The 115,343-nt window shown below is 41.2% G+C and carries 91 protein-coding genes, 2 tRNA genes and 11 pseudogenes (2 of these 104 cut by a window edge); 33 read left to right on the top strand and 71 right to left on the bottom strand.

Going from position 1 to position 115,343, the window contains the following annotated elements:
* From AC6IZ0_RS12125 to glmM, 8 genes and pseudogenes are all read right to left on the bottom strand, one after another.
* Positions 1-568 carry the 5' portion of a DNA methyltransferase gene (locus tag AC6IZ0_RS12125; RefSeq protein WP_271732995.1) on the bottom strand. 521 nt of this gene lie to the left of the window's left edge, so 568 of the gene's 1,089 nt are visible here — the first part of the coding sequence; it begins with the start codon at positions 566-568; its stop codon lies off the left edge, out of view.
* Between the two features lie 462 nt (positions 569-1,030).
* On the bottom strand, positions 1,031-2,410 hold the full coding sequence (locus tag AC6IZ0_RS12120; protein WP_497723110.1) for an IS4 family transposase: 1,380 nt from the start codon (positions 2,408-2,410) through the stop codon (positions 1,031-1,033).
* Positions 2,411-2,816: 406 nt separating this feature from the next.
* Positions 2,817-3,581, bottom strand: a complete 765-nt coding sequence (locus AC6IZ0_RS12115; RefSeq protein ID WP_497723107.1) for a COP23 domain-containing protein — start codon at positions 3,579-3,581, stop codon at positions 2,817-2,819.
* Between the two features lie 114 nt (positions 3,582-3,695).
* On the bottom strand, positions 3,696-4,601 hold the full coding sequence (locus tag AC6IZ0_RS12110) for a DUF5331 domain-containing protein (RefSeq protein ID WP_271732992.1): 906 nt from the start codon (positions 4,599-4,601) through the stop codon (positions 3,696-3,698).
* 57 nt (positions 4,602-4,658) lie between these two features.
* Positions 4,659-4,985 carry a (2Fe-2S) ferredoxin domain-containing protein gene (locus tag AC6IZ0_RS12105; RefSeq protein WP_271732990.1) on the bottom strand — a complete coding sequence of 109 codons (327 nt, stop codon included), beginning with the start codon at positions 4,983-4,985 and terminating at the stop codon, positions 4,659-4,661.
* 121 nt (positions 4,986-5,106) lie between these two features.
* Positions 5,107-6,083: pseudogene (locus AC6IZ0_RS12100) on the bottom strand (cysteine synthase A).
* A gap of 264 nt (positions 6,084-6,347) precedes the next feature.
* Positions 6,348-6,986: a peroxiredoxin gene (locus AC6IZ0_RS12095; protein ID WP_280793241.1), complete on the bottom strand. Its 639-nt coding sequence runs from the start codon at positions 6,984-6,986 to the stop codon at positions 6,348-6,350.
* Positions 6,987-7,136: 150 nt separating this feature from the next.
* On the bottom strand, positions 7,137-8,585 hold the full coding sequence (glmM, locus tag AC6IZ0_RS12090) for a phosphoglucosamine mutase (protein ID WP_497723104.1): 1,449 nt from the start codon (positions 8,583-8,585) through the stop codon (positions 7,137-7,139).
* A gap of 481 nt (positions 8,586-9,066) precedes the next feature.
* On the opposite strand from glmM, the gene AC6IZ0_RS12085 reads away from it, so the two are divergent.
* The gene (locus tag AC6IZ0_RS12085; RefSeq protein ID WP_497723102.1) at positions 9,067-9,783 is read left to right on the top strand and encodes a biliverdin-producing heme oxygenase; all 717 of its coding nucleotides are present in this window, start codon (positions 9,067-9,069) and stop codon (positions 9,781-9,783) included.
* Between the two features lie 107 nt (positions 9,784-9,890).
* Here AC6IZ0_RS12085 and AC6IZ0_RS12080 read toward each other — a convergent pair whose 3' ends face one another.
* On the bottom strand, positions 9,891-10,691 hold the full coding sequence (locus AC6IZ0_RS12080; RefSeq protein WP_497723099.1) for a hypothetical protein: 801 nt from the start codon (positions 10,689-10,691) through the stop codon (positions 9,891-9,893).
* Positions 10,684-13,422: a type II toxin-antitoxin system RelE family toxin gene (locus AC6IZ0_RS12075; protein WP_497723097.1), complete on the bottom strand. Its 2,739-nt coding sequence runs from the start codon at positions 13,420-13,422 to the stop codon at positions 10,684-10,686. The genes AC6IZ0_RS12080 and AC6IZ0_RS12075 overlap by 8 nt, the downstream gene beginning before the upstream one ends.
* Positions 13,423-13,523: 101 nt before the next feature.
* On the opposite strand from AC6IZ0_RS12075, the gene cobW reads away from it, so the two are divergent.
* Both cobW and AC6IZ0_RS12065 read left to right on the top strand, forming a co-directional pair.
* Entirely contained in the window at positions 13,524-14,564 is a 1,041-nt protein-coding gene (gene cobW / locus AC6IZ0_RS12070; protein WP_271733018.1) for a cobalamin biosynthesis protein CobW, read from the top strand.
* Between the two features lie 14 nt (positions 14,565-14,578).
* The gene (locus AC6IZ0_RS12065; RefSeq protein ID WP_497723095.1) at positions 14,579-15,049 is read left to right on the top strand and encodes an ABA4-like family protein; all 471 of its coding nucleotides are present in this window, start codon (positions 14,579-14,581) and stop codon (positions 15,047-15,049) included.
* A 2-nt stretch (positions 15,050-15,051) separates the two neighbouring features.
* Here AC6IZ0_RS12065 and AC6IZ0_RS12060 read toward each other — a convergent pair whose 3' ends face one another.
* The 3 genes from AC6IZ0_RS12060 to AC6IZ0_RS12050 form a co-directional block, all read right to left on the bottom strand.
* On the bottom strand, positions 15,052-15,282 hold the full coding sequence (locus tag AC6IZ0_RS12060) for an acetyltransferase (protein WP_497723094.1): 231 nt from the start codon (positions 15,280-15,282) through the stop codon (positions 15,052-15,054).
* Between the two features lie 94 nt (positions 15,283-15,376).
* A complete protein-coding gene (locus AC6IZ0_RS12055; RefSeq protein WP_497723093.1) occupies positions 15,377-15,685 on the bottom strand; it encodes a DUF3181 family protein in 309 nt (102 codons plus the stop codon).
* Positions 15,686-15,804: 119 nt separating this feature from the next.
* Positions 15,805-16,062: a 2TM domain-containing protein gene (locus AC6IZ0_RS12050; protein ID WP_497723092.1), complete on the bottom strand. Its 258-nt coding sequence runs from the start codon at positions 16,060-16,062 to the stop codon at positions 15,805-15,807.
* 162 nt (positions 16,063-16,224) lie between these two features.
* Here AC6IZ0_RS12050 and AC6IZ0_RS12045 point away from each other — a divergent pair.
* Positions 16,225-16,299, top strand: a tRNA-Arg gene (locus tag AC6IZ0_RS12045).
* A 63-nt stretch (positions 16,300-16,362) separates the two neighbouring features.
* Here AC6IZ0_RS12045 and AC6IZ0_RS12040 read toward each other — a convergent pair.
* Genes AC6IZ0_RS12040 through AC6IZ0_RS12030 form a run of 3 tightly spaced genes read right to left on the bottom strand, consistent with a single transcriptional unit; the run spans position 16,363 to position 19,365 of the window.
* Positions 16,363-17,592 (bottom strand): MFS transporter, encoded by a 1,230-nt coding sequence (locus tag AC6IZ0_RS12040; protein WP_497723091.1) that lies wholly within the window; start codon positions 17,590-17,592, stop codon positions 16,363-16,365.
* Positions 17,593-17,636: 44 nt separating this feature from the next.
* Positions 17,637-18,650 carry a glycosyltransferase family 2 protein gene (locus tag AC6IZ0_RS12035; RefSeq protein ID WP_497723090.1) on the bottom strand — a complete coding sequence of 338 codons (1,014 nt, stop codon included), beginning with the start codon at positions 18,648-18,650 and terminating at the stop codon, positions 17,637-17,639.
* 10 nt (positions 18,651-18,660) lie between these two features.
* Positions 18,661-19,365, bottom strand: coding sequence for a C40 family peptidase (locus AC6IZ0_RS12030; protein ID WP_271733031.1), 705 nt, complete (start codon positions 19,363-19,365; stop codon positions 18,661-18,663).
* Between the two features lie 6 nt (positions 19,366-19,371).
* Between AC6IZ0_RS12030 and AC6IZ0_RS12025 the strand changes: the two genes are divergently transcribed.
* Together AC6IZ0_RS12025 and AC6IZ0_RS12020 are read left to right on the top strand one after the other, a co-directional pair.
* A complete protein-coding gene (locus tag AC6IZ0_RS12025) occupies positions 19,372-20,310 on the top strand; it encodes a serine hydrolase (protein ID WP_497723088.1) in 939 nt (312 codons plus the stop codon).
* Between the two features lie 290 nt (positions 20,311-20,600).
* Positions 20,601-21,905, top strand: a complete 1,305-nt coding sequence (locus AC6IZ0_RS12020; protein WP_497723087.1) for an efflux RND transporter periplasmic adaptor subunit — start codon at positions 20,601-20,603, stop codon at positions 21,903-21,905.
* Between the two features lie 26 nt (positions 21,906-21,931).
* Here AC6IZ0_RS12020 and devC read toward each other — a convergent pair whose 3' ends face one another.
* From devC to AC6IZ0_RS11980, 8 genes are all read right to left on the bottom strand, one after another.
* Positions 21,932-23,089, bottom strand: coding sequence for an ABC transporter permease DevC (gene devC, locus AC6IZ0_RS12015; protein ID WP_497723085.1), 1,158 nt, complete (start codon positions 23,087-23,089; stop codon positions 21,932-21,934).
* Between the two features lie 68 nt (positions 23,090-23,157).
* Positions 23,158-24,381: an ABC exporter membrane fusion protein gene (locus tag AC6IZ0_RS12010; RefSeq protein ID WP_497723084.1), complete on the bottom strand. Its 1,224-nt coding sequence runs from the start codon at positions 24,379-24,381 to the stop codon at positions 23,158-23,160.
* Between the two features lie 11 nt (positions 24,382-24,392).
* A complete protein-coding gene (locus AC6IZ0_RS12005) occupies positions 24,393-25,343 on the bottom strand; it encodes a hypothetical protein (RefSeq protein ID WP_497723082.1) in 951 nt (316 codons plus the stop codon).
* Positions 25,344-25,345: 2 nt separating this feature from the next.
* Complete coding sequence (locus tag AC6IZ0_RS12000; RefSeq protein WP_497723081.1) at positions 25,346-25,780, bottom strand: FAD-binding oxidoreductase; 435 nt, start codon at positions 25,778-25,780, stop codon at positions 25,346-25,348.
* Between the two features lie 102 nt (positions 25,781-25,882).
* The gene (locus tag AC6IZ0_RS11995; RefSeq protein ID WP_497723079.1) at positions 25,883-26,503 is read right to left on the bottom strand and encodes a helix-turn-helix domain-containing protein; all 621 of its coding nucleotides are present in this window, start codon (positions 26,501-26,503) and stop codon (positions 25,883-25,885) included.
* Between the two features lie 256 nt (positions 26,504-26,759).
* Positions 26,760-27,761 carry an oxygen-dependent coproporphyrinogen oxidase gene (gene hemF, locus AC6IZ0_RS11990; RefSeq protein ID WP_497723077.1) on the bottom strand — a complete coding sequence of 334 codons (1,002 nt, stop codon included), beginning with the start codon at positions 27,759-27,761 and terminating at the stop codon, positions 26,760-26,762.
* A 140-nt stretch (positions 27,762-27,901) separates the two neighbouring features.
* Complete coding sequence (locus AC6IZ0_RS11985) at positions 27,902-28,915, bottom strand: aromatic ring-hydroxylating dioxygenase subunit alpha (RefSeq protein ID WP_497723076.1); 1,014 nt, start codon at positions 28,913-28,915, stop codon at positions 27,902-27,904.
* Between the two features lie 93 nt (positions 28,916-29,008).
* Complete coding sequence (locus AC6IZ0_RS11980) at positions 29,009-30,043, bottom strand: aromatic ring-hydroxylating dioxygenase subunit alpha (protein ID WP_497723074.1); 1,035 nt, start codon at positions 30,041-30,043, stop codon at positions 29,009-29,011.
* Positions 30,044-30,466: 423 nt separating this feature from the next.
* On the opposite strand from AC6IZ0_RS11980, the pseudogene AC6IZ0_RS11975 reads away from it, so the two are divergent.
* A pseudogene (locus AC6IZ0_RS11975) lies at positions 30,467-30,550 on the top strand (hypothetical protein); the annotation flags it as partial.
* A 471-nt stretch (positions 30,551-31,021) separates the two neighbouring features.
* On the opposite strand, the gene AC6IZ0_RS11970 reads toward AC6IZ0_RS11975, so the two are convergent.
* Positions 31,022-32,623 (bottom strand): peptide ligase PGM1-related protein, encoded by a 1,602-nt coding sequence (locus AC6IZ0_RS11970; RefSeq protein WP_497723073.1) that lies wholly within the window; start codon positions 32,621-32,623, stop codon positions 31,022-31,024.
* Between the two features lie 360 nt (positions 32,624-32,983).
* Here AC6IZ0_RS11970 and AC6IZ0_RS11965 point away from each other — a divergent pair, with 360 nt between their 5' ends.
* Positions 32,984-33,922: a phosphoribulokinase gene (locus AC6IZ0_RS11965; protein ID WP_271733054.1), complete on the top strand. Its 939-nt coding sequence runs from the start codon at positions 32,984-32,986 to the stop codon at positions 33,920-33,922.
* A 67-nt stretch (positions 33,923-33,989) separates the two neighbouring features.
* On the opposite strand, the gene AC6IZ0_RS11960 is transcribed toward AC6IZ0_RS11965, so the two are convergent.
* On the bottom strand, positions 33,990-34,937 hold the full coding sequence (locus AC6IZ0_RS11960) for an ROK family protein (protein ID WP_497723071.1): 948 nt from the start codon (positions 34,935-34,937) through the stop codon (positions 33,990-33,992).
* A gap of 41 nt (positions 34,938-34,978) precedes the next feature.
* Here AC6IZ0_RS11960 and AC6IZ0_RS11955 point away from each other — a divergent pair, with 41 nt between their 5' ends.
* Both AC6IZ0_RS11955 and AC6IZ0_RS11950 read left to right on the top strand, forming a co-directional pair.
* Positions 34,979-36,736, top strand: coding sequence for an ABC transporter ATP-binding protein (locus tag AC6IZ0_RS11955; RefSeq protein WP_497723070.1), 1,758 nt, complete (start codon positions 34,979-34,981; stop codon positions 36,734-36,736).
* Entirely contained in the window at positions 36,730-37,233 is a 504-nt protein-coding gene (locus AC6IZ0_RS11950; RefSeq protein WP_271733061.1) for a thermonuclease family protein, read from the top strand. The genes AC6IZ0_RS11955 and AC6IZ0_RS11950 overlap by 7 nt, the downstream gene beginning before the upstream one ends.
* Before the next feature lie 180 nt (positions 37,234-37,413).
* Here the strand turns inward: AC6IZ0_RS11950 and psbA (AC6IZ0_RS11945) are convergent.
* Positions 37,414-38,495: pseudogene (gene psbA / locus AC6IZ0_RS11945) on the bottom strand (photosystem II q(b) protein).
* Positions 38,496-38,598: 103 nt separating this feature from the next.
* Entirely contained in the window at positions 38,599-38,865 is a 267-nt protein-coding gene (locus AC6IZ0_RS11940; RefSeq protein WP_497723068.1) for a hypothetical protein, read from the bottom strand.
* A 1,060-nt stretch (positions 38,866-39,925) separates the two neighbouring features.
* Between AC6IZ0_RS11940 and AC6IZ0_RS11935 the strand changes: the two genes are divergently transcribed.
* The 3 genes and pseudogenes from AC6IZ0_RS11935 to AC6IZ0_RS11925 form a co-directional block, all read left to right on the top strand.
* Positions 39,926-41,035 carry a sodium-dependent bicarbonate transport family permease gene (locus AC6IZ0_RS11935; protein WP_271734156.1) on the top strand — a complete coding sequence of 370 codons (1,110 nt, stop codon included), beginning with the start codon at positions 39,926-39,928 and terminating at the stop codon, positions 41,033-41,035.
* A 97-nt stretch (positions 41,036-41,132) separates the two neighbouring features.
* Positions 41,133-41,465: a P-II family nitrogen regulator gene (locus tag AC6IZ0_RS11930; protein WP_271734155.1), complete on the top strand. Its 333-nt coding sequence runs from the start codon at positions 41,133-41,135 to the stop codon at positions 41,463-41,465.
* A 226-nt stretch (positions 41,466-41,691) separates the two neighbouring features.
* A pseudogene (locus AC6IZ0_RS11925) lies at positions 41,692-42,045 on the top strand (SulP family inorganic anion transporter); the annotation flags it as partial.
* An 844-nt stretch (positions 42,046-42,889) separates the two neighbouring features.
* Here the strand turns inward: AC6IZ0_RS11925 and psbA (AC6IZ0_RS11920) are convergent.
* Positions 42,890-43,972, bottom strand: a complete 1,083-nt coding sequence (psbA, locus tag AC6IZ0_RS11920) for a photosystem II q(b) protein (protein ID WP_497723067.1) — start codon at positions 43,970-43,972, stop codon at positions 42,890-42,892.
* A gap of 273 nt (positions 43,973-44,245) precedes the next feature.
* On the opposite strand from psbA (AC6IZ0_RS11920), the pseudogene cofG reads away from it, so the two are divergent.
* Positions 44,246-45,201: pseudogene (gene cofG, locus AC6IZ0_RS11915) on the top strand (7,8-didemethyl-8-hydroxy-5-deazariboflavin synthase subunit CofG).
* On the opposite strand, the gene AC6IZ0_RS11910 reads toward cofG, so the two are convergent.
* The 6 genes and pseudogenes from AC6IZ0_RS11910 to AC6IZ0_RS11885 all read right to left on the bottom strand — a co-directional run bounded on the left by AC6IZ0_RS11910 (position 45,198) and on the right by AC6IZ0_RS11885 (position 57,886).
* Complete coding sequence (locus AC6IZ0_RS11910) at positions 45,198-48,338, bottom strand: class I SAM-dependent DNA methyltransferase (RefSeq protein ID WP_497723066.1); 3,141 nt, start codon at positions 48,336-48,338, stop codon at positions 45,198-45,200. The pseudogene cofG and the gene AC6IZ0_RS11910 sit on opposite strands and share 4 nt — an antisense overlap.
* Before the next feature lie 264 nt (positions 48,339-48,602).
* Positions 48,603-52,412, bottom strand: coding sequence for a class I SAM-dependent DNA methyltransferase (locus AC6IZ0_RS11905; protein WP_497723065.1), 3,810 nt, complete (start codon positions 52,410-52,412; stop codon positions 48,603-48,605).
* 189 nt (positions 52,413-52,601) lie between these two features.
* Complete coding sequence (locus tag AC6IZ0_RS11900; protein WP_497723064.1) at positions 52,602-54,110, bottom strand: family 10 glycosylhydrolase; 1,509 nt, start codon at positions 54,108-54,110, stop codon at positions 52,602-52,604.
* Between the two features lie 491 nt (positions 54,111-54,601).
* On the bottom strand, positions 54,602-55,000 hold the full coding sequence (psb27, locus tag AC6IZ0_RS11895) for a photosystem II protein Psb27 (protein WP_271732028.1): 399 nt from the start codon (positions 54,998-55,000) through the stop codon (positions 54,602-54,604).
* Positions 55,001-55,068: 68 nt separating this feature from the next.
* Positions 55,069-56,222 (bottom strand): annotated as a pseudogene (gene cofH / locus AC6IZ0_RS11890) (7,8-didemethyl-8-hydroxy-5-deazariboflavin synthase subunit CofH).
* 44 nt (positions 56,223-56,266) lie between these two features.
* Positions 56,267-57,886, bottom strand: a complete 1,620-nt coding sequence (locus AC6IZ0_RS11885) for a glycosyltransferase family 39 protein (protein WP_271732030.1) — start codon at positions 57,884-57,886, stop codon at positions 56,267-56,269.
* Between the two features lie 186 nt (positions 57,887-58,072).
* Between AC6IZ0_RS11885 and AC6IZ0_RS11880 the strand changes: the two genes are divergently transcribed.
* Positions 58,073-59,293: a glycosyltransferase gene (locus AC6IZ0_RS11880; RefSeq protein ID WP_271732031.1), complete on the top strand. Its 1,221-nt coding sequence runs from the start codon at positions 58,073-58,075 to the stop codon at positions 59,291-59,293.
* A 235-nt stretch (positions 59,294-59,528) separates the two neighbouring features.
* Positions 59,529-59,599, top strand: a tRNA-Gly gene (locus AC6IZ0_RS11875).
* A 196-nt stretch (positions 59,600-59,795) separates the two neighbouring features.
* Here AC6IZ0_RS11875 and AC6IZ0_RS11870 read toward each other — a convergent pair.
* From AC6IZ0_RS11870 to ndhC, 3 genes and pseudogenes are all read right to left on the bottom strand, one after another.
* Positions 59,796-60,322 (bottom strand): annotated as a pseudogene (locus tag AC6IZ0_RS11870) (NAD(P)H-quinone oxidoreductase subunit J).
* On the bottom strand, positions 60,315-61,052 hold the full coding sequence (gene ndhK / locus AC6IZ0_RS11865; protein WP_271760066.1) for a photosynthetic/respiratory NAD(P)H-quinone oxidoreductase subunit K: 738 nt from the start codon (positions 61,050-61,052) through the stop codon (positions 60,315-60,317). Before ndhK ends, AC6IZ0_RS11870 begins: the two are co-directional and overlap by 8 nt.
* Positions 61,043-61,406 (bottom strand): annotated as a pseudogene (gene ndhC / locus AC6IZ0_RS11860) (photosynthetic/respiratory NAD(P)H-quinone oxidoreductase subunit C). Before ndhC ends, ndhK begins: the two are co-directional and overlap by 10 nt.
* Positions 61,407-61,599: 193 nt before the next feature.
* Here ndhC and AC6IZ0_RS11855 point away from each other — a divergent pair.
* From AC6IZ0_RS11855 to AC6IZ0_RS11830, 6 genes are all read left to right on the top strand, one after another.
* Positions 61,600-61,947 (top strand): rubredoxin, encoded by a 348-nt coding sequence (locus AC6IZ0_RS11855; RefSeq protein ID WP_271732045.1) that lies wholly within the window; start codon positions 61,600-61,602, stop codon positions 61,945-61,947.
* 67 nt (positions 61,948-62,014) lie between these two features.
* Entirely contained in the window at positions 62,015-63,034 is a 1,020-nt protein-coding gene (locus AC6IZ0_RS11850) for a photosynthesis system II assembly factor Ycf48 (protein ID WP_497723061.1), read from the top strand.
* Positions 63,035-63,150: 116 nt separating this feature from the next.
* Positions 63,151-63,399 (top strand): cytochrome b559 subunit alpha, encoded by a 249-nt coding sequence (gene psbE / locus AC6IZ0_RS11845; RefSeq protein ID WP_200989899.1) that lies wholly within the window; start codon positions 63,151-63,153, stop codon positions 63,397-63,399.
* 9 nt (positions 63,400-63,408) lie between these two features.
* Positions 63,409-63,546: a cytochrome b559 subunit beta gene (psbF, locus tag AC6IZ0_RS11840; protein ID WP_200989900.1), complete on the top strand. Its 138-nt coding sequence runs from the start codon at positions 63,409-63,411 to the stop codon at positions 63,544-63,546.
* 9 nt (positions 63,547-63,555) lie between these two features.
* Positions 63,556-63,675: a photosystem II reaction center protein PsbL gene (psbL, locus tag AC6IZ0_RS11835; RefSeq protein WP_010997988.1), complete on the top strand. Its 120-nt coding sequence runs from the start codon at positions 63,556-63,558 to the stop codon at positions 63,673-63,675.
* A gap of 70 nt (positions 63,676-63,745) precedes the next feature.
* On the top strand, positions 63,746-63,868 hold the full coding sequence (locus AC6IZ0_RS11830) for a photosystem II reaction center protein J (RefSeq protein ID WP_200989901.1): 123 nt from the start codon (positions 63,746-63,748) through the stop codon (positions 63,866-63,868).
* Between the two features lie 161 nt (positions 63,869-64,029).
* On the opposite strand, the gene psaI is transcribed toward AC6IZ0_RS11830, so the two are convergent.
* A complete protein-coding gene (psaI, locus tag AC6IZ0_RS11825) occupies positions 64,030-64,140 on the bottom strand; it encodes a photosystem I reaction center subunit VIII (protein ID WP_200989902.1) in 111 nt (36 codons plus the stop codon).
* 251 nt (positions 64,141-64,391) lie between these two features.
* A complete protein-coding gene (locus tag AC6IZ0_RS11820; RefSeq protein ID WP_497723059.1) occupies positions 64,392-65,798 on the bottom strand; it encodes a hypothetical protein in 1,407 nt (468 codons plus the stop codon).
* Positions 65,799-65,970: 172 nt separating this feature from the next.
* Here AC6IZ0_RS11820 and AC6IZ0_RS11815 point away from each other — a divergent pair, with 172 nt between their 5' ends.
* A complete protein-coding gene (locus AC6IZ0_RS11815) occupies positions 65,971-66,228 on the top strand; it encodes a hypothetical protein (RefSeq protein ID WP_497722892.1) in 258 nt (85 codons plus the stop codon).
* 102 nt (positions 66,229-66,330) lie between these two features.
* Here AC6IZ0_RS11815 and AC6IZ0_RS11810 read toward each other — a convergent pair whose 3' ends face one another.
* From AC6IZ0_RS11810 to AC6IZ0_RS11780, 7 genes and pseudogenes are all read right to left on the bottom strand, one after another.
* A complete protein-coding gene (locus AC6IZ0_RS11810; RefSeq protein WP_271733851.1) occupies positions 66,331-66,990 on the bottom strand; it encodes a flagellar motor protein in 660 nt (219 codons plus the stop codon).
* Positions 66,991-67,013: 23 nt separating this feature from the next.
* Positions 67,014-68,738 (bottom strand): hypothetical protein, encoded by a 1,725-nt coding sequence (locus AC6IZ0_RS11805; RefSeq protein WP_271733852.1) that lies wholly within the window; start codon positions 68,736-68,738, stop codon positions 67,014-67,016.
* Between the two features lie 49 nt (positions 68,739-68,787).
* Positions 68,788-69,192, bottom strand: a complete 405-nt coding sequence (locus tag AC6IZ0_RS11800; RefSeq protein ID WP_497723057.1) for an SHOCT domain-containing protein — start codon at positions 69,190-69,192, stop codon at positions 68,788-68,790.
* Positions 69,176-72,022 carry a tubulin-like doman-containing protein gene (locus AC6IZ0_RS11795; protein ID WP_497723056.1) on the bottom strand — a complete coding sequence of 949 codons (2,847 nt, stop codon included), beginning with the start codon at positions 72,020-72,022 and terminating at the stop codon, positions 69,176-69,178. Before AC6IZ0_RS11795 ends, AC6IZ0_RS11800 begins: the two co-directional genes overlap by 17 nt.
* A 19-nt stretch (positions 72,023-72,041) precedes the next feature.
* A complete protein-coding gene (locus AC6IZ0_RS11790; protein ID WP_497723054.1) occupies positions 72,042-73,184 on the bottom strand; it encodes a vWA domain-containing protein in 1,143 nt (380 codons plus the stop codon).
* Between the two features lie 313 nt (positions 73,185-73,497).
* Positions 73,498-73,744 (bottom strand): annotated as a pseudogene (locus tag AC6IZ0_RS11785) (hypothetical protein).
* Positions 73,745-73,979: 235 nt separating this feature from the next.
* Positions 73,980-74,816: a photosystem II manganese-stabilizing polypeptide gene (locus AC6IZ0_RS11780; RefSeq protein WP_271733856.1), complete on the bottom strand. Its 837-nt coding sequence runs from the start codon at positions 74,814-74,816 to the stop codon at positions 73,980-73,982.
* Between the two features lie 433 nt (positions 74,817-75,249).
* Between AC6IZ0_RS11780 and AC6IZ0_RS11775 the strand changes: the two genes are divergently transcribed.
* The 3 genes from AC6IZ0_RS11775 to ftsZ all read left to right on the top strand — a co-directional run bounded on the left by AC6IZ0_RS11775 (position 75,250) and on the right by ftsZ (position 78,841).
* Complete coding sequence (locus AC6IZ0_RS11775) at positions 75,250-75,615, top strand: hypothetical protein (protein WP_271733857.1); 366 nt, start codon at positions 75,250-75,252, stop codon at positions 75,613-75,615.
* A gap of 695 nt (positions 75,616-76,310) precedes the next feature.
* Positions 76,311-77,162, top strand: a complete 852-nt coding sequence (locus AC6IZ0_RS11770) for a cell division protein FtsQ/DivIB (protein WP_497723052.1) — start codon at positions 76,311-76,313, stop codon at positions 77,160-77,162.
* A 398-nt stretch (positions 77,163-77,560) separates the two neighbouring features.
* Positions 77,561-78,841, top strand: a complete 1,281-nt coding sequence (gene ftsZ, locus AC6IZ0_RS11765) for a cell division protein FtsZ (protein ID WP_497723050.1) — start codon at positions 77,561-77,563, stop codon at positions 78,839-78,841.
* A gap of 346 nt (positions 78,842-79,187) precedes the next feature.
* Here ftsZ and gshB read toward each other — a convergent pair whose 3' ends face one another.
* From gshB to tnpA, 5 genes and pseudogenes are all read right to left on the bottom strand, one after another.
* Positions 79,188-80,171 carry a glutathione synthase gene (gshB, locus tag AC6IZ0_RS11760; protein ID WP_271733860.1) on the bottom strand — a complete coding sequence of 328 codons (984 nt, stop codon included), beginning with the start codon at positions 80,169-80,171 and terminating at the stop codon, positions 79,188-79,190.
* Positions 80,172-80,439: 268 nt separating this feature from the next.
* Positions 80,440-81,513, bottom strand: coding sequence for an RNA-guided endonuclease InsQ/TnpB family protein (locus AC6IZ0_RS11755; RefSeq protein WP_497723049.1), 1,074 nt, complete (start codon positions 81,511-81,513; stop codon positions 80,440-80,442).
* 9 nt (positions 81,514-81,522) lie between these two features.
* Positions 81,523-81,759: pseudogene (locus AC6IZ0_RS11750) on the bottom strand (IS607 family transposase); the annotation flags it as partial.
* Between the two features lie 451 nt (positions 81,760-82,210).
* Positions 82,211-82,486, bottom strand: a complete 276-nt coding sequence (locus tag AC6IZ0_RS11745) for a LapA family protein (protein ID WP_497723048.1) — start codon at positions 82,484-82,486, stop codon at positions 82,211-82,213.
* Positions 82,487-82,569: 83 nt separating this feature from the next.
* Positions 82,570-82,740 (bottom strand): annotated as a pseudogene (tnpA, locus tag AC6IZ0_RS11740) (IS200/IS605 family transposase); the annotation flags it as partial.
* Between the two features lie 77 nt (positions 82,741-82,817).
* Here tnpA and AC6IZ0_RS11735 point away from each other — a divergent pair.
* On the top strand, positions 82,818-82,976 hold the full coding sequence (locus AC6IZ0_RS11735; RefSeq protein WP_497723046.1) for a hypothetical protein: 159 nt from the start codon (positions 82,818-82,820) through the stop codon (positions 82,974-82,976).
* 112 nt (positions 82,977-83,088) lie between these two features.
* On the opposite strand, the gene AC6IZ0_RS11730 is transcribed toward AC6IZ0_RS11735, so the two are convergent.
* Positions 83,089-84,528: a phosphoglucomutase/phosphomannomutase family protein gene (locus tag AC6IZ0_RS11730; protein WP_271733864.1), complete on the bottom strand. Its 1,440-nt coding sequence runs from the start codon at positions 84,526-84,528 to the stop codon at positions 83,089-83,091.
* Between the two features lie 336 nt (positions 84,529-84,864).
* Between AC6IZ0_RS11730 and AC6IZ0_RS11725 the strand changes: the two genes are divergently transcribed.
* The gene (locus AC6IZ0_RS11725; RefSeq protein WP_497723044.1) at positions 84,865-85,044 is read left to right on the top strand and encodes a hypothetical protein; all 180 of its coding nucleotides are present in this window, start codon (positions 84,865-84,867) and stop codon (positions 85,042-85,044) included.
* Between the two features lie 166 nt (positions 85,045-85,210).
* Here the strand turns inward: AC6IZ0_RS11725 and AC6IZ0_RS11720 are convergent, their stop codons facing one another.
* Complete coding sequence (locus AC6IZ0_RS11720) at positions 85,211-86,911, bottom strand: transglutaminase domain-containing protein (protein WP_497723043.1); 1,701 nt, start codon at positions 86,909-86,911, stop codon at positions 85,211-85,213.
* Between the two features lie 546 nt (positions 86,912-87,457).
* Between AC6IZ0_RS11720 and AC6IZ0_RS11715 the strand changes: the two genes are divergently transcribed.
* The 4 genes from AC6IZ0_RS11715 (at position 87,458) to AC6IZ0_RS11700 (ending at position 98,283) form a co-directional block, all read left to right on the top strand.
* On the top strand, positions 87,458-90,334 hold the full coding sequence (locus AC6IZ0_RS11715; protein ID WP_497723042.1) for a cation-translocating P-type ATPase: 2,877 nt from the start codon (positions 87,458-87,460) through the stop codon (positions 90,332-90,334).
* Positions 90,335-90,421: 87 nt separating this feature from the next.
* On the top strand, positions 90,422-91,594 hold the full coding sequence (gene recF, locus AC6IZ0_RS11710) for a DNA replication/repair protein RecF (protein WP_497723041.1): 1,173 nt from the start codon (positions 90,422-90,424) through the stop codon (positions 91,592-91,594).
* Positions 91,595-91,619: 25 nt separating this feature from the next.
* Positions 91,620-94,259: a putative PEP-binding protein gene (locus AC6IZ0_RS11705; RefSeq protein WP_497723039.1), complete on the top strand. Its 2,640-nt coding sequence runs from the start codon at positions 91,620-91,622 to the stop codon at positions 94,257-94,259.
* Positions 94,260-94,332: 73 nt separating this feature from the next.
* Positions 94,333-98,283, top strand: a complete 3,951-nt coding sequence (locus tag AC6IZ0_RS11700) for an Eco57I restriction-modification methylase domain-containing protein (RefSeq protein ID WP_497723038.1) — start codon at positions 94,333-94,335, stop codon at positions 98,281-98,283.
* Positions 98,284-98,421: 138 nt separating this feature from the next.
* Here the strand turns inward: AC6IZ0_RS11700 and AC6IZ0_RS11695 are convergent, their stop codons facing one another.
* From AC6IZ0_RS11695 to AC6IZ0_RS11675, 5 genes are all read right to left on the bottom strand, one after another.
* Positions 98,422-99,585 (bottom strand): baeRF3 domain-containing protein, encoded by a 1,164-nt coding sequence (locus AC6IZ0_RS11695; protein ID WP_497723037.1) that lies wholly within the window; start codon positions 99,583-99,585, stop codon positions 98,422-98,424.
* 214 nt (positions 99,586-99,799) lie between these two features.
* A complete protein-coding gene (locus AC6IZ0_RS11690; RefSeq protein WP_497723036.1) occupies positions 99,800-100,297 on the bottom strand; it encodes a hypothetical protein in 498 nt (165 codons plus the stop codon).
* A 111-nt stretch (positions 100,298-100,408) separates the two neighbouring features.
* Entirely contained in the window at positions 100,409-101,173 is a 765-nt protein-coding gene (locus tag AC6IZ0_RS11685) for an energy-coupling factor ABC transporter ATP-binding protein (protein WP_497723035.1), read from the bottom strand.
* Positions 101,170-101,835 carry an energy-coupling factor transporter transmembrane component T family protein gene (locus AC6IZ0_RS11680; protein WP_271733874.1) on the bottom strand — a complete coding sequence of 222 codons (666 nt, stop codon included), beginning with the start codon at positions 101,833-101,835 and terminating at the stop codon, positions 101,170-101,172. The genes AC6IZ0_RS11685 and AC6IZ0_RS11680 overlap by 4 nt, the downstream gene beginning before the upstream one ends.
* Positions 101,828-102,751 (bottom strand): energy-coupling factor ABC transporter permease, encoded by a 924-nt coding sequence (locus AC6IZ0_RS11675; protein ID WP_497723034.1) that lies wholly within the window; start codon positions 102,749-102,751, stop codon positions 101,828-101,830. The genes AC6IZ0_RS11680 and AC6IZ0_RS11675 overlap by 8 nt, the downstream gene beginning before the upstream one ends.
* Positions 102,752-103,497: 746 nt before the next feature.
* Between AC6IZ0_RS11675 and AC6IZ0_RS11670 the strand changes: the two genes are divergently transcribed.
* Entirely contained in the window at positions 103,498-104,571 is a 1,074-nt protein-coding gene (locus tag AC6IZ0_RS11670; protein ID WP_497723033.1) for an IS701 family transposase, read from the top strand.
* 457 nt (positions 104,572-105,028) lie between these two features.
* On the opposite strand, the gene AC6IZ0_RS11665 is transcribed toward AC6IZ0_RS11670, so the two are convergent.
* The 12 genes from AC6IZ0_RS11665 to AC6IZ0_RS11610 form a co-directional block, all read right to left on the bottom strand.
* Positions 105,029-106,030 (bottom strand): pyridoxal-phosphate-dependent aminotransferase family protein, encoded by a 1,002-nt coding sequence (locus AC6IZ0_RS11665; RefSeq protein ID WP_497723032.1) that lies wholly within the window; start codon positions 106,028-106,030, stop codon positions 105,029-105,031.
* A 53-nt stretch (positions 106,031-106,083) separates the two neighbouring features.
* Positions 106,084-106,272, bottom strand: coding sequence for a hypothetical protein (locus AC6IZ0_RS11660; protein ID WP_497723031.1), 189 nt, complete (start codon positions 106,270-106,272; stop codon positions 106,084-106,086).
* 12 nt (positions 106,273-106,284) lie between these two features.
* The gene (locus AC6IZ0_RS11655) at positions 106,285-106,938 is read right to left on the bottom strand and encodes an FMN-binding negative transcriptional regulator (protein WP_497723030.1); all 654 of its coding nucleotides are present in this window, start codon (positions 106,936-106,938) and stop codon (positions 106,285-106,287) included.
* Between the two features lie 289 nt (positions 106,939-107,227).
* Positions 107,228-108,154, bottom strand: a complete 927-nt coding sequence (locus tag AC6IZ0_RS11650; protein WP_497723029.1) for a diiron oxygenase — start codon at positions 108,152-108,154, stop codon at positions 107,228-107,230.
* Positions 108,155-108,396: 242 nt separating this feature from the next.
* On the bottom strand, positions 108,397-109,410 hold the full coding sequence (locus AC6IZ0_RS11645) for an IS701 family transposase (protein ID WP_272012089.1): 1,014 nt from the start codon (positions 109,408-109,410) through the stop codon (positions 108,397-108,399).
* A 238-nt stretch (positions 109,411-109,648) separates the two neighbouring features.
* The gene (gene mtnC / locus AC6IZ0_RS11640; protein WP_497723027.1) at positions 109,649-110,377 is read right to left on the bottom strand and encodes an acireductone synthase; all 729 of its coding nucleotides are present in this window, start codon (positions 110,375-110,377) and stop codon (positions 109,649-109,651) included.
* Positions 110,374-110,964 (bottom strand): 1,2-dihydroxy-3-keto-5-methylthiopentene dioxygenase, encoded by a 591-nt coding sequence (locus tag AC6IZ0_RS11635; RefSeq protein ID WP_497723026.1) that lies wholly within the window; start codon positions 110,962-110,964, stop codon positions 110,374-110,376. The genes mtnC and AC6IZ0_RS11635 overlap by 4 nt, the downstream gene beginning before the upstream one ends.
* A 67-nt stretch (positions 110,965-111,031) precedes the next feature.
* Positions 111,032-111,532, bottom strand: a complete 501-nt coding sequence (gene mtnB / locus AC6IZ0_RS11630) for a methylthioribulose 1-phosphate dehydratase (RefSeq protein ID WP_497726047.1) — start codon at positions 111,530-111,532, stop codon at positions 111,032-111,034.
* Positions 111,533-111,648: 116 nt separating this feature from the next.
* The gene (locus AC6IZ0_RS11625) at positions 111,649-112,611 is read right to left on the bottom strand and encodes an O-methyltransferase (RefSeq protein WP_497723024.1); all 963 of its coding nucleotides are present in this window, start codon (positions 112,609-112,611) and stop codon (positions 111,649-111,651) included.
* Between the two features lie 231 nt (positions 112,612-112,842).
* Positions 112,843-113,799 (bottom strand): D-2-hydroxyacid dehydrogenase, encoded by a 957-nt coding sequence (locus AC6IZ0_RS11620; RefSeq protein ID WP_497723023.1) that lies wholly within the window; start codon positions 113,797-113,799, stop codon positions 112,843-112,845.
* A gap of 132 nt (positions 113,800-113,931) precedes the next feature.
* Complete coding sequence (locus AC6IZ0_RS11615; RefSeq protein WP_497723021.1) at positions 113,932-114,702, bottom strand: class II aldolase/adducin family protein; 771 nt, start codon at positions 114,700-114,702, stop codon at positions 113,932-113,934.
* Between the two features lie 47 nt (positions 114,703-114,749).
* Positions 114,750-115,343, bottom strand: partial view of a DMT family transporter gene (locus AC6IZ0_RS11610; protein WP_497723019.1) — the 3' portion only. It continues 369 nt past the right edge of the window; the window shows 594 of its 963 coding nt (coding positions 370-963); its start codon lies off the right edge, out of view; its stop codon occupies positions 114,750-114,752.

Below are 115,343 nucleotides of genomic sequence, written 5' to 3'. Positions count from 1 at the left end.
AAGGCAATCTAGACCGTTTCCATTCTTTCAGTAACCAGGCTTTTAAGGTAAGTTCGTTAATTCTAACTTCTCTTACATATTGAACACAAACTTCTGTAACCACCGGAAATCTGCGAATTTTTTCTGTGTTAACATTCCCTGCAATGTGACCTTTGCCTTTATTCCAAATATTGCAGTTAATATAGCGCCAACCATACTTTTCTAAAATTGGATGTACCACAGCCCAGCCAATTTCTGAGTTCCAAAACCAAAGTGTTGTGTATGGCATCGCTGCTTTTGACCACTCCTCAATATGAGGCTCATACCAATTGGGCAAATCAATATGATCGGATGTGTCTCCTTCAAAACCAAGAATACCATAAGCCCCATCTGAAACGATTACACTAGGCTGCTCCCAATCTTGATAATGTTCAAAGCTATTACCTAGAAATAAAGCAACGTACTCATCTCTCCATTCCGAAAAGTTAAGTTTGGTGTTTGGGCTAACGACCTTTCCGCGGCCAACTGTACTGGTGGCTTTACTTTTCAAGGTAACTGTAGAACTAGCTTCTGGATTAGATCGGCTCATTGATTCTTTCGGCTCTTCAAATCATGATATATGTAAATATATCCTATTTTAGGATAATAATCTAGTGAGAGACACTAAAATAAACGCCAACCGCACTTTATTCTCAATCGAGCAATTTCATATATATTTCTACTCAATACTTACGTTTAGCTGAATAGGTTGATTAGATTTCTTGAACACAAATACTTTTGATGCCTGGGATTTTTCTTAGAGGATGTTTGATAAGTCATGATTAGTGTATCAAACATTGTTTGACCCCACCCTAACCCTCCCCTTGTCAGGCTATCCATTACCCACATCTTTCTTAACATTGCTGGAAGGCAAACACAATAAAGGTTGTAGAGATGTGCATAGTGGGGAGGATTGACAAAAAAGAATAAGTATGGACATTGAGAAAACCCAACAGGTGATTGAGTTTTTGAATACAGGGGCGAGGGGCTACCCCTCCGCCATAGGCGATCGCTAAATATCAAGATGAGATGGGGAATCGGAGTGAAGTAATTGCCAAGTAGCAGCAATATCGTGTAAGCGTCGTAGCCCACGCCAAATGGTTTTCACACCCGGTTCACCATCACCTTTGCGACCCAAAAAACCACCAAGAGTGGCAATCATTCGCACAGCATCATGCAAAGAAGGTGGCTGGTCTGGAGGAATAGGATTTTTGTTGATAGTGGCACATAAGGACTGCCATTCACTGTTTTCCAAAACAACATCACAAGGTAAATCAGGATGAACTCGTGCTTGATAAGTAAGCCATAACAATCGCCAAGCGACAATAGTATAAGTGGCTAGTGCCATGTGAATTCGGTCAGCAGTTTCCAGTTGTAATTTCTCGATGCCACAGCCACTTTTTAATGTGTAATGATAACGTTCTATCAACCAACGGTAAGTGTACCATTGAACACAACATGCAGCATCTTCTAGACTGTTAATTTCTAAGCTAGTAATTAATAACCAACTAATGGGATTTGTTCCTGGAGGTGGATTTTCCTCTTCTGCCAAAATTACTTGTAACCTGACAGGTTTTAGCTGTAAACGTCCAATATGGTGTAATGGTACTTGAATATCAAAACTCGTGAACCTAATTGTCAGTCTCGCCTGTCTGGAACTATGTTCTGGAGACCGTTTGACTTCTACAGTCACTGTTCCAGATGCTTCGATTTGACGAATGGCAAGATGTAGATATTTGCCACAATGGTCTACTTTACGATTATGAGTCCCACGAATTAGTAAGTGTGATTTTTCTCGACGTTGCTGGCTAAAAAGGTCAAATATATCCGCTTCTGAGTCACATATTGTTATTACTTCAATTTCTGAGGGAATCAAATTTTGTGTAGTCTGCAACCCATCCAACCAACGTTGACTTTCTTTTTCTTTTGTCTCTCGTTGACGACGTTTTTTAGCAATACCTAAATTCTCTTGTTCTCTTGCCCATACTTGCTGCTCAATAATTCCTAACGGTACTCCATTACTTGTGGCTGCAAGTGTTGAATGTACTTTTAATCCTGATGATTTTCTGTGGTCAAGATAACCTACTCCTTTTGTGGCTGGGTGCGATGTCAAATCTATGTTTGTTGTATCTTGTATTGCCAATACTATCTCATGTTTTTTGATTCTTTCTATGGTGCTGGATGTGTGGACAGCACGAATATCACTTGCTTGAAAATGTGGTGATTTCCAAAAATTATATGCCGCCTTTGTTGCTGCTATATTTCCACAAGCAAGTGGTACACTACTATCTGGTTGTGCTGCTAAATCTTCTACTATCCTGATTAACCGCTTGTTTCGACGTGCATCCCCTAAGTTTACCTGTGCCAATTCTTTCGCTGCCCACTTTTCCATGATGCCATTACCCACTCTCCTCTTTCAAAACTATAGCCATCAAGGCTTTCACTGTGATGTTAAGTCTTTTGTTTAATTGTTAAGAAAAATGTGGGTAATGCATAGCCTTGTCAGGGGAGGGGACTGGATTTTATTGTTTTTTGTGTGTTCCCCAATCCTTCCCATTCCCCAATCCTTCGGTGTTCGGTGTTCCCTGTTCCCTAATATAAAAATTACCTGTTTAATACTTTCCAAACAACCTCTTAGGGTAATAAGACTTACGCAAGATTGGACTAAAAACCTAGTTCTGATGTACGGGTGATTCATGAATTACCCCTAGTTTCGTTCTGTTTTGCGTAAGTTCTGGGTAAGTCTAGATAAATCTTACCCTAGAGATCGCCTTGGGGACTAATCAAAATTGCCAGTGTTAAGGGAAACTATTAGGATTCAAGCGACGGCGGTTTGCAGGTGCTGACTCAGGGTTCTGGGTAGTGCTACTGGTCAAAGTTCCACCATCTTCACGGGTGAGGAAAGGTTTTAAATTAATACCGCTTCTAGATGCAGTCATGGGATTGTTACCACGACCTAGAACTGTGCGCGCTAAGTTGTCTAATCCATTTACTCTTCTACCATTGGTAATATAAGTATTCACGGGTACTGTCTGTCTTCCACTATCAGCGGTAATCAAGTTTTGGAAAACGTCATTGAGTACTACAAATGGGTCTTTATCACGGGGTACAGTCAACACAATCCGACACAAAGGATTAGCCCGTGTAGTCACACAAACTATGTTTTCATTATTTTGTACAGATGTTTGCAGTTCTTCCAGACCATCTGGGCGATATAATTCTAAGCGACTGGCAATAGCTTCACAGCGTCTTTGGGGACTCCAACCACCACCTAAAGTCCTAGGTGCAGCCCAGGGGAAGAATTCTCCTGGTATACTTTGTGGTTGGTACATGACAGTGTACTGTCCATTATAAAATTGACAAGTAAACCGAGTGCCACTAGTTACCGTTGGTGTGTTTATGGGTGGAGTGGTTGGCGTTGATGTATCACCTGAGGGTATGGTGGGTACAACCACCTCACCGGAACTAGAATCATTAAATTGAGCTAGTGCTGCAGAATTACTCATTAACAATGATAAGCCAAGACTGCCCAAACATCCAAACTTGAAAAGTTGTGCAAACATAAATGATTTCCCACTCTCAACGTAGTTAGGTGTTGATAACTTCAGTGACGAATAATTGGGGATTTTTGATTCATCAAAGATGCTGCTTTGTTTGTAGAAGTAGCGACCTCAAGATTACATGGAAATAGCTTGTTCTGGGTTATAGTTTCTACCCTGACAAAACTCATCTATCCAATTCGCCAGACTACGACTATGGGTACTAGGTGATGGGGTGAGTTGAGGGCGAACATTTTTCGGTTTTGGCGATATTTCCCCCTGATTCCGGGAAACTGGGCGTTTGAGGTAGTCAAGTAGGAATAAAACCCCAGTTAAATAGTTTTTTTGTAGTAAAAGAGTCCAAAACTTCATAGGTAGATGATCAAACCGAGGATCTCGGACTTTTGCACAAGGTCGAGTTTTGGCTTTGTGAATTACCTCCATTGTCATTGCTAGGGGCGATCGCCTTTCCCCTACTGTCAGAGGTAATCGCACTGGTTGATATTGACGTAGTAAATTGGCAGGTAGTTTAGTAGAATATGCTATTTTAGCACCCGGTGCAGAAGTAACCTTAGTCGCCATTGCAACCGTGGGAATAATTTCATGATTTTTTGTATACGGTGCAACAGATTCAGGCAAGCGCGGCAGATTAACATTCGCAGTGGCAGGACTAGCAATCTTAATAGTAGGTGCAACTAAAGCCACATCTTTGGTTTGAGTATAATTTTCTGGCAAAGATTCCCTTTCCCACTCACTTGTAGAATCCTCAGAGTTAATTACATCTAATTCTTGGTCAGGATTAAAGTTAAGACCTAAAGCTGTAACTATCTGATCGGGATTACTATTTAAATCCACCATAAAAGAAAGATAATCCTGAAATTGCGGCTCTAAAACCGACAAAGTGGCCAAAATAAACCCAGATGAAGGACGACGCAGACCATTGTAAGTACCCCAAACCCTGATTTTTGCCAGCCAAGAGCGATTTTGCTGGTAGTAACTCAGCCACTTAATTTTCACGGACTGGCGCAGCTGCTGAATATTCATGGATTTTCCCCTTGGTCAGAAATTGAGTAGTATTTTATATTTTGGATTTACTTAATATTAGCGATGAAAGCGACGATATAACATTTTTTTGACACTTTCACCACCTAACAAATGTTGTTTTACCAGTAGAGGTACTTCATCGGGTTTAACGCCGCTATACCAAACCATATCGGGTAAAACTAGCACCATTGGCCCATTACCACACTGTCCTAAGCAGCCACTGGCTATTATCGTTACATTGGCAACTGGTAAACTTGTAAAAGCGGCTAATACCTTTGCTGCACCTTGCTTTTTACAAGTACGATTTTGGCACACCCGCACACATCTAGCCGCAGACTTTGGGTCTGTCTTTGGGAAGTTGGATGGTTGACTTATATTTGACATTGCTCTATCAAGTGGTAGATACACAGCAAAAATATTGACTGATAAGCTCCCTCTCCTTATCTAGGAGAGGGTGGGGCTAAGGTTTAATCAGGTGAGATATTCCTAGCGCCATAACCAACTACTAATCACTAATGACTAATCCTTTTGAGGCTAGCCATTGGTGATTGAATATGCGTGACTGATACCGGGAACCACTATCACATAATATGGTAGCAATAGTATGTCCTGGTCCCATCTGCTTTGCTAAAGCTACAGCCGCGCCAACATTAATCCCCGTGGAACCGCCCATTAATAGCCCATCTTTTCGCAGCAGTTGATATACCACCCGTAAAGCCTCTGTGTCATCTATCTGGATGGCGTCGTCAATGGGTGCGCCTTCCATATTGGCAGTGATGCGGCTATTACCGATGCCTTCTGTAATAGAACTACCTTCAATCTTGATTTCACCGGTTTTGATGTAGCTATACAGTCCACTACCTAGGGGGTCGGCAACTACACATTTAACAGATGGATTTTGTGATTTTAGGTACATTGATACACCAGCAAAAGTACCACCAGTACCAGTTGCAGCAGTCCAAGCGTCAATTTTCCCCTTTGTCTGTGCCCAAATTTCTGGGGCCGTGGTTTCGTAGTGGGCAGGCGGTTGGCTAAGTTATCAAACTGATTAGCCCAAATAGCATTATCTAATTCGGCGGCGATTCTGCCAGATAGTTTAACGTAGTTATTGGGGTCTTTGTAGGGAACTGCGGGAACGGTGCGCACTTGTGCCCCCAGGGTCGTGAGTGCATCTATTTTCTCTTGGGATTGGGTATTGGGAATAATAATTAGGCATTTATAGCCTTTAGCGTTGCAAATATGCGCTAGTCCAATACCAGTATTACCGGCGGTTCCTTCAACCACAGTACCACCGGGCTTGAGTAGGCCTTTTTTTTCCGCATCTTCAATAATATAAAGTGCAGCGCGGTCTTTGACGGAACCCCCAGGATTCAGAAATTCTGCCTTACCAAGGATTTCGCAACCCGTTTCTTCACTAAAGCTGTTTAGGCGAATTAGTGGTGTGTTACCAACGGTGCCAACAAATCCATTTTTGATATCCATTTTGATTTTACCTGAGTTCTTGTCTATAAAAATTTTGCCTGATGGCAGTGTTCAGATGTACAGATTCTGCCATGAATATCTCTTGCTTTGGGTCGGTCTCAAGACCAGCTATTGAGCGATCGCTTTTGTTGTGTTATTAAAGGATTTGCACCCTTGGCCACTGTGACAAGAAGACGGTTTAATCTAGATTGATAGGCAAAAACGCCAAGGTATCGTCTGGTCTTGGCGCTGGGTTTAATATTGTAAGTGGACTAAGGAGCAGTTTTACTTGTTAGGCTGAGGGGTCATTCTCAGATAAGGCTTAATTTCTTGGTAGCCTTTGGGGAATTTCTCTTTGAGAACTTCTGGATCTTTGAGTGAGGGGACTATGACACAATCATCCCCATCTTTCCAGTCAGCAGGTGTAGCTACGCTGTAATTATCGGTCAGTTGTAGAGAGTCAATTACCCGTAAAAGTTCATCAAAGTTGCGGCCAGTGCTGGGGGGATAGGTAAAGCTCAGGCGCAGTTTCTTATTAGGGTCGATGATGAAGACAGAACGCACGGTGATGTTAGCAGCTGCGTTGGGGTGAATCATATCATAAAGGTCAGAAACCTTTTTGTCTGCATCGGCGAGAATTGGGTAATTGAGGCCGGTTCCTTGAGTTTCTTCGATATCTCCTACCCAGCCATTATGGGAGTCAACATCATCAACGCTCAGGGCGATGGGTTTGACGTTACGTTTGTCAAATTCCGGTTTGAGTTTGGCCACTGTGCCTAGTTCAGTGGTACAAACGGGGGTGAAATCAGCCGGATGAGAAAACAGCACTACCCAGCTGTCACCTGCCCATTCATAAAAGTTGATATCGCCGTGTGTGGATGCTTGTGTAAAGTTAGGTACTGTATCACCAAGACGGAGAGTCATGCAAGATTCCCTGTAATTTAGAAATGCATATGTATTCTACTTTGCCATCATGACACAATACACGGTTTTCCTAGAGGCTTTTAGCACTTTTTAACAAAATTTCATTTTCCCGTCAAGACTGGAAAATCAACTTATGAAAATTTAACAGTTTTAAACTGCTAGGTGCTGCCGGACTTGAGATACTAATTCATCTGTCCAGTGGTTAGCCAATTCATCATTAACAGCTTCTACCATGACTCTGATTACCGGTTCTGTACCGGAAGCCCGGACTAATATTCTCCCCGCATCACCCATTGCAGCTTCGGCTTGGGCGATCGCTTGTTGCAAGGGTTGGCAATCTTGCCAATTTAATCGCCGCTCACGATCTGTAACTCGCACATTCCGCAATAATTGGGGGTAAGTTTGAAAACTTTCATCTACCATTTGACTGAGGGGAACACCCGCGGCTCTCACCAACCCGGCTAGATGTAATGCTGTTAACAACCCATCACCGGTAATGGCATAATGGCGGCAGAGAATATGACCAGATTGTTCACCACCTAACATCCCCCCTGTGCGCATCATTTCTGCTTGCACATATTGATCACCTACGGCGGTGCGAATTAACTTCCCACCCTGTTTTTGCCAAGCTCTTTCAAAGCCTAAGTTAGCCATGACTGTGGAAACAATCAGGTTATCTGGTAGTTGTTGCTGTTGTTGTAGGTGTCTACCCCATAGGTAAAGGATGTAATCGCCATCTACTGGTCTGCCAGTATGATCTACAGCTAAAATGCGATCGGCATCGCCATCAAAGGCAAAGCCCAAGTCTGCGTTATGTTCTTTGACTGCGGCTTGCAGAATTCCTAGGTGAGTCGATCCACAGTTAACATTAATGCGATCGCCATCAGGTTCATTATGTAGGCTGATCACCTCCGCCCCCATTGAGGTAAATACTTTTGGTGCTAACCCCACCGCTGCACCCCAGGCTAGGTCTAAAACAATTTTCAGTCCTTGCAGATTGACCTTTTCCGGCAAGGATTGCTTTAAGATGTCCCCATACTGGTCTACTAGTTCCCGGCGAGAATAATGCCGTCCACAATTAGTAACTTTACCTGCAACTCCATCACCCCTTACTCCCGCCTCGATTTCCGCCTGCAAGGCTGGAGATAATTTAGTACCATTACCATTAAAAATCTTAATCCCGTTGTCTTCTGGTGGGTTATGACTAGCAGAAATCATCACTCCACCTATGGCCTCACTCATACTGGTGAGGTAAGCCACGGTAGGAGTGGGACATAACCCCAAATACCAAACCTCCACCCCAGACGCTGTTAACCCCGCACTCAACGCCATTGCCAGCATATCACTAGAGTTTCTGGAATCTTGCCCCAGGATAACTGGCCCTGTCTGACCACCATGTTTTTGCAAAATCACACCCGTCCAGAAACCCACTTCCAAAGCTAAGGGAGCATTTAGTAATTCTCCTACTTGCCCACGAATACCGTCTGTACCAAATAAGGGGGTATTGGCTACTGAACTTAGGTTTAACCTCCAATTGTGAGATTCAGATGGATAACTACCTTGAACGTTACTTTGGTTTGTGTTGATAGATGTCACCATAAGTTCAATATCCCACGTAATTACAGGTTGACTCAGCAGTTATACTTGAGTTAAGTTTCTCTGTGTAAGTAATATATGCGCTTTTTTTGGCGAAAATCATTTGAATCACACATTATTATGTGACAATACTGTATTATCCTTTCTCAATTGTCAATATTTAATATTTACCGAGTTTTATCTTATTTAATGGTTTTCAATTCAATTATTCCTTTCTACACTTGTTAGCTGCTATTTAGCAATTTGAACACAGGCTGAATAACCAGGATTGATACCAGGATGGTAAAAATCAGATGTTTTAGTTTTGACTTCACCCTGGTGGTAGTGGTCTATAGACCCTTGGAGCAACCCACAAATTCAAGATACTTAAAAAAAATTAATATAAATTCTCATCAAATAGTTCTAATCTAACATCTTAATGGCTTTTTTAGTCATTCATAAATCCTAAATTCGGCAATTAACCTTTTAACTTGAGAGATTTAGTATGAGCAGCAATTTAGCAAGCAAATTACGTGTAGGCACTAAAAAAGCCCATACAATGGCAGAAAATGTGGGTTTTGTCAAGTGCTTTTTAAAGGGAGTTGTAGAGAAAAACTCCTACCGAAAACTAGTTGCTAACTTTTACTTCATCTACTCGGCCATGGAAGAAGAGATGGAAAAACACCGTCAGCATCCCATTGTCGGCAAAATTAACTTTCCCCAACTCAACCGTAAGCAAACTTTAGAGCAAGACCTAAGTTACTATTTTGGTCCTAACTGGCGGGGAGAAATTCAACTATCGCCAGCAGGTGAGGCTTATGTGCAACGCATCCGCGAAATTTCCCAAACAGAACCAGAATTATTAATCGCCCATTCCTATACCCGCTATTTAGGTGACCTATCAGGGGGTCAAATCCTCAAAAACATTGCAGTCACAGCCATGAACTTGTCCGAAGGTCAAGGTACTGCTTTCTATGAGTTTGCAGACATTACCGACGAGAAGGGATTCAAAACCCAATACCGTCAAACTCTCGATGAATTACCTATTGATGATGCTACAGGCGATCGCATTGTCGATGAAGCTAACGCCGCCTTTGGAATGAATATGAAGATGTTCCAGGAATTGGAAGGTAATTTGATCAAGTCCATCGGTGTGATGTTGTTTAATAGTCTCACCCGTCGTCGTCAACGTGGTAACACCGAACTGGTTACTGAGTCGTAATTTTTTTGAGTTGGGGTGACTATATATGGGGGTAATAGCCCTGTGATTGTTTTGTGTATATGAAGACAACCAGAGGGAAATTACCCCCAAAATCTTATCTTTACCATCTATCTTTTTCTGTTACGAGTTAGTAAGTGAAGGACGTAAACTATCAGTCCTATAAATCCTAACTCCTGTCTTAAAAACTGCCTAAGTTGTTTATGATTACGAACCTTGCCAAAATCTTGTAAATAGTTCTCCAAATATTGGATCTGGCTTATTTCCCCTTGTAACAATGACAATTGATGGTTTGAATTCCTCAACTCCACACGGGCATTATCTACCTGTTGCAGTAGATTTCTAATTTCGTCTAAACCTTCTATACCCTCTATTTTACTCTTAATAGACTCAAGTTGTATTAAAATACTATTGGCATTGTCAATATTTTCATTATATCTGTCAATAGCAGCATATATTGCCTGATTTTCTTGCTGAATTTTTTGAGATTCTGCTCTAATATTATTTACGTCCTGCAAAATTAATCTTGCTTGTTCCACAAGACTGGTAACACTAATTTCCTCCAGTTCTCTTTTGGCTTGCGTTAATTCATGTAGAATATTGCCACAACTTTCTACAGCTTCTAAATTCCGGGATACTTGAGCGTCAAGTTGTCGAATATTTGTTTCAAGAGTCTGTAAATATTCTAATCTCTGGGATAGTTGCTCTCCAATTTCTCCGGCTTCCCTTTGAGATTCTATAAGTTGATCACGGCTAGTGTGAATTTCAGAAATTAAAATTCTTATTTCCTCAACTTCTTCGGCTTGTTTAAGAATTGCGTTGGCTCTGTCTAGAGAATTATCAATTACCTTGGTGAGTTTTTCAAGGTCTTTAGCAACTGCTAAATCTGTCCGGTTTTGATCATTAGTCATTGGTTTCTCCTTGAGAAATTTGGTTTATAGCAGCTTGGCACAGGACAGATACAATGGAACCATGTTGATGGGCAATTATCTCTCGGAATGGATAATCTTGAGGAATATCTTCACCAATCCTCATTCTCACTCTAGCCGCTTCATATATCAGTCCTTGTTGCTCAAGTTCATTTGCAATGCGCTCTACTACAGACCGATATTCTTCCGGGTTGCTTTCCTGTAATTGGGATATTTCTTCTACTGCATCCCAGTATCTACCTAAAGCCCTTAATAATAGGCATTTCAGGGGAACGATATCAAGGGGACTCCAAAAACTACTAGGTTGCTGTTGTTCTAATTCTCTTAATTCTGTTAATTCTTGCAGAATACTATCATGAGTTTGAGATGCTCTTAAAAATTCTATAGCTTTCTGCTCAATTTCTAATACTGTTTGATTGTCAAGCCTGGCTGCTCTCAAAGCTGCATAGGTATCCCAGTAAATTCTCAAAGGCTGACTGCGTAAACGTTCATAAATCAGGTTAGATATTCTATCTGGATCTTGAAATACCTGTTCTCCATTAGCAAACTCTGTAATCCATGCTAATGGTTGATCAGCATTAGAAAAATTGAAAAACTGACATTGATTAAAATGGTTTCTACCAATGCGCTTAATTTCATCAGTTGTGGTAATGATTAGTAATCTATAACGAGGTCTAGTAAAAATCGTATATAGATGACTTGCTTCTTCCATTGATAGTGTTCCTTGTCCCTGGAATACGGAAAAAGCCACACAAGCGTCAAACTCCCTCCCTTTAGCTTCCGTAACCTTCAGGTAATCTATTCCCGGTTTCTGATCTTCTGGAGCAATATCTTGATGGATTAACTTGACACGGCTAGAAAGCTCTTGCAGAACAGAGCGATTATCTCGATCATCTTGATTTGATGTGTATCTTACCCTATTACTCAGTCCAGAGAGAACTTGTGATAATTCTTCTGGTGAGTTGCACTCTAAAATCCTTACGGGTTCACCCTCTTCAAAACAGTTTTTAGGATCACTGGGATCAGGTAACCATCTTCCTTGATTTTGTAAGTTAGCTGCTTGTGCAAAAGAGTGAAAAATATTCGCAAATTCTAAAATACGCTGGGTATTGCGATAATTATATGTCAGAGAATGTGTTGTATTCAGTTCTAATTGTCCCCAATCAAACCCAGTGGGTTTAATCCTTTGATTCATATCTCCTAACAGCCAGAGGACATGAGAATGGTTATGTTGATGCCATCTTAACAACATTTGTTTGATAGCTTCAATTTCAGCAATCAAATAATCTTGAGCTTCATCAAATATCAACAGCGTTTTAATCCCTTCTGGTGGAGGAATAGTTTCTGTAATTTGTTGTAAGCCCTCTAGCCAAGTTGTTTGATCTCCTAGTCTTTGTTTCCAGTGGGTTATATTAACTTCTCCTACCCTGGCGATCGCATTTTGATTTTCTATGTAAGTTCTATTATTGTTTAAGTTACCTAAATTATCTTCGTTGATCACAAATGCTCTAAATAACACTAAATCCCGATATGGGATTTCGTCAGGGGGATCAATTAGATGAAGTCTTCGGAGTTCTTGTTGTAAAGCAGTTAACTCTTCTCCATCCGTAGCAATCTGAGCATATATGTTTGGTTCCGCTTGCTGTAACCACTCTTTAAAAGTACCTAGGAAAAAATTTGGCCTTTGCTCCTGTGAATTTAACTCATGTTCGATTTCGTCACAGTGACCATTTAGGAGTTCTTGTAAAGCAGTTAACTCCTTTTCATCCTTAGCAATCTGAGCATATATGTCTCGTCCTTTCCCTTGCTGCAACGAATCTAAATTTAACTCTTGGTCTTGTGAATTTAACTCTTGGTCTTGTGAATTTAACTCTTGGTCTTGTGAATTTAACTCTTGGTCTTGTGAATTTAACTCTTGGTCTTGTAAAATTGATTTTATCTCGGTAAAGTTTTCCAGATCAGAGCGTAAAGCTTCGGGAACAATTAAGGCAACATTCCAACCTGCTGTTTTGAATAATTCACAAGCTATTAAAGCAGCACATACTGTTTTACCTGTACCTGGTGCGCTCTGTAATAAAAAACTATTAATTTCAATATGATTTGGTGGTGCAGAGGTTATTAATTGCTTAGAAATTGCTTGTTGCTCAGGAGTAAGAAGAGGTGAATACAAGTAACCACCATAAACAAATTCATACCAGGAAGTAACTCGTTTATGATCAAATTGGTAAGTGGGGAGATGCTTTAAACGTGTTTCTTCAATTCCCATTAACTCCGCTAGTGTGATCGCACCTTCTGGATTTACATTCACCGGAATTGTATCATAAACATCATTCCTTCCCCGTAACTCAGCTAGTGTGATCGCACCTTCTGGATTTACATTCACCGGAATTGTATCATAAACATCATCCCTTCCCAGTAACTCAGCTAGTGTGATCGCACCTTCTGGATTTATGTTCACCGGAATTGTATCATAAACATCATCCCTTAACCCCGCCGCAATTACTAAAATTTCATAATTATTTCGAGTCCAAATAACTCTAATCCTACCTCTTCTAGTGCGCCATAAATCTCGGTATCCTTGTAATCTTCTTGTATCTCCCCACCTTCCCTGACTCAGGTCTGTCAAGACTTGTACTATATCCTCGAAATAATTATGTAACTTGAGGATATGCCGAAAAACAGCCCTGGTAATTTTGATAGTATAATTACACATGAAATACTCGAAGTAATGTCAACTATGTAAAAATTTAGTCTAAGTTCCAGTTTATCATGAGTATATAATTTTTGTCGCGTAGGGAGTAAAGGTAGTATATAATGTCCGGTAAAATACCAGTAACAGTGATTACAGGTTTTTTAGGCAGTGGTAAGACTAGCCTAATTCGCCACCTACTACAAAACAACCAAGGTCGCCGTATTGCGGTGTTAGTCAATGAGTTTGGGGAACTGGGTATTGATGGTGAGTTGTTAAAATCCTGTGAGATTTGCCCTGAAGATGGGGAACAGGGGAGTAATATCTTTGAGTTAACTAACGGCTGCTTATGCTGTACTGTGCAAGAAGAGTTTTATCCCACGATGCAGCAGTTAATTAAGCGACGAGATAGCATTGACTGTATTTTGATTGAAACTTCTGGTTTAGCTTTACCCAAACCTTTAGTTAAAGCCTTTCGCTGGCAAGAAATTCGCGCCGCTGCTACAGTGGATGCAGTAATTACCGTGGTAGACTGTGCGGCGGTAGCATCAGGTACATTTGCTAGCGACCCGGAGGCTATAGCTGCTCAACGCCAAGCAGATGATAGCCTAGAACATGAAACACCCTTACAAGAACTGTTTGAGGACCAATTGGCCTGTGCAGATTTGGTGGTGTTGAATAAAACTGATTTAGTGGATCTGGAGACAAAGCTGGAAGTTGAGGAACTAATTAAGCAAGAGTTACCCAGAGTGGTGAAGATTGTGGAAAGCGATCGCGGTCAAGTGGATGCTTCCATCTTACTGGGATTTCAAGCCGCAGTTGAAGATAATTTAGATAGTCGTCCCAGTCATCACGACACGGAGGAAGACCACGAACACGACGAAGAAATTACCTCAACTCACGTAGTATTAGACCGGAGCTTTGACCCAGAAAAGCTACAACAGCAACTGCAACAACTAGCACATCAACAAGAAATCTATCGGATTAAAGGCTTTGTCTCCGTACCGAATAAATCTATGCGCTTAGTAATGCAAGGTGTAGGAACCCGGTTTGACAAATTCTACGATCGCCCCTGGAAAGTCCAAGAACCTAAACAAACCAGTTTAGTTTTCATTGGTCGTGATTTGAAACCTGCGGAAATAGCATCCCAATTAGTAGCTTTATAATCACCCCTAATTGTATGAATATCTCTCAACTATTTGACATTGCCAATATTTTCGTTTTACCCTTTTGGGCGTTAATGATTTTCTTACCTAACTGGAAATTCACCCGGTGGGTAATGGCATCATATCTACCTTTTGTAGTTTTAGCTAGTGCATATTTGTACCTGTTTGTCAATAGTATTACGCCAGAAAATGCTGCCGCTTTATCTAATCCCCAGTTAGCAGATATTGCGCGATTTTTTACTGATGAAACAGCAGCTGCAACAGGATGGATTCATTTCCTGGTCATGGATTTATTTGTAGGTCGTTGGATATATTTAGAGGGTCAGAAAACAGGTATCTGGACAATTCATTCTCTGGCTTTATGTTTGTTTGCTGGACCTCTAGGTTTATTATCTCATATAGTCACCTACTGGATCACTAGGGCATTTTTCCCCAATTCACAGACTAAGGATATGGGAGAACCAGCGGTTTCTTCCAGTAATTAGAGTTAGTGAGCAGAGGTGCAAAGTTGAGGATGTCGATAATTGGGATCAACCCAACAAAGCGGTAGGCTTTCACCAGAGGGAAATACAAGATTCTGTTTTTGATAGGTTTCAGGTTCTTGTTCTTCTTGACCTAATTGGTCTTGGGCGCGGATGATCTGACTATTAGGATCAATTAATTCCTGAAAATCAAGGACTTTAATAAGATCACCTGAATCTTTGAGTTGTAAAAACATATTCATCACCTCAATAAATTTGAAGGTAGAATGGAAAATACCCCTAATCCTTTTGTTGGGGAAGATATACCGCCTCACCTCAACTGAGCAGAACTTAAATCTGGCGTTGATATTTCTCTAAAATATCTACCAAGTTGACTTGACATTGTAGTGGGAGGAGATCATTTAAAGGTAATTCTTTCCTCCCACCGCCAATTTTGACCGGGATAGATGTTAATATCGCTATAACTCTGTCTTCATTGACAGTCTGGGAAGTAATTAAGGGATACATTTGTTCAGCAACTACAGTATGTAGTTTGGCATCAGATAAATAAAGATGCCATTTAGCAATATCTATATATACCGCTTCGCCAATTTCAGCAGCTAGGGCTTCCAGTATTTCAGCGGTGTTGGTTGTAGCCATAAAAATCACCTTATATCAACAAAGAGCGTTAAATGTCAGGGTTTCTCGCATGATCGCACAATTATGTATTGGGATCTACCACCACAGGTTACAATCCCCCTAGCCGCAATAATCAATCTTCAGGTAGATTTGGGTGGAGTTTCGCTATAGTTGGCGATCGCACTAATATAAATCAGATGCACCAACAACAGTAATATCCAACCTGCGGTTAACCAGGGTAGCCATTCCCAGGTGGACGATTTTAAGTTGTGGACAAACCATAAACCGGAATTAACAGCCGTAGTCAATGCTACATGGACAGCAAAATTCATCCGGTCATCTAACTTGCGGAAATCTGGGTCTTTGCGGTCGGGTTTGCGAGGCCAACGAGGAGGCATAAGGATTTATTTGAGACTTGAGCCATGTACTTACTCAACTTTAGCAGACACATTCACCATCTGTGCTTACCCCTCATGATTCAGGTGTGTTAGTTCGGCAGAATTAAATAAAAAATGGCCTTGCATTATTTTCATAGTAGTGTTAAGATTATTTTGTTGTAAGGGTGTGTAGCTCAGCGGACTAGAGCACGTGGCTACGAGACCACGGTGTCGGGGGTTCGAATCCCTCCTCGCCCGTTAAGAAAGGCAGAAATGATTTTTAAAAGTAAAAATCATTTTTGCCTTTTCCTATACTTGGAATTATCTATCTAAGGCGTAACTATCTTCACCACGCCCCAAGGCAAAGCGGAGAGAATTATTCAGGTTATGACTGGACTGGGTGAGAAATATAATCATGGCTAGAAAAGTCAAAGCAGCACCATAACCAAACATCTGGCGGTAACCTACTTGTTCAGCAATGACACCCAGAACCGGACCCGCGACCCCAATACCAACATCTAATCCTACTAAAGAGACGCCAAATATCCGCCCGCGTTCGTGGGGTTGGGCGCGGTCTGTCATCATCGCCGCCATCATGGGAATTACAGTTCCCGAAGCAGCACCTTGGACAAATGCTGAGAGTAAGAAAATAGGGGCGCTGTTAGCTCGCCATATACCCACCATGGCTAAGGTGAAGGCAATTAAGCTCAGGGTGATAAATAAACCCCGTCCATATTTATCAGAAGCGCGGCCAATAAATAGCCTGACATTAAAACTGGCGATCGCCGCTACTGTGTAAAATAGTCCTGGGTTCAAATCTACATTAGTGGATTTGATAAATAATGGCACAAAAGTATGTAAAGTTCCTAAAACCATACCAATCAACAGCATGACTATTGCCGGAACACGCACACGAGGAGCCCATAATAATCGCCAGAATAGATTATTTTCAGGGTTATTGTCCAGCTGGTGAGCAACAGATGGATTCACCAGGGGGACAATACATAACATTCCCGCAAAACCCAAAGCCGCGGACAACAGAAATAAGGGAGTATAACCAGCAGCAGCTTGTAAATATCCCCCCATAGCTGGCCCAATAGCCACACCAAGGGGATTGACTAAACTCATGTAGCCAATCACCTCACCGCGATTGTGAGGAGGGGCTAAATCTCCCACCAATGCTACATAAGCAGTACCAAAAGCGGCAATACTGATACCGTGAAAGGCGCGTAACACCATTAATGGGATAATTGACTTTGCTAACACATAACCCAGAGGTGCAATAGCCACTGCTGACATCCCAATGAGCAACACAATCTTACGACCCCGACGGTCTGCTAAACTACTACACCAAGGGCGAAATAGTAGCATCCCGATGGCAAAACTGCCCATAACAATGCCAATCTCTTGACTGGTAGCGCCAATATCTTCGATATATAGGGGCAGAGTGGGTAATAATGAGGCAATGCTAGACCAGAATAATAAACCTGCGGTAAACAAAATCAGCAGGTTACGTCTAAGTTGGCTGTCTAAGGTCTGAATAGCTTTCAAAATAAATGTCAGTTTAGTTCCAGAGTGTTTCTCATATTGTTACGTTACTTAACATTTTTGGCTACTACTTCCCGCACCCGATAGATGGGACGACCTTGGGATTCATGGTAAGTACGCATCAATAACTCAGCCAACAGACCAAAGCAAAACAACTGCATCCCAGTGACTAACAGCAGCACCGCCAAAATTAACAAAGGGCGACTACCAATTGACTCCCCTAAAGCCAATTTAATAAAACTCAAGTAAATACCCAGCAGCATACCTGTAACTATCGATCCCAATCCCAGCAACCCGAAAACGTGCATGGGACGGGTGAGAAACTTCTTCATGAAGTAAATAGTTAACAAATCCATCATGACGCGAAAGGTGCGCCAAATGCCATACTTACTGCGGCCAAAACGCCGCGCATGATGACGTACGGGAATTTCAGTAATTCGCGCCCCCTCAATGTAAGCCAAAGCCGGTAAAAATCGGTGCAGTTCCCCGTAGAGATTCATATCAGCTACAAGCTCCGACCGATAAGCCTTGAGGGAACAACCATAATCATGTAACTTGACTTCCGTCACCTTACCAATTAGCCAATTAGCAACTTGAGAAGGAATTAAGCGGGAAAGTAAAGCATCTTGGCGTTGATGTCGCCAACCACTCACTAAATCATAGCCTTCTGCCAACTTAGCTAATAATAAGGGGATATCCGCCGGATCATTTTGCAAATCAGCATCCAATGTGACAATCACTTTACCGATCGCATAATTAAACCCAGCGGCCATTGCCGCAGTTTGTCCGTAATTTCGCCGTAATAGCACCGCTTTTAAATCACTACGGATGTGGGCTTGTGACTTGAGAAATTCCGCCGATCCGTCTGTAGAACCATCATCCACGCAAATGATTTCATAACTGAAATTACTGGCGCTGACACTAGTAGCGATCGCTGCGAGCAAAAGTGGTAAACTTTCCACCTCATCCCGCACTGGTACTACCACCGAAACATCGGGGACAACTACCCCACTTGAACCATTTTCCTGATTTAAACCCTGGGAAATTAAGCCACTCCTCATATTAACGTCCTTAGTTTCTGTGTGGTTGATAACTCTGAATCACCCGACCTGCACCCCGCAGCTGGTGATAATATGACTGACTTACCCTATCCCCCTGTTCCGAGAGAATATCAATGCCAATACCATTGCGTCCCTGGTCTTTTCCCGAACTATGAATGTAAGAATTATCGCCTAAATATAGCCCTACATGAGTTGCTTTTTTTACAGTTCCAAAAAAAACTAAATCCCCTGGTTGTAATTCATTTATATGAATTTTCTGGGTAAAAGCTTCCTGTTGATAAGCATCTCTGGGTAACCAAACGCCTACCGACAAAAACGCCGCCTGCATTAACCCGGAACAGTCGTAATTCGGACCGACTGTACCACCCCACAGATAATAATTAGACTGTTCCATGGATTTTTGGGTAAAATTAATCACATCAGGGAGTAATTTTGTGATCTCAGACTGGGAAAATGATTTGGCCTGATAAAGTGTGGTAGCAGGTTGTAATATATCCAAGTCGGCACAAGATACCCACCCTGGATAGTCATCTTCACATAAATACACCTCAAATGCTGAGAACTGATGATTTAATGTGACCCGCAAATGTCGCCCTGTAGCTGCTTGAGTGCTCAGGCTTATACATTCAGGAGAATCATATAAATTCAAATTAGCAATACACTGGTATTCTTGAGCCGATGTCTTGAGGATTGGGGATTCTGAATTAGAGAGCATTCTGCAATGATTTTCTTTAGAAAAGACGAACAACTCGAAAATCTTGGTAATGATATTTTAGAGGCAACTTGGGCAACATTTCCCAGTTTAGCCCGTAACCAAGTGGCTATAACTTGGATTGTTTATGATCCTCCAGTACCTGTAAATACTGGTGGTGCTTTGACTCCTGATGCTTTTTGGAGCCATATACTCCGTGGTTTTACTTATAGGGGGGTGGAGCGAATTTATCCCGCTAGCGTGGTCAAATTGTTTTATTTAGTCGCTGTCCACGAATGGCTGGAAAAAGGTATGACCCCACCCTGTCAGGAGTTGGAACGCGCCTTAACTGATATGATTGTGGACTCTAGCAATGATGCTACTAGCTTAATTGTAGATGTCCTGAGTGGCACTACTTCCGGTCCAGAGTTACCAAGCGCACCCTTTGAAACTTGGAAATATCAACGTCATATTATTAACCGCTATTACCAGTCTTTGGGTTGGGAAGAGTTGGAGACAATTAATATTTGTCAAAAAACTTGGGGTGATGGTCCCTATGGTAGGGAACGAGCATTTTATGGGGAAATGCTTGATAATCGCAATATGGTGACCACTAATGCCACGGCTAAGTTAATTCATACTATTGTAGGTGGGGTGGCAGTGTCTAGTAAGCGATCGCAAGCCATGATGAATTTGCTCAAACGTAGTCTTAACCCCAATGATTTACCCACCGATGTAGAAGAGGATCAGGTAACAGGTTTTTTGGGGGGTGGACTTCCCCAAAATACTCAAATCTGGTCAAAAGCCGGTTGGACAAGTCAAGTTCGTCATGACGCAGCTTATATTGAGTTATCAGAACAGCTTCCCTACATCTTAGTTGTATTTACTGAAGGTAAAGCTAACGCCAAACGCCGGGATATCTTACCTTTTATTTCTGGGCTATTTGCCAAGGGGATGAGTAATTTATAATTTGTAATTCGTAAGAACACAGATACAAGGGAATATTACTAATATTCGGTTGTATTAATCTGTTTTTCTGAGGATTTATCAACCCTCAGCCCCACCCTCTCCTGAACTAGGGGAGGGCTTAATAATCTTGTTAATTATTGAACCTGGGATAGATTTAGAGATAATTGATTCAGGATTATATTAAAATATATGACACAAAATTTTTAAGTAAGTATGATCCTAAATGAATGGTTATGATGGCAAAATATCGAATCATGACTTACTATTGAGTTATTTATATTTAGTTAGCCATGACATTGCCTGAGCCGCCAAATAATTTTGGAGATAATCATTCGCCAAAGTCATATCAGCCACGGTTGCCAGAAAGAAGATGGCAGAGATTATTGTTAGCTTCTATACTAATTATTGCAGGTGGTAGCGCTATATTTTGGCGTGTTTTGACTCCTACACATCAAGCAGTACCTACTAATATTAAAACTCCCGGCGTCAGGGTCAAGGTGTTAACAGTACGCTCTGGTATAGTCGATGAAAGTTCAAATTTTGTTGCTAGCTTAAAGTCTGGGCGTTCGGTAGAGATCAAGTCGAAAATTCCCGGACAAGTTACCCAAATATTTCTCAAACCAGGGGATCAAGTTACAGCCAGAACGGCAATTATCCAAGTAGATTCTAGACCAGCAACAATTGAGCTTAATGCTACTTATCAAACTGCTGTGTTACAACGGGAAAATGCCCGTGCTAAACTTGAGTCTCTGGAAGCAGCACGCCAATCTCAAGTTGCTGATTTACAATTGCACGAAGAGGATTATCAAAAGTATGCTTACCTAGCAACCCAGGGAGCTATCTCTCGACGTGCGCGAAATCAGTATGCTAATCGGGTGGCTACAACTAAGGCTGATCTTGGGGCGATTAATGCTCAGATTCAAGGAGAGCAACTGACTATCTCACAAGCTGAAAAAACCTTGCAACAAACCCAGTCCGAGATTCGCAACCAACGACTCCACCCCCAGAGTTATACAATTACAGCACCTTTTAGCGGTACAGTTGGTAATATTTCTGTGAGAGTAGGTGATTTAGTCAATACTTCTACACCACTAGTTACTGTTTCTCAAAATCAACCCTTAGAACTGCATATTTTTGTCCCGGTGGAACAAAGCACCCAATTACGTCAGGGAATGGCCGTGGAAGTGTTGAATCCACAAGCTGAGGTGATAAGTAGTAGTAAAATATCTGCAATTACTCCTGATGCTAAAAATGAGCGGCGAGAAGTTTTGGTTAAAGCACTGTTTAATAATTCCGAAGGTCAGTTACGACCTGATCAATTAGTACAGGCGAGAGTGATTTGGAATCAGCGTTCTGGGGTATTAATCCCTACCAAATCAGTGTTTCGCGTAGGTGGGGAAACTTTTGTCTATGTGATGACAACAGAGGAATCACCACAAGGGATATCTCAACTTATAGCTCGCCAAAGACGGGTGCAATTAGGTAATATTAGAGATGATCATTACCAAGTTTTGGCAGGATTACAATCAGAAGATCAAATTGTTACTTCAGGCGTTTTGAATCTAAAAGATGGTATGCCAATAGTGCCTGAATAGTTTTATAATTATAGATTGATTCTTGTTTAAAAAATATCGGCTGGATCTGCTGACTTTAATTTACCCATGGCGATCGCACCGGAGATTAAACACATGATCACTGTTAATAACAGTACAAAAATGAGTCTCTCAGGGGTGAGAAATAATGGTAATTTAGTAATATTACGGGTAAAATTATACATAAAAAACGATACTAAACCACCGGGAATAAAACCGCATATAGCTAATATTAATGTTTCCTGAAGAACAACAAACATTAAATATATATTGCGATAACCCATAGCCTTAAGTGTGGCATATTCCGGCAAGTGATCCATAACATCACTATAAATAATTTGATAAACAATAATCACACCCACTAAAAAGCCAATGGTAACACCCAGGGAAAAAATAAAACCAATCGCCCCATTTTCTCGCCAATATTGCTTTTCAAAATCAATAAATTCTTCATGGGTGAAAACTCGGACATCATCACTCAGGTAGGACTCTAAAGCTTTGGCGACTACCTCAGCATTGCTACCAGGTTTGAGGTTAATTAAACCTAAGTTAACTTGACCAGGTTTTTGTCCGGAAAAAATCTGTAAATAGTTCTGGTCACTAGTGATGACACTACCATTGGCCACAAAAGAAGCGCCCACCTCGTACAAACCCTGAATTTGCACCCTACGCCCTTGTAATTCTGTGATGACAGGTTGACCTTGAGATATTTGGGCGATCGCTTGTTCATATTTTCCGCTAGAATTGCGATCAAATAATAGAGTATGAGGATATTTAATCGTGGCCAATTGTTGATTGACTTCCGGTAAATTAAAAGCTGGTTTTTCCGGATTAAAACCAATCACTAAAATTGACTCATCTAACTTAGTTTGGGGACTCTTCCAAACACCTAAACGAACATAGACAGGATTAACCGACTCAACCTCCGACAAATTAGCAGCTTGAAACAAACGGCGACGAGGAAAACTACTCAGAAGCCCTAAGTTTTGCCCTTGGCGACTAACCAAGACTAAATCCGCTTGTAAAACTTCATGAAATCTGGTATTACTATCATATAAAGCCGACTGAAAGCCCAACTGCATCAACATCAAAAAATCAGCGAAAGTAATACCACAAATAGCGACTAAAAACCGCCCCTTTTGCTTCATTAATTGTCGCCAAGCCAAAGGGATTCTCCGTTTAAACATAAATATTTAAGATTTAAGGAAAAAAAAGGATAAAAAAACTAGAGCAACACCCAGTATGTTTATGACTTTTACCTAATTAACTTACTCACATCTTGACTGGTAAGTATTTCTACATTCACTTGGAGATTAGTCAAATTAGCTACCTGCTGACTAGATGCTGCATCTAAACGAATTTTAGCCTCAATTACCCTAGCATCCGTAGCTGTGGTGGGGTCACTGTCTAACACATCTTTCTTCGCCACTTGAAAGCCAATACTATCGACTGTTCCCCTTAATTCACCCTCAAACGCATTACTAGGACTAGTAATAGTCGCAATTTGACCAGAGCGAATGTTACTGATATCACTTTCATAGATTTCTGCGATCGCATACATTTGATTAGTTCGACCAAGTTCCACAATTCCCCCCTCACCGATGGTTTCACCCGGATGAGCTTGAACCTGGAGAATTTGACCCGCTTGTGGGGCGCGAATATATGCTGAATCTAGTTCTACTTGCATTTTTTCCACAGTGGCGATCGCCCGATCTACTTCTGCTTGTGCTATAGCCACATCTGTAGGACGTATCTCTGCTGTTTGGGCTAAAATAGCCTTAGCTTCCTGAATTTGGGCGGTGAGGGTGCGTTGTGTTCTGGCTAAATTAGCTTGCGCACCATTCAATTCTTCCCGGGCGGATTTTAAAGTTAATCTGCGAGTATCAAGAGTGGAAATAGCGATCGCACCTTCTTGATAAAGATTTTCATAACGGCGCAATTCTATCTGTGCATTTTGTAACTCAGCTTCTAAGCGAGCGATGGTAGCTTGCTGGGTTGGGATTTCACCATCTAACTGTGCTTGCAGATTGCTCACAGTTGCTTTTCTGGCGGAAATTTCACTTGGTTGTGCGCCAGCTTTTACCTGAGCTAACCGTGATTTCATCACTCGCACTTGTTGCTGTGCTTCCTTAAGATTAGCTTGTAAGCGATCGCGATTGTCCAAAATAGCAATCACATCTCCAGCGCCTACTTCCTGACCTTCAGTCACCAAAAGTTGCGCCACACGACTAGCACCACTAACATCAGTAGGAGCCGAAATTCTCATGACTTCACCAGCTGGTTGCAATCTTCCGAGCGCATTCACTTTTGAAATCACTGGTTGACTAACTTGGGTAGTCACCGCTGGGGTTTGAGTATTGAGCGGACGAGTTATAGACAGGATCCCCACCCCCATAGCTGTGAGCGAGGTCATACCCAGAGCCAATAACCAGCGAAAATTGGGGGGGAGTAGAGAGGAATTTTCAGAATTTCGCAACATTCTCTATTTCCTTACATAGCACCGACGGGGTGTTCATACTTGAAGAAACCAGGATTCAGAATCCCACAGGGGTCGTATTTCCTTTTGATTTCATTGACGGTCAACCAGTAATCACCAAATTGCGATCGCCATTTTGGTAAATCAAATTCCGCCCAAGTCGCCATATATCTTTTACCCCCCATTTGGAAGCCCAAATCAGTCAGTAAATTTAACTGCTGTAACACAACTTCCACCTGAGTTTGGGGAATACTCGGATACATTCCCAAACCGATAATTAACTCATCATCCGGTAAAGGAAACATGGGTAATTTATGATGGCGAGAATTGAGACAAAAAGAACCTATAGGTAAAGTGCGGAAATCCAAGAAATTAGGTATACGCTCCAGAGCAATCTTAATAAATTCCTGAGCACTAGAACCAGGTAAAAGTAAATCTATCCAAGTATTAGCAGTATTGACAGGATAAGGAACTTGACCTAATGGTTGAATGAACTGCTCAAAAGTCAAGTCTTCAGTGTGGATATGGCGATAAAAATTTAAACCAGCCAGTAATTCTGCATCATTTACCTGATTGACAGCATCAAATTCTACAGTAATTTGCATCCTGTAAAACCATTGAATTAATGGTTTGATCTGATTTTCTTTTCTGCTCATTCCTTGCAAGCAGGGTGAAAACAAAGATACTAAACCATCTATCCGACCTTCTGTGACTAACCCACGTGCATCATGTAAAAGTTTATCTAAATCGTCATAGCAAAGAAAATAACTGCGAGTGTAAGGGCGATATTTCCTCAGACGATTTTTAACTTTAGTAATAATACCAAATTGACCATAGCCACACAGAACATGATAGAAAAGTTCGCTGTTGTCTTCCGGTGTACACCAAATAATATCCCCAGTCCCCGTCACAACTTCCAAAGCCAAACAGTTATCAGCTTGAGAACCATAACGAAAAGAACTCAAACCTAAACCAGCAGCGCAGAGAGTTCCCCCAAAGTCACTTCAAAGTTATTGGTCAGGACTGGGGGAATTACACCATCAGGTATAGCAGTATCAATAACTTGCTTCCAAGTCACACCAGGGTCAGCTTGGAACCAGAGTTCATCGGGGCGGAAATCATCAATTTGATTGAGATTCCTCATATCTAAGAGGATTCCCCCTTGATTCAAAGATTGACCACTCAAAGAACGTCCCGCACCCCGTGAGGAAATTGTTAAACCCTGTTGAGCAGCATATTTAATTGCTTGAGCAACATCACTAGAATCTTGCGGACGAATCACAATTTGGGGCTGTTTTTTAATAATGTTGCCAAAATCTTGAGAAACTGCTTCTAAGTCTGATTCTTTGTTACTAACTTCTCCGGCAATAATCTGTTTTAAGTCTGTAAGTATACCACTCATAACTTTAGTTTAAATTATAGTTTTTTCTTAAGAATCTTGTGTTTTATGTCCCAGCAACTGTTTAATTAATCACAAATTATTTATAATTAATGGGAATTGATACTAGTGAAAAAAACGAATTTTCAGCATTTTACAACCGATTCTACACAAACTAGGAATTAATAAGATCAGAGACATTACCGGACGAAAAGTATTTTTATCCTCTGTGTTCATCACCGGTAAATTATTTGTACTTCTCTCATACTTGAATACACAAACACAGTCACCCTCTGCTTGTTTACTCAAAATTGCCGCCTTGATTCCCGGAAAAGCTCTTCTGGTAGCTTCTTGTTCCATTTCGCAGAAGACACGACAGGGACTATCAAAACCGTACTCTTTCGCCAAGGATAAAACTGGGCAAACTCTTTGTATTTCTAATGCTGCATCTGTACCATTTTGCGAAATATCTACCACATCCATCACAAAACCCATTAATCCCAGCAAGGGTGCAGCTTGGGTGAAACCTTTCGCTAAGGTGTTATGCTCGATAAAAGTACCCATCAGCGCCTTTTGTTGTTCAGGATATTTTGCCATCATTTCTTCAAAAGCGGCTGCATCTCCTTTTTCTGCAACCAGATTTTTGTATCTTTGTAATCTCTTGCGAAACAAATTCATGGCTTTAGATTCATCTAGATTGATGATATCTTCCATGCGGAGATTACCTGTGACTAGTTCCTTTTCCATGGTCATTTCTGATTGAATAAATTATTTATATACTGGAATACAGGCAAAGTAGAATTATCCACACTAGTACATATTTGCAAGCATTCAGACATGATAATGCCATATCTATTTCTATGTCACTGCTCAAAGATGTATCTTTTCTGGTTTTGTTAAAAGTAAAGTCTTTCTTCATTACCTGTAGTCGCTATATGTTGGTTTGATATTAAATTTTGATGTTAAATTGTGTTCCATCATCTGGGGAGCCATCAAAACCGATTTACAACCACTCCCGAGGATTTTTTAAGACTTCTTTTAACATAGCTTCTTTGCTACCGGGAATAGGTTGATCATCATATTCCCAACTAGCAGCGGGAGGCATACAGTTAAAAACACTTTGTTGGTTAACCATACCACTAGCTAAACCAAAACGCACACCGCGATCGCATGATAAGATAAACTCTACATAGCGCCCACGTACCAGATGTTGCCAATACTTATTTAGCTTTGTAAAAGACATATCTTTACGCCTTTCCAAAATTGGCATATAAGCAGGGATAAAAGCATCAGCGCAATCAGTCACAAAATCAAGTAGTTTTTGCGGATCTTGATTATTTAAATGGTCAAAGAAAATTCCCCCAATACCGCGGTGTTCACCGCGATGTTGTATGTGGAAATATTCATCACAGGAGCGTTTAAACCGGGGATAATAAGAAGGATCATACTGATCACAAACCTGTTTATGCACCTGATGAAAATGAACTGCATCTTCCTCAAACAGATATGCTGGTGTTAAATCAGCACCACCACCGAGCCACCAATAAACCGGTTGGTCACCATGACAAATCTCGAAATAGCGGTAGTTAGCATGAGCAGTGGGAGCCATGGGGTTATGGGGATGGATGACAAAACTAGAACCTGTAGCGAAATAGCGGTTAGCCTTACTGCGCGTGATTTTATCAGCTACATCCGTAGCTAGAGCGCCCGATTGCTGAAAAGACATCCCCGGAGGTAACTCACCTTCTATGGCTACATAATTCACCCCTACCTTTTCCAACACATTACCATTGTGCAGAACCCGGTCAATATAGATAGCATCTTGACTACTTTCACCCACCCTCCAGACTCCCTCCTGGTCACGATTCCAGGACTGTTCACACAGATGCTTACCATCCAACGCCTCCAGAACCTGACAAGTATTATCAAACATCCGCCTGAAAAACTTATCAATAACTCCACGCATTCCTAGTTCCTCAGTGATTTTTTCCAGTACATGGTTCATACTTATCTCCCCAGTATTAGTCAAATACTTATATCAACCTGCGTGTATTTATCTACCAAAACTCATTATTGCTACAAAACTCAACCCCATATAAACTCAGCACCCAAAATAAAACCTTCTGATCTGGGGTTCCCTATCTTTTAGTTTTTATCCTGACTCAATCCATCAAAGTCAGTCTGAAAGCTTTGCAAAAACCGCCGAAAAGTAATATCTAAAGCATCAGCGGCTACATGAACTTCCTCTGATATTTTTGGTATTGGTTGAGAATTTAAACTTGAAACCACTACTGTATCTTCTTGTGCTAATTTGTGGTCAAGCTTTCTAAAAAATCCATCAAGCCAAGGAAATGGTAAAACATTGCGATATAACACCCGTTTAACACGAGTCGTATGATCATCAATAGGTAGGTGAGCCACTAAAACGCCAAACTTGACATCAAACCTACTACCGCGACCCACACTAATTTCTGCCAGAGTAACATTAGGTAGATATAAGGTCAATTTTGTTTTCAGTTCTGGTCGTCCACCCAGTAAAAAGTTTAAGAAACTTTTGGAGTTACCTAAAGATTCATAGTTAACCTTAGCCACAGCACCCCAATCATATTTATCAACTTGATAGTTAATAGTTGTATTTATGGGTATTCTCTGCCCAAAAGATTTTTTATGGACGGCGATTACATGGGTAAAATCAAGATTAGCTTCCATGAGCCGAGCATAGTTGGCATTATCTATACTATCGTCATATACAGGGCGCATAGTCGATACCATGTACTCTGGAAAAGTCGGTAAAGGAGGGCGTTCTGTTGCTGGTAAATCACCATAAAATAGCCAGACAAAACCATATTTTTCCTGGGTTGGATAGTGAGGAACACGAGCTTTTTTAGGTACAGGGGCACCAGGTGGATTAGAGGGAATTTCAATACATTCGCCATCAGCTTGAAATTTCCAGCCATGATAGGGACACCGGAGACAATCCTTTTCAATCCAACCCAGAGAAAAAGCAGCCCCGCGATGGGGACATTGGTCATTTAAAGCTACTATTTCTCCTTGAGAGTTGCGATAAAGAACAAATCTCTGATTTAACATCAAAACTTGCTTTGGCTTATTGGTAATTGTAGAACTAAATTCACAAGCATACCAAAAGTTTTTCAACATCAGCGCCTTTACTTCCTTTTTCGTTGTGTAATTGGCGTAACGGGGAATTACTTTTTCATAATTATTAGCCTCACAAGTGAAAATAAATCAAATCTATTTTGTCAATGACCGTTCTCGTTGATTTTGATGATAATTCAAACCCCATCCCATAGCTAAATATTTTTGTCGTATCTGGCGATAAGCCAGGTTCATAGCATCAGCAGCTACATGAACTTCAGTTGTTAAATTATCTGGGATTAATTGGGGAATTTGTGACTCTGTGACTATTTTATCTTCTAAACCAACTTGATGATGAAACTTGATAAATAATCTATCTGCCCAAGCATAGGTAAAGAAATTACGCAGTTGAATTCGTTTACTAATGGTTCTCTGGTCATTAACGGGAACATGAATAGCATAGTTGATAATTTTACCACGACCAAAGTCACTTTCAATTTTAGTTATATTGGGTAGGTAAAAGCTAATTTTGGCATTTAATTGTGTCTTTTTTGGACGGAAAAAAGATTTAAAGATGCCATTTTTGGGCTGGGTATAATTCCTGTAGATAATTTTGGTACTTATGCCCCAATCTTCATCTTTAATGACATATTCATCTACTGTGGTATCCTCTGCCAAGCCCGCACCAAAGGAATTACCATGAACTGCATAAAGATGGGCGGGGTCAAGTGCATTTTCTATGACACGGGTATAGTGAGTTTGCATCTCATATTCTAAATAAATTGGATGCATTTTGGGGTCTTGATATTCTGGGAACGGAGGAATGGGTGGACGTGATTCTGCTGGTAAATCTCCGTAGAATATCCAGACAAAACCATATTTTTCTTGTACTGGGTAGCTCTTGACATTAGCTCTGGGTGGAATTGGTGTTCCCATTTCATTAGCAGGGATTTCTACACATTTCCCATCGGCTTGAAATTTCCATCCATGATAGGGACAACGGATACAGTTGTCTTCTCGCCAACCTAAAGATAATGCTGCACCTCTATGGGAACACTGGTCTTTTAATACAACTACTTCGCCTTGAGAATTGCGATAGAGAACAAATCTCTGATTTAACATCAAAACTTGTTTAGGCTTGTTAGTAACGGCTGAGGTAAATTCACAAGCGTACCAGAAATTTTTTAGCATTTCTCAGCTTTGAAATAAATAATTGATTGGAGTTTTGTGATCCTAAATTTTTGGCTAAAAATCGGTTTTTATGAAGCTATTGCTGATTTTTGTGGCTTTTAGTCTGTAGTTTGGCGATGAAACATTTTTTGACAGATTTTTTCTGCTGTCTTTTGCTTACAGGTATTTATTGCAGCTAATTTAAGCAAATTGAGATCAATTTGCTTGCTATTGCGCCTGTGATATTCATTTGCTGGTGCTGACACTTTCTGGATGCTATAGCCTTTGTTATGTGTCATCTTTCGGATAGATTTACTTCTCTTTCCTGGGGTACAGGTGATACTATACCAATTAACTGATGCATTAGTCAACTAGTTAATATTTTTCCCTGATGAACCATTACACGAATAAACTGGTTAATAAGTTTATTACTTGGAGTATAGTGTGGCACAAGGAGAAGCTTCGATTCGGGTTTACCTTCCCCCTGAAATTAAAGACAGGTTTAAAACAATTTGCTTTTTTAAAGGATTGAATATGTCTGATGTTTCGGCTGAACTTATTGAAGATTGGTTAGCTAAAAATGAGATGGAACTACCAAATTCCGCGAAAATTTCACCATCGCCCACAGGTCAAAATGGTAATAGGTCAGCATGATTCCAAAAAGTTGATTAAATAAGCTGCAACTGTAATTGTAGTTCTGCTCTGGGTGTGTAGTTACACCGGGGTAGTTAGTTGTTAAAGCTTGGTATGCTATTATGCCAACCTGGAATAACTGCTGATGGATTTGGTGATAATTGGGTAACAACTATGGTTGAAACCCTGATGTAGCAATATTTTCATGGATTATATTGCATAAATTTGACCGCAATACCAGCGCCGACCAGAACCGTCTGGTTTTAGACATGGGGGTAAGGCGCTGGCGAGTTTATTCGCAGTCACGTTGACACTGACAAAAAAAGTATCAAGACTGGGTATGGGTGCAAAATTCCTCCCTATTCCCTAGTTATATCCATCCCCGGCTATAGGAAAAGTGTAATCTGAGAACAAAGGTAGATCCGGATTGTCGCGGCGGGTTTCTTCATCCAGAACATGGACGACTTTGTTATAAATGTCTTCTGCTTGTTGTGGGGAATCGCCAATACTGGTTAATCCCAATTTACCAAACTGGGAAAGACAACCCATAAGATGAAAAACCGTCCCTGTTTCGGTACCGCTATCAAAGTGCAGCCGGTGATGGGCGATAATGTCCATCAAATCGTTGGGTAGTAATCCCCGATATGGGTCTTTTTGCAGGTTGTCGGTGGCTATATAGTATTTAGGCCGCCCTTGTTGACTGTAAAATAACCCTGTGGCTAGGTCGTAACGTCCGTTGGTTAATAATTTCAGGGTCATAAAGGGGTGAGTTGTACCACCCTTACGTAAGTTAATTTCAATGGCTTGAATGTCCCATTGGCCATTTCCTTGGTCAACGGTGATGAAATCTACGCCAAATCTTTCTAATGCGCCTTTTTCGGCGAGTTTTTTACCGATTTTTAAACCAAATTCCTGCAATTGTAACCGATAGCTAGAATCAGCGGGAAATTTACAACCTAGATAAATCTGTCCGTCTGGACCGCCTAGAATTTGGTCATGGGTGGAGAGAATTTCTACTTCTCCACTAGGTGTGATGCGTCCTTGGACACTGGGCGATCGCTTATTTTCTCCTTCTATAAATGCTTCTGCGATCGCCCCTAGTTCCCTAATCCGTGCGCGAAAATTCCCCCAACTTTCTTTTGCGGACTGAAAGCGCATAGTGGAGAAGCGATCGCCGATTGTGGCTATTGTTTGGCTGCGAGGAACTTTCCCTGGTGCTACATCCATGATGGGGCGCAAATCTAATAGGGCGTTTCCTTCTCCAGAAATTCCTTCATTGAGTTTGATTACTATTCTTTGTAGTGTTGGTTGGCGTTCCCATAAATCACTAGCAACTTCTGCCAAATTTTGGTGATTCCATACCTTTTCGCTACCGTCTGGTAATGGTACTCCACTTTCTGCAAATATTTGGCGACTACCGCTTTTTGTCCCCCAGGTCTGTAGGTTTGGGGCGACTGCATATAATGGTACATTTAATTGTAAAGATAATTCCGCCTCTAAAAATGTGGAGTTGTAGCAGGTCATAAAGGATTTTTCTAGCCTTAATGCTTGGCGAATCCGCTCTAGCAACCGGGGACGTTCTAGAATTTTGGCGGTTAGAGGTCTGAGGGAAGCATCATAAGTGGAAAGTAGTAACAGGCGATTGCGGGCATGGGAAAATGGGATTCCTGGTAATAATTGTAAATAGTAATCAATAATACTAGGATGCAAGGGCATGGAAGTGACATAAATTAGTCTAGTGCGGGGATTTCGCAACCGCATCAAACAAAATAGTAATCTTTCTTCATAATGCTCACAGCCTTCTACTTTATGCAGTTCATGCTGGTCGATGCTCAGGGAGGGAATAATTAAAATATCCGCCTCACTATTGTCAAATAGTTCAATAGTCGGCCAGCGATCGCATAAACTTAACTGAAGATGCCGAAACTTATCAATTTTGTCGGAATCTGAAATATTCAGCGTCACCATAATCCCTAGTCCGTCTTGATTCCCAAAACTGCTTTACCTCTCTGGTATATACTAAAAAGCATCACATACCCCGAATGTGCAACACTTCTTTGAGTACTCAGTTAAGCACTAAAAACACCTAATTAACTCAACTTAAAAAAACTTAATAAGCAGATTCAATAGTTATCAAACAGGTGTTGGATGTATTGATGTTTAACTATATTGACCTACTTAATTATAAGTAAACGCGAATAAATTAAATGTATAGAGATGTTACGCAGGATGTTTGAGTTGAGTTAATGGGTCAATTACCTTCTAAAATGTAAAAATTAACTAAAAACGTTTATTACTGTACTTGTTGTTCATGTCCGGAGGGGAATCATGGGACGTCCAATAATTTTGGGAATTGTCGGTGACAGCGCCGCAGGTAAAACAACACTGACCAGAGGAATTGCTCAGGTACTAGGACCTGAAAATGTCACCGTCATCTGTACCGATGATTATCACCGTTATGATCGTCAACAACGTGCAGAAATTGGCATCACGGCGCTGCATCCTGACTGCAATCACCTCGATATTATGCAGCAGCACTTATCCCTCTTACGCACCGGACAGCCCATTCTCAAACCGGTTTACAGCCACAAAACAGGTACATTTGAGCCGCCACAATACATCCGACCTACGAAGTTTGTGATTATTGAAGGGTTGCTCGGTTATTCTACTCGGGTAGCTCGTGAAGCCTACGACGTGAAGGTATATTTAGCGCCCCCGGAACCCCTACGCGCCCAATGGAAAGTTAAACGCGATACCCAAAAGCGGGGGTACACTCCTGAAGAAGTTTTGGCAGAACTAGAAAAGCGTGAACCAGATTCAGAAAGTTTTATTCGTCCCCAACGACAATGGTCTGATATAGTGGTGAGTTTTTATTCCCCTAGTGATGATGTTGATGATGGCAATGGACATTTAAATGTGCGGTTAGTGTTACGACCGACAATCCCCCATCCTGATTTTACCTCAATTCTGAACTTAACTGATGGTAATTCTGATTCGGCAATCCGTTTAGGGTTAGACCGGGATATGAGTAAACCTGTGGATGTGCTGGAAGTTGATGGTCACGCGACTTTAGAACAGGTAAGTAAATTAGAGCATATTTTATGTTCCGATATGCCTTACTTACTCAACGTGTGCGATCGCGAAGTTAATCCCGAACTAGGAAAAGTTGCGGGAACTACTGGGGAAACTTTGCAAAGTTATCCTCTGGCGCTCACACAGTTGATTATTACCTACCATATGCTCAAAGCTACCCAGATGTATCAGTAAATTGGGACTTAACTGTACTCAATACAATAGGGGGTTTTTGTGAGTTTTGTTGCCCATAATATAGCAATTACCAAGCTAATTCAGCCAAAGCCACAGCCCCCCAAAGGGGTGCATCATCACCCAAAGCGGCCGGAACAATTGTCAAATCAATTTCTGGTAAAGCTGTTTTTCGCGCCGCTTTGCGGACTACATCCCACCAATTATCCCCTGATTTAATTACACTTCCACCTAAAATAAACAAGTGGGGGTTAATCAAATTCGCCACGTTACCAATACCCACACCCAAAGCCCAAGCACCTTTGAATAGAATCTCCTGGGCTAATTCATCACCTTGGGATGCAGCAGCACTTACTACCTTTCCCGTAATTAAATTTAAATTATTACCTACCAACCTGCGTAATATTTCGCCTCTGTGGGGTTGATTTTGCAAAGTTTCCCGCATATTCTGCGCCATATAAGGGCCAGAAGCTAACCGTTCCACACATCCGCGCTTTCCACACAAACACACAGGACCAGCAGGATCTATAACCATGTGTCCAATTTCACCCGCCATTCCCCCCATACCCCGCCAAGGCTGGCCGTTGATTATCCAACCACCACCTACACCAGTGCTAATGGTGATATAAAACAAGCTGTTGTTTCCTATACCAGCACCAAAGCGATATTCTCCTAAAGCGGCGACGTTAGCATCATTATCTACACTCACCGGAACAGTAAATTTATCTTGTAGTAAATCTTGAAGGGGAATATTTTCCCAACCTGCAACATGATGAGACAGTCGCACAGTTCCAGTGGTGGCGTCTACGGGTCCGCCAAAACTAACACCAATTGCATCAGGTTTTTGTGATTTTAGTAAAGAGTCAATCAGCGAGTACATGATTTCTAGGTCGGTGGTAGCATTACCATCATCTGGAGATAAACAACTTTCATGGCGTAACCATTCCCTAGAACCAATATTTACCAGTGCTGCGGCCAACTTCGTACCGCCAAAATCTAGGGCCAAGATTAGTGTCATAATGTCTCAACAAGAAAAAATATTTTTGTGGAATTTACAGCTTGAAAACTCGTTCTCATTACTGGCAATTATTACCTTATCTGAAACCCCATTGGCAAAATATTACTAAGGGATTTGTGGGGATTATCGGTTATGTACTGGCGACTTTAACCTTAATTAATCTTGCGGGTAGATTGGCTGAACCCTTTGGTAAGGGTGATATAGTAGCGATCGCTCAATTAGCCGGAATGCTGCTTTTAGTCTTTTTGGTGCGGGGCTTTTTTCAGTCTGTGCAGGATATGTACATGGCTAAGGTGGCTTTAAGGGTAGCTTTTGACCTCCGCAAGCGGGTTTACTCCCATCTGCAAAAACTGGATTTGAGCTATTTTGAAACGGCAAAAGCGGGTGATTTATCTTACCGCCTCACTGAAGATGTTGACCGGGTGGGGGAAGTTGTGAATAAGGTCTTTCACGATTTTATCCCCTGTATTTTGCAGCTGGTGGCTATACCCGTCTACATGATCTACCTGAATTGGCAACTAACATTAGCTACAGTGATTGTAGCGCCACTGATGGGAGTTTTAATTGGCTGGTTTGGTGAACGTTTACGCAAGTACTCTGTTAAAAGTCAAAATCGTGTTTCTGGGTTATCGGCAATTCTCACGGAGGTATTTAGCGGTATCCGTTTAGTCCAAGCTTTTGCGGCAGAAAATTATGAAATTGATCGGTTTGGAAATGAAGCAGAACGCAGTTTTCAAGCTAAATACTCCGCCGAACGCCTCAAAGCAGTTCAAATACCTATAGTGGGGTTTCTAGAGGCTGTCAGTGCCATATTTTTATTAATAGTGGGTGCATGGCAAATTGCCCAAAATAACTTGACGGTGGGAGAGTTTTTTAGTTATTTAACTGCGGCGGCGTTGTTAATTGACCCTATTGGTCATACTACTCATAACTACAACGAATTTAAGCAAGGTGAAGCATCCGTTGACCGGGTTTTTGAGTTGATGGCTATTCAACCGACGATATTAGAAAAGTCTGAGGCGATCGCTTTACCGCCGGTGAAAGGGCAAGTAGAATATTGTCATGTGTCTTTTACCTATAAACCAGGGGAACCTGTATTAAAAGATATCAATTTGTTGGCATTACCGGGTGAGTCCATCGCTTTAGTGGGTGCTTCCGGTGCTGGTAAAACTACCTTTGTTAATCTCCTACCTCGGTTTTATGACCCCCAAGCAGGTAAGATTTTAGTTGATGGTGTAGATATTCGCGATGTTAAGCTTTATAGTCTGCGGCGACAAATTGGTATTGTTCCCCAAGAAACTGTGATGTTTTCCGGAACTATTGCCCAAAATATTGCTTTCGGTCAAGATAATTTTGAGATGGAAGCAGTCACCGCATCTGCTAAAATTGCCAACGCTCACCAGTTTATTAGTCAGTTACCAGAGGGTTACTATACTTGGGTGGGTGAGCGGGGGGTAAATTTATCCGGTGGACAACGCCAAAGAATCGCGATCGCCAGGGCGGTATTTCTCAACCCGCAAATTTTGATTTTAGATGAGGTTACATCTGCTTTAGATTCTGAGTCGGAAGCATTAGTACAAGAAGCATTAGAAAGACTGATGGCGAATCGCACGGTGTTTATTATAGCTCACCGCTTAAGCACTGTCCGCCGATGCGATCGCATTTTAGTGATGGAAAAAGGGAAAATTGTTGAATCAGGAACCCACACAGAATTATTAGCACTTAACCAACGCTACGCCCGATTTTATCTCAGACAGCAACAAGGTCATCTACCCACAGAGAGTTCAAAAGAATGTTGAAAAAAATTCTGGTTTTTATGGTTCTTTGTGGTGCGGTAGTAGGATGTCAATTCTTCCCTGGGAATACCAATCATACCACCACTAGGGTCTTGAGAATTATAGACGGCGACACTATTGAGGTGAAAAGGGATGAACAAACAGTTACTGTACGTTTAGCTTGTATCGACGCACCGGAGCGAAAACAGAAGCCCTGGGGGAGTAGATCAACTGCAACATTAAAACAATTACTGCCTATTGGACAAGATGTCAGCCTCAAACCCCTATATACTGATGAATATAATCGCTTAGTATCTGAGGTGTTTGTGGGCGATCGCAATCTTAGCCTAAGTATGGTCGAAGAGGGGCAAGCTGTAGTTTATCACTATTTCCTGCGCAATTGTCCAGAGTTGAGAAATAGTTTATTGCAGGCCGAGAAATCTGCAAAGAGTCAGAAATTAGGTTTTTGGAATCAACGCCGCCCTCAAATGCCTTGGGATTTTCGGCGTTTCAACAAATAGTTTAAACAAATAATACAATACGGCGGATTTGATCTAATTGAGGTAGACCAGGGCGGTCAGGATGCGTACCTCACTATAGTTTGACAATTAATATCTGTATTTTATACTGTCAAATATTCACCCAAACAAAAAACGCCCCCCATTTCTGAGAGGCGGTTTCGATTCAGCTAAACTTTATGATTAACCGTTGATTGCAGGAGCAGTCAAAGCAACAGGAGCAACTTCACCAGCAGCCAAGTCTAAGGGGAAGTTGTGAGCGTTACGCTCGTGCATTACTTCCATACCCAGGTTAGCGCGGTTGATGACATCAGCCCAGGTAGCGATGACGCGACCTTGAGAATCAATTACTGATTGGTTGAAGTTGAATCCGTTCAAGTTGAACGCCATGGTGCTTACACCCAGAGCAGTAAACCAGATACCGATTACAGGCCAAGCAGCTAAGAAGAAGTGTAGTGAACGGCTGTTGTTGAAGGAAGCGTATTGGAAGATTAAGCGACCGAAGTAACCGTGAGCAGCTACGATGTTGTAGGTTTCTTCTTCTTGACCGAACTTGTAACCGTAGTTTTGAGATTCGGTTTCGGTTGTTTCACGTACTAAGGAGGAAGTTACCAAGGAACCGTGCATTGCAGAGAACAAGGAACCACCGAATACACCAGCTACACCCAACATATGGAAGGGGTGCATCAGGATGTTGTGTTCTGCTTGGAACACGATCATGAAGTTGAAGGTTCCAGAGATACCTAAAGGCATACCATCAGAGAATGAACCTTGACCGATGGGGTAGATGAGGAATACTGCGGTAGCTGCTGCTACGGGTGCTGAGAAGGCTACACAGATCCAAGGACGCATTCCCAAGCGGTAGGATAGTTCCCACTCACGTCCTAAGTAGCAAGCTACGCCAATCAGGAAGTGGAAAATTACCAACTGGTAAGGACACCGTTGTACAACCACTCATCTAAGGATGCTGCTTCCCAAATGGGGTAGAAGTGCAAGCCGATGGCGTTGGAGGAAGGAACAACAGCACCAGAGATGATGTTGTTTCCGTAGATTAAGGAGCCAGCTACTGGTTCGCGGATCCCATCGATGTCTACTGGAGGAGCAGCGATGAAGGCGATAATAAAGCAGGTGGTAGCAGCTAGGAGGGTGGGGATCATGAGGACTCCGAACCAACCGATGTAAATCCGGTTTTCGGTGCTGGTGATCCACTCGCAGAAGCGATCCCATACGTTGGCGCTTTGGCGCTGTTGTAAGGTTGTGGTCATTTGTTTATGATTGCGGTTATGTATGTATGAATGAGACAGGTTTGTTTTCTGTCTATGACACTACTTTACAATTGTTTACAAATGTTTGGCAAGGGGTATTTTTTTAATAAAAATTATGCTTGATGTAAGTTTTACTTATCATTAGCTCAATTCTGGAGGAGTTTCTCAAAGAGGCGATCGCATCTGGGGAATTAAAAGCCAAGTTAATAGGTAGAACCTGGCGCATTAAGCGTAATGACCTGGATGAATATGTTGACAAACTTTTTTGAATCTCGCCAAATAGGGACAAGTAGAAACTCGCCAATAGCATAGAGTCAGTAAAACAGTGGCGGGGTTTGACGATATTCTCTAGCGAGTGGGTGGTAGCCATATATAGAAACCGCCTGTAATGACTTTTACTCGTTTCCATTAATTCCACTTCCGGTGAGGGAAGCGGTCTTATATTTATAACAATGGAAGAGTCTAGATTAGACCGTTTCCATTAATTCCACTTCCGGTGAGGGAAGCGGTCTTCCTGAATTAATGCTACAGGAGTTTAAGCCTCTACTCTCCTTGGCGCAAGTCAGGGTGAGCAAGTTTTGATTGTGAATGTAGAATCTCCCTGGGTTTAGCACTAAGACTGTCAATACCTCATAGATAAATAATGGTTTTCATAGAAAGAAATTATAAATTGACTAATACAGCCAATTTTCGGGATAGATATAAGGTTTTGCTTATATGAGCTATATAATATTTTTTTAATAATTCCTGTCTTTGGATTAATTTTTTCCATCTAAAGGCGGTATGCTATTTGTAATCAAACAGTTGCTCCCCAGTTGCAACTGCAAAAATAAAACTGGGTAGATAGTTCTGTATGATTGTGTTTCAAGGTAACTAGGATTTATCCTGAACTAGAACCTTAATTCACAATTAATGTAAATTATCCAACATAATCACAAATCAGCAATATATTTTATAATTGCTGTTTTTTGTACTTAGAAAACAGTTAAGCACTGCTTGAGGAGCATTGACAAATGTATTTTGAGAAAAATGTTTTAATCACACTAAAATGCTAAGAGCCAATCTTTAGCTCAAGATTAATATATTCATCTGACCAACATAAATCTGCAAAAGCTGTTAATCAATGAGATTTATTTGTAATTTTAACAGCTCCAAGTTTTCGGCTTGTATCAGCAAAAAGCCAATACCAAATATTTTCGCATACAAATAAGCTGGGTATCTAAATTTTGAATTGGTACCCAAGATTATTAATGCCAAATTAACATGGTTGCATTATTGTTGGCCAAGTAAATTTATTGACAGATGAAGACAGGTATTGTGCTTAGATTTAATGGGTGAAGTGCCTCACTCCTACCTTACGTAACTCTTTAAAGTTCATTTAGTTCATCCACAAAAATGCTCCTCGTTAGAGGAGTTACAAGGAGGTATTCATGGATTTTTTGTCCTTATTTTTCACTGACTTTATTAAGCAGTTGCAGTCCCCAACACTCGCCTTTTTGATTGGTGGGATGATCATTGCCGCCCTTGGTAGCGAATTGGTAATTCCAGACGCGGTTTGTTCGATCATCGTCTTCATGCTGCTGACCAAAATCGGTCTGACTGGTGGAATTGCGATCCGCAACTCCAATCTGACGGAAGTATTGTTACCGGCATTGTTTTCTGTAATCACAGGGATTGTGATTGTATTCATCGCCCGCTTTACATTGGCCAAGCTGCCTAAGGTCAAAACAGTAGATGCGATCGCTACTGGTGGGTTGTTTGGTGCGGTGAGTGGCTCTACTATGGCTGCTGCCCTGACACTACTGGAAGAACAAAAAATCCCATTTGAAGCATGGGCTGGCGCACTCTATCCCTTCATGGACATCCCGGCGCTAGTAACTGCGATTGTGATAGCCAATATTTACATCAACAAGAAGAAGCGTAAAGAAGCATCCGACTCTGCCATGCAGGAGTCTTTCAGCAAACAGCCCGTTGCGGCTGGTGATTATCCCAGCACTCGGCAAGAGTATCTCAGCCAACAGAAAAATCCCGGTGATAATAAAGTCAAAATATGGCCAATCATCGAGGAAAGCCTCCGGGGTCCTGCCTTATCAGCAATGTTGTTAGGTCTCGCTCTTGGCCTGTTCGCCAGACCAGAAAGCGTCTATAAAAGCTTCTATGATCCTGCTTTTCGTGGCTTGCTCTCCATCTTGATGCTGGTAATGGGTATGGAGGCTTGGTCAAGGGTTGGCGAACTGCGTAAGGTAGCTCAATGGTACGTTGTGTATAGTGCGATTGCACCATTTATACATGGTTTAATCGCCTTCGGTTTAGGTATGATTGCCCACTACGCAACAGGATTTAGCATGGGCGGTGTCGTCGTCCTGGCTATTATCGCTGCCTCTAGTTCAGACATCTCAGGTCCTCCTACATTGCGAGCCGGTATTCCTTCCGCTAATCCATCAGCTTATATAGGCGCGTCCACAGCAGTCGGTACGCCAATTGCGATCGGCTTTTGTATCCCTTTCTTTATCGGTCTTGCCCAAGCAATAGGTGGCTAATCCCAGAAGGGTCTTTGTCTGTTGGCGCTCCCTTGACCCGGCAGACTAAGCAACTCAGTATATAATATCAATTTACGTAAGTAAGGAGGTAAGCAATATGTCCAAGCGTGCCAACAAGCTCGTCATCGTCACGGAAAAGGTTCTGATGAAAAAGGTCGCCAAGATCATTGAAGAATGCGGAGCGACTGGTTATACAGTGGTGGATACTGGTGGTAAAGGTAGTCGCAACGTCCGCTCTACAGGTAAACCCAACACTGCTGACACTGATTCTAATGTGAAGTTCGAGGTACTCACCGAAACACGGGAGATGGCGGAGAATATCGCAGATAAGGTCGCAATTACATTTTTTACCGATTATGCGGGCATGATCTATATCTGTGAAGCAGAGGTACTGTACGGAAGACATTTCTGTGGACCAGACGGCTGTTGAGTCGAAATGAAACGACGCAGACCTAAAAGGCCGGGACATGACCCCGGTTTTTTGATGGACGTTACTCAAAACGTTTAAGAACTATAGAGATTCTTGTTTATTCCAAAAATGTTAAATTAATTTTGCTCACGTACTTAGTATCATCAGTCTTGACAATGAGACGAGAAGGCTAAACAAGTTTTAAAATACCCAGAAATACAGAAAAAGTTGTAACTTTTGCCCAAAAATGACTGTAGTTATTACCGGTATTATCAGTTCTTTCACAGCAAAAGACCCAGAAAACGGTTTGGCTATGGCTTTTACCGTAGTCATGTTAGCAGGGTTATTTCAAATCATCTTTGGTGTTTTCAAGTTAGGGAGATATATCACCCTCATGCCCTACAGTGTAATTTCTGGCTTTATGTCAGGAATTGGGGTGATTTTAATTATTTTGCAAACAGCACCTTTCCTGGGACAGCCAACTCCTAAAGGTGGAGTTTTAGGAATAGTCAAAAACCTACCTGATCTCTTAGCGAATATCAACCCCATTGCTTTGATTTTGGGTGTGATGACGGTAGCAATTATTTATTTAACGCCGTCATGGGTGTAACAGCTGTTTCCATTAATTCCACTTCCGGTGAGGGAAGCGGTCTATGTATACATAAACAATTAGATTTCAAGGAAAAAACTGTTTCCATTAATTCCACTTCCGGTGAGGGAAGCGGTCGAACTACGCCATGAGCGAGAGAGGTAGCGGCAGATAGTTTCCATTAATTCCACTTCCGGTGAGGGAAGCGGTCTTCTGCCACTTCTCAGTGGTATGAAAAGAGGCAGTTTGTTTCCATTAATTCCACTTCCGGTGAGGGAAGCGGTCCCCTCCATTTTAAACACAGTCCCAGTAAGAAGTCTAGAGGCACTTTCCGATAGCGATAGCGTGGCGTTAGCCAGGTTCAATAAACTTAACGGCTGAAATGGACTTTAGCATACTAACAAAACTCCTGAAACCTTTACCCAGCAAGCGACCGAGGTTAATCGGCACTCGCTAGATTGAGGATGTCAATACATGAGAATCACTATTTCAGCTATTTTGATTGAACTTCCGTAATAGTTGACTGGTGCATTACAACAGGATTTAGGCGAAGCGCTGCTGTAAGCCATATACCCCAACCCTTTGTAAGGTGAGGGGTCAATACTACTCTAAAATTTTTATATTCTCAAAAATCTATCTAAAGATAGATGACAAGATTACCTAAATAGTATTACCGAGATTGACTAAACAGTCAAGGTCGGTCTAATCGCGCTTTAGCTGAAACTCACTTTAGTCGCGGTTTTGCTTACTCTCTTGGTAAACAGTTACATTACCAAAACCAAAAGCGCCCATCCGGTAGGAAGGGCGCTTTGATCAAGCAGAGACAGTATTATTTAAGTTTCTTAACCTGAATCTCTTAGCCGTTGATTGCAGGAGCAGTCAAAGCAACAGGAGCAACTTCACCAGCAACCAAGTCTAAGGGGAAGTTGTGAGCGTTACGCTCGTGCATTACTTCCATACCCAGGTTAGCGCGGTTGATGACATCAGCCCAGGTAGCGATGACGCGACCTTGAGAATCAATTACTGATTGGTTGAAGTTGAATCCGTTCAAGTTGAACGCCATGGTGCTTACACCCAGAGCGGTGAACCAGATACCGATTACAGGCCAAGCAGCTAGGAAGAAGTGTAGTGAACGGCTGTTGTTGAAGGAAGCGTATTGGAAGATTAAGCGACCGAAGTAACCGTGAGCAGCTACGATGTTGTAGGTTTCTTCTTCTTGACCGAACTTGTAACCGTAGTTTTGAGATTCGGTTTCGGTTGTTTCACGTACCAAGGAGGAAGTTACCAAGGAACCGTGCATTGCAGAGAACAAAGAACCACCAAATACACCAGCTACACCCAACATATGGAAGGGGTGCATCAGGATGTTGTGTTCTGCTTGGAACACGATCATGAAGTTGAAGGTTCCAGAGATACCTAAAGGCATACCATCAGAGAATGAACCTTGACCGATGGGGTAGATGAGGAATACTGCGGTAGCTGCTGCTACGGGTGCTGAGAAGGCTACACAGATCCAAGGACGCATTCCCAAGCGGTAGGATAGTTCCCACTCACGTCCTAAGTAGCAAGCTACGCCAATCAGGAAGTGGAAAATTACCAACTGGTAAGGGACACCGTTGTACAACCACTCATCTAAGGATGCTGCTTCCCAAATGGGGTAGAAGTGTAAGCCGATGGCGTTGGAGGAGGGAACAACAGCACCAGAGATGATGTTGTTTCCGTAGATTAAGGAGCCAGCTACTGGTTCGCGGATCCCATCGATGTCTACTGGAGGAGCAGCGATGAAGGCGATAATAAAGCAGGTGGTAGCAGCTAGGAGGGTGGGGATCATGAGGACTCCGAACCAACCGATATAAATCCGGTTTTCGGTGCTGGTGATCCACTCGCAGAAGCGATCCCATACGTTGGCGCTTTGGCGCTGTTGTAAGGTTGTGGTCATTTGTTTATGATTGCGGTTATGTATGTATGAATCAGGTAGGTGTTTGTACCTGTTGTTTACATACTAAATCAATTGTTTCGATTTGTAAAGTATTTTGACAAATATTTTTACAAAAAACTTAACATAAGTCTTAAACCCTTACTCTGTAAGGATTTAACCCTTTTGCGGTGTAACACTAGAGTGTAAACATAAATCTAGTCCCCTCCCCTGATTAAGGGGAGGGTTAGGGTGGGGTAAAAACTTTGGGATATATATATAGATATATAGTGTTTTATGCCAGTTTCTGATTCTGCCATTGTTACCTATAGTCCCGCTTATACTATTGTTCCGACTTACGAATGCTTCAACCGCTGTACATACTGCAACTTTCGCAGCGAACCGGGTCAAAGTCCCTGGATGACCTTATCGGAAGCGGAAAAGATTTTGCTACAACTTCAAAGCCAGAAAGTATGTGAAATCCTCATTCTCAGTGGTGAAGTCCATCCCCGTTCACCCCTGCGTCAGCAATGGTTTGAGAGGATTTATGATTTATGTGAGTTAGCTTTGTCTCTGGGATTTTTACCACATACTAATGTGGGAATCCTCAGTTTTAGCGAGATGGAACGGCTAAAAAATGTTAATGTTTCCCTGGGTTTGATGCTGGAACAGTTAACCCCAGCACTGTTACATACAGTTCATCGCCACGCACCCAGTAAGTTACCAGAAACTAGATTACAACAGTTAATCTGGGCCGGAGAGTTGCAGATTCCTTTTACTACGGGGTTACTTTTAGGGATTGGGGAAACTCAAGATGATTGGTGGGAAACCTTAAACGCCATATCTGATTTACATCAACGTTATGATCACATTCAAGAGGTAATCTTACAACCCCACAGCCCAGGAAATCAGCAAAGCTTTGACTGGGGAGCTTTTGACCCCCACCAACTACCGGGGGTGATTACTAAAGCACGTGACATTTTACCGCCAGATGTCACTATTCAAATTCCCCCAAATTTAGTTACAGATCCCCAATGGTTACTAGCTTGTATAGCAGCTGGTGCGAGAGATTTAGGGGGGATTGGTCCAAGGATGAAGTAAACCCTGATTATCCCCATGGGGAGGAACAGGGTTTAAAAGCGATTTTACAATCTGCGGGGTGGGAGTTAGTACCACGTTTACCTATATATCCCCAGTTTGATCATTGGTTGACTGGTGATTTACAAGTAGCTGTAGAACAATGGCGCGGTTAACCTATTTGACCCTCGATAATTTGAATCTCTTCTGCTGTTAAGTTGTAAAGTTGATAAACCACTTGGTCTATTTCTGCTTCTAATGGGGTTGTGTTTGCTTGGGGGTCTGCTTGTTTGATGGTGAGAATTTGCTCAACTAGTTGTTTTAATAATTTCTGCTGTTTTTTTGTAGCTGTGGGTATGGGTATTTGAGAAACATACATCGGCTTAAATTCTATAAATCCTCCTTGCCTTGTTGCTGCAATTTGTTTAATGGCAAATTGTGTGATTTTGGAATTTAAAATCGCCAATATGTATTCATTTTCGGTTGAAATTACTAAATTGGCAGGTGCAGAAAGATAAAAGCCTTGTTTGGCAATAGCAAATTGTGGTTTTGTCGCCAAATTTCCCCATATAATCTTAGGTTGCTCAAATTCTTTCCAGTAAATACAAGAGCGTAATTCCCAAAAGAATTTACCCTGGTCGCATCGCTTAATTAATGATTCCCTAAATTGCTCAAAATGTTGATAAATTGCCGGATATGTTTTAGCAAAAATTTTCTCTGCTTCCTTTTGGGATTTATCAGACCATGGATGTTTTTTATTTTCTGAAGATTCTATTTTAATGAGATACAAATCAGCAAAATTAACACACCAACGCTTAACATCCCGACCGCGTAAAAAAGGCTTTAACACCTCACCAGAGGAAGGATGGTCATCAATCAATTTATCACGGGTAGGTCGATCTACCACAAAAGCCTGATTCAATCCTGTAACAATCCCACGGTAAAACCTACCCTTGACATATTCCCCTAAAGGTTGACCAATATTGCGTAGTTTCCCCAGTAATTCCAACACCTGAGAAGATTCTACCCTCCACCCATCAGGTTTTAAACTCTCCTGGGGAATTATCAAACCTTGTTCATCCAACACCCTGGGAAACTGCGCTATATTTTCTTCTATAGCTCTATCCCAGGATAAAGCACGTACCTGATTACCCTGAGATTGTAACTTACCTAAAGCAATAATACTCGGATAGGCGATCGCCTCCTCAAACACCGGAAAATCACCAAAATCGATTAAATTATAAATTGTAGTTTTCTGTGTTAACAGTCCCCGCAACCTTTCCCCATAACCAGCGCGAAAATACTTATTAGAAGAAATATAAGTTAAATGACCCAGTGGTTTTAACAACCTGAAACCCAGTTCATAAAAATAGACAAATAAATCAGCAGTACCCACATAACACTCATAATTTTGTTCTAAATTACCCTTTAGCTCCTTAATTTCCTCCTGTCTAATATAAGGAGGATTACCAATCACCACATCAAACCCCAGAAACACACCATGGTCATCCAACACCTCCGGAAACTCAAAGCGCCATTCTAGGGAATTTTCGTAAATCCTACCGCTTTCTATCTCCTCAATTTCCCCCCTTAACTGGGAAATCTCATTATTTAACTTGACAATTTTTTTCTCCCGCGTCTTCTTCTCCCCCTTCGTCTCCTCAAACAACAAAACCTGATTTTCTAAATTATAAAGCTCAACCTCCAACCCTCTTAACTTCTGTTTATTCGGGTCTATTCCTTGTAGTGTATTCTTTAAATTCCCCTTAATATCATCAATCAACCTTTCCATCTCCCGCTTCTGCTGCTTATTTTCCGCATGGCGATAAGTTTGGACAGCATGGCGATAACCATCTATAGTGTATTTCTTCTTCAAAGCTGGTTTTAAATCACCATCCAACCTAAAACGACTAATCAAAGAATTACCACACTTAATATTAATATCAATATTCGGTAAAGTTTCCAACTGACTGGAATTACTATCACCTTGATAATAAGCATTTTTTAACAACTCAATCCACAACCGCAAGCGACATATTTTCACCGAGTTAGGATTAATATCTACACCAAACAAACACCCCTCAATAATCCTCTGTTTTTCATGAAACAGCGCTTCCTGTACCCGTTGACTTTCCTGGCTTTGGGGATTATACTCAAACAATAAACCATCATCATCAGTCACAACTAACTCATCATTCACCACCTCAACTTGATAATCTCTTAAGGTTTTCCCCTGTCTATCCAACAGGATTTTTAACTCACTCTTCACCGCAATCACTTCATTCAGAGCCGAAACTAAAAAATGTCCTGAACCCACAGCAGGGTCACAAATCTTTAAACTATTAATAATTTGATTAGCTTCTTGTTTATCCCTAATTTCCTCATATAATTGGTCAATATCTTGACAATTCCACCCCTTTACCTGATTAAACTTCTGTACCACAGCGCGGCGAATTGTTTCCCGACACATATACATAGTAATGAAACCGGGAGTAAAGAAGGAACCATCTTGATATCCGTTAATTTTCTCAAAAATCAAACCCAGTACAGCAGCATTAATTAATCTTTTATTCTCTTCCTGGATATCTTCGGAACCTTCACTACTAAAGTCATACGCATTAAGAAATTCTAGCAAATACTCTAAAGTCCTGAGTGACCCTGTGCGTTTTTTCCCGTTGCTGTCTTTTAAGACCGTACCATCAAAAATAATTAGATGCTCATCTGTGAGGTTGCTAATAAAAATAGTTACCTGTTCAATATCTGTAGGTTCAAACAGGGAACTATTTAAATAGGGAACATGGGTAAATATCTTTTGTAAATTCGGGTTTCTTTCCTCTGGTTGACGCGCTAGCACACTAAAGAACAGACTATTTAAATCGTCATAATTCTTAACTTTATCTAAATTCAGGAAGCCAAAGGATGTATCATACTTATGGTAGCGAATTAATTGGGCTTCTAAGAGTTTGAGAAACAGTATGCGATTAATCCAAGTAATTGCTAGTTCTAAAGCAACATTAAATAGTTTATCTTGCTCAGTTAGTCCAAATTGCTCTGGTTTTTCTATGCGGGATATTTTATCTAAACTGTCAAGTTGGGAAATTGCATTTTCAATCAGTGAACCGGGATTTCTGCTACCTGCTTTTTGACGCTGGATGACTTTTTTACCACCTTCCTTAGTTTCTGTTAACCCGATGATATGTAATAATTCGCTATAAAAACCTTGATCCAGGGTGTTGCTGTCGTTTTGATTTCTGTAGGGTTTAAGTTTGAGGAAGGCTTTATTTAATGCTTGTCTGGGGATAATTTTAGTCATTTGTAGCTCAGGTTACTATAAAGACTGATTGTAAAACTTGTGTAGCTTGGGTGGGGTGCAGATGTTAGGTTTTGCTCAGAGGATGTTTGAAAACTGATGATTAATGTATCAAATATTATTTAACCCCACCCTAACCCTCCCCTTGTAAGGGGAGGGAACTGGATTTGTTTGTTTCCGTTCTTGGTAAGGGGGTAAAAATGTGATGAAAATGACGGATGAAAACTTATCAAATAAGCTTTAAACAGCAAAGTTTTTACGGTACAGTCAATTTAATTGAGCCTCGATAATTTGAATCTCTTCTGCTGTTAAGTTGTAAAGCTGATAAACCACTTTGTCTATTTTTGCTTCTAAGGGGGTTGTGTCTGCTTGGGGGTCTGCTTGTTTGGCGATGAGAATTTGCTCAACTAGTTGTTTTAATAATTTCTGCTGTGTTTTTGTAGCTGTGGGTATGGGTATTTGAGAAACATACATCGGCTTAAATTCTATAAATCCTCCTTGCCTTGTTGCTGCAATTTGTTTAATGTAAAATTGTGTGATTTTGGAATTTAAAATCGCCAATATGTATTCATTTTCGGCTGAAATTACTAAATTGGCAGGTGCAGAAAGATAAAAGCCTTGTTTGGCAATAGCAAATTGTGGTTTTGTCGCCAAATTTCCCCATATAATCTTAGGTTGCTCAAATTCTTCCCAGTAGCTGGCTGCACATCTTTGTAAGGCGTACCACTCATATCTAATACCAGTCTCAGCTTTGTTTCTTCCAGATAGCTGAGTTTTAAATTGAAGTAAGTGCTTGTAAATAGCAGGATACTGTTTTTTAAATTCTGTTTCTGCTGTTTGAGATGCACCTGTAATAGATAAGTCGTGATGTAGCGGGAAGTGCCAAGGAATAAACAACAAATACAAATCAGCAAAATTAACACACCAACGCTTAACATCCCGACCGCGTAAAAAAGGCTTTAACACCTCACCAGAGGAAGGATGGTCATCAATCAATTTATCACGGGTAACGCGATCTACCACAAAAGCCTGATTCAATCCTGTAACAATCCCACGGTAAAACCTACCCTTGACATATTCCCCTAAAGGTTGACCAATATTGCGTATTTTACCCAGTAATTCCAACACCTGAGAAGATTCTACCCTCCACCCATCAGGTTTTAAACTCTCCTGGGGAATTATCAAACCTTGTTCATCCAACACCCTGGGAAACTGCGCTATATTTTCTTCTATAGCTCTATCCCAGGATAAAGCACGTACCTGATTACCCTGAGATTGTAACTTACCTAAAGCAATAATACTCGGATAGGCGATCGCCTCCTCAAACACCGGAAAATCACCAAAATCGATTAAATTATAAATTGTAGTTTTCTGTGTTAACAGTCCCCGCAACCTTTCCCCATAACCAGCGCGAAAATACTTATTAGAAGAAATATAAGTTAAATGACCCAGTGGTTTTAACAACCTGAAACCCAGTTCATAAAAATAGACAAATAAATCAGCAGTACCCACATAACACTCATAATTTTGTTCTAAATTCCCCTTTAGCTCCTTAATTTCCTCCTGTCTAATATAAGGAGGATTACCAATCACCACATCAAACCCCAGAAACACACCCTGGTCATCCAACACCTCCGGAAACTCAAAGCGCCATTCTAGGGAATTTTCGTAAATCTTACCGCTTTCTATCTCCTCAATTTCCCCCCTTAACTGGGAAATCTCATTATTTAACTTGACAATTTTTTTCTCCCGCGTCTTCTTCTCCCCCTTCGTCTCCTCAAACAACAAAACCTGATTTTCTAAATTATAAAGCTCAACCTCCAACCCTCTTAACTTCTGTTTATTCGGGTCTATTCCTTGTAGTGTATTCTTTAAATTCCCCTTAATATCATCAATCAACCTTTCCATCTCCCGCTTCTGCTGCTTATTTTCCGCATGGCGATAAGTTTGGACAGCATGGCGATAACCATCTATAGTGTATTTCTTCTTCAAAGCTGGTTTTAAATCACCATCCAACCTAAAACGACTAATCAAAGAATTACCACACTTAATATTAATATCAATATTCGGTAAAGTTTCCAACTGACTGGAATTACTATCACCTTGATAATAAGCATTTTTTAACAACTCAATCCACAACCGCAAGCGACATATTTTCACCGAGTTAGGATTAATATCTACACCAAACAAACACCCCTCAATAATCCTCTGTTTTTCATGAAACAGCGCTTCCTGTACCCGTTGACTTTCCTGGCTTTGGGGATTATACTCAAACAATAAACCATCATCATCAGTCACAACTAACTCATCATTCACCACCTCAACTTGATAATCTCTTAAGGTTTTCCCCTGTCTATCCAACAGGATTTTTAACTCACTCTTCACCGCAATTACTTCATTCAGAGCCGAAACTAAAAAATGTCCTGAACCCACAGCAGGGTCACAAATCTTTAAACTATTAATAATTTGATTAGCTTCTTGTTTATCCCTAATTTCCTCATATAATTGGTCAATATCTTGACAATTCCACCCCTTTACCTGATTAAACTTCTGTACCACAGCGCGGCGAATTGTTTCCCGACACATATACATAGTAATGAAACCGGGAGTAAAGAAGGAACCATCTTGATATCCGTTAATTTTCTCAAAAATCAAACCCAGTACAGCAGCATTAATTAATCTTTTATTCTCTTCCTGGATATCTTCGGAACCTTCACTACTAAAGTCATACGCATTGAGAAATGCTAGCAAATACTCTAAAGTCCTGAGTGACCCTGTGCGTTTCTTCCCGTTGCTGTCTTTTAAGACCGTACCATCAAAAATAATTAGATGCTCATCTGTGAGGTTGCTAATAAAAATAGTTACCTGTTCAATATCTGTAGGTTCAAACAGGGAACTATTTAAATAGGGAACATGGGTAAATATCTTTTGTAAATTCGGGTTTCTTTCCTCTGGTTGACGCGCTAGCACACTAAAGAACAGACTATTTAAATCGTCATAATTCTTAACTTTATCTAAATTCAGGAAGCCAAAGGATGTATCATACTTATGGTAGCGAATTAATTGGGCTTCTAAGAGTTTGAGAAACAGTATGCGATTAATCCAAGTAATTGCTAGTTCTAAAGCAATATTAAATAGTTTATCTTGCTCAGTTAGTCCAAATTGCTCTGGCTTTTCTATGCGGGATATTTTATCTAAACTGTCAAGTTGGGAAATTGCATTTTCAATCAGTGAACCGGGATTTCTGCTACCTGATTTTTGACGCTGGATGACTTTTTTACCACCTTCCTTAGTTTCTGTTAACCCGATGATATGTAATAATTCGCTATAAAAACCTTGATCCAGGGTGTTGTTGTCGTTAGCGAAGGGAAGTTTTAATAAGTGTTCTGGGGAAAGTAATTTAAATAGTGCAATTAGTCGATGGTCGTCTGTTTGTTCCTGGTTTTTGAGGATTTCTGCATATTCGCGCAGGTCAAAGTGGGTAAAGACTAGGGAAGTTTGAAGATTAGCAATAGCTGGTTGAGCGATTTCTTTATAGAAGAATTCTGTTTTTTTACTGGTTAATCTTCCCGCTTCAAAATCCTGAAATTGCTGGATAAATTGGGAATTTTCTACAAAACTTTTTTCAAAGACAGTAGCATCAAAAATAAACCATTCATAGATATTGGTAGCAATTAAATATTTAATTTCCAGGTTTTTACTGGTTAACCTTTCCCGCAGGAAATATAATACTAGTTCTTGTAATGCTTTAGTGTTTAAATTCTCCACTGTCAACATTTCGCCTTTGTTGGTGGGCTTTTTGGTTTCTAAAATTACTCCTACAGTGCTGTGAGCATCTTTACCATTATGAATAACTAGGTCATTGCGTCCTTTGGTATTAATAAAATGATGGGAACCATAATAAGTATTTTTTAAGAAATCAGCGATGAGATTTTTATGAAATTCTTCGCTTTCCCCTTGGTTAATTTGTTGGATGAGGGTGGTTAGATGAGTTTTAAATAGTTCAATTTGGCTTCTGTAGGGTTTAACTTTGAGGAAGGCTTTATTTAATGCTTGTCTGGGGAGAATTTTATTCATCTGTGGTTGAGGTTACTATGAAGACTGATTGTAAAACTTGTATAGCTTGGGTGGGGTGCAGATGTTAGGTTTTACTCAGCCTCAAGCTAAACTAGTTTAATATTTAGGTTAATTATATACTGTAATTTAAATTATTAGTAGCAATATTACTTAGGGGAAGAAAAATCTTCCCCTGTGTTGAGTGGTAATTTACTGGGAGGGAACGCGACAGAATTTACGATCCTTATCATGTTCAGGATACAGCCAAGAATAGGCGAAATGGCTGACTCCTGGTAATTGGGGAGCAAATTGGCGCAGTGCTTCCATTTGTACTTCTAGGGATGGGCGATTACTCATTGAGCTTCCCCAAGTTCCAGCTAAAGCCGGAATCACCTTTGTTCCTGGTTGTGCAGCATCCAAAACTCGCTGCACTTGCTGGACAATGCAGCTAGCAGTACCACAGGTAGCATAGGACATAGGATGCCATTCTAAAGAGTTGGGAAACCTATCCCAAGGTTGCAAGCGGGAATCATAGCCTTGTCCTACGGTTTGATTACCATCCGGAAAAAATACCACCCCAGCAGGTATTCTTTGTTGCTGGGCTGGGTAAGCAGCTAAGGAGACAAAATCTAATATACCTTGCATGGCGTGAGCAACTGCTAGTTGCCATAGTTGCCATTGTAACAGTGGTTGTCTCTGGCTAGCTGAGGGGATTGATTCTGTTTCTACTGGTTGGGGAATGCGACCTTGCCACATAGGCTCAGTTTCATCAGGATGGAGTTGATCGACTTCGTTAATATCCCCGGCTGTGATTTGTCCCTTAGCCATAAAACGGCGAATTAACTCTAATCCTTTGTTATTCTGCGCCCGACGCAATAAAGCAGCTTGAGTCGCCGGACTAAATAGCCATAAATCAGAGAGTCTGGTAGCTACCGAATCAGGTCCTGCTTGTCGGGGATAGCGGACGTAATCAAATAACACCCCATCGGGTTGGCGGCGTACTACTTCCTGTACCATTTGGTAGAAGTCCTGTTTGGCCTGTAAGTTGTAAGGATCAACAAATACTTGAGAATTATTATCTGTGACTTCTAAACTGGTTTGACCTTTACCATTACGGGCGATCGCATCTTGTCTGTCTGGACGCAGGGCGTAAGTATAGCCGAAATTCTTGGTAAACATCCAAGCGTAAACTTTTAAACCACGTTGTCGCCCCATTTGAATGGCGGTAGCCATGAGATCGACATTTTCCGCCCCTGGGGTGCGAATTGCGGAAGGCCAAACGGTGGGATTATTTGCCGCTGGTAATAATACCTGCCCGTCATAGAAGACTTCGAGATAAACTTGATTGTAGCCACGGTTAACAATGCGATCCATGACCTGCTCAATTGCTCCAGGCTGAATATCACAGGAATATAAACGTAACCACACCGCCTGTACCTGCGGCCAAGTGCGATCGCGACAATTTTGTAACTCCTGTGCATGTTGTTTCACCAATTGTTGGTAGCGGTTTTTGGCATCTTGATTGCCTTTGAGTGCTGCTAAACGTAAGTCTTCTTTGGCTTGTGCTGCTGCTGGTGATAATTGGCAATACTGTTTTAATTGCGCCTTTGCAGGTTGGTTACTTAGGGGAGAAATTAACAGAGTACCTGTAAAAATGGTCGCTAACAGACAGCGCCAAAATAAAATCGTTTTTCCGAAGGTGAAAGCAGAATTAGACATATGTGAAGGTACAACCACAAATGAGTCATGAAGCCTAATAGAAACAATTCTTAGAAAAAGGTATATAAAATGAGACCTTTTCAGAAAAATTTGGCAGTTTACCTATTTCAGACTGCCAAAGTCGTATTGATGTTGCCAAATTTTTAATAATTAATAATTTTGCACTGTAGCCCATTAATTGTAGGTGTAAGGGCAGTTAATTAATCACAGCTTATTTTATCAAATCTCAGTATATAGCATTTCCCATGCTCGTGAGGTACAATTTTTTTTAGTTTGAGGGAACATGGAACACCGGAACAGGGAATTGGTGTGTACTTCATGAGCCTGAAAAAGGCTTTAAAAGAGTTACCCCTATCTGTGACGGCAAAAACTGATAATATTTGAAGATATTTTACCCACTGCTATTCTTGATACATAAGTCAAGAGTCAAAAACTGAGAACAAAAATTAGGACTCTGGACTTTTGACTCTTAACAATCCCACAGGTAATGCTTAAGCACCACGCTTGACTGCTGACTCCACCCGTTGTAACTCTTCCTCTAAGCGATTTTTGAGCTTCTGGGGTACGGGGCGATTGGGATAAGAACTATAATGTCCAGCTAGGGAATTAAGAGCTGTTCGCATAGTTGTAAAGGAACTCAGACCAGAAACAGACTTAACCCTTTGATAGCGAGCCGAAAAATCGTTGATTTTTTGGCGCGCTTCAGCTTCAATAGCTGCTTTGTTGGGGGAATCCTCTGTTACTTCCAGGGCTTGTTTCATAATATTGACTACCGCCAAGGTATCTTGAGGATAATCCCCAGTTAAACTGTCTGGACTGCTAGAACAGCCCATGAGACCGATGGTGACAACTAAAACCAAGGCTAGTAGACGCGACCAATAGCGCTTCATATCTTTGTTAATTCAATAATACATAAATCAACATCTATCCTATCCTGGATTGGTATCCAGGGGATCATTCACAGGGATAAGCAATGACTAATAACTTTTTTATACATGGTATCTCGTTGTTGGTGGGGTCTCCCTAGGGATGCGATCGCACTTTGGAGGGTTTCCACTGCCATACAAGTACCACCCAAGGCTCCAGCCATTGTGGTAATATGTTCTTCCATTAATGTCCCACCAATATCGTTACAACCCCACTGTAAAGCTGCTGTAGCACCACTCAGCCCTAGTTTTACCCAACTTGGTTGATGGTTGGGTATGTAATTTCCCAAATAAATCCGCGCCACTGCTGTGAGTAATAAAGCATCATTGAGAACGGGTTGATCCCGTCCTACACGACGGCGTAAAGATTTGGGTGCTTCTTGTCCGACAAATGGTAAAATAATAAACTCAGTTATTTTACCTGAGTAACCTTGATCAAGGGCGGTTTTTTGCAGCGATCGCAATTTTTCTAAATGTGTAATTTGTTGTTCTGGGGTTTCAATATGCCCAGATAATATGGTGCTAGTGGTGGGTAAACCTAACTTGTGCGCCGTACCCACAATTTCCAGCCAAGTTGCTGTATCAATCTTTTCGGGACACAATACCCGCCTCACTTGATCATCTAACACTTCCGCAGCTGTTCCTGGCATAGACCCTACACCAGCATCTCTGAGAGCACCAATCACATCAGCATATTCAATCCCATCAATTCTAGCGATAAATTGCACCTCTTGGGGAGAGAAAGCGTGTAAATGTATCTGGGGAAATTCCTCCTTAATGGTCTCTACTAACTTCAGGTAATAAGCCAAAGAATAACCGTTAATTTGCGCTTGTGGGTTTAATCCCCCTGCATACAGATTTCCGTTGCGCCTCTTTCCACCGCATCTGTGGCTTTTGCCAAAATTTGCCCCCAGTCTAACCAGTAAGCACCAGCATCACCATCATCCCGACGGAAAGCACAAAAACTACAGTGTTGCTCACAGATGTTAGTAAAGTTAATATTACGATTAATTACATAGGTAACTATGTCCCCGGCTTGGATGTATCGTAATTGATCAGCGGTGTTACGAATAGCAGCGATCGCTTCTGGGTCAGTTTGTTTTAATAAAAAAACCCCATCGGCGGGAGATAAATCATCACCCAAGAGAGCGCCATCTAGAATAGCATCAATAGTTTTATCTTTCACAGCTTACAAAAACAAACTGCCACACTTTAGTTTCATCGTAGCAATTATTTGGCTAGTTTTATCCGCCAAAGAGCGAAATTCAAAGGCTGAAGTTGATAATTCCTCTCGATGGTATTTTTTAACTCCACAGAAGGCGCAAATAATAAGATGTCAAATCCATCAGGAACTTTAAAAATATCCTTATTTAATACAGACGGAGGTAACTCCCTACAGGTATAACAGTTAGGTTGAAGTTGTAACTGAACTTCTGGCTTGAGCAGATGACTTAAAGCCAATATTCTGCCCATACTACCATCACTGATTAACAGTGGACGTTCAACCTGATTAATTAATTTAGCATCCTGAAAATTTAGATCACTATGGCTTTTAGTCCACCAGTGATGAGATTGGGATATCAAGACACCAGAAAAGATAGAGCCAGAAAACAGAAAGCACATAATAATTTTCCCAAATTTCTGTTGAGGTGAAATTGAGGTAATTTTACTTGCTAGTAGGTAAGCTATAGATATTTGTATACTCAAATAACCCGGAGTAAGATACCGGGGAATAATTGACCTTGTACCGCCATATATCACATCTTTTAACATAATTGGCAGGCAAGTCACTAAAATTAAGCTTAAAATAAATAACCAGGTTTTTTGAGATGAGTAACGACACAGATAATATATAGAATAGCCTGCTAAGAATACTATCACCGCTACTAAACTTATCTGGATGAGATGTGTCAGTTGATTTTCCACCCCAAAATTGATCACAGCCCTTTCGTGATTACTATCTATGAACATACGGCTGAGATTAAAAGCCCAGGTTTTCATCATCGATAAAGTAGGCATATTACCTTGGCCACCAACTATACTGGTGAGGTGCTTTAAATTGGCAACAATTACCAATAGCCAAGGCAAAAAAGCCAGAAAACCAGCCAGAGAAGCCAATAAATAGGCAATTACTTTTTTAGTTAATCTCAAACCTTCTATAGTAATTAAATAAACTCCATGTGCTGCTGCAATAGTTACAGACGCAGGAAAAGTGTACAGACTCATAGCTAAAGTGACAGCATAGATTCCCCAGTCTATTTTTTTATTTGTGCGCAATGCTTGCAGCAAGGCAGCACTAGATAGTAAAATTGTTACTATCCATAAACTATATTCTCTTGCTTCTTGAGCATATAGTATTTGAAATGGTGATATTCCTAAAAGTGCTACAGCCATCCATGCTGTCCACGCACTACCGAATAGCTCCATACATAACCAGTAGACACTAGGTAAAGCCAGTAAGCTAATAACAGCAGCTAAAGCTCTAGTAGATACCATAGAGTTACCGAATAACTGCATCGACCACCTAGCCATTACATAATATAGGGGCGGGTGTTGAGCTTCTTCTAAAGCTAGGGAGGTAATAGTATCATTGAGGTTTTTGTCAGGGTTGGTAGTTTGATATTGTGCTAAATATCTGACAGGAATTCTCTCAACTTCAGATACATTTTTAACTACTTCATACTCTGTGTAGCCAGAAACCCGTAATCCAGTAAAAGCTTCATCATCCCAGTATGGTTTCTGGTCAAGATTAATAAATCTAAAGGTAACACTTAATGCCAATATTATGACAAATAAAATTTTCCAGTAGCTTAAATAGTCTTGTCCGGAAATAAAGAATATTTTTTTCATGTGATAATCATCTGCGTTTTGAAGAAACAAAAAACTTGTAAACATTTGCTCGGTTAACCGCTATTAATTATTAATACAAATAATTTCTTATGGCAATATGTGAAATAAATTTATCCGGTATTTTAATTCTGCTGAGATTTTATAAAAATTTATGAAGATACCTGGGTTTTATCAATATATATCAACATGGAATCATCAGAAACACTGTTAACAGTTCCCACAGGGACTCTACAGATTAACGATTTACCTGGTACCAGTAAGGTCTATCTTTCTTTGGTAATTCCAACTTATCAAGAAAAGGATAATATCCAGAAAGTTATCCAGATATTAACTCAGACACTGGATGAATCTATACCAGGTAACTATGAGTTGATTGTTGTAGATGATGACAGTCCCGACTTGACTTGGAAAGTAGCACAATCTCTAATAGAGGAATATCCACAGCTGCGGGTGATGCGACGACAGCAAGAGCGGGGACTTTCTTCAGCGGTAATTCGTGGCTGGCAAGTTGCAAAGGGTGATATCTTAGGGGTAATTGATGGAGATTTGCAACATCCGCCGGAAGTATTGACGCAATTGCTCACTAAAATTGCACAGGGAGCAGATTTAGCAGTAGCTAGTCGTCATGTAGATGGCGGTGGGGTGAGTAGTTGGAGTGTGGTTAGGCGTTTCTTATCTCGTGGCGCTCAAGTCTTAGGTTTGATTCTATTACCAGGGGTACTCAGTAGAGTTTCTGACCCCATGAGCGGTTATTTTATGGTACGCCGCCATAGTATCCTAGGTGTAACACTTCATCCTGTGGGTTACAAAATTCTTCTAGAAGTAATTGCTAGGGGTAATATTCAGAATATTAGTGAGGTGGGTTATGTATTCTGTGAACGTAAAGAAGGTGAAAGTAAAGTTACTTGGAAACAATATTTAGAATACCTACACCACTTAATTCGGTTGCGCTTATCTACGGGTCTTTTGGGGGGTTTGAGTCAGGGTTTAGACTTCCCCATTGGTCGGTTCCTCCGCTTTGGCGTAGTGGGACTCAGTGGGGTGTTTGTGGATATGGCTATACTGTATTTACTCAGTGACCCGACTACTTTGGCTTTACCCCTCACCCGGAGTAAAATTATTGCTGGAGAAATCGCCATTTTCAATAATTTCTTGTGGAATGATGCTTGGACATTTGCTGATGTCAGTGAGAACCAACAGCAGTGGAGTCAACGCATCAAGCGCTTTTTGAAATTTAATGTTATTTGCTTGGCTGGGTTAGTGTTGAATATCTTGGTGTTGAACTTGGTGTTTAATTTCTTGATTCCTAACCGTTATATTGCTAACCTGATAGCGATCGCAGTTGCTACTATTTGGAATTTCTGGGTAAACTTGAAACTCAGTTGGCGCGTCACCGACGTGAAATAGCTAGTAACCTCATGGCTTTAACTGTTGACTCCTTGGCGATCGCTATAATTCATTATGCCCAATCATGTTAGATAATTTACTTTGTACAAGGATTGTTTGTGGAACTTAATACAAGTGGAAATATTTTGAGAATTATCTTGTGCAATCAAATTATTTTCTGCTATAGTTGCTTATGTCTGTTGTATATGCTAGTATACAAAAACAGAGTAAATATATTGTAATATTTTCTAGTTGCGCGGGCGTAGTTTAGTGGTAAAACTATAGCCTTCCAAGCTATTAATGCGGGTTCGATTCCCGCCGCCCGCTTAAATCAGAGACCCCATAAAACTAGTTTTATGGGGTTTTTTATATCTGACTGTTGACCAGGTATTTAGCTGGCTAACGCTCTAGTTTAAACAATTAGTCAATGGCTTTGTCCTGAAAAAACATAACCCCTCTCCGCTAGGGGAAAGGGGATAAAGTGAGTTGGTCGGAAATTCTCACTGCTGAAACTCAGCACTAGTTAATAAGCATCTTGCAACTCGTAGAAATCAGGTGAGATGTAATCCTTACGTAAAGGCCAACCCACCCAATCTTCCGGCATTAAAAGCCGCTTAAGATTGGGGTGACCTTCGTAGACAATACCGAACATATCGTAAGTTTCGCGCTCTTGCCAGTCTGCGGTTTTCCAGATCCAGTAAACAGAAGGAACCCTGGGATTTTCACGGGGTAAGAACACCTTGACTCGGATTTCTTCAGGTTGCACAGCATGATCACCGACTTTAATCAAGTGATATACACTGACCAGATCTTGTCCTGGTCCGAGGTCAATACCAGATTGAAACTGGAGGTAATTAAACCCGTAAGCATAAAGGGCTGTAGAAATAGGGAGCAGGAAATCTGACTCCACCTTAATTATTTCTACCCCCTTCTTGTCAGGTTCCAACCACTCATGCTCAAAACCATTTTCCGTTAACCATTGGGAAATGGGACTGCCTTAACCAGAGACTCTTCTGCTGCTGGTACGGGTTTAGAATCTTCTTCAGCCACGGTTTTGCTCCTTTTGTTGCGTCTTTGCTGTCAGTAGTGCGGGTGGAACTGGTAGACCGATAGCTTCTGTCAATTCCTTGGGTGGTGTGTAGCGAGTTTCTGACTGCAAATATTTACCGGTTAAAATTTGCTCAGTGGGCTTGAGATTATGAGTTGTGCTGTAGAAACGGTGGGTTTGCTTAATTTGACCCCGTTCCTGCATGGAATCATTCGCTATTTTTTTGCGCAATTTAATAATTGCGTCAATAATCGCTTCTGGACGGGGAGGACAACCCGGTAAGTAAACATCTACAGGAATCAGTTTGTCAACTCCGCGGACAGCTGTAGGAGAATCGATACTGAACATCCCGCCGGTAATTGTACACGCGCCCATAGCAATTACATACTTGGGCTCAGGCATTTGTTCATAAAGACGCACTAATTGGGGTGCCATCTTCATGGTAATTGTCCCAGCAGTAATGATTAAATCGGCTTGACGGGGGCTAGAACGGGGAATGAGACCAAAACGGTCAAAGTCAAACCGAGAGCCGATTAAAGCTGCAAATTCGATGAAGCAGCAAGCTGTACCAAACAGCAAGGGCCACAGACTCGAAAGCCTAGCCCAGTTGTAAAGGTCATCAACTGTAGTGAGAATGACATTTTCTGACAAATCCTGAGTGATGGTGGGGCGTTCAATCGGGTTGAGGATTTGCTCTTTGTTTGGGCTAGTTAAATTTGAATTCAAGACCATTCCAACGCTCCTTTACGCCATGCGTAGACTAGGGCAATTACAAGAATTGCAATGAAAATTAAGGCTTCGATGAATGTCCAACAGTCCCAGACGGTGGAAAGCAACCGCCCAAGGATATAAGAATACAGTCTCCACATCAAAGACGACGAAGACGAGGGCAAACATGTAGTAGCGAATATTGAACTGAATCCAGGCTCCCCCAATGGGTTCCATACCAGATTCGTACGTGGTGCGCCGTTCCAGGCTGTTACCACTGGGGCGCAGGAGCTTGGAGGCTGAAAGTGCAAGGGCGGGAACTAGGCTACAGATGATGAAGAAGCCTAGAAGGTACTCGTAACCGCTGAGGACAAACACAATGAATATCTACCGCTTATGGTGTAAATAAGGCTGTTAATTTCTTTTACATTATATCTGTTTGGCTTTTCTGAACTCTGGGCAACAGAGTCATTTGAGGTATTTGTCGTTTTGACAGATGATGGAAAAGCTTCACAGTTATGTCATAATTTTTAACGGATATTTAATATTTCTCCTCTGTGAGGTTTTAGCCATGAGCGAACAAAATAGCGAACAAGCTGTTGAAACTCCGGCATTAGACCGTTTTGAATGCCGTGCCTGTGGTTATGTTTACGAACCTGAAAAGGGAGACGATAGCCATAATATTGAACCGGGAACCGCCTTTGCTGAATTGCCGATTACGTGGCGTTGTCCAGTATGTACGGCTAAAAGGACCGCTTTCGCCAATATTGGCCCGGCTGGTACTGCATCTGGGTTTAAAGAAAATTTCGGCTATGGTTTGGGTGTTAATACCCTCACGCCAACGCAAAAAAATCTCCTGATTTTCGGAGCTCTGGCTCTAGGTTTCTTGTTTTTTATCAGTCTCTACGGCTTACAATAAGACCCGTTATCTTTTTTAGCACGTTTAGAGGGCTGCCATTGCCATTAAGGTGAAAATTTAGAAAAAAATGAGTATTATGAAAAACTGGCAAAAAATATTTGCCTTGTTGATGGTGGTTTTCTTGTGTATAGGTTGTAGCAATGTCCCCTCTACCAGCTATAACCCTTGGGCGGTTATTTCTGTGCCAACAGGGTCTAAGCTGCTAGATATTGCCTTTACTGATAACCCTCAGCATGGTTTTCTCGTAGGTAGCAATGCTACTATTCTGGAAACACATGATGGTGGTGATACTTGGGAACCCCTAAGATTGTCACTAGATGATGCTAGGACTCGCTTTGACTCAGTCAGTTTTGCTGGACAAGAAGGCTGGATTTTGGGTGAACCTTCACTACTGTTGCATACCACTGATGAAGGTGGTTCTTGGTCGAGTATTACTCTGAGTTCAAAATTACCCGGTAGTCCCATTGCTATCTATGCTCTGGGAGAGAATACGGCGGAAATGGCTACGGATTTGGGCGCTATATACAAAACTGAGGACGGGGGTAAAAACTGGAAGGCTCAGGTAGAAGGTGCTGTTGGCGTGGTGCGTAATATGCAGCGTTCATCTGACGGTAAGTATGTTGCTGTTTCTGCTAAGGGTAGTTTCTACTCAACTTGGAAGTCGGGACAAACTACTTGGACACCCCATAACCGCAATAACTCTCGACGGTTAGAAAATATGGGTTTTGCTGAGAATGGACAGTTGTGGTTGCTAGCGCGGGGTGGTCAGGTACAGTTTAGCGACCCGGAAAATCCTGAAAGTTGGCAAGACCCACAAAATCCTGAGTTGGCTACCAGCTGGGGTTTACTCGATTTGGCTTATCGCACTGCTAATGATATTTGGATCGGCGGTGGTAGTGGTAATTTACTCCACAGTGCTGATGGTGGTCAAACCTGGGAAAAAGACCGGGATGTGGAAGGGGTCGCTGCTAATTTGTATAAGATTGTTTTCTTCGGTCCTGAGCAAGGTTTTGTCATAGGCGATCGCGGCATTTTGCTCAAATACCAACCCAATATCAGTGAAAGTTTTTCACAAGCGGCCGCTTAGTGGCATCATGGGCTTAAGTATGTCTTGATTTGTGAGAAGGTCGTTGCAAGTTGTAACTCTTTCTAAACTTTGTAGGATAATAGACAATAACAATCTTTGTAAAGGTAAGGATCTAAATGTCAGGTACCACTGGAGAACGTCCGTTTTCGGACATTATTACCAGCATTCGTTACTGGGTGATTCACAGTATCACTATTCCAGCATTGTTTATTGCCGGATGGCTATTTGTCAGCACTGGACTGGCTTATGATGCTTTCGGTACACCCCGTCCTAACGAATACTACACACAAACACGGCAAGAATTGCCTATTGTCAAGGATCGTTTTGGCGCTAAACAGCAAGTTGAACAGTTTATTGGAAAGTAGTTTCGGATCATGACTAGCGGAAATAACATCAATCAACCAGTTTCTTATCCCATTTTTACGGTCAGATGGCTAGCAGTACACACTTTAGGTGTACCCAGTGTGTTCTTCTTGGGCGCGATCGCCGCTATGCAGTTTATTCAACGCTAGGAGCTAATCATGGAAAGAACGCCCAATCCTAATAATCAACCGGTAGAGTTAAACCGGACTTCACTATACCTGGGACTACTTCTTGTTTTTGTTCTAGGAATTCTGTTCTCCAGTTACTTCTTTAACTAACTGAAACAGTTGTTGTAAATTTTTGTTTATTCAATCAATGTTGATTTCTTGTTAAGGGAGGAGAAAAGCTGTGTCTGCTGGAAGTGGAAGAATTCCCCTGTGGATTGTCGCTACAATCGCGGGTTTAGGTGTAATTACAGTTTTAGGCATTTTCTTTTATGGAGCCTACGCTGGAGTCGGTTCTTCATTGTAAAAAAAGCTTGAGCCGGAAAAAAATTACTCAGTATTTCCTGGCAATTGTTTAATAATTAATGTTTAACAAGCCGGTTGTTTTTGGTCTTTTTCAGCAAAAACAACCGGTTTTGTTATGTAAGATTCCCACGCCTTGAAGACGTGGAAAATTCACCCAACTAATTAGCCGATATCTTCGCGTTCAATGTATAACATCAAAAACGCCATTGTCACTGCTGGAAAAACTAACCCAGTCAGGGGAACCAAGATAGAGGGCAAAAATGAAGCTGCCATAGTTAACTTTCCTCTTGAATAATTAGACAATCCTCGAAAACGAGCTTACTGTAAATTTCACCTGATTTTTTAAATTCTCAAAATTTTTAACACAATTCTTGGTAACTGGTTGACTGTTTTGATATTCTCTATCTTCTCAGGACTGGGTGTATTTAGGGTTTCTCCAGTATTTCCTGAGACTGGTATCTGGTCGATATAGCTTTGAGATCCTAAGTGTAATTGTGAGTTAAATTCCCCCCTTTGAGGATCCGCTATTTTTGGAGAGCTAAAACCCCAGGGCTTAATTGAGGGATGGGATATCCTTGGCTTTCTATCCACTTTCTAATCAGAGGAGATGAATAGTGACTCGGGTGTGCATTTCCCGTCCAATCTTGTGGGATTACTATTTGCAACTCTTCACGAGCACGGAGTAATTCCGGTGTCTTTTGATTTTCAGATACAGTTCTATCCATCTGCTGGAAGTCCTCAGCAGCTACATCTGTTTTATCTGGTAAAACTTCCAGGCGTTTTAAGTAGGGAAAAGTGCTGTTGAGAAGCACACCATGATCTTTTATCCCCAGTTGCTTGCAGTTGATGGGGTCTCTAGTCTTGTTTTGCTGCGCAAGCTCCTCATCTATAGGGTGATTCAATAAATTTTGCTGGGGAAATGTAGCTAGCACTTCTGTAATATCTGCCGTAATTTTAAAAGACTGATTAGCTAATAGTACGACCTCGCCCAATTTTGTGAGTGCGCCATACAAATGGATGTCTGCCAAAATCAGCTGGGATTGACAATCCACGGGAATACAAATTGCAGAGCTAATTTTAATTGGTAAAGTGCTGTCTGGTAAAGGCTGCCAAACCTGGGTGAAAATATCTGAGCCTGTAGGCGATCGCAGCTCAATTAGTAATTCCAAAGCATAAAGACGTTCTGGAGCTTTTTCACCTTCCCAATTTATCTGGTCTTGTAGCTCCACTCGCCCCCGAATCACTGCTGTTTCTCCCCAAGGAGCAATGTATGTTTCTCGATCTAAGCTCAACGATAGCGGTAGCGATGGTTTTATAGATAAAGTATCCTCAACCCTATGATCATCTGACACAGTTTCAGTGCTGTTTAAACCTACAGCCATGAAATTTTCTACCCTCTGTTGGGCTGTTTCACCTTGCAATAAGGCTGGACTAACAGGCTGACTTATAACTGCGTTGTCCATTGCTATTGGAATTCCTAAATCACTTAGGCTGATAATACTGGTTGTAGTAGGGTGAAATGGTGGTAAATTTGATCCCCGATTTTCGTCCGTGGGGGATGGACTCCATACCCCAGTAGATTGTTGAAACAATACTTCTATATATATGGAGTATTGCCAGGATTTACCGAGCAAATCTGACATCAAATCCGCCGAGCATTGGAATTGCCAAGTTCCTGGTTTGAGGTAGGTAAAAGGAATTACCGAGATTAAACCTTGTGCATCAGTCCGCCGCGATTGCTTGTGAATTAACCGCTTTGAGGGTATCTGTTGAGTTGATGAGTGTGTTACCCGTATTTCTACCTCGGTATTACCCAGGTGAGAACGAGCCAAAACTCTGTAGATACCTTCCGAAATTTCTAAGTTTGGGAATTGGAGGTTATACCAAGAGCGATCGCCCTGTTTCTGTATGAGAAATTGCCAGTTTTCCATTATCAGTTATGACAAAACCGAAGAGCAGCCGAGTAAGATTGTGGATGATATTGCTTGCAAGTTTACCTCAGTAACTAGCAATTTCCTCACCTAATGTTAGCATTTGTCTACAAATACCCTAATATTGAGAATCTGCTTCACAAGAAAATCGCAAAAAAGGCACTTCCTCCACTTGGCTTTAGACAGTGGAGGAAGTGCCAACGGCGAATTGATTCGCCGTGATGATATAATCAAGGTGCGAGTAAGAATAACCATCTGCACGAAGAAGTATTTTGAGCAGGAGAAACCCCTGATTTATCTCGTCTCGGCTTTGACCGTAGCCTGGGTAAACAAGCAAAGGCAAAATACAGAGTGTATACCGCCAAAATTCGATGGACTCAGAAAGCCAAAAAAATATAAAATTTTGCGCAATTGCAACACTTATCCGTAGGTAGTTGTTTTGAGCGTGTAGGGGGATAATTGACTATTCCTTTTAAGCAAGTCTTAAAGAATCTGCGTGTCTTCAGACCGCAGAGTGTCAAAATAACTTAAACTACTTTACGGTTCGCTCTTCACCCAACCGGGTAAAACGGATTTCAATGCGGCGGCGGTTCTGATCTGGTGCACGTACTACGGGAGCAAATTCCCCACTAGGTAATATTAACTGAGCCGCCGAATAAGCACGGAAGGACAATCCCGGAAGTTTTTTTTCTTTAACCTGAATATTACGCAGCTGTTGGACTACCGCTAAAGCACGCATTAACCCCAAATCAGCATTAGAACCCGCTTGTAGTTTCTCTAATTCCAATCCACCACGGGCGACATTTTCTAAATTCAAGTCTAGGTTACTGGGCATATTACCATTAGGCTGACCGTCAGTATGTCCGATCACCTCTATAATATCGATATTATACTGTTTACTTGCCCTTTCAATTTCCGGTAAGATTTTTGTCGCAATGTAATTATAAAACCTGGGGTTAATTCTTGCACTTCCAGATTCAAATCTATGCTTAGGGTCATCTGGAATCAGAATAATTGGGGGTGTCTCTAGTTGCCTATCTACTAACTCCGGTTTTTGATTAACAAATGACCTAATGATAAAAAGTAACAAAAACAACAGCAGGATCATAAAGGCATTAGACATTAAATCTGTAAAAGCTGTGGAAATATTTAATTCTTCATGATAATCATTACGTTGCCAACGTCTAGCCATATTTTCCTATTTAAATGTCAAATTTATTTATTATGAGTAAAATTATCTATGATTTGATCTTCAGGGTTCAATGTTGAGCTTTTTACTTCCGTTCGTAACCGATAAATTTCATGTTTAGCATCATTGAGATGGTGAATACAATCTTGCAAATTCCCATTGATATCTTGATTTACTGCTGTTTGTTTGTTCACACCTTCCAGCAATAGGTTACCTATATTCTGATACTCTGTAACCAGAGTAGAATTACTACTATTCATTAACCGTGATATGTTTTCAGAATTCCTATCTATTTGCTGAGATATATTACCCAGAGATGTATTAACTGTTCCAGCGTGTTTATTGATAATTTCTACGAAGCCTTGCATATCTAAAGTAATTTGCTGCAAACCTTTAGCCTTATCCATCAGGTTATTTTCTAATTGTTCAATTCTAGTTACAGCTTTAGCAAAGCCATTGACCATTTCCTGAGAAATATTACCAGCTTGATTATTTATTGTCTGGATAAAATCTCGTAAATCCCCGGAAATCGCCTCTAAACTTCCAGCCTCATTCATCAGGTTACTTTCTAATTGCTCAAGTCTGGTTACTGCGATCGCAAAACTATCAGCACCTTCCTTAAGTTGAGGTATAATCTCACCCAGAGACTTTTGATTAATACGATTTAAATCTAATATTAGGGATGATATTTGATTGACGCTCTTAATTTCCTCTCCCAGTGCTTGCAGTTGAACTACCAATGAATTAAATGATGTTGTTGTATTAGCTAAACTTCCAGCAGAGTTAGAAAATCTCTCCTCTATCTGGGTTAAATTATTAGTCGCTGCTAATAACTTCTCAGGAAATTGACTATTAGCAAAGATGTTCGCCGCATCTTTAAATATCTGAGATTTACCATTGAGTTGATGTATGGCAATGTCAAACTCATGAGCAGCAGCAGATATAGTACCTGCTGACTCTGTAAACTTTTCATAAACTTGTCTGGCCAAATCTGTCGCTTGCTGATTCCCTGCGATTATTTGTTCTGCGACCTTAGCCATAGAACTTTCCACCGCATCTCGCACAGTCACACCAAATTTAGTTAAAAACTCATCCTGCTGTTCTACCATCCTATTGACTATTTTATCAAGGCGAGTATCACCTTGAACTTCAGGCAGGTAAATATTATCTAGATAGTCTTCTAAGGAACTGATAACGTGATACTTAAGAGCGCTAGTATTAAATTTCCAGTTAACTATTGTTAGCGCCGCACTAAAGAATAATCCCGTCAAACTAGTGACAAAGGCAATACTCATCCCAGATAATGATTGTTGTATTTGACCTACTAAATCATTAATATTAGAAGCAGCAGTATTATTGAGGGTTTCACTCAGGGCAGATAAATTAATTGTGATGCCAAAAAAAGTACCCAGTAACCCAAAAGCTAAGAGCAAATTGGGGATAATGCGGCACAAATATTCTATTTGTTCAATAGAAAAACCTTTAAACTTTTCTTGACTATAAACTTGTTCGATTAATGCTGCTGTATTAACTTGATCTAACTGGCTGCTAGCTTTTTCAAATCTGCTTTCTAGTGTGGTGATTATTTTAGGTTGTACCCCTCGTGGAGCATGATTAATTAGTCTTTGTACTTTCTCCGCTACATCTTGCAAATACTTATACAAACTCCAACGCAGCCAGATAGTAAGTATGGATGGTATAACAATGACCACGAGGGTAGCCAAAATTAATTCCCCTGGTATTGATGTCATGATACTTCCCTGATTATCAAATGTGTGAGAGGATGCTTAGTAAACGAAATTAATTTAAGAATTGGTCTAAGATTCTTTGTTTTTGACGCTCGTAATCTTCTTGAGTAATCAGGCCATCCCCTAAAAGGTCTTGTAAATTCTTTAAGTCTAACCGCATTTGTGCCCCAGTATCGGTATATTGCACCGATTCACCATCTACTATCTCGCCCACAAGAGATCTTCTGCTATCTAAGCTTTGCGGTAAACTATTTTCTGGAGTTGGGGAATTAAATTTATCATTCATTTTTCTGCGGAACCTGAGAATAATTCCTTCTTTAGTTCCTTTTTGATTGTTAATTAATGCATTCCTGTAAGGATAGTTAGGATGTTCCTGTGGTAACTTGTCAACTTCATTGACAAAGCTGTTGAATTTGGGTAAATATTCACTTTTCCACAGTTCAGGTTGTCTTTCCATAACAGAAATTTCCTGATCTAAAATACCTTGCAAAGCTAATTTCATATCCTGACGGTTCGCCAGTTCCTCTGAAAGTCTGTCCCCATTCTGAACTGAGAGCAGCTGTGGAGTAACAGTCGCGCAAACCATCATAATATGTAAACTCTAACTGCTGATTTTGCGGGTTGGTCTGCAATAGTTGTAGACCTAGACAGGGATAGAAAACATTTTCTAATTGTTCTATTGTCACTGCATCTGGTGGAATAATATCTGGGAAAACCACACGGTAATCATTATGTAGAGAAGCGCTCCGGGAATTCTGTTCCCTGAGGTAATAGTTACGCATTCTTTCCAGACTATTAATTAATCTCAGAGGAAACCCACCATACTCATTGACAAATAAAATCTCATCCTCAGTTTGCAAGGATTTTAAGACTGTTGGCGAAATCCCTAAATCTGTAGTCAGCAAAGATTTAAACTGTCTGACTTCTAATTCATCGGTATCTTTAAAGCCCACTAATTGACTAGTTTTACCAGGATCATCCCAAAAATAGGGATCACTCAAACTCAGTGGTAATAGGGGTTTAGCTTCTTCCATAATTTGTGCTAAACGGGTTGAACGTGCTGTTGAGTAGTTTTGCATGAAGCGCTTAATTACGGATTTGACAATATTAGTACCCCGTGAAGCAAACATACTGTCAATTCTCAAATTCATCTCTGTTTGCAGCAGTTCTTGGGTGGTGCGTTCCTTCTCTAAGAAACTGGTCAAAGACTTTCCTCTACCACTTGGTTCTGTAATTTCTGAACTGATCAGGGCTAACTGGGAACGTAAGTCATCTACAGGTAACATAGTTTGGTGACAGCGTTCGATGTCTTCATCATCAAATATGGCTTCACCGCTCATTTCATCGAAATTCAAATCCCGTAACTCTCTATCTTGTCTTTCGTAAATGTTTTTTAAGTCATTTAATAGGCTGTCAAAAGCACTAGTCTGACTAATTTTCTCCTGTACGTATGTTTGCAGTCTCTTGACAACTCGTAGTGCTTCCTGTCGTACAGTTAAGTCAAAGTTATGTTTGATAATTTTCTGAACTTGTTGCAAAGCTGTTTTAATTTCTGTTTGAAATTGTTGATTTTTATTATTAAATTTGGGGATGACAAATTTAGCCTCGATATCTGTAAGAACCTGGTCAGTTTCAGCCCAGACTCTATCTACGTCTTCAGGTGTTCTCATGTTCGCAAAATCATTGAGAGACGCTTGTATATCCCGTTGGTAATCGTTTAACTCATGTTGCAGTGCATCTAACCAATCACGGCTACTTTTGAGGGAAAAATTAGACTTATTGGGTGTAAGTAGCTGAGTGAGATAATCATGAATATCACCCTGGAGTTGTTTGGTTAAGTTAGGAGTTAATTCCATTAACTTGGTTAACCATTGTCCTCTAGTACTTTCAGTTTCTCCTGGTTGTACTTTACGGAATTGATCACGGAATTCTTTAGGTACTCTTTGACGTAAATTATTTCTGTCGTCCTTATGTTCACACTCATTGATTAACTTATTGATTTTATTTTTCCATGTGATAATGCTGTTGTTAAATGTGCTATTGTATTCTTCCACTCCCTCTGCTAGTTTAGTAATTAAACCATCCCTAGTAACCAGGTCATTATGCCAATGGCACTCTAGGAGAAATTGCTGTAGTAAATCCCGCGGATCTGGGCTTTGACTTTTACCATTCAACCAAAAATTCACCAGTTCTAACCCAACTTTGTTTAAGGAAATTTCGACTACGGCATCACGGCGAAAATAAATGGCGGATAATCCAAATGTGAGGTAACGCTGGGGATTAGGACGGGGGTGTTTATCCCAATCAATAATGTGTTGTAAAAAGTTATCTCTGTTACCTTTAATGATTGGTGCTAATTCACTACTAAAATCAAGGGAAATTTTATGAGCAATAACGTTGCATAATTTACCTTGGTTGAGGATTGTATATTCGCCGCTGGTTTGATGGGAAACTAAATAAGTATAATCAAAGGGTGAACGTTTTTCGCTCACATACACAGGATTTTGGATGTCATAACAAGCTTCAAATTTTGTCCCTGGACGGTTATAGTAGTCTAGTTCTTTGAGAGCAGCATAGGTATTAGCATTCATGCTGGGAGCATTGCCATACAGTTCCGGACTAATCACTAAATAACCGCAAAATCTAGCATGATCACCATAAAAATGTCTGAGACTGTAAGCGATATCCAAAAACATCCCGCTACCTGTACCACCGCACAGGGAACCCACTACAAAAATACTTAATCCTGGCTCTACTTTCAGACCGGATCTGAGTAAATAAGCCTCGTGTCCTCTGGTACGTTCTTCAGCGTTCTTGATAGCTAATTGTATTTTCTGGTGGTTGTGGAAAAAAGCCAATCTTCCTACTGGTCTAATCCCTTTAGCACCGTCTTCTACTGCTTTAATATTACGTAATAATTGGGGTGGGAACCATCTACCAATGTGGTCATAGGGTCCATAATCGTTGTATTCTGAACGCCTTTCTAACCCTTCAACAAAGGTAGTCACTTCTCTGGATGACATGGTAGCGGTGACTTTTTCTGATTGCTGAAAACTTAGATCAACACCATGATAAATACTCCCGGTGCGAATACCACTGACTTGAGTGGCAGCTTTATCGGTGTCAATGTGGACAAAACTGACAATGGGGAGCTTTTTTAAATCCCCATATTTGTCTACTATTAAGCGCCGAATTCGCATTAAAACATCCCTACCAGTTCCACCTAATCCTATACAAACTGTGCGGTTAATTCCTTGATATTGTTGTTCATTGTTCGCTGCGTTCATAGAAATACTCCTCTATAGACTATTTTTTGATTTGGATATTCATTTCATAATCGCGTTGGCGATTATCTGGACAATTGAGCTTAAATTTAGACCCAGAGATGGCGGTACGGGAGGTAATTTCCCGTCCGTTATAATGAATCGGCGGTAAGCGTGAACTTAATGGCACTAAGTAGAGTTTCTCTCCCTGTCGTTCTAAGTAGGCTCGGATCTCTCCACCCGGACAGGGGATAGAGTCTGGATAAGTTCCGTCGTCTTCACCAATGGCGATTTTTTGCTTATTCTTTAACCGACATATTTGTTCTTCTTGTTCTGGAATTTCTATAGATAATTGCCAATTTTTCTGTGAGCGGTGTAGTTTATATCCCCAAGCGCATAAACTAGCGATGATTGAAAGTAAAATTAAACCTGGGAGCCATAACTGTTGCCTTAAATAGGGATTAACTAAACAAGTTTCTCGATTACCTGGTGCTGGTGTGCAAAATTCTTGAACTGTGGGATCAATATCAACAACAGTTAATGTATATGGTTGATTTTCCCCTGTGGTGATGGAGAGCGATCGCTTGTTCATGGGTAATATTTCCATCCAAGCTTGTCGCTCTTGACTTTCTGGAGAATTAGCAATTCTTAATGGACTATCAGCAGGGGTTTCTATCCATATGTCTGAGGTAATTCCCGGTTCTGTAAATAAGGGTGCATCAGTTAACCAAATAACAGATTGTGGCTTAATTACTTGTCTTCTTTGCAAGCGATGATGATTAATTTGAGCAATACCTTGATAAACCCTTAACTCAGCGCGCTGAATATCTGTACCGTAATACTTGCTATCAGATGTTAAGGGAATTTTTTCCAATAGTTGTGCAATATTTTCCTCACTTCTATCAATATACTTAATCGGTTCTCCCAAAGGATTAAGACTAGGTGTAGATTCTTCTAACACCACATCCCTAGCAAAAGGAACAATGTAGATATAGTCTCCCGGTTGAATGCTGTCTTGAACGATTTGACGCAACCGAATCCGAGCTTGATCATTTAAGCCAACGCTTTCTGTTAAATCAATAGCCAAGATTACATCTCGTCCACCACTGAGCCGAGAGACTAAATTTAATCCGAGTTGTTGTGTAGGAGTGAGTTTTTCTCCGGGGGAAATTCTTGTTAAAGTCACTGAGACAGCCACACCAATATAATGTAAGAATTATTGCACATCATGCAGGAAATCACGTCATCTTGAGACTGGCAGTAATTCTGCTATGTGTATTATAGTATATGCGTATATTTAGTTTTGCTCACGAGTAATCTTAAATTAACACTTTACCAGCCCTAAATAATTTATGAAATCTCACTTATGGAGTATTGACTTTTGTATTATAAAAGTGGTATATGGGTTAGATTTATTATTTCAAGAATCAAAAGTACAAAAAAAGACCCTGATTAGGGTCACTTCAAATCAGAGAAAATGGGGAAGTAAATTTTTACGATCAAATATCATAGCGGTTGCGATAGTAGGCCAAGATTTCCTCTAGGCGTTGCTGACTTTCTGAAGCTAAATGGGATGTCATAGAAATCTCTAAACCCAGCAATTTGACTTTGCTTGTAATCGAATTCGGAAGATGATTGGGGAATTAAACCCACTTGTACGCCTTCAATTTGACGCAAATGAGCCGCGATTTCTCGATAAACCGCTAGAGGTAAACCAGCAAATTCAATTTTTTTTTGAGTTTCCATCTTTAACAAGGTTCGACCGGAGTATGTGAGGATGCTGAATTAACAGGTTCTTTACCTACCATTCTCGGAACTTCAATACCATATTGTTCCAGATTAACGATGGGATTGGAACTTTCATGGATTTGAATATGATGAGCAAACCAGCCGAGAAAAAACCCATTTGCTTTCACATCAAGGGAAACAAATGGGTAAAGTCTTATAATTGAGTCAATAATTACGAATCATTCCGGGTAATTTAGGCGCGATTTGGTTCAACCCGTGCGTAAAATAGACCGCGAATCTTGACTTCTTTAGGTTCACCAGCACCTAAATCAGTATCAGATGGCTGTTCGCTCTCGAAAGTCCCAGCAATTTCACCAGTAATGTTATCTACTTTAGCTACCTGTAGGGAAATTGTGCCATCAAGAGTTTCAATCCGTTTGACATTAGCGCGGGTGAGTTCTTCATCATCAGCTTGGGCAGGAAGAGCCACGGCGTTATCATAGCCAGTGACGATACCACGACCTTTAGGATCTAGGAAAGAAGAACCACGGTAGGAAGGAACCTTGAAAGTACCTTCAAAGTCAGTAGAGGTATTGATACTGGTCAAACCAGCTTGTGTTTGAGCAACTAAATTTTTGATGGTAAACAGGAAAGGTACTGATTCACCACCGGGGAGTTTTACAGTGATGGCTTGAAAGTCCAAACCATCAGCTTCTACAAAGGTCAGGCTATTATCTGGGTTGACTTTTAGGTCACCTTGTACCTGGTCAATAGTAGAGGTGTATCTGGTCAACAATTTACCGGGTACATACTCTGCTACTTGCCGTTTATTAGCAGGTTCTTCTTTGACAAAGAAAGTTGTTGGTTCCAAACAAAGTTCTTTGATGATATAAGACTGGCTTGATTGAATGGGAATGGAACCACGGCTAGTTTCTGCTAGTTGGGGGCATTTATTAGCTAAACCAGTGCCACGAATTTGTTCGTAAGTTAGTAAATCCCTACTATTAGAAGCAGTGGGAGCATCACTGCAAGCGGTTAATAGCCCCAGGCATACAGCCAAGAATGCAACAATTAAAGCGCGATACCTCATGGTCAACCTCAATTTCAAAAATTAATATCTAAGTTGTAAAACTAATGCCTATGGCATTTTCGGTGTTGCCCAAATGGTTGTGTATTATAAAGTAGGAGTATACTACATAATATACAGCCCATTGCTTTATAGGGAAATTAGCCAGATCATACGATTTTTTTTAACTCAAGATCAAAGCTCTCTCATCTGATCAAAAAATACGCGATTGCATTTAGCGGACTGGGAGGCAGAGCTAGAGTTGATGACCGTCTTTTATAATAAACTATGGTGGACTGTAATCTGGAAAACTGGAGGCTCTATAAATTCCTCTGCCCCTGACCCCCATGTGTTAAGCCAAGCGGCGCTCCTCATCGCTGATTATCCTTTGCTCAGGAATGAAAGCTAAAAATCTTCGGTAAATTTGAGTAGGCCTCATTTAGACGGAGATAGTTCCATGAGTAACCACGAACGTTTTGAATCTAGGAAGTTATCTGAGAAATTGCAAGCGATCACCACAGCAGTGCTTGATGTAGCTAGCGTTTCTCAAGGAGATGCCATCGCTCTTTTGGGCTTGTTGCGTCATTTAGAACAGTTACATCGAGATATCCGGGATGGTGCTTTTCAACAGAGTTTGCCTGATAATCGCCAGAAGCTCTACTCTTTACTCAAAGACATTGAATCTGAAGGAGGCTGGCCTTACATTGAGCGCATGAGGCTGAAAACCTTTTTAGCCACTTTGCCCGGGGCTGCCATGGAGAATGATCGTGAACCGGAAAATAACGATGATTTGTTGGAGAGCGATCGCTCCTTGAGTTCGTGATCTGCAAAAGAGTAATCAGTTTTTTCAGATTTTAAAAAACTTCATTACTCTTCATAACTCTTAACTCATAGATATACTAAATACTATCAGAATCAGGCAGGTGGTCAAAATGTCAAGCTCCTTTGGTCATCACTAGCGGATGTTAGTGTTTGACCCCAAGGGAGAATGCACAGAGTTAAAACTAGGCAGGAGAAGTGCTAAAGGCGAAAATTTATCGGTATTTGCTGGGGGATTCCAAGCTTTGACTTTTCTGTGCCACAATCATTACCCATTGAAATTGAAAGTAACAGTATTGACGCTAAGGCTGTATCCCTTTATAAGTGTTATTAACAATCTCAAAATAATAACTGGTGATCGGAAATTGAAGGATCTGCGCTCCCCTAGCAACATATGTTCATATTCGAGAATATTTAGCCAGCAATGTACTAGGCATGATTAATTGACAAGCGGCTCCCAGATTTCATATCTGGCACAATATTGTGCATTAGTTTCATTTGTGGTGTTTGTACTACATAGATAATCATAGCTATCAAGGGCTACAGAGGTTGAAGCTTAATACTGGCTTGAATATTGGTGTAGCGGATGTAAATGCAAAAATGGAGGCAAAAGATTCATAGATACTCACGGGTTAATTAAGGAAAAGAAACGATCTGATCGCAAGCACGAATTTTTACCGCAAATATAAAGGGGAAGGAATGCCAGGCACAGTATCAGGTTCCCGAAATGATTTATCCGAGCGCCGTCACCAAATACGTCGGCAGCATCGGGTAAAAATAATTCAGGCGATTTGGCGCACTGTAGTCATTAGTGGTTTAGCAGGTGGTTTGTTTTGGGTAGCAGTCCAACCCATATGGGTAGTCAAGGCTCAAGAGCAAATTATCGTGAAATCAGGTGAGCAATTACTCTCCCCAGAGGCAATTGAGTCATTACTAGAGATATCCTATCCTCAGTCTTTATGGCGAATTAAACCCCAAGCGATCGCCAACTCTTTGCAGGAAAAACCGACTATTGCACAAGCAACTGTGCGACGCCGTCTTTTTCCACCGGGACTGAATATCGAAATACAGCCAAGAGTACCCGTAGCGATCGCACTCCAACCGGTGGACAAGGTCACATCTCAAAGTCCAAGGGAAAACTCCCCTGCGGGCTTATTAGATGGTAATGGGGTTTTGATGCCCTTAGAAAAATACAAGTTATTCCATCCCCAGATCAAACTTCCGAGTCTCAAAGTTATTGGTTCCCCAGAACAGTATGGCTCCTATTGGAGTCAAGTTTATCCACTATTAACTCAAAGTCCCGTGAAAATAATGGAGGTTGATTGGCAAGATCCCAACAATATAATTTTGAAAACCCAGCTACTAGGAGATGTACACATTGGTGCTTTCAGTCCTGAGTTAACCAGAAAAGTCAAAATACTCGCCCAAATGCGATATTTATCTGCAAAAATGGATTTTAGTCAAATCAAGTACATTGATTTGAGAAATCCCGCATCTCCATTAGTACATATGAACCAAATCGATCCCAAAGATCACCCCCAAAATCCCTAGAAATATTTCCTAATCTCAAGTATGAACCAGAAAAAGTAGAGGTGATTATGCCCTAAATCAGCAATATAACCGTAAAGATAATAAATATTCACTAGAAGTTATACAGAGAAATTTTCAGGAAATTTGGGTATAGTTCTCTAGAATTAGCTGTCCTATATGTCCTATAGCCTTAGCCAATGGGTCATTAGCCTCTTCCCAGAGCCAGAGAAGGCAATTACAATTTTGTTAATGTTGGGAATCGCCATCACAATCAAGAACAGCGCCATATATTTTGGCAGTGTCAACCGATAGGTGACTCTTAGGTGAGAAATATTATTTTTCTAGCCAAGGGCTACCTAGACACGAAGGTTTTGAGGAAAAATACCTGAAAAAGTTGTTTATCTACCACTCTGAATTCAATGCTTGATAATAACCAATATCTGATATATAAAAAAGCCCAATCTTTGGGACAGCCGGGATTTCCCCTAGCAGTTAATTCCAACAAACCTTTTAATAACTCTGGGCTGAACTTTGGGCAAAACTATGATGGTAAAAAGATGTCTATGGAAGAAAGCCGCATTGGGGAGATTGTTCCGGGTCGGGTGGCCAATATCAAAGTGATTGGTGTTGGTGGTGGTGGTGGAAATGCGGTTAACCGCATGATTGAATCTGATGTCGCAGGAGTAGAGTTTTGGTCAATCAATACTGACGCCCAGGCTTTGACCTTGGCGGGTGCGCCCAGTCGATTGCAAATTGGGCAAAAGCTCACACGAGGTTTAGGCGCCGGTGGTAATCCTGCTATTGGTCAAAAAGCAGCTGAAGAATCAAGAGACGAGATTGCTACAGCGTTAGAAGGTGCTGACCTAGTATTTATCACTGCTGGTATGGGAGGGGGTACGGGTACAGGTGCAGCCCCAATTGTGGCGGAGGTAGCCAAAGAAATGGGGGCTTTAACCGTGGGGGTGGTCACACGTCCATTTGTTTTTGAAGGTCGTCGCCGCACCAGCCAAGCTGAACAAGGCATTGAAGGGCTAAAAAGTAGAGTAGATACTTTGATTATTATCCCCAATAATAAGTTGCTCGAAGTCATACCAGAACAAACGCCAGTACAAGAAGCATTTCGCTATGCGGATGATGTCCTGCGTCAAGGGGTACAGGGGATTTCCGATATTATTACCATCCCCGGCTTGGTAAACGTTGACTTTGCCGATGTTAGAGCCGTCATGGCAGACGCGGGATCCGCATTGATGGGGATAGGTGTGAGTTCTGGTAAATCAAGAGCCAGAGAAGCAGCAGTCGCGGCTATTTCTTCGCCTTTATTAGAATGTTCTATTGAAGGAGCTAGAGGGGTTGTATTTAATATTACAGGTGGCAGTGATCTCACCTTACATGAGGTGAATGCGGCCGCCGAAGCAATATATGAAGTAGTTGATCCCAATGCCAATATTATTTTTGGCGCGGTGATTGATGACAGGCTCCAGGGGGAGGTGAGAATTACTGTAATTGCTACTGGGTTTACCGGTGAAGTACAAGCTGCACAAAGCCAAAACGTGGTTAATGCCAGAGTAACAGCTACTCCAAAACGTCCCACACCGCAGCAACCTGCAGTTAATCCCCCCACACCGAACCATAAAGAAAAACCCCCCGAACTGAATATTCCCGACTTTCTCCGCAATCGGCGTAAACCACCAGGAAGTTAGGCAAGGGGCGAGAAAGACCAGGAAAAAAGTAAAGTATTTTTGGCTCAGGCAATGGCTTGTGTCTAAACAATATTTTTACACAGTAGTAGTGTTACCCAGATAACACATTAAGTGCAGCAACACTTAAAAGTCATATTTATCCTATAGCAGGAGTTAATAGAACTGCTTTCAAAAACTTATGCAATTAGCTGGCAGCAACTGAAAATTTATGGTTGGCGAGGTCTTGGGGGATGGGGCTAAACCCCTACCTACAAGGTAGGGGTGTTAACTTTTGGCTACAATCTACCTGAATAGAGGAACAACATCCTGATTGTCCACATCGGGAAGTAAAGCCTTGGCTAGGGGATTACTGATGTGGTTTTTCAGTTTTGAGCGCCTCCTCAACCCATGAAATCACCTGCTCACCCAAGCTAGTGTCATCTAGTCGGTCAATTTCACGAATTCCGGTAGGACTGGTGACATTAACTTCAGTTAAATAACCACCGATGACATCAATACCCACAAAAGTTAAGCCATCTTGACGTAAGGTGGCGGCTATTTCCCTACAGATTTCATGCTCTCTGGCGGTGATTGTAGTTGGAGCAACAGTACCACCAGCTGCCATATTATTACGAAAATCACTACCGCTAGAAAGGCGATTGAGGGCACCAATTGGTTCTCCATTCAGCAGGATAATTCGCTTATCCCCTTCCTTAGCTTTTGGTAAATAAGTTTGCACCATCACTGGTAATCGACCACGCAGTGTACTGAGTTCAACAATGGAATTGAAATTGCGATCGCCTGATTGTAAAAATAAAATTCCTTCCCCGGCTTTATTACCCAGTGGTTTAATAATTGCTGCGCCCTTAGCCTCAACAAATTTCCGGATCAACTCTTTGTCAGCACTGACAATAGTTTCTGGAATAGCGTTAGTAAATTGGAGAGCATACATTTTTTCATTCGCCCCGCGGATACCACTAGGACGATTAATCACCAAAGTTTTGTCTTGGTCGATATAGTCCAGAACATAAGTAGCGTAGAGGTAGGAATCATTCACAGGTGGGTCTGTCCGCATGAACACAGCATCCATTCTATCTAGGGAGGTAAAACAGCTATCGCTCAACCTGTACCAAGGATTTACCGCCCTCCAGCTTCCCTCCACTAACTGGATTGGAACCAGTTCCACCTGCTGTAACATCGCCCAAGCTGTGCTATCTACCACACTCAGTAGATTCGCCTGAGTTACCCAAATTTCATGTCCTAATATTTGTGCTGCTTCCATCAGAGCAATGCTGGTATCATGACAGGGGTCAAGCTGATGGATGGGGTCAATAATAAAAGCCAGTTTCAATTCTTTGCCTCAATCACCGGGACTTATTATGAACTACCGCTCTGTTAAACCTAACCAAGGCTACCTAAATCTAGACTTAACTGGACGTTGGTAGTTTTGGTGTTAACTTCCTGCTTCATCGCGGTCTTAGAATGACTTCTAAGAGGTTTACCCACTCCACAGGTAATCTCGGTAGTAGCTGCTATATAAAACCTAGACAAAACTAGACTTGACTTTCTACTTCAATGGGAGCATGGGAGCAGTTATCCCTGGTGTAGACTTTCACGCCTTAACCCAGACGCGATAAATTAATTGCAGCGTTCAGATCCCTATCTATCTCAAAACTGCAGTTCTCGCAATGATAAATTCTTTCGGACAAAGAAAGAATTTCTTTTTTATGTCCACAGTGAGAACAAGTTTTACTTGATGGATAAAATCTATCAGCAACTATAATTTCACATCCAAATTTTTTAGCTTTATACTCTAGCTGACGCTTCAACTCATAAAACCCACAATCAGCTATTGCTTGGGCTAATTTATGATTAGACAACATTCCTGAAACATTTAAATCTTCTCTTACTATCTTCGCGTGGTTTTTGCATAAGTAAGTAGTAAGTTTATGAAGAGTATCTTTTCTCAGGTTTGCTATTCTTGTATGATGTCTAGCTAGTTGAATTTTAGCTTTATGCTTATTATTTGAACCTTGAGCTTTTCTGCAATAAACCTTAGATAATCTTTGCAGTTTAGCTAAGTTATGCTTGTAGTGCTTAGGATGAGGAAATATAACACCAGTGCTTAGTGTAGCTAATTCCTTGACTCCTAAATCAACACCAACAATGGCATGATCTTTAATAGTTGGCAAGTATTCTTTTTCATAAGAAAATGCTATATACCAACTATCAGCAGTCCTAGAAATAGTAATACTTTTGCAGGTGGTATGAGGTAATCCTTCATGATTTTTTACCCATCCAATTGTCGGTAGTTTTATTGATGTGCCACCCACAGGAATTGGTTTAGCACCTGCATCAATTGTAAAACTATCATTTTGACCTTTCTTTTTGAAGTTAGGATATTGAGACTGTCCTTGAAAAAATCTCTGGAAAGCTTCTCCTAAGCTATCAAAAGCATATTGAGTGATTTTTTGACAAATACCTTTTTCTTTAATCCATGTCAACTCAGGTTTTACGTGATTATTAAAAAATTTCTTGAGGATATATTTGTTTGGCTTTAATCCATCTTTGTACAAATCTTGCCAAGTTGCTAAACCCCAATTAAAGGTAAACCTTGCTATACCAGCGTGTTTAGCCATTAATATTTCTTGGGTTTTATTTAACTTGAGTTTTGTTTTGATGGATAAAAGCATTGCTCGACATCAACACTGTATTTCTTTGCTGTCTAAGTCTGACATATCTTGTAGGGGTGTGTCGATAGCATTCTTAAGGCTATCCTTGATTTCTTTGGAGTAATTCCTCAACCCGTATAACCGGTAAGAAAAGCAGTGAATAATTGCCATTAAATCCTCTACTAATTCTTGCTGAGGCGATAAAGATTCCTGGTTTGCAACTATGATTTGACATCCCACAGAACTTGCTAATTCCATAATAAAGTCTTTTTCAGGCTCATGAAGTACACACCAATTCCCTATTCCCTGTTCCCTGTTCCCTGTTCCCTATCTCTTGGAAATCTGGTAACCAGTTCTGTTGTTCAAAATAAGATACCGATTTACTAAACCTTTTATAAGAAGTAATTCGATTAGATACTGCGCCGTTATAGAGGTCCTTATGTAGCTTTCGGTGATAGTGCACCAATTGCACTCACTTTCTTTGTAGGATATAGGTTGAAAGTTGCCCTACCTAACGCCATCAGTGATCACCTCCTTTCCAGTTGCCTAACTCATATTATACTAACATTGCAAGATTCAGTCAAAACTTGATATTGCCAAAAATTTAACTGTTCTCAAAACTCTTTCACCTGTGGTAAAAAAACGCTTTAAGGAAGTTTCGTTTTTGCCTCCCTTGCATCCCCAGGCTATACAGCCGCGGAGAATTACGCGAATCTGGTTAAAAATCCTGGTCATCAACAAAAAACTCGGCATCATCATCAAGGGACTGACTCCGCCGAGAATTTGCCATACTCCAAAGTGGCTGTAGTAATGCCATTCCCAATAAACCTGTACCAGCAGTGAATGCCATTAATAAACCTAATGGGATTTGAATCGATTGAAATGTTAAGAATTTTAAAGATACAGGTGTGGCATTTTGGACTGAGATAATAGCGATCGCCGCTACCCAAATAGCCACTATTAAAGATATCAAAATCGGAATTAAATTTTTCATAAGAATATCGCGGTAAGCGAGAAACTAAGTGGCTTTAGCCCTGAGAGGTAAGCGAATCGGTGGTTAAAACCACCTTGGTATTTTTAGTTTTTGGCGTGATGCGGGTCTTTAATATATCGTTTGATGACCTCACTACTAACATTACCAGCAGTGCTAACAAAATAACTGTTAGTCCACAAGGTAGGTAGTTTTTTCAATTCAGGGAATTCTTTTCTTAAATAGTTGCTACTACGACCTTTAAAAGCTTTAACGATTATTTGATTATGCAAGAGTTAAAGAATTTACAATTCTGCCTAAAAATGGGGCATTTTACCTGGAATTATCTTATGAAATGGAGAGGAATAAACAGGATTTAGATATTAATCAAGCTTTATCGATTTACCTTGGTACTGCTAACAATCTAGCAGCGTGTGTTGATACTTTAGGAAATTCCTTATTGATTGATGCTCGCTCAATGAAGGCAGTGAATCAGTTGTGGAATCAGAATTAGTTTAATTGTCACTGAAGAATCTTACACGTCAAAACCCAGCTACTTAGATGGAGACTCCCTAGCCAAATACTAAAGAAACTTACCAAGGTAAGTTTCTTTAGGGGGTCAGGTGTTAAACAGCTACTGGTTCTAATTTAGCGATGGCACTTTCCATCTGTTGAGCGACCTTGGTAAGTTTCTCAGAGGAGTTGGTTTCCAGATAAACACGTACCAGAGGTTCTGTACCGGAGGGTCGCAACAACACCCAACTACCTTCTTCTAAGTACAGCTTAATCCCGTCTTTGCGTCCAACTTCTTTAACTTTAATTCCCGCCACCTCACAAGGGGGATTTTGAGTAAAGGAGTCAATCACAGCGGTTTTGTGTGCCTCCGTCAGGTGTAAGTCAAGACGGTCATTGTAAAGCGGTCCATCAGCCTCTGCGATCGCTTCTTTAACCAACTGACTCAGGGGTTTACCTTCATAGGCGATGGCTTCGGCAACTAGCATATCAGCTAAAATACCGTCTTTTTCGGGAATATGCCCCAGTATACTTAAGCCACCTGATTCTTCACCTCCAATCAGTACGGTAGTTTCCCGCATTTTTTCACCAATGTATTTAAAGCCTACAGCTGTTTCATAAATTGGCAGCCCATATTTAGCGGCAAAATTGTCTAGGAGGTGAGTCGTGGCTACAGTCCTGACGATCGCACCAGTTTTACCTTTATTTTTGATTAAATGACGTGCTAGTAATAACAGCACAGTATTGGGGGTGAGAACATTTCCTTGTTCATCGACAATACCAAAGCGATCGCTGTCACCATCTGTAGCCAGTCCCAAATCAGCTTGATCGGCACGTACGGACTCCACCAACCCGACTAGTTGTTCACCTTTGGGCTCTGGCATTCCGCCGCCAAATAGGACATCACGATTAGTGTGGAAGCTTTCTAACTGACAGTGACACTGTTGCAAAACTTCATCCAAATAGCCGCGAGAAGTAGAATAAAGCGCATCGTACTTCACCTTTAAATTCGCACTTTTAATCCGTTCTATATCCAGTAAAGTGTAGATAAACTTGAGATACTCGGGTTTGGGGTCAAAAATGGAAATTTTACCCACAGGACTACTGCCAGGCAGGGCATCAGATGCGCTGTCAATATTAGCCACAATTGTATCAGTAATTTCTGGTGTGGCTGGTCCTGCATAATCAGGGATATATTTAATTCCACAGTAAGGCGCTGGATTATGGCTAGCAGTAAACATCAGAGCACCCGCCGAATTCAAAAGCCGCGCGTTGTAGGCAATTACTGGTGTGGGGCAGTCCCGATCAGTAATTTTCACCGTCCAACCCAAGTCTGCCAAAACCTCAGCAGATGTTTGGGCGAACTGGTCAGCCAAAAATCTAGTATCGTAGGCAATTAGAACCGGTCTATCTTTTGAGTAAGCTGTTTCGAGGTAACTTGCGATCGCCCTGGTGACTTTCCGCACATTTGGGAAAGTAAAATCATCAGCGATGATTCCTCTCCAACCGTCAGTACCAAATTTTATTTGACTGGAATTGCTACTAGCGCTCATTTTTACCACTTTCTCCCTGATAACTTTAATCCTATAGGAAGCTTCCCGCAAAGCGTGCCTAGCCGCAAGTGTCCCCCAATGTATTTTTTCTCACTGATCATTGAGCAACGTCATTTTCTAATCGACCTTTTGCCAGTTATCACCTTTAGTCTTGATTTGCCCGATCAACAGGACAAGAACCTTGGTACTACCAGATGAGAAGGGGGTTGATTAAAGCACGCCAACATAAAGCACAAATCAAAACGCTGTTAGTCTCCGAAATCAAGTCAGATTAATTTCGGACTGTTGCGTCTTAGGGATTCCAATGTATTTTACAAACTAAGCAAAGGATTTATCATGACTGCGATTAAAATCCCTAGCGACCTACATCCCCAGGTTGAGAAAACCCACCGAACCCTGGTTGCGTTTATGGCTAACGCCACGCGATCGCGATCTGTAAAGCTACTGCACCGCAGCGAATTGGTATCCCCGCCGAAAAAAGCGTTGATGAATTCCATCATAATTGACATTTGTTGACCAGATCCAACGGTGTCGAACAAGCTGCACAACTCTTAAACTTAAGCAACTCCACTCAACCATTACAACAAGATAGCGCCAGCGCGGCGGCCAGCAGATCGCCTGCGACAAGTTACACAAAAATATCACGATAGTCCATTACTTTTAGATCACCAATCACCAATGGCTAATCGCTAAATGGCGGTAATTCTTTAACAATTGTAAAGCGAATGTGATTAATGGCCAAGTCGCCTATGGGAATGTCTTCTTTGGTCAGCCGAACACCTTGACTACTCAAGGTTTCAAAGGGTATACCTTTGCCAATTTCAATGTGATACCAGGATAAACCCATAAAAAAGCGTGTCGGGTAGGGGCCATTGTTACCTAAATCATCAGGATTAGATTCCATTGGTAACCAACCACAACCGGGGATGTAGAATTCTAACCAAACATGGTTAAAGTCCGGTTGTAAAGGAACTCCTTGGTGTTCGCTGTGGGGCGGACATTTATATCTACCGACTGTGCGACAGGGGATACCATTCAAACGGCACAAAGCCAGTAAAACACCTACATACTCGCCACAGGAACCAACACCCCGTTCTAAGACTAAATCAGGGGTGTCAATATAAGGTTTAATGCCGTAGGACAACTGATCGTATACGTAGTTACGGATATTATACATTTTCCGCAGAAGATTAGTTTCCGATCCAATAGCTTCACGGGCAGCACGTCTGACAATGGGTGTATCCATTGCCAAATCATCATCATCCACTAAGTAGCTTTTTTCATCTTCTGGTGATCCTATGCCTAACGCCACGCTATCGCTATGGGGAATATCTTCTACATCGCTGGGGGTGATGCGATATTTAATACTTCGTACTTCCAACAATGCTTTCCAACCGAATATATGCCTTTCCCCTGGTGTCAGGGCATCAAATTTAAATACTGCTACACGTTGGCCATCTATTATTTCCTCCGTAAAAGGGATACCAATAGGTTCAACGTATTGCAACTTTTGACGTTCAGTGTTTGAGGGTAGGGCAATACGCCATTCTACATCGGGCAAATATACCTCTTCTAAGGGAGCAATTTCCTCGGCGTAGGACATTTCAATCAGATAGCCATTGGAAAGAGCGTAGTGTTTATCTGCCTGGTGATGGTAATGTAAGGGGTGAATAAAAGTGCGATCGCGGTATGTGAGTTCATGACAAGGATCAGCATTAGGGTTATCCCGGATATAAGGTTCTTCTGAGGCATAGGCCACAAAAAGAGTTTCTTTACCTGTCTGTTGATGAGTATGAATGGCAATACCCGTGGGAGATTCAAATGGTGTTAACACGCTGAATTGAACTTCTCCAGTGGCTCTGTCCATAGCATAGACTGTTTGCTCCGTGCGATCGCAAACCCAAAGAGTATCAGAGTTGACTGCTAAATTTTCCACCCCCACACCCGGTGCATAAAACCGAGTAATTTCCTTGCGCGTATTGCGGTCAAAAATCAGAATAGATCCGAGTTTTTGGCAACTAACGTAAACTGTTGATTCCCAAACAGCAACGCCATCAGCAGCATAAGGTAGGGTGACAAAATGCTCTAGACCCAAAGACGAGAGTTTGGACAGATAAACACTGTTTTCCCGCGTTACCCACAGGGAGTCTGACCATACTGCTAGTCCTGCAACATCACGAAATTCCCTGATTTGGTGGGGATTGCGGATTTTGCTGTTATCAGAGGTGGGGTCAATCTCCAGTAGATGCCCTTTAATAGTATCAATGGCGAGCAGTGTATCTTGGATGAAAGCAATGCCACAAAGAGTTGCGGCTGTTAGCGGTCGAATTGTTCTGTGACCAAACATTGGGCTGGTAATCAAACTAGGAAGTGCAAAACTCATATTAAGCCAAAATTAAATTAACCGTTTAGCACACCCAGAATTAATTTTGGCATATTTTTGATCACCAAAATTCTGGCTTTTAGAGAGAATTCACGAGAGTTAAATGTTATTAATAATGCATTTTTAGTGTATAAATACATACCTGATGATTCCAAATAAACTAGTAACCTGTGTTTGAGTTTCAGATCCCGGACTTCTTTCATAAACTCCAGACTCTTGAGCATCTACACCAGAAGTCCGGGATATGCACCGAATTACATCTATAGCAACGGACAGGGCGGTTAGAACAGGACAAAATTACCAAACCATGTCCTTATACATCTGTTTAATCGTTTAGCGCTAGAGCAGGGGACTAGGTACGTATCCCCTGGTAGGTCTTTAACTCTTACCTATAACGTAGTACCTTTTGGGTACTGAGTCTGGTCAGATTAGGGATCTTTAAAGCCCCGCCCTAAATGGCTGGGGTTTATGAACTTTAGTTGATGCTATAAAGGTCATCTTTAAATTATGATCTAACTTTGTAACCATTTCGCTGTGACATACACAATGTCTGGTAAATCTGAGTCTCAAGGTCTTGGTGTTTGGCATAGTTGGGAAGTTGATCAAGCCATCAACCTGCTTAATAGTAACGCAGACAGTGGCTTAAAAGCCGAGGAAGTGCCACAACGTCAGCAAAAATACGGTGAGAACGAACTAAAAGAAAATAATGGTCGCAGTTCCTGGGAGATACTGCTAGATCAGTTCAAAAATATTATGTTATTGATGCTGATTGCCGTAGCCGTAATTTCCGCATTTTTAGACTTCATGGCTTGGCAAGTCGGAGAAATTGCTCCCGGTGAAGTGCCATTCAAAGATCCCATCGCGATTATGGCAATTGTAGTTCTCAATGGCATACTTGGCTATGTCCAAGAAACCCGCGCAGAAAAAGCCCTAGCTGCCTTGAAAAAACTCACTTCTCCCAGCGTGCGAGTTATCCGTAGTGGCAAATACATAGAGATATCCGCCAAGCAACTAGTCCCAGGGGATGTGATGCTGTTAGAAGCCGGAATGCAGATAGCCGCTGATGGACGCTTAATCGAACAGTCTAATTTACAAGTGCGGGAATCAGCGCTTACAGGTGAAGCAGAGGCGGTGAGTAAGCAAGCTAATTTAATATTACCGGAAGAAACATCATTAGGCGATCGCATCAACTTAGTCTTTCAAGGAACTGAAGTCGTCCAAGGACGGGGCAAAGTCCTGGTAACTAACACAGGGATGGAAACCGAACTGGGTAAAATTGCCGCCATGTTGCAGTCCGTCGATAATGAACCGACACCTCTACAGCAACGCATGACCCAGCTAGGTAACGTCCTAGTTACAAGTTCCCTCGTTCTCGTCGGCATAGTAGTACTAGGCGGTATTATTCAAGCCAGAGGATTGGCAAACATTCGAGAACTCTTAGAAATTTCCTTGAGTATGGCAGTCGCCGTAGTTCCAGAAGGTTTACCCGCCGTCATCACCGTCACCTTAGCCTTGGGAACACAGCGTATGGTACGCCATCATGCCTTGATTCGCAAGCTACCAGCCGTAGAAACATTGGGTTCTGTAACTACAATATGTTCCGATAAAACTGGCACATTGACCCAAAATAAAATGGTAGTCCAGTCAATTTATGCCAATGAAAATATATTTCGGGTCACAGGAGAAGGCTATACACCCATAGGGGAATTTCAGTTAGATAATCAAACTATTGTTGTCGAAGATTATCCCGAAATTTCCGATCTAATGGTCGCTTGTGCTATTTGTAATGATGCTGTGCTGCAAAAAGAAAAAGGTGAATGGGCAATTTTAGGAGACCCCACGGAAGGAGCATTAGTAACAGTAGCCGGAAAAGCTGGTATTGAGAAAGACCAGTGGTACAGGAAATTACCCCGCGTCAGTGAGTTTCCTTTTGACTCAGAACGCAAGCGCATGAGTGTAATTTGTCAGGTTGAAGTAGAGACATCCCCCCCTGTAGAGACCTCCCAGCAGAACGTCTCTACTATTGACGGGGTAATTACCAACTTAATAGCGTCTCAACCTTACTTAATGTTTACCAAAGGTTCACCGGAGTTAACCTTAACACGTTGTACTGAGATTATTTTGGGTAACAATTGTCTGCCATTGACAGATAATCAACGCGCTGAAATATTGGCAGAAAATGACCGGATGGCAAGCCAAGGTTTACGAGTCCTAGGTTTCGCTTACAAACCCCTGCTACAAGTCCCAGAAGGGGAAGGGGAAAAATGTGAGGTAAACTTGGTTTGGTTAGGCTTAGTCGGGATGCTAGATGCCCCACGTCCAGAAGTTAGAGCAGCAGTGCAAGAGTGTCGCCATGCTGGAATTCGTCCCATGATGATTACAGGAGACCACCAACTCACAGCACGGGCGATCGCCATTGATTTGGGAATAGCTCAAATAGGTGATACAGTGCTGACAGGTCAACAATTGCAACACATGACCGACCAGGAGTTAGAGCAACAAGTTGACATAGTAAACATCTACGCCAGGGTCGCCCCAGAACACAAACTGCGAATAGTGCAAGCTCTTCAACGTCGGGGTAAATTTGTCGCCATGACGGGCGATGGTGTCAACGATGCCCCCGCCCTCAAACAAGCTGATATTGGCATAGCCATGGGCATTACTGGTACTGACGTCAGTAAAGAAGCCAGTGACATGGTACTACTAGATGACAACTTTACCACCATTGTTGCAGCCACCAAGGAAGGAAGAGTAGTTTACACCAATATCCGCCGTTTTATTAAGTATATTCTTGGTAGTAACGTGGGGGAAGTTCTCACCATTGCCTCAGCCCCACTGCTAGGGCTAGGCGGCGTTCCCCTGACACCATTACAAATTCTCTGGATGAATTTGGTTACAGACGGTTTACCAGCATTAGCGTTAGCTGTAGAACCCGCAGAAGCAGATGTGATGAAACGTCCGCCTTTTAGTCCCCGGGAAAGTATTTTTGCTAGGGGGTTAGGTTCTTATATCATTCGGACGGGAATTATTTTTGCTGTGATTACCATTATTTTGATGCTATGGGCATACAATCACTGCCAAACACAGGTTCAGGGGCTTGACCCAGAACGATGGCAGACAATGGTATTTACTTCCTTGTGTATAGCACAGATGGGTCATGCGATCGCCATTCGTTCTCATAACAAATTAACCATAGAGATGAACCCCTTCTCTAATATGTTTGTCCTGGGGGCTGTAGTTTTGACAACCATATTACAGATCATACTCATTTACTTCCCACCCCTGCGCGCTTTCTTTGGTACTCATTGGCTACCCCCCACAGAGTTGGCTATTTGTTTCGGTTTCAGTGCTTTGATGTTTGTCTGGATTGAACTAGAAAAGCTTTTCTTGCGCCTGACGGGTAGAAGCAGTTTTGACCGGTGACCAAATTCATGGGGTCTTTTATCCGGGATCCTAGCCAAGCGCGTGAATGACCAATCACCAATCACCAATGACTAATGACCATGATTTATGTACCTCAAAAACCTACACCTGAGACAATTTCGTAATTACCAAGACCAGAAAGTTGAGTTCACTGCTGCTAAAACCATTTTGGTCGGTAATAATGCTCAGGGAAAATCTAACTTGTTAGAAGCGGTGGAATTACTGGCGACATTGCGATCGCATCGCATGGGGCGGGTGACGGATTTCATTCAAGCAGGAAAGGAAATAGCTCAAATTAATGCCACCCTAGAGGGAGAAAATAGTACCAGTGATTTGGCGTTGACTCTGCGCAGGAATGGTCGCCGCAGCGTTGCGATTAATGGTGAGTCTGTACGCCGACAAATGGATTTTTTGGGTGTACTTAATGCTGTGCAGTTTTCTAGCTTGGATTTAGACTTGGTACGGGGTGCTCCTGATGGTCGTCGAAACTGGCTAGATACACTGTTAATTCAACTCGAACCGGTCTATGCTGACATTTTGCAGCAATACAACCAAGTATTACGCCAACGCAACGCCTTTCTAAAAACAGTAGAGACGTCCCGGCGGAACGTCTCTATCAACTCAGCAGCGCCTAATAAAGATGGGATTAATCCCCTCTCTACATTAGCTATATGGGATGCTCAGTTAGTTACCACTGGAACCAAGGTAATTAGAAGACGCCATCGTGCTATTCAAAGACTAGCTCCCATTGCTGCTGCTTGGCACGCTAGTATTAGTAGTAGTACAGAAATTCTGCAAATTAATTATGTGCCTAGTGTACCCTTTGACTCCACCCATCCAGAAGATATCAGTCCAGCCTTTTTAACCAAAATTCAACAACGAACTGCTGCGGAACTGTACCGAGGTACCACCCTTGTCGGACCTCATCGCGACGAAGTAGAATTAATGATTAATCAAACACCAGCCCGTCTGTACGGTTCCCAAGGGCAACAACGAACTTTAGTACTAGCTCTCAAATTAGCAGAATTACAATTGATTTCAGAAGTAGTCCAAGCACCGCCCCTGCTATTACTGGATGATGTTCTGGCTGAATTAGACCCATTTCGCCAAGATCAATTACTCAATGCCATTCAAGACCGGTTTCAAACTCTAATTACTACCACTCACCTCAGTTCTTTCGATGCTCAGTGGTTGAATTCCTCCCAAATTCTGCTTGTGAAGTCGGGAGCGATTGAAGAACGATATAGCAGCAATGACTAACGACCAATGAGTAATAATAAATTGAGTGGATAAACTCTACTGGCTGGATCAAATTCAACTGCAAGACCGCCGTCAGGTAGGAGACAAAGCATTCTACCTGAGCAAGATTATGCAGCGTGGTTACCCGGTGATACCTGGTTTTGTAGTTTCAGCAGAAGTTTTGCGAGAATTTCTGGCAACTCTCAATAGTAAGTCGGCTTTAGTAGCAGATTTACCTTATTCCTCTTTGCACCTAGATGTAGCTAATTGGCGACAACTTCAGGTGTTAGCTGGTCGCTTGCGTCGGGAAATTCTCACCGGAACCGTACCACCACAGTGGGTAAACCAAATTTACCAGCAGTCCAGAGAATGGGATACCAGTTATGTGATTTTGCGTCCCAGCTTGGCTCTATCGGGTATGATGCCAGAGATGGGAAATCCCTCTGGGTTGTTGGATGCAGTTTTTTGCCGGTGTGATGAGGAAAAGATAGCTTCGGCATTGAAACGTACCTGGAGCCAGTTATTTCGGGCTAGGAGTCTACTGTATTGGCGGCGAATGGGGGTTAACCTGCAAAAAATTAATTTAGCGGTGTTGGTGCAACCAGTAGAAAATGCTATTGCTAGTGGTCTTCTGTATGCCCATTCTACTACCACGCCACTGAAGGTATCAGAGTGGACAATAGAAGCGACTAAGGGATTAGGAATAGCAATTTGTCAAGGCGATGTACTACCGGATGTCTACTATGTCCAACTGGAAACAGGGCTGGTACTAGAGAGACATCTAGGCCATAAAATAGTGGCTTATGGCTTCCCCCATGAGCTATGGCTACGCCACGCTAGCTATCAGCCAAGTGGTTTTGATGATACTAGTACTCTGGATTCATCCCAGTTAGTCCTCACGGCAGATCATAGTCATATAGTGACTTATATACTTAGTCAGCAGGAACAAAAGCAATTCGCTTTATCAGAAGAACATCTGCAACAAGTGATGACTCTGGGACATCAACTTGTGAGTGAAATAGGAAACAACTTTAGCATTAAATGGACTATCTCAGCAGACACGGCAAAACCTAATCTCTACTTGACTCAAGTTAGTTACCCTACTAAGTCTACAGTTCCATGGCTAACCCCACGCGATCGCTATCAGATAGGAATGGCTACGCCACGCCAGCTCATAAAACCAACCGCCACGCAATCGCTATCCCAAAGAATCCTTACCTCTTTGAAAGCCAACCAACCCACGCCGGCTATGATTACAGGTATCCCAGCATCAGGGGGACGTGTGAAAGCAACTGCTGTTGTAATTACCGATGCTGACAATAAACCAAGACACATAGATAAAGGAGTAATTTTAGTAGTACCAACGATTACGCCTGAGTGGTTGCCTTTATTACAAAATATTTCCGGTCTGATCACTGAGAAAGGGGGATTAACTAGTCATGGGGCAATTCTGGCGCGAGAACTGCGTATCCCCGCCGTAGTTAATGCGGTGGATGCCACAGTTTTGATTAAACACGGTGAGGGGCTGCTTGTGGATGGTGATCAGGGCGAAATTTATCCCCATGGCTACGCGACGCAAGGTATCAGAGGCGATAAAACACCAGCACAAGAGAGTCAAGAACTAAATCCCGCCACCATCCCGCCATCTCCCCAGTTTCAGATCCCGGAGTTGTTTCATAAACTCCAGACTCTTGATCATCTACAGAGAAGTCCGGGTTCTCCCCTTCCTCCTAGTGTTCCTGATTGTCCAATGATTTCTACCCAGTTGTTACTTAACTTGAGTCAGCCGATATTAATTCAGTCTGCTCAAAGTTTACCGGTGGATGGGGTGGGATTGTTACGTTCAGAATTAATGTTACTCAATATACTAGAAGGTGAACATCCTCAGAGTTGGCTGGTCAGTGGTCGTGAAGCAGAATTACTGGAAAAATGGACAGAGCAGATTATCCGCTTTGCTGCTGCTTTTGCGCCGCGACCAGTTTTTTATCGTTCTTTGGACTGGCCATATGCTACAGGTAACCCACCTGATCTGGAGTCCCCCAGCAATAGCGACAGCGTAACGTTAGCCATAGGCGCTCCCCCCAATACCACTGGACATCGCGGTACATTTGGTTATTTATGCCATCCCGCAGTGTTTGAGTTGGAACTCACAGCTTTGGCAACTGTGCAAAAAGCTGGATACACTAATATTAATCTATTGTTGCCTTTTGTTCGCAGTGTAGCGGAGTTTTCTTTTTGTCGGGAGAAGGTTGAAAAAGCAGGTTTAACCCAAGTACCCCAGTTTCAACTGTGGATAATGGCAGAAGTTCCCAGTGTGCTGTTTTTGCTGCCAGAATACGTTAAAGCAGGTGTAGCTGGTATTTCCATTGGTACAAATGACCTCACTCAATTACTCTTAGGAGTAGATCGAGAACAAGGAGATATGAATAGAGTATTAAATGAACTTCATCCGGCGGTCATGGGCGCGATCGCTCAATTGATCCAAATGGCACAAACTGCGGGGATACCCTGTTCCATCTGCGGTCAAGCACCCGCGATTTATCCAGAAATTATCGACCAGTTAATACAATGGGGTATTACTTCTATTTCTGTAGAACCAGAAGCAGTAGACAGGACATATAGAGCGATCGCACGTGCTGAACAACGCCTCATTTTAGCCGCTGCGAGAAACCAACTTCAAGATTAGTAACCTGTTCAAGTCTCTAATTAAGTCCATAAAAAACTATCATACATTATGTGGTTAGTTTTATCGTGTACAAATGTCCCTCCCAGAATTCCGCGCTCAAATTGCAAAACTAGTCACCACAGCAGAAAATATGCTGCTTTCTCGCCGTGCTGGTAAAGCGGAGGAGAATACAAAAGATAATTTGATTGCACCTTTTCTAGATGCACTGGGTTATACAAGGGAATATCGCACCCATGAAGGTTCAATTCGCAGTTTAATTGGAACTACGATCTGGGTTGATTATTTGCTTCGTCCTCAAGTAAACCAGCATCCCAAACTCATGTTTGAAGCCAAAAGTTTATGGGATAAGAATATATGGAATACAAATGAACAGCAAGTTTTAGATTATCTGAGAAATTACAGTCTAGATGTTGGCACACAAGAACCTGTTCTGTGGATTATCCTCTCAAATTTTCGGGAATGGCACATTTTAAGGTTACAGGATAAAAAACCTTTTTGGTCATTTACAATGGAGGAAATGCGAGATGATACTGAGCTTGTCAGCAGACTATATACTTGCCTCAGACGTGATAGTTCACGCAGTGATCGTCTAGAAGCATTTTACAGCGAAAAAACCAGAGAAGGATTAGGCACAAAATTTCTGGCTGATTTAAAAATTTGGCGTGTTATCCTTGCCAATGGTATCAAAAAATCACAACCTAATTTAAGTTTAGAAAAAGTCCGCGAAGCTTCTCAAGTTATTTTAAATCGTTTTTTGTTAATTCGACTTTTAGAGACATTCAGCCGAGAAATGCCCTTCAACTATCTGGGCAGAGTTTATTATCACTGGCAGCAAACTTTCCCAGATTTACCATTCATTGAAGACCTCAGACGAGCTTTTCATCATACCTGGATAGGCTATAATACTGAACTATTTCAGCCTTCTTGGATTGATAAACTCATGATTGATGTTCAATACATTCAATCAATTATTGTCATAAATGCAGTGCCACCAGCAGGTATACTTGATACAATCACAGGAAATTTAACCAACTATCGCTCAATTTATAACTATGATTTTACCACTCTAACACCGGATATTTTAGGTACTGCTTATGAACAGTTTCTAGCCCATCAATTAACTCTGGTGGGCGATGTTGTGAAAATTTTAGAAAATCAACAAACCCGCAAGCGCGAAGGAATTTTCTATACTCCTGACTATATTGTTAATCGTATTGTATATCAAACTCTACAACCTTCAATTAAGCCTAAAATTGATGCGGCCATTGGTTTTTTGGAAGTAGGAGACTTTCATCAAGCTTATGCATTTGCAAGTTCAGTCTTAGACATGACAATAATTGACCCTGCTTGTGGTTCTGGTTCATTTCTTTTAGGTGCATTCGATTATATACTGGGTGAAATTAAACGTTATAATCAAGCTTGTGCAACAGCTAAGATACCTGACAACTTTGATTTATTTAGTCATGTATCAGTACAACCAATTATTAATCCTGAAGAACAGATCATCGTCAGAATGCTCCATGGGGTAGATAGAGACCCCCAAGCTGTGTTATTAGCAAAACTGTCACTCTGGACAAAATTATTGCGATCGCGTCCTGATGAATATGGTAGACGCGGTGGGTCTATATATTCTCATCTTCCTGCACTAACTTTAAATATTCGAGTTGGAGATAGTTTAATATATTCCCCCGCAAATTTAGCACCATTTCAGGATTCACTAGGAAGAGCCGCAGATTTAGCCAGAAATGCTAGAGATACTAATCAAACTGAAATACAAAGAAATCAAGCAGTTACTAACTTTGAAACTAGCATTACATCAATCAATCAGCAGATTAATCCTGTTTTAACTGCCTTTTTCGCTAGTGATGAAAGTATACAATCAGTAGTGCATTTGATCAAACATAGAGAAGCTAATATCAAAGAATTAGGACTAATTCGCTCTTTTTTAACAGACGCTATCAATCCTGAAAACTTAGATGAATGGACTGAAAAAAATTTAGAAGATTGGACAACTGCCGAATTAGCCAGAGTTAAATCTGAACTAATGACATTAGAAAGTGCCTTAGAAGAAGTTGTTATTAAACGCCCATTTAACTGGTATGTTGAATTTCCTCATATATTTGATCCACAATTACCAGCAGCAGAACAAGGGTTTTTTGCTGCAATTGGTAATCCTCCCTATTTTAACGTTGATGCCATCTTTGGTAGAAATGCCCTAGAATTAAAATGGCTCAGGTATGCATACCCTGATATTTATACTGATAAAACAGATATATTGTTCTATTTTATTAAATGGGGATTTGAATTGTTACGTGATCAAGGACGGCTGACTTACATTGTTTCACGTTCTTTCATCCAAGGTGATAAATCCTCGAAGTTGAGAGATTTTCTCAGCCGCAAAACCAAAATTGAAAGTATAATCGACTTTTTAGGTCATAAAGTATTTAGGGCTGGAATTGCTACTTGTATAATTTCTTTAATTAATAAGGATATATCAAGCAATGAACTAAAATTTTATGTCGAAAATGTGATCAATTTTGCCGATGTCAAATCTGTATTAGGTTCAGATAATCCTCTGAACAAGTTTCCTGAAAATTCTGTTAACACAGTAGAACTTCTACAACAAACCTTAAATTCATCTCGTTGGAGTATATCGCCATATAATGAAATTTTCGCCATAATTGATTCTCAAGGAGTCAAACTCAGAGATTTACCTGAATGTGACTTAGTTGAACAGGGTATTCAAACAGGAGAAAACAGTGTTTTTGCACCTACTCATGGCTTTAGTTTTGAATTTTCTGAAGATATACTAGATATACTCACCCCAATTGTGAAAAATTCTGGAATTTTTGCTTATGGATTTGTTCCCGATAATTCTTATTTGTTATATGTTGAAAACAGTAACAGCTTTGAAGATTTACCAGAACCAATTCAAAAGTATTTGCTCGAAAATAGAGGTAAGTTGGAAAAAAGAGCAGCATATAAACAAGGAAGTTGTCAGTGGTATGCTTTACAAAGATCAAGGCGTAAAGACCAACATTTTCATTTCCGCCCTAAAATTCTATGTCCATATCGTGCGAGTAATAATAGGTTTAGCATTGATTTAGAAGGTAATTTGGCAGGTTTAACAGATACTACTGCTATATTTTTAAGAGATATATATGATTACGATTCAGATAATCCAATAATTACTAGACTATATTTTCTGACAGCTTTACTTAATTCTAAAGTTCTTGAGTTCCGTTACACAGCATTAGGTGGTTTAGGAAAACTCACCAGTACAAGGATGTTTGAATACTTTGAAAATCAAGTTGGTGATTTGCCAATTCCCCAGTTGAAGGAACCTGAAAGTAATAGTGATTACCAAACTTTAGTACAGTTAAGTCGTGAAGCTCATCAGATTTGGCAAAATCGTTACCAAATTGTTACCACCTACCAATCTAAAGCTTCAGGAGTTACTTATCAAGAAGTATCGTTAAACGAATATCACAGATTGACTGGAGATTATGCTACTGACATTGAGTGGGAAAGTTCTCATCCTCATCGAGAAGGACATCTATTAAAATTGCAAATACAGGCGAGTGTCGATGGATATGTTATTTGGGGCGAAGTGACAGATGATGAAGATTGGCAAGAGGGAAATCGTGAATGGATAGAAATAGCTCGTGTGAGTATTCGCACACCACACTTGCGCCGATATCTTTTAGCAAGGCTGATTTATCTCACTGAGTTTGATTCATCTTTTCGTAATAAACGAAAGTTGTCTCGTGAAGCCGGAAATTTGGTCAATGCAGCCTTTGATGTTTTGAAAGTTAATCGTTATGATATCGATAGGTTTAGTAATCTTCGGGCTTTAGAAGTTATTGAGCAAAGAGTTAGGCAAGAACTTGGTATATCAGAATTGGAAACAGTTTTATTAAGACAACTTGAAATCAGAAATCAAATTGATACAATTGCCTATCGTCTTTATGGAGTAGAGGAGTATATCGATATTATTGAACAAGCCTTGAAGGTTGTATTGTAGTCTCAAGCACCACAACTTTCACTGGTATACCTCAACTGAAATAGGAAATTTAAAAGTTGAGAATCAAGTCAAAAAAAATTACCAAACATGGGTGTTTTTTGATTTTATTTAAGAAAGTCAAAAAACACCACAAAAATATCAATAACGGAAAATAGCTGCTACTGCTGTACTATTAGGCATTTGTTCTGAGTCGAGAGTGTATACTTTACCACCATTTATCAACGTCTGAATAGATGCCAAATCTAACATATCTTGATCATCTGGCTCTGGTTCTGAGTGTAAATCTACATTCATGGTATCTGGATTAAATTTGCCCCAAATTTGCATATCCATCGGCACTAATATAGAATCAACCCTTTGGCAATAAGTCGCACAGACAACTTCTTTAATATCACTAGAAGTTGTACCAGTACCAGCTAGTTGTTGATAAAGTGCCACAACTGACTCCTGATTTTGCCGAAACAAAGGTTCAACAATAGGCCAAGCCTGTTGATGCAATTCTTCCGGTTTCATAAGTTCCGGGTTACCAGTAATACTTTCTGCGAGGAAGTAAGGATAAGTATTTGCCTGTTGATAAATGGGAAACAAATATTCAACCCCCATCAATAATAACGGAGAATTGTCCCCCCGGATTGTCTCGTGTACTGCCCGATCTACAATGTGACAAAATTGCAAGATACTTTGTTGATGTTGATCTCGGTCAGGACTTCCCTGTCCATGAACATCGCCAGGTTGTAGAAAAGAACTAGCGGTTCCCCTGGTGGGTGTACCAATACGATGTTGTACCCCTCTTTGAATATTCTCCTCTAGGAGAGCTACATCTATACTCTCTGGCATATTTGGTACTTCCACCTCCTCAAGACTGTAGCCAGTTCCCTCAAATAGTCTGATATCTTTTTGACTCAGAGCTAGAAGATAAAACTTACCATCATTGTTGATTAAATGCAGTAATGGCTTAAGATGGAAACGCTCGCCAACAACTACCAATTCTTGAAACTCCATTGGTAGACGATAATAGCGGAACATCTGGGGAGAGATAAAAATTGCTAGTCCCTTGTCTTGGTTTTCCCAAAAATCCGTTGTATCAAGTTCCCTTGCTGGTTGGAGGAAATCAATGGCTTGAGTATGACGAATACCGATGGCACATAAACGTTCCTCAGCTTCACGGATTAAATTTTTAAACCGAATGGGATTCTGTCGAATTTCTGGGCCTGCTTTTTGCATAGGCATATACAAAGAAACACAGGGACTTTGGGGATTATCGACTAAAATTTTGAGTTCATCATGGGATAATATTGGCACTGTTGTTGAACTCCTAGTCAAGAGAAACTAATCAAGCTGATTTCATGTCACAACAGGTTTGATTAATTTTCATCTTGCTTTTGACTTAAGTATGATACAGACTTTTTTTGAGATAGATAAACGGTTAGTTTGAAAGATTACTAATTTTTCCTAGGAGACGATAAAATTACAGCCGCGACGTAGCGATGCAAAGGAGACATTACGATATGTATATTTACTTAAACAGTTGGCAGTACTTATTTAATTCTGCTGCTAAAGCATCTGATTTTTTCCCTGCAGTTTCAGCGGCTAATGTCAAAGATTTATCAATTTCTGTTCTCGCTTTTTGGATTTGTTCCCTACTTGCTGGCGATGCTGCGGCATTTTTAGTTGTACCAAGAGCCTGAGATGCTTTGGCGATCGCTTGACTAAGATTATCAAATATCTGGGCAAAGCTGCTTTGAAACTCCTTCAGATTCGGGTCTGATAAATTTAGTCGTTTTAAAGACTTAGTAATCACTTGCAAATCCCTTGAGAGTTGCAAGCTGGTTACTACCTGCTCTCCTTTATTTGGCTCAATTAAAGAGTTCCCAACATTCACCACCTGAATTAGTCGCTGACATTGGGTAAATTGATCCTCACAACTACTCAGCAGTGGAGTAAAAATCAGACTAACGGTTGCAATCACAATCAACTTACGCCACACAGAAAATACCCCACCGTTATTTGTCAATCATACAGCAGATTGCAGGTAAATAGGTACTATATGAATAGTAAAACCTCACTTATTAATAGGTATGGAACCCCGCCACGCTGCGCTATAGCGTGGCGGATCGCTAGCGTATCACCAATCAACTGGTAAACCCAACTGGGTTAAAGTCTCTCCGTCTTCTAACAACCCTTGAATCTTAGTATCTAATTGAATACTTCCACCAGACAAGACTAAAGCACGTTGAGTCACTTTCCCCAACCAATGTAACTCATGGGAGGCAATTAACATCACCTGCACAGGCAAGTTCAACAATACTTGTGCTAAGTGCCGTCGCCATGCGGGATCAAGTCCGTTAGTTGGTTCATCTAAAATCAGAATTTGTGGCTCTAGGGCTAAAATCGCAGCTATTGCAGCCAGTCGTCTTTGTCCTCCCGAAAGTTCGTGACAGGAACGGTGAGCGTAGGCTTCTAAACCAAAATTTGCTAATAATTCCCTGGTTCGGTCAATAGCTAGAGACGGGGGAATACCGTAATTACGCGGTCCAAAGGTAATATCCTCTAAGATAGTGGGCATAAATAGTTGGTCATTGGCATCTTGAAAGCCAAAACCGATATTACGCCTTAGCTGGGGAAGGGTTTTTGGTTCTAAGGGAATACCATTAATTAAGATTTTCCCCCCATGGGGTTGTTTTAAGCCGATCAGGTTTTCTAATAATGTGCTTTTACCCGAACCAGTAGCACCCATTAACCCTACGCGATCGCCTGCATTCAAAGAAAAAGAAACATTTTCTAAGACTGGCTTCTGGTTACCGTATGCATATACCAGATTCTCCACCTCAATGACAGTGGGGCGGGGGTGATGTCTGGAAAGTTGGGAATCAAATGTCAAAGATTTCAAAATACCCGCACTAAATTGTAAGAACTTATGGTCAAGCCAGATGCTAGGGTAAAAGCGAACAACACCAAAAAACGCTGTTTTGGTTTGAATATCGCCTCTACAGGTAACTGTCCATTGTAACCACGAATGACCATGGCAGCATAAACTCGCTCTGCTCTGTCTAAACTCCTAAGATATAAGGCTCCAATCATCGCAGCATTAGTATAGCGTAACCATGCTGGCTTACCATTTAAACCCCGCAGTTGAGCGCTACGCTGCATCCGTGTGACTTCATCCAGTACAATTTCCAGGTACTGCCCAGTTAATAATAAATTAGCCTTAATTGGTGCAGGTACGGGTAGGCTTTTGAGGGCAATGGCAAAACTATGGGGGGGTAAGGTTAATAAAAAACTATTCATGGTAACCAGACAAATAAGGGAACGTAGCAATAAAAAACTGGCTCTTTCCCACCCCATGGGTAAGGCCATGAATGAGAGGAAAATTAATTCAATACCGAGTATTCCTGCTAGTTGGGGAATGGGTACGCGCAAAAATACCACCCAAACAAGAGCGATCGCCCCATATATTCCCAAGCACAGCCAAGCATTGTACTGTAGTAAGGCTGTCCCCACAACAATTACTAAGGACAAATGCAAACGCAAAGGCAAAGCAAGTTTAAGCATTTTTGGGTTTTACCACTTTAGCAATGCCAAAAGCCGCACCAAAGCTGACTATAGCCCCCAGAAGTCCGGCAATACTAGTACCAATCAATCCTAAAGATTCATGTTCGTAGTCAGCAAAAGGCGTTGATACTTGTACTCGCACTTCGTCGGCTAAACCGATAAAGTCTAAATCCTCAGCCACTTTTTCCAAACCATCAGGCCAGCCTGAAGCTACCAAAGATAAGACTCCAGCAATCAAGAAAATAGTAACCACAGGGACTAACCAAGCTTGAAACTGTTGCTGCTCTCCTGGTAGTAAGTCTGGTCTGGCTTTAGCTAGGTAAACCAAGACACCGCCTGTAATCAGACCTTCACCAATCCCAATCAGAATATGTACACCTGTCATCGCTGGTAGGACTATGTTAATGGGTGCGGTTCCGGAAACAGCTAACTGTAGGGCGCAAACTATGGCTACTACTACGATACTGATAGCCGCCGCAATACCAGCTGCTAGGGGTAAGCGTCCCTTGGAGCCTCCCAGGAGTCTTTGTATAGTTTGGGTTAATACCCAGCCGACCCAAACACTAATGATTGCCGCATTGAAAATATTAGCTCCCAGTGCGGTGATGCCACCATCGGCAAATAGTACAGCTTGAATGATGAAAACTGTGGACATGGATAACATTGCAGCCCAAGGACTACCTAAAACTATGGCTGCTAGGGTTCCCCCCAATAAGTGACCACTTGTACCCCCAGCTACGGGAAAATTGACCATCTGGGCGGCGAAAATAAAAGCTGTGGTTAAGCCGAGTATAGGGGCGCTACGCATCCCTAGCTCTTCTTGCGATCGCTTACAGGCAATCACCAGTGCTACTGCACTTACTAAACTAGTAGCCCCAGCTACGGGAATTGAAATAAATCCATCAGGAATATGCATTATCTACTCTGTATGAATGTATTGAATGTGTATAATTACACAGCAAAATAATGTAATTACAGGATCACATTAACAGAAAACATAATTTCTCTGGCTTTTACAATGCCCTCTTGGGGGATTTTAACCTGTTATTCAGGTAATTGTGATCATAATTTTTTAGTTCAAAAATATACTTATTTATCGGAATGTTAAATTTTATTTCTCACCCTGTTGAAACTGGCTGTGTAGCTTTGGGGGGTGATATGCTGAAATATGATATCTGCAATTAGTTTGGTTAATCCTGACCTTGGTGATCTGAGTTGCGCCAGGTTTGTTTCGTGGGTGCTGGGCTTTTGTCAGTTTGCTAGTGAGCTAGTCCTAAGCTGACTATTTTATGGACAAAACTATACTTGTGTTTACAAGCATTGACATAAGTGAGTTAAGAAAATCGCCCACTTGATATATAATCCTACGATATCAAGTATTGAATTAAGACTATTGCCAACGCGAAAACCAAGCAATGATAGCGGTAGTCTTTCTTGTAAATCTTAAGAGAATAGGACTTACGCATTGACAAAAAACATGATCTATGATGGCTAGATCATGCGATCGCTATTAAGATTAGCAAAAATTTAATCACTCTATATTACAGTGATATTCATGGTAATTCAGTGCCAATAAATTATAGAATATAGGACTTACGCATTGACAGAATAACAAAATAGTGCATTGATAAATAAGGGTCGTCTAGTAATGGGTATGGGAGAATGAGAGAAATTACTAAACCCTCGACAGCACAATGCAATCTAGACATCTACACCTTATTTTTACTGTCAGAGCCAAAGTATGGAGGGTGCAGTAGGTTAGCGGAGATATTGGGAGATGTTTCACATGATAGTGTAAACCGCTTTTTATTGAGAGAGAGATACGAACCCAAAGATTTATTCAGCATAATAGAGAAAATTATCAACCTGGAAGGAGGGATATTAAGCGTAGACGATACAGTCATAGAAAAGATTTACAGCGTTCCTAAAAATGCGGAATTAATCAGTTATTTTTGGTCAGGGAAAGCCCATAAAACAATTATTGGCTTAAATTTAATCACTCTATATTACAGTGATATTCATGGTAATTCAGTGCCAATAAATTATAGAATATATGATAAAAAGGAGGGAAAAACAAAAAACGATTATTTTAGAGAAATGGTAAATGAAATAATAAGCTGGGGAGTCAAACCCAGAATGGTAACAGGAGATAGTTGGTATTCTGGAGTAGAAAACTTGAAATTTCTAAAAAACCAGAAATTGGGTTTCCTATTCGGAATTGAAAAAAATAGAACTGTTTCAAATGAGCCACACAAGTATTGTCAAGTAAGCACTCTGGCTATTCCCGAAGAAGGATTAAGGACACATCTGAAAGAATTTGGATTTATAAAATTGTTTAGGAAAGACTTTAAAAAGCAAGACTCTAGACATTATATTTTATATCTGCCAGATGAGGAGAAAATCAAAGACATAACCAGAAGTACCTTCATCACAATTCATGATAGCCATTGGGGTATTGAAACATTTCATCGAGCCATAAAACAAGTATGTGGAATTTGTCGGTTCATGGTTAGAGATACCTGTGCAATCAAAACTCACATATTTTGTTCACTTCAAGCATTTGTGAAATTGGAGTTTATGCGCTCTGAAAATATAATTAGCAATTGGTATGAAGTACAGAGGAATCTATTTACTTCTGTTGTCCGTGAGCATATTTTTCATAGCCGAAACCTTTATTTTTCTTTGATATTTTTAGTTTCGGCATTTTTTTGTCACTTTTTACCGATTCTCAATTAATCGTAGTGATGTCTCACTGTGCGCGATCGCTCCCATGATGCCGCTTGAGCAAATTCTTACACAGCAAGCTTTTTGTCCCTTCCTCTCCGTCGAACTCACGTTAACTCCGAGTTCCGAAACAGACTGAAATATTCGTTGGGGTTGCAGTATCCCTTTACTAAATATTCCAGCTTATCGGGGATATCATCAATTCCTAGTGCCGCACTGAGTCCGGTTAATTGCAGGGTTTCATAAGCTCTCTTTCGCCCACCTGTAATCTCGCCTAGTACAAAGAAATTCTCTTTACCAATACTTTGGGTAAACTCACGAATGACCGAAATTTTTCGCTCTCCATAATAAAGCTAAACTAAAATAATTAATAATTGCTGTATAAACATCACAGTTATTAAACTATTGTGATATAATACCTTGTTGTCCTATATGGCTCAGATAAGGTATTATTCACTTCATGATATCCTTAGTTGGGTGTTAACCCGCGAAATTTTGGTAATTCCGATTCAAATAAGTTCAACAACAGATCAACATTTTCCACTGTGCTGTTATAGCCCATCAGACCAATCCGCCAAACTGAACCGTCCAAGACACCGAGTCCGCCTCCAACTTGGACACCAAAAGTTTTCAGTAGATGTTTTGTAAATGTCTTACCATGCACCCCTTCAGGAATACAAACTGTTGTTAGCGTTGTCAATCGTAATTCTTCAGGTACAAGTAAGCGTAAACCAAGTTGCTCCAGTCCTGACCACAATCGCTTTGCATTCTGAAAATGGCGCTCCCAAGATTTTTCTAAACCTTCAACAGCTAAAAGACGCAGACCCTCATATAAACCTAAATTCATATTTACTGGTGCAGTGTGATGATACTCGTGATCACCAGTCCAATAACGTTCTAGCAAAGCAATATCAAGATACCAATTGGCAACCGGGGTTTTGCGCTGTGCGATCTTGGCTAAAGCTCGATCATTGAAGGTGACAGGAGCAATCCCTGGTAAGCAGCTTAAACCCTTTTGACTACAACTGTAGGAAATATCAATTGCCCAGTCATCTAAAAATACAGGGATACAGCCCAGGGAGGTTACTGTATCCAGAATTGACAGGCAATTGTACTTACGGCAAAGCTCGCCAATGCCTTCCATTGGCTGCTGCACTCCGGTGGAGGTTTCCGCGTGAACAATCGCAAATATATCAGGGCGATGGCTGTCGAGTGCTTGTTCAATCGTCGCTAAACTAAACGCTTCACCCCAGGGGCAGTTAATGGTAACTACTTCAGCCCCATAGCGCCTTGCCATTTGTACTAATCGCTCACTAAAATACCCTTTCACAGCCACTAAAACTTTATCTCCCGGCTCAATTGTATTTGCCAGGGTTGCTTCCATAGCTGCTGTCCCTGTACCACTTACTGTTAGGGTCAGCCGATTATCAGTTTGCCAGGTATAGCGTAGCAAATCCTGGAGTTCACTCATTGCTATAAGATAAACTGAATCCATGTGACCTATAGGCGGGCGACCTACAACCTCTAACACCGCTGGATGTGCATTGGATGGAACTCTGACCAAGTAAACGGCGTAGGGGTGGGACAAGTGGATCGCAGATCAGTTTGTGGCGATCGCTTACAGTTGGGTAGGATAACATTGGCATCTTGACTAATTAATCTGTAAATGGTACTTCTATTTTTGTTTTGCGCTACTAGATCAAATCCCAGCATCACTGGTACTTTTTAAGTCGGATCTAGTCTTTTTCCCGAATTTTCCACCATGTCTGCCATAGCGGCTGACTCTGGATCACCCTTAGCCCGCAGTCCGGCAATCACACCCTGGCGATCGGCTTCATTACGATTTTGGCTGACTTTCCATTTACCAATAATCCGATCAATCAGGATTTCAATCCCCACAATACCCTGGGTCATTTGGTCAATGTATTCCTGGGGCGCATCATTCACGTGCCAAGGCTTGGGTTGATTTGCCTCGTGAGCATCCGTCACGGTATGAATATGTTGATGTAACCAGTCCATATCTGTCCATACAGTTGGCTTTCCGTAGACGTGTACCACTGCATAATTCCAGGTAGGAACAACTTTGCCATGTTGTTGCTTACTAGCATACCAAGAAGGGGTTATATAAGCATTTGCACCTTGAAAAATAATTAGAGATGAATCAACAGTATCATGAGTAAGCTGCCACACCGAGTTAGCCTTAGAGACATGGGTGATCAATGAGCCGTAAGTTCCTCGTGAGGGATAAAGCATAAATGGCAGGTGATGCGCCGTGATTCGGTTATCCTGACACACTGTCCATGTCCCTAAAGGATGTGCTGTGATGAGGTTATGTAAAACCTCTAAATTGTTTTCTTCGTGATATTTTGGGATATACATAATAGGATAGTTCAACTTAATTTAGCAAGTAAGTTTTGTATATTAAACTCAATACTTTGCAAGGTCATAATTTGAGTTTTTCGTTCGTGTACTGATGGTGCATTACGAAGCAAGCTCACCTACAGACCAGAGATTTTACCACTGTAAAAATGCAGCGTTGCTGAATTGGGGTGGGGTATAACTTTCGTTTCGCGCATCAGCGAAAAGAAGCACTTACGTTAGCCGCAAATTTTTCCTGATTTCAGCAGCAACACCAAAAATGCAAGTTATGACCTTCTAAAGTAGAAACTCAGTTACATAATGTAGCACTCCTAAATATTTTGAGCGTGTTAACCACAGACAATTGACGTTGAATTTGATAGGAAGATCCAGCTTGATAATAGGTTTCATGAATAATACGATTAATCATATCCTCAGCTAGATCAAATTTCTGTAATGCCCGTTTAGCTATATCAATATCTGAGTCTAGATAGGCATCAGTAAACTTTGGCCATAAATCAGCAATAATTTCTCGGGTAGTATTTGACCAGGTAGAACAAACATGGTGCAGTAGCCAGGTGAAATACAGAGAATGTTGTACCTCATCCTTATAGTGCAAATGAAAGAAATGGCGAATTTCATCTGGTAAGGACGAATCACGCCAATCATCGCGTAATGATTTAGTAATCAGTGTTTCCGAAACCACAACTGCACAAAACAACAAAAGTTCAGTAGACAAGAGATATGAACCATCCGTTACTTCAGCCACAAACTGTAAAAAAGGACTTAAGGTATGATCTGGGTTTACACAACTGGTTTGACGAACTTTCGTGGCTAATCGCCGAGCTTGGAGTGCATGAAAAGCCTCATCACACTGAATTTTGAGACCATCAACTTTAATCTCATCGGACAAGTTAGGAAGCAAAGTTCCGGATGTTAATTGCGAGCAAACCTGGGAGATTAATTTTTGCTCTAAGTCATAGGTAAAGTCTAAACTACCAATGAGCAAATAGGCCGATAAGGGTCGCTTAATAGCATCTGGAATCGCAGGATGGCTTAAAATATTATCTGCCGAGATAGGCATCCAATAACCAGAATAGTTTGACCATTCATCATTTGTATTCACAAATGATCGAACTGCGGCTTGACGATCCCAAGATATAAATGGTGAAGTATAAGTTTCATGGGTTCGGTCGGTTTTTTGATCTGCTTGATTGCACAAAATAGTAGACTTCATTTTTTTTTGGATATGTCTAATTAATGAGATTTTTGTTCAAGTCTGAAAAACTATAAGTAGGGGTTATTAAAAAAGTCCTTTCATTGAGGCTAAGGAGTTCAAGGAGTGAGGAGTTCGAGGAGTTTTTTGTATTGCAAAATTTTGATTTCTCCAACTTAAAAGCCTTCAATGGGTAACAATCAGGACTTACGCAACTGGCACAAATAGGGAGCGGAGGGAGCCGCGCCACGGGACAATTTCAATTAAACCAAGCACATAGGAATACTTGGGCGTTTGAGTTGCTGTATTAAATAATTAGACAGCAAATTATGCTTGATTTGATAAACAGTTTGGCCAGTTTGATAGGCTAAATTCTTTAATCTAATCCAAACCAACATTGCACAAGCAATATGATTTCTTTGAAGCCTAGCTTTACGACATTGACAAGATTCAATCCCTGTTAGTTGTTTAATCTCTCTGTGAAACTCCTCAATTTTCCAACGAATTTTACACACTTCTTGTACAACATTCGTGGAACTTTGAGATAAATCGTTGGTAGCGACATAATCCGTTCTGTTGTTAGAAACAGCAACCCGGAATAATTTCACTTTTTTCTGGGCGGGAAATCCTTTAATTTTTATGATTTTACCACATTCTGATTCTTCTTCGCTCCATTCTAATAATTCAATTCGTTTATATTTTTCTTTACCCAATGTATCATCAACTAACCGATTATTTTTTAAAGGGCAATAATAAACTTTCTCTAGACTATCAATATAAAGCATTAAACTGTTTACCGCATACCACGTGTCCATCAACACCGTATCAAACGGTAAAAGCTTTTGATACACCAGGTTTGACAGCATATCCTTCACATGGTCTATCTTGGTTTTACCATCCACATCAGGATTAAAAATTCGATAATCTACTACCCAAAATCTTTTAAATTGAGGGTTCACATATACACAACTAACCACACCAATTCCTTTGACTACACCATGTTCATTCCCACTATATTGTCTCCTCACCATCTCTATTTCTTGAGAATATCTTTTGTCTAAAACGCTATCATCAAATATTATGTAACCATTGGCATCTTCCTCAATTATGTCTTTCACATTTTCCCATAGTAACCTAGGTGTTAGCTTTTCTCTCTTCAAATAATAATTAATTGCATCATGGCTAATCTGCTCTAAATGCTCTGCTAAATTGGTAATCGTGTAATTAATTTGACTGCTTAATAAGTATTGGCAGTAATTAAGCTTTGTAAATCTCATGCTCATCACCAACATTATCTCTTACACCCTCTACCTATTTTCTCATGAATCGCTATCTGAATCTGGTTTTATTCATACTTTTTTACTATCAACTGCACTAGGCATCCCCCCGTGCCATTGACATCACTTATATAATACCAATGTGCTTTCATTTAGCAATTGCTACACACTGATGCAAGCTCTGCGTAGCGATCGCCTGTGCCAGTTGCGTAAGTCCTAACAATAAATGGCTTGAAACTTACAGTAGTTGGATCTGATCAAAGTGTTCTACCCAGGGAAACCCTTGTGGATTGGTAGTTGCATTTCCAGGTCGCCGGGAAAAACAAGTTTGTAGCCCGGCAGTCTGGGCAGCCTGCAACTCCTCCACCACATCAGAAACAAACAAAACTTGACTAGGAGTCTCCCCTAATTCAGCTACAATAGTTTGATAACTTTTTGTAACTCGCTTTGCACCTACCTGAGTGTCAAAATAGCCGTGAATCCAAGGAGTTAAATCTCCCTCTTGACTGTGGCGAAAAATCAGAACTTGCGCCTGTACACTGCCAGAAGAAAAAATAAATACCCGCTTACCACCTTGATGCCAAACCTCTAGGGCGTGAGGAACATCGGCAAAAACCTGGGATTGCAGACTACCCGATTGATAGCCCTGATCCCAAATCTTACCCTGGAGGGACTTGAGACCTGTGGATTTGCGATCGCAGTCCATAAGTGCCAAAAGATAGGGGATTGCACTCCTGGGATCTGACGGCGACCAGGGATCTAGCCCCAGGGACTGCTCTTGTGCAAATTCTTGAGATAACTTATATAGATCCGCTTGTACATCTGGATCTAGACCATGAGTAGCTAGGAAGGTTTCTAGGTGCTGTCGGGCAAAGGGAAATAGAACTCCAAACACATAGGAAACTGGTGTTGTTGTTCCCTCAATGTCCAGCAGGATACTCGTAATATTTCTAAAGGTAACCGTCATAAACGACCTATTGGAGTGGAGTTTTCCAGTCCTGTCTTGACCACTGCTTCAGACAGACCCCAACAAAGAGGCTGGTATTGGTTATCCACTCCACTATTAGTATAGTGGGGTGTCCAACCTTGGGGGTCTTGAAACAGACGAATGGCACGAATCTGACGATCACCGCAGAGATTGAACCAATGCAAAGTTCCCCGAGGAATCATCAATAAATCCCCCTCTGCTACCTCCACTACCACAACGGGTCCATTTTGGGGATGAATGTAAAACAAGCCATGACCTGACAAGGTAAACCTTACCTCATCTTCATCATGCCAATGTTCTTGTCTAAACCTCTCCAGCATTGTCTCTAGGTTGGGAGTGTCAGGCTGAATTTGGATCACATCTGCGGTTACATAGCCTCCTTGTGATTTGAGGGTCTGAATTTGTGGGTCATAGGCCTCTAAAATCTCTGCTGCTGTGGAATCAGGAGAGACGGACTGGGCGGGTTGCCACCGTTCATAACCAATTGCGATCGCGGCTAAATAAGTCTGAATCGCCTCTGGTTGATCAATGCGTTGATTTTCCGTGGGAATGGTGAGTATTGCCATGTTAGTAGTAAATGATCAAGAAAAATCAGGAACAACAGGTAACGGTAAAAATACTAAAGAAGGATGTTTACAGGGGGGGTAAGGTGAGTTTGCGATAGGTAAGTTCCAACAAAAACTCTAAAATTTCTAGGTGACGACGAGCCTCAAAGAGGGTCTTGCCCCATGTGTACAATCCATGCCCCGCTAGGAGAATGCCATAGGTGTCAGGTTTCTCTTCCAAGATCGCGCCCACCATTTGACTGAGGGCAACTATATCCTGAGAATTGGCTAAAATGGGCAGAGCGATCGCACCTTGATGGGTTTGAATCCCCTCCAATCCCTTCAGCATTTCATACCCGATCAGAGTCACACTTTGCTTAGGCTGATAGTAATCTGACAGTAAGGTATTAAATATAGAGTGGGTGTGGAGGACTGCACCAGCAGTTACTGTCTTGACTATTTGCAAGTGTAATTGGGTTTCTGCCGATGTCCGTCCTTGACCAACCACAACCTTTCCCTGATTATCCACCTCAATCAAATCGGCGGGCTGAACCGAACCCTTATCCACTCCACTGGGGCCATTAGTAATCGCAAGGGTTCTCTCTGGGAAACAACACTAAAATTTCCTCCAGTTCCCGTTGCCCAACCTTGGGCATGGATAACTTGGATAGTTTTGCTTAAGTCTTGGCGCAGATCCGTCATTATTCATGTTTCCCTCTGGTAAAGTCCCACACCCATTCCTTCTGTAGTTGGAATTTCTCTAAAGAATTGATAGTTTTTTTGCACAAGTTCCAAAAATGGTTTTAATTCTTTACGGTTACGCTCCACTACTGCGTTAAGAACTTCGCTACCTGTTTGATCATTGAGCAAAATGTTGTGACAAACTAGGAGAGAGTGATCGGCAAGATGGGGAAGAACTGATTTTAAAAGGGCGTAGTATAGACCCTTGCCGCGTAAGCTTTCGTCGGGATAGTCCGATGGCAATTCAGCATCTAAAACGACAAAATCAAAGGCACCATAGCGATCGCAATCATAGTTTGCTAAATACTCTTGACCTGTTAATGCAACTACTTCAATAGCCACATTTGGATAAAGATTTTTCAAGTTAGATCGTGCCAATTCACAGCAATCTTCATTGGGATCGAGCAGAACCGCCGTCCCCCCTACAGATTGTAATGCTGGCATTGCCCAGGCAGCCCAGTAACCGTAATAACTCCCTAGAAAAATCGCCCGTTTTGCCTGAAATGTTTGCGCCAAGGTCAGCATCAAATAGCCTTCTTCTGGATAGATATAAGTTGCAGCACCTTGATGTTCAAAAGATTCTATAATTGTTTGCTCTACAGACTGACAAGTGCTTTGCCAATCTTCTGGTAATAAAAACCTGTCTTTAAACTTTGGATCTTGATAGGTTGTACTAATAAATGAACTAATCGAACCAGGATAGCGTTTAGCAAAGTCCACGTCAGCAGATGGAATGTTTGCACTAACTAACAGATGACGATGCTGATCTAGAAAATCAATCCATTCATCTCGTGATAACTTACCCTCAAAAAAAGCTTGGGCATGAGATTCGGAATGAATTACACGGTAAACGTTCTCAAATAGAGTCCCGGATACCTTACCAACCGTAGCTGGATTGAATGATAGAGAATTGGAAGTTTTACTCATCAGAAATCAGATTACCTGGTAGGTCTTAAGCTGCTATATAAAACCTAGATAAAACTAGACTTTACTTTCTACTTCAACAGGGGGTATGGGAGCAGCTATCCCTCTGTAGACTTACACGCATTAGCCACACGCGACAGATTAACTCTTTGGAGTAAGGATTTGCTAGGTGGTATTTTGCAAGCTCACGGCTAAAGGCTTGGACTTTCTGACGAATTTATCACCTAATTTAAGTTAGTTTACAACATTTTGAGGTTGACCTCCAAGTAAGGCAGCAATATTGTCAGCAACTTGAGCAATCAAACGTTGGCGACTTTGGCGGCTTGCCCAGGAAAGGTGTGGGGTGACAATACAATTGGGAGCAGTGAGTAACGGATGATCAGGTGGTGGAGGTTCTTGGCTTAAAACATCTAAACCTACACCGGCTAATCCGCCGTTGTGAAGTACATGGGCGAGCGATATTTCATCAATCAGACCACCACGAGCGGTATTAATTAAATAAGCGGTTTGTTTCATTTGTGCAAGTCGGTCTGCATTGATCAAGCCACGGGTGTCTGGGTTGAGAGGACAGTGCAAACTAACAACATCACTTTGAGCCAGTAAGGTGTCGAGGTTAACGCAATCTGGTGTTGGCTGTCGTTGGGTGATAAGTAAATTCATGTCAAAGGCTTGACCTATCCTTGCCACTGCTCGACCAATCCGACCAAAGCCTACAATACCCAGGGTGAGACCGGCAAGATCAATCAGGTTACCATCCCAAAAACAGAAGTCGGAAGAGGCAGACCACCTTCCTGAGCGTACGGCTGAAGCGTGATGTCCTGTGCTATTGGTTAGTTCTAAGAGCAGGGCGAAAACGCCTTGGGCAACCGCAGCCGTGCTATAGGAGGGAACATTACAAACTGGAATATTGCGTAATCGAGCCGCAACGGTATCCACCGCATTAAAACCAGTTGATAGTACCATTACACCCCGCAAAGCTGGTGCGATCGCAAAAAATTCGGAGTTTAACTTTGTGCTGTTGGTGATGACAATATCAGCATTTTTAGTCCGTTCAATCACTTGAGATGGCTCAGTGGTGTCATACACCGTCAGATCACCGTACTGAGCGATCCGGTCCCACAGTAAATCCCCAGGATTTGTTGTGCGACCATCTAAAATTACGATATGTGGAGAATCAGATGGATTGATCATGGTAAACAAGGCAAAAACCTAAAAGTTCTCAAAAAACCAATTCTGGTTAATCGGCTTTTATGTTCCACAACAATGATTTGTCATCTTGAACTAATCATGAATTGTATCCTGATAGTTCCAGCTAAAGTCGCTTTAGTAGCGATAGTCTGGCTGTTCCCGATCTAGCTTACGTTTGAGTGCTTGCCAAGGTAGCCACCCCTTTGTGGCATCTGTACTATATTGCGCTCGTGTCCGGGCAACCACCTCTGGCGGCGGTATAAATAATGCTGCACCTGAAGCTTGGGCTGCCAATTGAATTCGACAAGCTTGATTGAGATACCACATCCAGTAAAACGCCTCGGCCACAGTTCGTCCAACTGTTAGGAGTCCGTGATTACAAAGGATCATACAGGGCTTGTCACCCAAATCACGCACCAGCCGATCCCGTTCTGAGAGGTTGTCATCTGCGGCAATCCCTTCAAAGAGGTGTCGGGCAACACGCCCATCTAGCTCCATCATAGATTGATGTAGGGGTAGTAAACCCTCTTGTTGCGTGGCAATTGCCATTCCTTCTAGGGTGTGTGTGTGCATCACACATTGCACATCCGAACGACCTATATGAATTGCTGAGTGGATGACAAATCCTGCTGGATTTACTGGCCAGGTAGTTTCTTGCAAGGGTTCACCAGCCGCATCAACGATAACTAGACTACTAGCTGTAACCTCTTCAAATAACAAGCCATAAGGATTTACTAAAAAACGATGTCCTTCACCAGGTAAACGGACGGAAAGATGGGTTAATACCAAATCAGTCATACCGTACATTGCCATGAGTCGGTAAGCTGCGGCAAGGTCTTCACGTAGTTCCTGTTCTGAAGGTATTCGGTTGGGATCAGGGCAACGGGGTGGATTGGGTAAAGTCATGGTAGATTGGTGATCTAAATAAAATATTCGCAATTCGCAAGATTTCCTCAATTTTTATGATTGGTTTTTTCTTCTACCTTTCCTGATCCAATGCTTAATTTAGCTATATATATACCCATTAAAACAAGTAAAAAAGCGAAAAAATTAAGAATACTTAACTTTTCTGCAAAAATTAAAAAGGCAAATAAAGCTGTGAGCAAAGGTTCTAGAAGCATTAATAAAGTGACAAAACCCGAAGAAAATTGTTTAAGATTATGAGTGAGTAATCCTTGTCCGATAATTTGACACAGAACTGCTAAACAAATTACTGCCAACCAGGTTTCCCAGGAATTTGGAAATAATTGTGTTTTACTAGTTAATGCAATGAGGAAAGTAAAACATCCACTTAATGGGCAAGTCAGCAATAATATAGTGGATGCTGAAAATTTGGAGCGTAATTTTTCCCTGGCTAAATAATTTAAAGCATAAAAAACGGCAGATAGGAGAGCTAAAGAGTCACCATAAAGAGAGTTAAATCCAGTTTGAAAATCTCCACCACTGATGATAGCTATCCCAACAATTGCTAACGCCATCCCTAATAAAAACTTATAGTCAAAACTTTGACCTAAGAACAACCAACCTCCTAATACTGCAAAGATAGG

This window comes from Anabaenopsis sp. NIES-4685 (genome assembly GCF_059725405.1).
The sequence above is the reverse complement of the archived record's forward strand: the minus strand, read 5'-3'. Positions and strand labels throughout refer to the sequence as shown.

Coding starts and splice junctions, on each gene's coding strand:
- AC6IZ0_RS12120 (WP_497723110.1), bottom strand. CDS start 2,410: ATGGAAAAGTGGGCAGCGAAAGAATTGGCACAGGTAAACTTAGGGGAT.
- AC6IZ0_RS12115 (WP_497723107.1), bottom strand. CDS start 3,581: ATGTTTGCACAACTTTTCAAGTTTGGATGTTTGGGCAGTCTTGGCTTA.
- AC6IZ0_RS12110 (WP_271732992.1), bottom strand. CDS start 4,601: ATGAATATTCAGCAGCTGCGCCAGTCCGTGAAAATTAAGTGGCTGAGT.
- AC6IZ0_RS12105 (WP_271732990.1), bottom strand. CDS start 4,985: ATGTCAAATATAAGTCAACCATCCAACTTCCCAAAGACAGACCCAAAG.
- AC6IZ0_RS12095 (WP_280793241.1), bottom strand. CDS start 6,986: ATGACTCTCCGTCTTGGTGATACAGTACCTAACTTTACACAAGCATCC.
- glmM (WP_497723104.1), bottom strand. CDS start 8,585: ATGGTGACATCTATCAACACAAACCAAAGTAACGTTCAAGGTAGTTAT.
- AC6IZ0_RS12085 (WP_497723102.1), top strand. CDS start 9,067: ATGAGCAGCAATTTAGCAAGCAAATTACGTGTAGGCACTAAAAAAGCC.
- AC6IZ0_RS12080 (WP_497723099.1), bottom strand. CDS start 10,691: ATGACTAATGATCAAAACCGGACAGATTTAGCAGTTGCTAAAGACCTT.
- AC6IZ0_RS12075 (WP_497723097.1), bottom strand. CDS start 13,422: ATGTGTAATTATACTATCAAAATTACCAGGGCTGTTTTTCGGCATATC.
- cobW (WP_271733018.1), top strand. CDS start 13,524: ATGTCCGGTAAAATACCAGTAACAGTGATTACAGGTTTTTTAGGCAGT.
- AC6IZ0_RS12065 (WP_497723095.1), top strand. CDS start 14,579: ATGAATATCTCTCAACTATTTGACATTGCCAATATTTTCGTTTTACCC.
- AC6IZ0_RS12060 (WP_497723094.1), bottom strand. CDS start 15,282: ATGTTTTTACAACTCAAAGATTCAGGTGATCTTATTAAAGTCCTTGAT.
- AC6IZ0_RS12055 (WP_497723093.1), bottom strand. CDS start 15,685: ATGGCTACAACCAACACCGCTGAAATACTGGAAGCCCTAGCTGCTGAA.
- AC6IZ0_RS12050 (WP_497723092.1), bottom strand. CDS start 16,062: ATGCCTCCTCGTTGGCCTCGCAAACCCGACCGCAAAGACCCAGATTTC.
- AC6IZ0_RS12035 (WP_497723090.1), bottom strand. CDS start 18,650: ATGAGGAGTGGCTTAATTTCCCAGGGTTTAAATCAGGAAAATGGTTCA.
- AC6IZ0_RS12030 (WP_271733031.1), bottom strand. CDS start 19,365: ATGCTCTCTAATTCAGAATCCCCAATCCTCAAGACATCGGCTCAAGAA.
- AC6IZ0_RS12025 (WP_497723088.1), top strand. CDS start 19,372: ATGATTTTCTTTAGAAAAGACGAACAACTCGAAAATCTTGGTAATGAT.
- AC6IZ0_RS12020 (WP_497723087.1), top strand. CDS start 20,601: ATGACATTGCCTGAGCCGCCAAATAATTTTGGAGATAATCATTCGCCA.
- devC (WP_497723085.1), bottom strand. CDS start 23,089: ATGTTTAAACGGAGAATCCCTTTGGCTTGGCGACAATTAATGAAGCAA.
- AC6IZ0_RS12010 (WP_497723084.1), bottom strand. CDS start 24,381: ATGTTGCGAAATTCTGAAAATTCCTCTCTACTCCCCCCCAATTTTCGC.
- AC6IZ0_RS12000 (WP_497723081.1), bottom strand. CDS start 25,780: ATGAGTGGTATACTTACAGACTTAAAACAGATTATTGCCGGAGAAGTT.
- AC6IZ0_RS11995 (WP_497723079.1), bottom strand. CDS start 26,503: ATGGAAAAGGAACTAGTCACAGGTAATCTCCGCATGGAAGATATCATC.
- hemF (WP_497723077.1), bottom strand. CDS start 27,761: ATGAACCATGTACTGGAAAAAATCACTGAGGAACTAGGAATGCGTGGA.
- AC6IZ0_RS11985 (WP_497723076.1), bottom strand. CDS start 28,915: ATGTTGAAAAACTTTTGGTATGCTTGTGAATTTAGTTCTACAATTACC.
- AC6IZ0_RS11980 (WP_497723074.1), bottom strand. CDS start 30,043: ATGCTAAAAAATTTCTGGTACGCTTGTGAATTTACCTCAGCCGTTACT.
- AC6IZ0_RS11970 (WP_497723073.1), bottom strand. CDS start 32,623: ATGGTGACGCTGAATATTTCAGATTCCGACAAAATTGATAAGTTTCGG.
- AC6IZ0_RS11965 (WP_271733054.1), top strand. CDS start 32,984: ATGGGACGTCCAATAATTTTGGGAATTGTCGGTGACAGCGCCGCAGGT.
- AC6IZ0_RS11960 (WP_497723071.1), bottom strand. CDS start 34,937: ATGACACTAATCTTGGCCCTAGATTTTGGCGGTACGAAGTTGGCCGCA.
- AC6IZ0_RS11950 (WP_271733061.1), top strand. CDS start 36,730: ATGTTGAAAAAAATTCTGGTTTTTATGGTTCTTTGTGGTGCGGTAGTA.
- AC6IZ0_RS11940 (WP_497723068.1), bottom strand. CDS start 38,865: ATGGCTACCACCCACTCGCTAGAGAATATCGTCAAACCCCGCCACTGT.
- AC6IZ0_RS11935 (WP_271734156.1), top strand. CDS start 39,926: ATGGATTTTTTGTCCTTATTTTTCACTGACTTTATTAAGCAGTTGCAG.
- AC6IZ0_RS11930 (WP_271734155.1), top strand. CDS start 41,133: ATGTCCAAGCGTGCCAACAAGCTCGTCATCGTCACGGAAAAGGTTCTG.
- psbA (WP_497723067.1), bottom strand. CDS start 43,972: ATGACCACAACCTTACAACAGCGCCAAAGCGCCAACGTATGGGATCGC.
- AC6IZ0_RS11910 (WP_497723066.1), bottom strand. CDS start 48,338: ATGACTAAAATTATCCCCAGACAAGCATTAAATAAAGCCTTCCTCAAA.
- AC6IZ0_RS11905 (WP_497723065.1), bottom strand. CDS start 52,412: ATGAATAAAATTCTCCCCAGACAAGCATTAAATAAAGCCTTCCTCAAA.
- AC6IZ0_RS11900 (WP_497723064.1), bottom strand. CDS start 54,110: ATGTCTAATTCTGCTTTCACCTTCGGAAAAACGATTTTATTTTGGCGC.
- psb27 (WP_271732028.1), bottom strand. CDS start 55,000: ATGAAGCGCTATTGGTCGCGTCTACTAGCCTTGGTTTTAGTTGTCACC.
- AC6IZ0_RS11885 (WP_271732030.1), bottom strand. CDS start 57,886: ATGAAAAAAATATTCTTTATTTCCGGACAAGACTATTTAAGCTACTGG.
- AC6IZ0_RS11880 (WP_271732031.1), top strand. CDS start 58,073: ATGGAATCATCAGAAACACTGTTAACAGTTCCCACAGGGACTCTACAG.
- ndhK (WP_271760066.1), bottom strand. CDS start 61,052: ATGGTCTTGAATTCAAATTTAACTAGCCCAAACAAAGAGCAAATCCTC.
- AC6IZ0_RS11855 (WP_271732045.1), top strand. CDS start 61,600: ATGAGCGAACAAAATAGCGAACAAGCTGTTGAAACTCCGGCATTAGAC.
- AC6IZ0_RS11850 (WP_497723061.1), top strand. CDS start 62,015: ATGAGTATTATGAAAAACTGGCAAAAAATATTTGCCTTGTTGATGGTG.
- psbE (WP_200989899.1), top strand. CDS start 63,151: ATGTCAGGTACCACTGGAGAACGTCCGTTTTCGGACATTATTACCAGC.
- psbF (WP_200989900.1), top strand. CDS start 63,409: ATGACTAGCGGAAATAACATCAATCAACCAGTTTCTTATCCCATTTTT.
- psbL (WP_010997988.1), top strand. CDS start 63,556: ATGGAAAGAACGCCCAATCCTAATAATCAACCGGTAGAGTTAAACCGG.
- psaI (WP_200989902.1), bottom strand. CDS start 64,140: ATGGCAGCTTCATTTTTGCCCTCTATCTTGGTTCCCCTGACTGGGTTA.
- AC6IZ0_RS11820 (WP_497723059.1), bottom strand. CDS start 65,798: ATGGAAAACTGGCAATTTCTCATACAGAAACAGGGCGATCGCTCTTGG.
- AC6IZ0_RS11810 (WP_271733851.1), bottom strand. CDS start 66,990: ATGGCTAGACGTTGGCAACGTAATGATTATCATGAAGAATTAAATATT.
- AC6IZ0_RS11805 (WP_271733852.1), bottom strand. CDS start 68,738: ATGACATCAATACCAGGGGAATTAATTTTGGCTACCCTCGTGGTCATT.
- AC6IZ0_RS11800 (WP_497723057.1), bottom strand. CDS start 69,192: ATGGAAAGACAACCTGAACTGTGGAAAAGTGAATATTTACCCAAATTC.
- AC6IZ0_RS11795 (WP_497723056.1), bottom strand. CDS start 72,022: ATGAACGCAGCGAACAATGAACAACAATATCAAGGAATTAACCGCACA.
- AC6IZ0_RS11780 (WP_271733856.1), bottom strand. CDS start 74,816: ATGAGGTATCGCGCTTTAATTGTTGCATTCTTGGCTGTATGCCTGGGG.
- AC6IZ0_RS11775 (WP_271733857.1), top strand. CDS start 75,250: ATGAGTAACCACGAACGTTTTGAATCTAGGAAGTTATCTGAGAAATTG.
- AC6IZ0_RS11770 (WP_497723052.1), top strand. CDS start 76,311: ATGCCAGGCACAGTATCAGGTTCCCGAAATGATTTATCCGAGCGCCGT.
- ftsZ (WP_497723050.1), top strand. CDS start 77,561: ATGCTTGATAATAACCAATATCTGATATATAAAAAAGCCCAATCTTTG.
- AC6IZ0_RS11755 (WP_497723049.1), bottom strand. CDS start 81,513: ATGCTTTTATCCATCAAAACAAAACTCAAGTTAAATAAAACCCAAGAA.
- AC6IZ0_RS11745 (WP_497723048.1), bottom strand. CDS start 82,486: ATGAAAAATTTAATTCCGATTTTGATATCTTTAATAGTGGCTATTTGG.
- AC6IZ0_RS11735 (WP_497723046.1), top strand. CDS start 82,818: ATGGAGAGGAATAAACAGGATTTAGATATTAATCAAGCTTTATCGATT.
- AC6IZ0_RS11730 (WP_271733864.1), bottom strand. CDS start 84,528: ATGAGCGCTAGTAGCAATTCCAGTCAAATAAAATTTGGTACTGACGGT.
- AC6IZ0_RS11725 (WP_497723044.1), top strand. CDS start 84,865: ATGACTGCGATTAAAATCCCTAGCGACCTACATCCCCAGGTTGAGAAA.
- AC6IZ0_RS11720 (WP_497723043.1), bottom strand. CDS start 86,911: ATGAGTTTTGCACTTCCTAGTTTGATTACCAGCCCAATGTTTGGTCAC.
- AC6IZ0_RS11715 (WP_497723042.1), top strand. CDS start 87,458: ATGTCTGGTAAATCTGAGTCTCAAGGTCTTGGTGTTTGGCATAGTTGG.
- recF (WP_497723041.1), top strand. CDS start 90,422: ATGTACCTCAAAAACCTACACCTGAGACAATTTCGTAATTACCAAGAC.
- AC6IZ0_RS11700 (WP_497723038.1), top strand. CDS start 94,333: ATGTCCCTCCCAGAATTCCGCGCTCAAATTGCAAAACTAGTCACCACA.
- AC6IZ0_RS11680 (WP_271733874.1), bottom strand. CDS start 101,835: ATGCTTAAACTTGCTTTGCCTTTGCGTTTGCATTTGTCCTTAGTAATT.
- AC6IZ0_RS11675 (WP_497723034.1), bottom strand. CDS start 102,751: ATGCATATTCCTGATGGATTTATTTCAATTCCCGTAGCTGGGGCTACT.
- AC6IZ0_RS11670 (WP_497723033.1), top strand. CDS start 103,498: ATGAGAGAAATTACTAAACCCTCGACAGCACAATGCAATCTAGACATC.
- AC6IZ0_RS11665 (WP_497723032.1), bottom strand. CDS start 106,030: ATGAGTGAACTCCAGGATTTGCTACGCTATACCTGGCAAACTGATAAT.
- AC6IZ0_RS11660 (WP_497723031.1), bottom strand. CDS start 106,272: ATGCTGGGATTTGATCTAGTAGCGCAAAACAAAAATAGAAGTACCATT.
- AC6IZ0_RS11655 (WP_497723030.1), bottom strand. CDS start 106,938: ATGTATATCCCAAAATATCACGAAGAAAACAATTTAGAGGTTTTACAT.
- AC6IZ0_RS11650 (WP_497723029.1), bottom strand. CDS start 108,154: ATGAAGTCTACTATTTTGTGCAATCAAGCAGATCAAAAAACCGACCGA.
- AC6IZ0_RS11645 (WP_272012089.1), bottom strand. CDS start 109,410: ATGAGATTTACAAAGCTTAATTACTGCCAATACTTATTAAGCAGTCAA.
- mtnC (WP_497723027.1), bottom strand. CDS start 110,377: ATGACGGTTACCTTTAGAAATATTACGAGTATCCTGCTGGACATTGAG.
- AC6IZ0_RS11635 (WP_497723026.1), bottom strand. CDS start 110,964: ATGGCAATACTCACCATTCCCACGGAAAATCAACGCATTGATCAACCA.
- AC6IZ0_RS11625 (WP_497723024.1), bottom strand. CDS start 112,611: ATGAGTAAAACTTCCAATTCTCTATCATTCAATCCAGCTACGGTTGGT.
- AC6IZ0_RS11620 (WP_497723023.1), bottom strand. CDS start 113,799: ATGATCAATCCATCTGATTCTCCACATATCGTAATTTTAGATGGTCGC.
- AC6IZ0_RS11615 (WP_497723021.1), bottom strand. CDS start 114,702: ATGACTTTACCCAATCCACCCCGTTGCCCTGATCCCAACCGAATACCT.